Origin of the sequence: Paenibacillus sp. FSL H7-0703 (assembly GCF_038003485.1) — a bacterium.
Classification (GTDB): Bacteria; Bacillota; Bacilli; order Paenibacillales; family Paenibacillaceae; genus Paenibacillus; species Paenibacillus polymyxa_B.
This window is the reverse complement of the sequence record NZ_JBBOPF010000001.1, coordinates 1-115343: the sequence shown is the minus strand read 5'-3', so window position 1 is coordinate 115343 and position 115343 is coordinate 1. Positions and strand designations below refer to the sequence as shown.

Here is a 115343-nt window from a genome sequence, read left to right as displayed (position 1 = left end):
TTATCCGATCCGTATCCGGCCTCGCGTTCCTGACGTTCATTCTGTGAGAGCACGACCCCTGCATCCTGAACTGCGGTACGAAGAGCCGACGTATATTTCATTTCTAGCTGCTGCACATCACGCTGATTCTGCACCCGTAGGTCACTAACTACACCAAAGGGCAAGAACAAAAGTATAAATATGACTGCAAAATCAGTAATCTTCATTCAGAACCATGCCCCCGTAAGAAGCTGTAACTGCCGGCTTGCCGCTATTTGCCCCACCGAGAAGCCATGATTTGTACAAGTCCGCAGGAGTCCGATTCGTATTATGTAACCGGACCGTAAAATAATCCCCGGCCATCAAGGTATACCGACGTGTCTGATCTGATTTTGGCTGCTGATTGCCAGGAAACAGTACAGGCAAGATTTGCGGATTATAGTACCCATCATATACAGTTTCATAATTGCCCAGAAAACTGTCTGGCTTCGCGGCATCTGCATAGTCCGGTACATACTTTTTGTGCATATGCTCCAAGTCAACTTCGTACGTATTGCCTGTCAATTCCAGATCACGCATAAAATCGTTATACATCGTCGGTGTAATGTAACCTTTGGTTCTTACCATATCAACAAAACGTACAGTTGAATGATATGTATTTAACCCGGATATATCATCCTGCCGTTCAGCAGCTTGAGCTGCGGGTACGATGTACAAAAGCAATACAGCGAGCAGCGCCCCCAACAACTTGGATATTGTTTGAACCACTTCAGTCTTCCCCCAATTTCTCAAAACGTACAGATGTTATGTCCCCATTCCCATTACGCTGTGGGTACATGGAATATAAAGAGGAAGCATCCAGGGTAGATACATCAGGCTCAAACGGTTCAGAATATACATCGTACTCTGTCCCGTCGACTTGAATCGAAATCCCCTCCTGTAAGTTCATGCGAATTGCCTGTATGACCTGAGTTCCTTTAATCCGTTCCGGCAATCCCACCCCAACAGTACGGGCTATTCGCCCTTCAGAATGCTCCTCTTGCTGTGATCTTAATTCCAGTGCACCATCCAGCTGGCTGGACAAGTCTGCTGCCGTTACACATGCGGTTATGAACAGAATAACTGACACACCAAGCAGCAGCATACTTGCAGCGTGATCAGACATACTCTCATCCCCCTTATGATTATTATCTTTGCTGTAGTGCTTAGGACTGGGTAAACAACAACCCACGGACAACGTTCGATTTGTCCTTTACGATTTCAGCCTTGAATTTGCCACTTGGATTTACGTATTCATTCTCTTTCTCATTAAGCGTATTCGTGATTTTCCCTGTCTTATCACTGCCACCATTCACTGCGCCATACTGTTCACTGTCTGGGATAATGTTCAGAGCATTACCGTACCACTGGCCTGCCATATTTTTACCGGTTTTAATCTGAATGCCGAATTGATCCTTCCCCTGAAACTTCCGTAGCGCGTTGGTCACCTGGGAACCGCTAATCGTTGTGCCGTCATATACCGTAAAAGAGGCTTGAGACAATTCGGTCTGGATATCAGCAAAATTGTTTTGTGCCGTTTTAGTCGCCTCCTGGGCTGAAATAAACAGTATAACTACAATCGTAATTAGAGCGATGGTCAAAAATATCCCAGCGGCTACCTTTAAAGCTGTTGATGCGTTATTCATATTTTTTTCTCCTCAGCTTGTTATTTTGTATTAGTCATAATAGAACTTTCTTACTGAATTTTTTGTATTTGCTCATAATAGTTATCCATTTGAACAAAACTCATGCCGATCAACGGAATCACCAAATATAAAAAGATAAGACCATACATCGGGGCAAAGCCAATCATCCTTCCCCAGATAGCCTTGCTGTCTATTATTTTTTCATACTCCTGTTTTCTTTGTTCGAAATAGTAGGACATATGGGATTCCAAATCATCAAAGGCCTCTCGAATCGTAATTTTACCCAAAGACAAATGGAGCTTGTCCACTAGACGCTGAAACTCCGGCAAAGGTGCCTCTTCATTTAATAAGTCAAGAGCTGCCTCTGGCCCATGTTCATAATGAAGCAAACATTTTTGCAGAGGTCTTTTGAATATAACTGAAAATCTGTTCAGCCACTCCAATATTTCTTCGACAGACATTCGTTCCATAACCCGCAAAATGGAAATAACTGTTTGAAATTGATACACCTCGTGCCTCATATCCAACCGACGCATTTTTCGTTGCAAATATAATAAAAGCATAGGCATTTGATAGGCTACATACCCAACAATCAAACTAATCAGCACTTCCCACCACTTGATGTATTCATCATTCCAATCTTTCAGCTTTTGGAGAATACGCCGAGTATTTGTGGATAGCTGTTCAGGAGTAACAGTTCCATTGGCATTATGTTCTAAAGCAGCGTACGTTCGTTCGTATGTGCTGTCCGCTCTCATGTTCAGCAAATGCATGATTTTGCGATCAATCCCACTCTGCTTCAAAGCTTCTTTTTGCTCCATCGGACTTAAATGTCCAAACATTTGACCCGATTGTACCGGGGCGTGAAGGATATGCGTTTTCTCAGCTTCATGTAAAAAAAATATCGTACTAATACTTAGTACCAAACCTACGATAAAAAGAGCCATTCTGCGTATGTAGAGCCACTCCAGCTTTATCTCCGCACCACTTTCTTTTAATAGACGGGTTATTTGGAAATAAGAAGACATATGCTGACGCGGAATTAAAGAATCCACCACATTACGGATGATGGGAAAACGGTATAGCTTCTGTTCCCAAACCCTCCGTCCTCTACCCGCACGATATCCTGTTTCATCGGTCTGTTGAAGCTTCTGTAACAGAAAATAAGATACGATTATCACAATATAAACGGACAATTTCGTGATATAACCCAATTTTCCCTGATAAAACTCATCCATGGATGGAAAGCTGGATCTCGCCCATGTCTCGATTGGGGTGGTAAAGAAAACAGGTGCCAGTGCGATCACGTTTAGACTTTTTAATAGATAGTCCAGTTTATTTCTTCGCAGCAACTCCAACTGGATTTCGCGTGCGAGACTACCGAGCCCCTTCAAATAAATGGAGCCCCCCTCCTCAATCCGATCACCAAACTCCATTACCATATACGAGATACCGGCAAATGCTTTTAAAAATCGATTAGGAGCCGACTCATAGTATCTTTCCAATGCTTCGTGCGGATCAACATCTGTTAGCGCCTCATGGATGAGTCGTGCGTGTCTCCCAGCCTCTGCCTCCGCCAAATCGGCCGCTTCGGATATGGCTTCCTCCACCATACCGTGCTGATGGTAATAATGACGTACATTGGCGAATAATTCGATCATCTGTGCAAGTAGCCTTTTTTCCATCCGGCTAATGGCCATATCCAAAATAAGACTGTTGATTACCACTCCGCATAAAACAGCCAATATAGCAAACTCTATTCCTGGCTTCATCATGACCAGTACAACGCCACTGCAAGCAAAAGCCCCCCAGATGAACAGTGTCATCTTCATAGTCTGTAGGCGAAGCTTGTACTCATCGTAGGCATGCTGACCAGCTAGTCGCTTACGTACACTCGTGATGTATCCAGATAAGAAAGGGACCTTCATACACAGCGTATACAACTTATGCAGTAAGGCTTGCAGCTCACGTTGCAGTACCGCTTTTCCCTTGCGTCCTTCCTCCACAGAATAAATTCGTCCTCTGCGAACTGCATGACTATTGCGCTTATGCAACCCCCACAAAACTATATATAGAAGCGCAAAGCCCCCACCTGATATAAGTAAAATCCATAATAAAATTTCTTTAAGACTCATAGTCTTCCTCCCAATAGCGGGTCAAAAAACTGCGGAAATCTCTGGCATCCTTTACATTCATCTGCTCACACATTTCTTTTGCACTTTTGGCAGTTAAGGGCTCCATCGGTATATAGCTTCCGTTCCGATATTCCATAACGTGGCGATAACTATAGCTCGATGAAGCATTGGAGCCTGCATCTGTATGATCCGGGTCACGCGGCACACATTCTGTGATCCGTTCGATGTAGCGTCTCCCTTCCGCATCACGCTTGAGATGCACATCAAAGTTAATGACATGAACTACCTGTTCCTCAGCGATGCCTTCATGCTGAAATACTCCTGTTTTGAGCAATGAATTACGAAGTGAAAACACGAGATCACGAAATGTTTTGGCATGATGAGTAAAAATGGTGAACAGACTGGCAACCTGCGACATTTGTATCATCCAAGCAGCTACTTCATCACTTGCTACTTCGCCTAGTATATTGACGGTTCCATCTGTTTTTTTCTGCAAGTCAAGTCCTTGTTGTCCTGAAATATGGTCCGTTTCTCGAAAGGTAAGAATGTTACGGCGACTGTAAATGCTGCGTAGATGCAGTTCAAAGGCCATTTCCTGAACACGAAGCGTATACGAAGCATAAATATGCTTGACCATCGCCATTAACAACGTCGTCTTACCTGAACCCTGCGCGCCTGTAATAGCAGTAATCCGGCTACCTTTCATTAAATAAGAAAGTAACTGGATTGGAAAATCAGCATTTTGTCCCTTAATTAACTGTTCCAGTGATGCGCTTTGAATATCGAATTTACGAACAAAGAAAGCCCACGATTCTGAGAAAGGAGGACGCACTACCACTACCCGCGACCCATCCTTCATTTCGTTGACCTTATAACCATTCGCTTCGGAAAGCTGTCCCGGGTAATTGTATTTGTAAATATTTTGGCACACCCTTTTAAGTTCACGCTCAGATCCGAAGGAAAGGAACGAAAGATGGATCGTTTTACCTTTATAAAAAATCCATACGCTCTCATAACCATTGGCAGTAGGCGCAGATGTTTGTTCAAATACATACCCATCCGAAGGCCAGTCTGATGATGCAGGAATCCCACCTTCCGGCATACCACTGACGCCCCCACTTACACCGTCGATCCGCTGGTCACGAATATCATCAATGACGGAAAAGCCTTTGTAATGCTGATAAATGCGCTGGACAATAATATCCACTTTCTCCAAAAAGGAAAGAGGGCGGTACTCACAATCATAGATATAACGAATTTCCTCTGCGGTAACGAGATAACTTCCATCTTCTTCACCTTGCTGTGAATACCTCATTTCGGCTAAGTCATAAGTATCCAATAAACGTGATAGTGCATCAGCGCCAAACTTCTGCTGGTATTGGTAAAATATAATTTCGAATTGATCCTGTATGCTAAACAACTCAGGTCTGGAGAATGGCATAACAGTATCGACGATTTTCTCGTTTAAGCCGTAACCGTTAATCAGAAGCTCAGCCATCAGATTTTTAACAAAACGTTTATCTCCAATGCTGCCATTGGCACAGTCCTTTAACGCCCTGCGTAGTTCCGCCCTTTGATGGATACGCCGTCTATATTCCTCTTCATGCAATCCGGCATCCGCCATCTGGCTATGACTCAGTTCATGAAGTGCATTTTTGATATACTCTATTAATGTTTCGAATGTGGCATCTTCGTTCTTTTTTTCTACCCGAAGGGTTGAATGTCGCGAGTGGAGATTCCCTCGATATTTAACAATAATCAGTACGATGCACATCAGTACTATGCAGGTAAGAATCAATCCGTTGATCATTTGAGCGGACAGCATTTAAGCGCCCCTCTCCAAAGCCTTGAGCCGAAGGTCGGACTCTGCCGCCTCCAGAATAGCTTTGATGATATGTCGTATACTCTGCGCCCACCCTACGGGCATAAAAAGCTTGCGGTGCTGCTCTTTTCCACTTCGTACCTCACGCTGCACATGGCCGATCACATCCCTGCGATTCCATGCGTCCATAAATCCGGTGCTATAAGGGACTGTATACAAAGCACCTTTGTAGCCATATCTCCTACGAATATTCGTTTCATTCGCTTGAGAATGCACATCATATTTCCCAAGTACTATTAATAAGGGCAATGATGAGTAGGTAGATAACGGAGACACGGATTCAAAATAAGCATCTAATTCTCGCATATTCTGAGTGAGTGAAAGAACGGCCAGTTTGGCTCGTGCACATGCTTCATGCTGTACAGCCCCCCACCCTGCTCCACTTCCTGCATCAATCAGCGTTAAATCATAATATTGATTCGCTGTATCTATTACTGCCCGTACAAGCCCTGGAGATAGTAACGGCGGTGCAGCTCCAAAGCTGGAGGTTCCCTCAAGTACATCCAAAGTATGTTCGAGTACAGGTGTCGTATAATTACGAATATTTTCTTTAGACAGTGTCCCTCGCAGAACTAAACGTGCGGCAGCATCCCAGCCCCCTTCCTGAAGCTGTAGGGTTGGATCGTCCATACCATACTCCTGTATAGGTAATCCTGATTCAATACCGGTATATCTACGACCTAAATGAGTCAATAATAGTCTTCCTCTATATAGATTTCCTATGGTAATTGCTATTGCTGCCGCCAAAGAGCTACTTCCACTAGCCCCCTTAATGGGGCTCCAAAACAAAATGGTACTCATGCTCTACTCCTTTCCGCACGTTTTAGCGCACGACGACTCACTTTTAATTCCCAACTCATCCATTCCCCAATACAACGGCATAATTCTTTCTTATACATTCTGGATAGCGGTTTTAGTAGTAGCTGTTTTTTATGCTCATTTTCCAGTTTCAGAGCAAGCAGCCCCTCATCCCATGGCAGAACATATGGCTCTTGCTGCCAAGAAGCCGGGAAATGGTTCATGTATTCCCACAGATACGGCTCCTCCACACCACAATCCACAGCCTGTAAAAATAGCTTGTGAAATACAAGATCTTTGGGGAATTCGGGTTGACTGAATAAATGCTCAAGCCAATTCTGTCCGTTGTGCATTAGCATACGGCTATAATCACTGACCCAAACTCGCAGTTCTGCCCCTTTCCAAACAGAAATTGGACAAAAATCAGGTAACTCTACATCCAAAATAACAATGTCATAAGCCTGCTCCGCCTTTTGATCAGTTATCATAACGGTATGCAGGTCTTCCCATGCTGTAAATCCAATTGCTACATCAAAACCACTAAACTGCGTAATGGGAAGTGGTTTGTCGAGCATCCCTATGCTATACCGATACTGTCCCCGCAGCGTAGCATCCACAAGCAGTACCTGTTGGCCGGAAGCTGCTAATATGCTGCTGATATATAACAAGGTATCGCTTTTGTCACAAAGCCCGGCAAATATCCACGTTTTCATACTTCCCTTCCTTTTCTCTCATTTATTTGGCATACGGATCAGAGCTTCCGCCCTGCGTCAGAATCTTTGTTTGTTCTTGATGATCCTGCTCATTCTCATATTCATTTCTTGTAGCATCAATCCCGCTTGCTGAGTTTTCTATAGTAGCACCCGCATGCTGAGCTGCAATTTCCTCACTCAGACTTCTTTCCACGGATGTTGAAATCACATTGTTTGACGAATTAATTGCATTTTCAAGCGAATCCCGCAGCTGCTTGGACAGCTTTTGTTCAGCAACGCGTATCAAATTCTGATCACTATTCATTAACGCTAACACCTGGGCATTAGGCGGATAGGTCGGGATTGCCTTGGGCTGAAATTGGGGATCGACATATGTTAGGGCATAGATAGATGCTTTATGCAGATAAGCATCAACAATCGCACTCGAAAGCGATAATATTTCCTGCTCATTCAAAGTGACCCAGACAATTGGACCTTCCAGTCGAGAAATCTTTTTCTTAGATAATAGAATGTAATCCTGCCCTGTTGGAAATTGAATGCGGATATCCACTTCGTCACCCGACTTGAGGCTGTTGGGCAATACTACCACCTTTAGCTCACGGTTGCGTAAATCTTTAGGTGTGGGCTCATCAGCAGTAATCATGGCCGATGTAAGCACAGATCCCTTTTTTAGCTCAATCTTGGCTGTGGTACCGGAAACCTCACTTTTATCTGTCAGCAAATTTGATGGGGCCTGAGAACCGGGAACTTTAATTCCCTTCAAATCATTAGATGCTATCTGTTCGCCTGGAGAAATGTCACGGACAACCGCCCAACCTTTTTTCGCGGTTCGTTGCTCCTGTTCATACACTTTCCATTTCTGCTCTGCCTCTACTTCAGCCTGTTTCCTGATCTCATCCATTTTATGGATATTAATCATGAGATAGCCAGCAAAGATAGTGCCAACAATCCCTGCGCCAATACAACCGGCGTATAGCTTTTGCTTACTGCTTTTTCTTAGCTTGGACACACAACTTCTCCCCTGCCTCTTTTTGATATATACCGTTCTATTTAGCGCTGTCGTTTAAGGAATCCGAAGCGTTTTTTCCGGGTATCTGGAATGACTCCGCGAAACAGCTCGTCCAGCACCTGATCCATCTCATCATCTCGTTCGAAGGGGTCTGAGTGGAACGGTAAAGCAAATACTTTATCGTGATCCAGCTCCTTACGAAGCCTGCGAACCGCCTCCGAGGTTGCCAATGGCAAGCAGTAATTCCATTTATGCTGTGGGTGGCGCTGAAGAGATCGGGCTAGCCCTGCTATATCCTGAACTCTCCATTCGGCCCCTGAGCCAACGACAAGCGGATAATCGGCTCTCAAGAATTCTTCCAGTCGTTCATTGTCCTGCCCACTCCCCAGGTCCAGTACGATAAATCTATAGGAACCACCCAACAAAGAAATGACATCCGCACGAGATGTTTGCCGCCAGTAGTGTACTCCATCAACTTCAAAACGCCGACTTGAACTCGATTGTCCAATGGATGTGCCTTCTACGACTTCTTGAAGTCGGGCAAATGCTTTGGCTGTGCTGTGCAGCTCAACCAAAGCTACGGAGCGGGTCCTTCGAGCCAGATAGTGGCTCACCGCAATTGCTGTATGAGTAGCACCGGAGCCGGCAGAGACACCCAATACAGCCACTACCCTTGTACCTGCATAATCCATTGAGGCATCATTAACGGATATTCCTTGTTGAGCAGGCTGAAAATCCGCACTGTGCCGCAGTTCTCCAATGACCTCCCCGGCAGATTGAAATCGTTCCTCAGGATGCTGACGCAGCAGTTTTCGAATCACCGGGATCAATTGGCGGGGCAATTCTCCGCGAATATACCCTTCTACTCCCGCAGTCCACTCGCTATATTTGCCTCCTGTACATAGATACAATAGCAGCGCTCCCAAACTGTATAAGTCTGAACGAGCATCTGTCTGACCTGCTCCATATTGCTCCGGGGCAGCGAAGCCCACTGTGCCCAGCTTTACCGTATCTTGATCCAGTTCAGCCTTATAGCTCCTCGCTATTCCAAAATCAATCAGTATAAATTCCATTTCCGGTGTCAGCATAATATTCGTCGGTTTCAGATCCCGGTAAATGACTGGCGGTTGACGGGTATGCAAATAATCCAACACATCTAGTACCTGCAAAGCGAATGGGACGATTTGCTCCTGTGGAATATAGCCTTCATAGCCCTTCATGTATGCTTCCAGCGTAATTCCTTCGATGTAATCCATGACCAGGTATACCGCACCAGATCGAGGATGCTCAAAAAAATCAACAATTCTCGGTAAACGTGGATGACTTAGCGAAATCAGCATCTCTGCCTCCGTACGTACAAGCTTCATCACTTGTGGCCCGGCAACCGACTCCTTCACCGCCCATTGCTTGCCTGGCAGTTTTAAATCCTCTGCCATGAACACGCGGCTCATTCCTCCCGAACCCAATGTGCGAACAATACGGTAACGCTCACCGACAATGGATCCGAATTCCAACTGTGATGGTTGCTTCATTATTCTCCTACCTCCTTTCTAAAGCAGACAACGCAAAAAAGGGAAAGCTGCCGCAAAATCAAATTTCCATGTCGCCATGAAAACCGTTTTCGCGGGATGCTTTCCCTTGATTTAAACACGATTATTATTTTTAAGGAACAATTTGGATTTATTATATAGCACACCTGTATCTATTGTAAAGTATTATTTTCCATACTTGATCATGTACAGGGTAATTTCATCTCGGTTATGGAATAGCTGCTTAGCTCGCTGAATCTGCATGCCGGACTCCTCAAATGAAGCAATTACATCATGAATGAGCGCCAAGGGCTTTTTATGCATTAGCTTGACCGTAACGATAGCAGTACCACCACTTCGCAAACTATATAGTAAATCAGTAACGAGCCTTGCCATTTGCTTAGGACTCCAGCTCATATCACAAACCAGCAGATCGAACGAATTCTCTTTAAATTTGACTTCACTTGCATTTTTACGCAAAAAAGTCAGATTGGCGTACTTCATCAGTGATGGCTCCATCTTTGCCGGATCAACCGCTGTAACTTTCAGTCCCCGCTCCAGTAAGAAGGAAGTCCATCCACCCGGTGCTGCCCCAATATCCAGTCCCTGACGGAAAGCGCCAAAATCTATGCCGAACGTTGCTTCTGCTTCCAATAGCTTGAATTTGGCACGAGAAATTTGTCCATCTTCTTTTTGAAAACGAACCGCGCCTCCGCTCCAATCCGATAGGTTATCCTCAGGACGTGATACACCTGCATACCACGTATCTGTATCTGCAAAAACGGACACAATAAGATCGGCGCCTTGTACTGTCTGCTCCATAGGTAGATCACTTATTTGTTCACTCAAAGCCTGCTTGAGCGCACCTGCGCTTTCAGTCCAACTGCTATTAGATCCTTTGCGCACTTGTAAAGAAACACGTTGATCCATCAGTTCCTTGCGGTTACGGATGAATGCAACCAGCCGTTCCTGCACCTGAACCAGGTCCGTTCCTTCTTCCTGAAAATGAACTGGAAACAAGTGACGTAAAAACATCGGCGGCTGAGCTGTAATTGTCCTCATTGCCTCAATTTCTTCCGCAGGTAATGTAGCCAGAAAAATTTCACCAGGTAAAAGCATCGTGCTTTTTACAGAGCCAAATAATCTTCTAAGCTCCTCTTGAGCATAGGGTGCAAAACCGTGATTGGCCGTACAAACAAATCTTGATGATGACAAAGTAGATTCACTTTGTTCATCTGTACTCATATATAGTTCCTCCAAAATAACATTACCCTCCAGTGCACACCCGAATCCAGGGACGTTCTCCATCCCAATCCAGCTCAACCGGAACTTCATATGTGTGCATAATCAATTCTTTCGTTAAAACTTCTTTTTTCGGTCCAGCTGCTGCGACCTTACCATCACGAATCAATGCAACATGCGTAAAGAGAGGGACAATCTCCTCAATGTGGTGAGTCACATAAACCACTGATAAGTCTCGCTTGCGGAGCCGATCAATCTCGACCAGCATTTTTTCCCGCTCAAATAGATCCAACCCGGCACAAGGCTCGTCCATAATCAGCAGACGAGGTTCTGCCATCAGTGAGCGGGCCAGCATCACCTTTTTACGTTCTCCTTGAGATAACGTCCCCAGTGGGTGATGAATCAAGTCGCCTAAATTCATACCCTCCAGCAAAGATATGGCCTTTTCTTTTGCCCCTCTCGGAATTTCCTGATAAAAGCGCAAAAAAGCATACGCACCTGTAGCGACAACTTCCCAAACGGGATCTTTTAGCGCCAGCTTTTCCAACAAGGTCTGGCTGATATATCCGATTTGCTTGCGAACTTCCCGCACATCACATTGACCATACATTTGCCCAAGCACTTCAACCGTTCCATGACTTGGAAACATATATCCTGTCATCATTTCCAGCAATGTTGTTTTACCGGAACCATTGCGACCCAGAATGGCCCAATGTTCACCTTCTCGTATGTCCAGGCTTACATCGTCCAAAATCAGTCTTTCTTCCCGCTGCAACGTAATGCTCTTCATGGATATCATTCCATCACGCTCCTTATTTTGCTCAGCAAGTGTTCTACAGATTCCATTTTGTAGATGATTTCAGGATTTTTGTTTTCACCATTATATATAAGAAGCGCGGGAACGCTGGATATCCGGTACTCCTGTACCAGTTCAGGAATATAGTTAATGTTGCTCTGCACCACTGCTTCTTCAGGGAGCAAATGCTCTGCTACCTCCAGCATTTTACGGGCAGCCGCGCATGTTCCGCACATGGGAGTGTACACAAATAAAGCCAGCTTGCATCCCTCCCATATGGCACGGCGCGCCTCTTTTTGTCCGATCTCTTTCATCGTTCAGACCCTTTTCTGATCTCTCGCATACGCTCTTCGGGTATGGGCCCGTTATGTACGGTGACTCCCTCTGGCTTATTCGCATAGAGTAGCTCATACATGGCTCGCCGCCCCTCTGGACTGGACGAATGCAAGTAAATTTCACGTGGATATAACCGTTTCTCTGCGATAGCAGCAGCCACATCCTTTCCCGTAGGCTGACCTGGACCCAAATCATAATCTAGCGATAGTATCGAAATAGGGTATTCATGAAGCAGCAGCAGACACTCATCCGCATCTCTTGCCAGCTTAAAGCCCGGAGGACAAGGCCGATAATCGTCCATAAACAAATACATCAACTTCTCCTCCTTTTTCCATATATGCAATCTCACAAGCCTCAAAGATAGTTATTATCAATCAGACCGATTTACTCCCAGCTTAGAATCATTTGAATATCCTCCTGATGTGTCCCATCAGGTCCCGTCTCACTCTCCAAAACGATAGGAATACCTCTTACAGCCTCCTGATCTGTCATCCAACGCATGCCCTCAGTACCAATGTAGCCTTGTCCCACACGGGCATGTCTATCTTTTTTAGAGCCATATGGGTATTTAGAATCGTTCAAATGAACTCCACACAGAGCTGACCAATAGCCGAGACGATTCCCTTTTTCGATCAAAGCCTCGTCCATTCCACCGTTCCACAATCCCGCTGCATATGCATGACAAGTGTCCAAGCAAAAGCCGATACTGTCAGGATGCCGGCACAGCTGACGGATCTGCACCATTTCCTCAAGCGTGGTTCCCATGGGTCCATGATCTCCCGCCTGATTTTCGATCAATATTTTAGCATTTCCCAGCCAGCCTTCCAGCACATCATTAAAACAGTTAATGATATTACGGTAGCCCTCTAGAGGGTCTAACGAATGCATATGACCAAAATGAACGACAATCCCTTTTGACCCACAGGCTTCAGCAATATCCAGATCATTGCGTAATGAAGCAATCGTCAGCTCATAAAGTTCCTGACCACGCTCGGACCCATGAGCCGGATTAACGGGATATGGTGAATGAGCAATGGATTGAAGCTGGTGCTCTAAACAGTAAGCGTTGCAAGCAGCAGCATCAGTAGCACTCCATTCCTTAAGCCTAAGACTACGAGGATTTTTCGGGAAATATTGAAATGAACGTCCCCCCTGCTCTCGCGCACGCATAGCGGCTTTGGAAAAGCCACCACGCGTACTCACATGGGAGCCGATGAGCAATTTAGGCATCATGCTGCTGTACCGGGCAATAAAATGCTTTTTTCCCCGCCAGTTCAACCCTTACAATTTTCCCGCCACTTGGAGATTCTTCTCCTTCGCGGTCATATACTCGACACTGATGATCAAATCCACCTGTTAGCGTGTCCCCCTCCATTAGAGGCATTTCCATGTACCCGCCTTCCGCTGTAGCTTCACGTAGTACGGATTGAGTGGCATGATATAGCTTTTCCACTTTTTCTGGCGACTGCACAATGTTCTGTACTTTGGAACCCGGTGTAAATCCGGCGATATAAGCAATTTCGTCTGAATAACAATTGCCAATACCCGAAAAAATGTGCTGATTCACCAGCGTTGTTTTCAAAATCCCCCGGCGTCCCTTCAGCCGTGCTGTAAACTTTTCCAACGTCATGCGACGGTCTAACGGATCAGGTCCCAGGTCTGACAAAGCTTCTTCTGTTTCTTTAGCCGTTAGCAGGTGTAGATAACCTAAGCGCAGTCCGATAAAATAAAGCTTTACTCCACTAAAATCTAATTCGATTTGAACTGTACGATCTGGACGCTGCTCCTCCGTTCCCAGATATAATAGTCCTCCGAGCATCAGATGAAGTACGAGCCGCCCGCCCGTGTTTAAATGAAAAATCAAATGCTTGCCTCGACGCTCTAAATATACAACGGTCGTTCCCAGCAATTGCTTCTCAAACGTTTCCACTTCAGTATTAATGGACTTTTCACGGCTAACCGTAACTCCAGTAATCGGAATGTCCAAAATTTGTTTTGATAATAAGATTCTGTAGTTTTCCATTTCAGGAAGTTCCGGCATAACAACATCTTTCCTTTCGTAGCTACATAGCTTTTAATTCTCGCAAGTTTTGTAAGACATATACTTTCTATTATTTCAGCTCTTCTTTCATCCAGTCCTGCAGTTCAGCGAGATTGTCAAACATCAGGTCAGGTTTCACTCCAACGGTACGCACATGCTCGTCCATATTAGCGCGGGTCGTCACGCCCGACAGGATCAGAGCTGTTTTACAACCTGCTGCTGCACCTGCCGCAATATCTGTAAGCATATTATCGCCCACAACCAGAGCTTCATCCGCCCTAATGTTTAAGCGGTTCAGCGCATAGTTCATCAATACGCTTGAAGGCTTGCCGATGACAATAGGCTTTACCTGTGAAGCCGCTTCAATTGCAGCTCCAATCGTACCTGCACCTGGCGTTAGCCCATCATGTGAAGGCAATTGGAGATCCGGGTTTGTCAAAATAAAAGTTGCTCCTTCCCGAATCCAACGCATGGCAGCGGCCAGCGCATCATATGTAAATTGACGATCTATCCCCTGCACCACATAATCAGGATGGTTCTCAACAAGCTGCAAACCGGCTCCTGTGAGTGCATCGCGTAATCCTGTTTCACCAATACAATATACACGAGCTCCAGGACTTTGCTGTGCAACATATTGTGCAGCTGCTAACGCCGAAGTATATACTTCATGGCTGGCCGCTTCAATTCCCATACCAATCAAATGCTCAGCCACCGAATCGGGTGTACGTGAAGCATTGTTTGTAACATAAGCATAAGGTATCTGGTCTGTACGCAATCGGGATATGAACAGATCCGCACCCTTGATCATCCGATTTCCATGATAAAGTGTTCCATCCAGATCAATTAGTAACGATTTTATCGCAATCCCCTCCCCCACTTCAAATCCATTCACATCTTAGCATTAAAAATTATAATTCATCCCATGAACGATGTTCTCCTTCGTATTTAACCACCTTAATTATTCAGGTCATAAAATAATCGGCCGTCTCTATTCATCTCATCTATCTTAAGTCAAAAATGCGTATGAAGTCCATGAATTGCTGGTAAACCGTCCAAAATAGTGCCATTCCTCGCTAAAACCCGTCGCTTTCACATGACATAAGTTCACTTCTTCGTCGAAATCCATCGAAGGCGCTATTTCCTCAAAGGAAATCTCCTGTATTTCCTGGTCATGCTCAAGAAGTATAATCCTTTAAATTCGATATATAGAAACTCGAATATGACACGCCTCCATATATGGTAGAACAAATTCATCCCCACCACCCTGCACGGGTTCTCATCTCTTGTCGCATCCTGCGCTTTCCCGGAAAATAATTTCGGTGAAAAACAAAGGCACCGAGGCAAGCCCCGGCACCCATGCACATATCTTCTCCAATCGTTTATTAACCGATATCGGGTACCGGTAACAACACATGCTGCTCCGCAAGCAATGAATTAGGAAATATGCTTTGCGCTTCCTCCAGCAATGGCTGAAGCTGCTCCTGATCTTTATACCTAGAACTAAAATGCGTCATGATTAACTGACCCGCACCTGCGGCTTTTGCAGCTTCCGCTGCCTGAAGCGCTGTACTATGATGATACTCGTAAGCTGTATCTGCCAGTTCATGCAGAAAAGTGGCTTCATGAACGACGACAGTTGCATCTTGAGCCAGCACTACCGTATTCGGACAAGGTCTCGTATCCCCTAAAATCGTGATGATACGCCCTTTTTTCGGCGAACCCAGTACATCCTGAGGATGTAAAATAACTCCACCCTCTACCTCCACGCTTTCCCCACGCTTTAACTTACCGTACACCGGGCCGGGCTTAATACCATATCGCTCCAACAGCTCTTGGTTAAGCTTACCGGGCTTATCCATCTCTACAACTCGGTAGCCATAGCTGTCAATCCGATGATCCAGCAAAGCTGACTCTACCCGGAATTGTCCGTCATCAAACAGAACCCCGCCCGTATGCTCCACAATATGTAGTTGGTAATTGATACGCGATTGGCTGATCCCTAAAGATAGCTCGATATATTGCTGGATTCCAGGCGGCCCATATACCGTCAGTGGTGTCGTTCCCCCTTGATACGCTCTGCTCGACAGCAGTCCCGGCAGACCAAAAAGATGATCCCCATGCAAATGGGTGATAAATATTTTTTCAAGTCTGCTTAGTTTGAGCGGCGAACGCAATACCTCTTGTTGAGTGCCTTCGCCGCAGTCGAACAGCCACATGCTTCTTCGTTCTTCCAGCAAACGAAGAGCGATGGACGTTACATTTCGCTGAATCGTAGGCACCCCTGCATTTGTACCGAGAAAATAAAATTCCATAACATTAACCTTCTTCCTGCTGACCAGCAAAAAACCTCCGAAGCTCGGAGGGTATTTGCTATCCCATCTGATAAAGGTGTTAAACCTTTTCGACGTTAAAATACTGCGCCTGAGGGTGGCTGAACACCATGGCTGATACAGAAGCCTCCGGTTCCATCATAAACCCTTCCGTCAGCTCAACGCCAATATCCTCAGGTTTTAACAACTGGAACAACGGCCCCTGATCCTCTAGATCTGGACATGCCGGATAGCCAAAGGATACCCGAATGCCTTGATATCTGGCACCGTGTCGCTGTTTCATTGTCATATCGGCAGGGTCCGGGAACCCCCAGCTATCCCTGATAATATGGTGAAGCCGTTCCGCTAACCCTTCTGCTACTTCGAGTGCTACCGCTTGAAGTGCATGCGAGCGCAGATAATCTCCTTTATCTTTCCACTGGGTAGATATCTGCTGAATCCCATGACCAGCTGTAACGACCATGAAACCTACATAGTCCATAACCCCGGATTCCACTGATTTCAAGAAATCAGCCAGACATAGATAAGGCTCTACCTGCTGGCGCGGGAATGTAAATGTGTGCAGTACCTTGCTCACATCCGACGGATCATAGATCAAAATTTGATCTCCTTGGGACTGCGCTGGAAAGAACCGATACATAGCATGTGCCTGGATGATTCCGTCTGTCACAGCTTCAAACATGATGCTGTCCACGGTTTCCTTCAACTGAATCGCTTTCGGATCTTCCGAAGCCAGCAGCTGTTCAACATTGCCTTTTAAACCAAGATGATGCCCCATTAGCATCTGCATATTCACGTAAGGCAAAATATAATTCAGTGGATAGTTGCGTAGTACATGGCGATCCGTATCTGGTGGAATATAAACGGGCAAATCCTGAGCAATATTAGAGCGCACAGCTCGAGTGAGCTTAGGGAGCGGCTTGGCTTCCACGACGATTGCCGCTTCCGCCTCCCGCTCAGCCTCCATGTCCTCAGCCATTTTTTTGCGGGACTCAGGATTCATAAGCTTATTGGCAATATCCAGACCATCCATAGCATCCTTTGCATAGGCAACCAGACCATCATACTCAGGACGGATACGATTTTTAGTGAACTTACGTGTTAAAGCAGCTCCACCCACCATTATTGGAATATCAATATTCGCATTTTTTAAATCCTGTGCGGTCAGCACCATTTGTTGTGCCGATTTAACAAGCAGTCCGGATAAGCCAATCATATCGGCCTTTTCTTCACGGTAAGCTTCAATAATGCGTTCTGGTGGTACTTTTATACCCAGATTCACGATATGGTAACCATTGTTGGATAGAATAATCTCCACCAGATTCTTACCAATGTCATGCACATCACCTTTGACTGTAGCCAACAAAATCTTACCTTTTACTGAGGATTCATTCTTCTCCATGAACGGCTCTAAATAGGCTACGGACGCCTTCATCACTTCAGCGCTTTGCAGCACCTCTGCAACAATCAGTTCGTTATTGTTAAACAGTCGTCCTACTTCCTCCATCCCCTTCATCAGCGGGCCATTAATAATTTCCAGCGAAGAATATTTCACGAGCGCCTGCTCCAGATCCGGAATGAGTCCCTCTTTACTTCCCTCGACTACATAGGAAGCCAGTCGTTCTTCGAGCGAAAGGTTTGATATCTTTTCTTTTTTCTCCACTTTCTTGTTACGGAAAGCTGCTACAAAAGCGGATAAAGTATCGTCATTTGTTTTATAGATCAAGTCTTCCGCAAGTTTCCGCTCATGCTCTGGAATGGATGCATAACGTTCAAGCTTCTCAGTGTTTACAATCGCATAGTCCAGACCTGCTTTGGTGCATTCATATAAATAGACGGAATTGAGCACTTCACGACCCGCTTCCGGCAAACCAAAAGATACGTTACTGATGCCCAGGATGGTATGTACCCCGGGAAGCGCTTCTTTAATAATGCGAATGCCCTCAATCGTTTCCTTAGCTGAACCGATATATTGCTCATCACCTGTTCCTACTGGAAATACGAGCGTATCAAAAATTAGATCCTCCGCTGCCAAACCGTAACGGTTCACCAACAGATCATAAGAACGTTTAGCTACCTCAAGCTTATCCTCACGTGAAATAGCCTGTCCGCGTTCATCAATGGTTCCAACAACAACAGCGGCGCCGTACTTATGAATAAGAGGAGCCATTTTCTCAAATTTCTCTTCACCATCCTCCAAATTAATGGAGTTAATAATCGCCTTACCTTGCGAATATTGAAGTGCTTTATCAATGACTTTAATATCCGTGGTATCAATCACCAAAGGTACTTTTACCTTGTTTACAACCAATTTCAAAAACGCTTCCATATCCGTCATTTCATCGCGATCCGGGTCCTGCACACAAATATCAATGACATGCGCTCCGCTTTTTACCTGAGCGCGGGCAATTTCAGATGCCTCTTCATATTTGCCTTCCACGATCAAACGCTTGAATTTGCGGGAGCCCAGAACATTCGTTCGCTCACCAACCATATACGGACGATTGTCCTGTTCAATATATACAGGCTCAATGCCTGATACGGCAGGAGGATGATGACCTACCAGCGGACGCGGCTCAAACTGCGCCATACTTTCACTCATAACTCGAATGTGCTCAGGCGTGGTACCACAACAACCCCCAGCAATATTCAGCCAGCCTTTTTCAGCGAAAGCAGCCATTTTACGTGCTAATGAATCAGGCGATTCATGGTATTGGCCATTTTCATCGGGCAAGCCCGCATTTGGATAACAGCTAATAGCTGCAGAGGACATTTCAGACAGAGAGCGAATATGATCACGCATAAACTCTGGACCTGTAGCACAATTCAACCCAATCGAAATTGGATGTAAATGTTCCAGCGATATGCAAAAGGATTCGATATTTTGTCCGGCCAACGTCGTTCCCATAGGCTCAATCGTGCCTGAAATCATTAGTGGAAGCTCGATACCTGTCTGCTCAAAAGCCTGCCGAATTCCGATGCTTCCAGCTTTGACGTTAAGCGTATCCTGTGAGGTCTCCAAAAGGAGTACATCCACGCCGCCTTCAATAAGCGCCAAAGCCTGCTCTTGATAGCTTTCAATCAGCTCAGCAAATGTAACACCACCTGTGACAGACAAGGTTTTCGTGGTTGGGCCCATAGCTCCTACTACAAAACGAGGCTTGTCCGCAGTGCTGTATTTATCCACCGCGTTACGCGCCAGTTTGGCTGCCACCAGATTAATTTCACGGGCACGTTCTGGTATATCGTAATCCGCCAAAACGACGGATGTTGCTCCAAATGTATTCGTTTCAATTAGGTCTGCTCCGGCCTTCAAGTAGGCTTCATGAATCCCTTGAATGACATCCGGTCTCGTTAAGACCAGCATTTCATTACAGCCCTCCAGCTCTTCCCCACCAAAATCATCGGGGGAAAGGTCTTCCTGTTGAATCATGGTGCCCATGGCCCCATCAAGAAGGAGTATTCTTCGTTGTAATGCATCCTGCAAGCTAACTTTATCCAAATTTCTTCACCCCCGCAAAACGTTAAATCCTAGTTTAGCAGAAACCGTATCATTTAGATAGATTGAAGTAAAAACATACGTTTTATACAGGTTGTTCTTTGTAAAAACGACTTCTCTAATCCATTTTTATAGTTTGTAGCAGTACAAAACGTACTTAACCCTGGCCCTTTAGCTATAGTCATTTGCATTATAAAATGTTGAAATCCTGTATTGTACAACGTTTCAAGACATGGTATTCTTTATACAACATTAATCCAAGTGGAAAAGAGGGAATAAATATATGGCCGAAATCTTAATACGTAATACGAAAGAACGGATTAGCGGTAAAGAACAAGTACGTGAATTTCTGGAGAGTCACGAGATATTGTATGAACATTGGGATGCTTCCAAATTGTCCGGGGAGCTGCAAGAGAACTTTACCTTAACAGATGATCAAAAGGCCGATGTTCTCAAAACATTTGAACCCGAAATCAAGGATTTAGCCGCACGTCGCGGATATAAAATATGGGACGTTATCACTTTATCTGAAGCAACACCGAATTTGGACGAGCTGCTGGCCAAGTTTGAGCAAATTCACACCCACACCGAGGATGAAATCCGTGCCATTGTCGCTGGTAAAGGCATCTTCATCATTAAAGGCCCTGAAGAGATCGGCTATTTTAACGTAGAGCTTTCACCGGGGGACGTTATCTCCGTACCTGAAAATATACCTCACTTCTTCACTTTAATGGAGAATCAAAAGATCGTCGCAATCCGCTTGTTCATCGAAGAAAATGGCTGGATTGCCGAACCGTATGAAGACCCAACCTTCATTAAAGCATAATTACGAATTTATCCTTGTGTGAATAAAAAAACTCCCTCTGCTCTGTAACAATCGAGCGAAGGGAGTTTTTTTAATACTCGTTTCTAAAGATTATGGATTTCTTACTTTAACGATTGAATAATTCCGTCCAATTCAGACAGATGCTTGATTTCGAACTTCGGCTTGATCTCTGTGGTATTGGTTTTAGCGTTCCGGTTCACCCACACCGAGTGTACACCTGCTGCCAACGCTCCTTGAATATCAGTCGTCAGCTTATCTCCTACCATTAAAGCATGTTCAGGCTCAATACCAAGAAGCCCCAAAGCATGCTGGAATATAGACGGATCAGGCTTGCCTCGACCAAATGAACCTGAAATGACAACATGATCAAAAAAAGGAGCTAATTGAGGAACTCCATCCAGTTTCTCCTGTTGTAGATCAGGGGAGCCATTTGTCAGCAATAACAGTTTGTAATGTCCCTTCAATTGTTCTAGAATCTCAAACGTTTCTTCATATACATGTGGACGCGCGCGTCTTTCCGAAGCAAATTGGGTAGCTAGCTTTTCCGCCAACTTCTCATTATCTATCCCTAGTTGCTGGAGTCCTCTGCGCCATGATTCCTTTCGATAAACAGGGGCCAACTGTTCCAATTGGCGGAATTCAGGTTGCTCACCTGCTGTAAAATTCGCCCACAATCCTTCAAACGGGTTAATGCCGATCATTTGAGTAAAACTAAAGGTTTCATAGGATTCATACAAAGCGCGTGCTTCCTTACGTACCGCTTCCTCCAGAGTTTTCGGATCAACGCCTGCTTCACGGGAGCCTGTTTGGCACGCTGCATCAAATGCCTCTTCTACACTACGTTCATCCCATAAAAGGGTATCATCAAGATCAAACATTACCGCCTGAATCGTCATCTGAATTATCCACTCTCTTTCCACAGTATATGTACACCTATTTGCTCGGTTAAATATTTGAATCGTTATGTGTGCCCATATTAAGCAAGCGGCCGCAGCATGTTATATGAAATAACATCATACGGCCTTTGTTAAAGAGCTACAGGCTAAATCAGTTATTTCTTGTCCACCTGTATCTGATTGGATAGCGCAAACTTCTCAAGTCGCTCTGCAATGGCATCCGTGTCATAGCGACCTAATGATTTTGTGAAAATGAAATTACCGCCCTTACCTTTTCTTTCAACGGTTACGTAACCCTTTTCAATCTTGATGGCTTTCATGTCCCCAGCCGTCATTGGACGTTCTCTACCACCTTTCAGCATATAGAGAGTATCCTTTCCCACTTTCAGATAAGGACGACGGATGAAAAAGATAACAGCCAGCATCAAGTAGAGGCCGAATACAAGCCAATCCATTCCTCGCATGCCAGTCTTAGTCAAAAAGTAACTCATAAGCATGTACAATACAGAAAGACCAGCCAGCATAATTGGCACAGTAATGTTACGACCACGGAAAATATCCATTGCAGAACCTGCGCCATTAATGGTTTGAATGCCTTGCTTTTTGCGCGATTTATTTAAATGCGCTGTGTTTTTGCGTACTTTTCTTTCAAATGATCGGGCCATCTCTCAATTCCTTCCCAGATATATTACAATAAAACAATTGCCTCAAAGCTGATCTATATAGATACCGAGAACGGTACCTAAAACAAAAGGCAAATTGCAGGCTTGGGCGCTTTAACAACTTTAATGCTTCAGCCCGTCATTTCCCTTCGATGTATCATCGTCCACAAATTCAATCGTTTCAAGCTGCTGCCGAAAATTACGGCGAATGTTACCTAAATAAATTTCCCGAAGATTGGCGCGCTCTGTGGCTTCCTCTTCCGTCAAACCCTCGGATTTTGCTTTGCGCGCTAATTCATTGATGCGCTGAACTAAGCTGTCTATATCCAAATTGTGTCCCCTCCATAAAAGCAAAGATATAATACACTTTGACATGTAGAAAAGAGCTTGTCAAGGCTCCCGCATTACGCTCCCTGACAAGCTCTAATTGTCTATAGATCAGAAGTTAGGAAGCTTGAGTACCTGACCTGCCTGTACTCCCCGATCCTCCAAACCGTTAATCCGCACAATTCCTTCTATATATACCCGTGTATCCATTCGTTCCGGTTTATGATTTGCGGCAATCTCCCACAACGTATCTCCAGGTTGTACGGTCAGTTTAGTCACTTCTTCCTTGGAAGCTGAAGGTGCCGCGAAAACCGTAAGTACACCTGCCCCTGCAATCCAAGCAACAATCACTAAAATAAGAAGCTTAACTAAAAGAGTATTAGTAATAATTTGCATAAAATGCGCTCTACCCTCTTTTCGGGTCTCCTGCAAATTTTCTGAATTCATCGGAAAAATACTTTGATAAGTGCTATATTTCATCATTGGCTGCGACCTCCAAACGTTTGTTCTTATGTTTTCACAATATAACACGAACATTTGTTTTGTTCAATAGAAAAGAGAACAAAAGTTCGCGATTATTTTTAGGGATTATTTAGAACTTATGTTTGTACGAACGGAGGTTCTATGCTATAATTTTCCCAAACGTTACTAAATGGGGTTGATACGGTATGTCTAAGATTTCGAGCCGCCAGCAGGCCATTCTTGAATTTATCCGCAATGAAGTGCGTCTAAAGGGATACCCCCCTTCTGTACGCGAAATAGGCGAGGCTGTCGGATTGGCCTCCAGTTCTACGGTTCACGGTCATTTGGATCGTTTAGAGAAAAAAGGACTCATTCGACGCGATCCTACAAAACCACGGGCTATTGAGTTACTCGGTCAAGACGAATCGGATAACAGCAACTTGATTAATTACTCCATTAGTCGTGTCCCCGTCGTCGGCAAAGTAACTGCTGGCCTTCCTATTACGGCGACAGAAAATATTGAAGATTACTTTCCTCTTCCCCAACACTTTGTTGGTGAGGATAAAATATTCATGTTATCTGTTGTAGGCGAAAGCATGATTGAGGCTGGGATTGCTAACGGAGACTATGTAATCGTACGTCAGCAGCAGACCGCTGATAATGGCGATATTGTTGTAGCTATGACAGATGAAGACGAAGCTACAGTTAAAACCTTCTACAAAGAAAAAGATCATATCCGGCTTCAACCTGAAAATCCAGCCTTTGAACCGCTTCGCCTGACACACGTCAGCATTTTGGGCAAGGTTGTAGGACTCTTCCGGGACTTCCACTGATTTCTCGTTCTTTCTTCCCCGTTATTCTAACCACTAATACAAAACCGGCTGCCTAGGGCAAGCCGGTTTTGTATTGTTATTATGTATCTCACAACTATTTTTTCATTTCAGCAACCTATTCCTATTGTTTCTACTATAAAATCAGCCTCCTCATCTCAAATAATCACCCACTGATCTTGAGCAGCTATACTGTTATGGGCAAAACTAATAGATCTTTCTTTGTTTTGGATAAATATGGTATATTAATTACTCATAGCTCTGTAGGAGGAATTAAATGAAAAAAATTATAATTTCAGCGTTTTTTGTGATATTTATCGCCATAAGCTGTGTAGTACCAACAATGGATCATTTGTATGCAAAAGAGAAATCACACATAACAACCTACGATCGTATTCAGTACATACAAATACTTATCCATTTCAGGTATTTAGAAAAGCAACTCGAAGCTGTAATTTCCGAAAGAAACAATTATCCAGAAGACAGCCAAGAATATAAACTGCTCTCTGAACAACTGAATCATATTCTTGCTCAAGAGGCGTACTACGAGAAAAAACTTAACACTCTTAATAGTAAATAATTTTCATACTAAACTGCATATTATTTATCTACACTATTAGACTCATGCCGACCTGCCTGTAACATTCTCCTGCAACGTAAAGTTGAAATGGCGAAGACAGGTTCGCATGAGTTTTTTGTTAACCATTAGTAATATAGGTACCAGCTTCTTTTTGCTTTTAATAGATTTATGCTGATACATTACTATCACAATTGACATATGTATATAGCAGACCTAAGCAAAGGAGATATGCAGATGATCAGAAATAGAGTTAAAACGTATAAGCATCGCATCGGGAAAAACAGATATCTGGTCGTTAAAGTCTTTCAAGCCGCAGCTGCTAAAACAGGAAGCGGAAATGCACTAGCAACCAATGCCTTGAATATCAAAATTTCCAAGCGTAAGCATAAACACCACTAAGATTCATCCGTACCTTCATTTCCTTGAAGGGAGGTGATCATATGAGCAGAAGACATTGCAGACGTGATTTGAGAAGAAGAAGATCAAACATCCGTTCGAATCAAAGAGCCGTTGCGCGTGCAAGAGGTAACGCACTGGCTGTTAATCTGTTTAGCGTGAATGATAGACAACGCAGACGTTAATAATCGTTTTCAAGCAAAAGCAGGAAGGATTCTTCCTGCTTTTTTTTGTGTTAAACAGCACACCTAACTACTGCTATGAATCGTTGAAGCAAGCGGACGAGATCGTAGAATATCACACATAGTTGAACAGTCGCTACAATTTTGCTCTTTTTATAAATCTAACAGACAGGAAAAGGTGGTTCTCTTTTAGAATAGTGTGCATAGAGAAATTAAACCAGGAGGAGACAAGCCATGATAATTAAAATGTCACTTTCGAATATGGGAGATTTTAAGAAGTCAAATGAGAATAACGGCTTTATTGTGTCAGGAAGGATTATACCTAAATACGAGAACGATAATTGGACATATATAGAAGAAAGTTTTCCCGAACCATATTTTAAACAGTATGAGGATGATGACGTTGATATCAGTTATATTGATGAACAAGGAAAATCTATTTTTTTATATTATGATAAGAACGACTGTGTTGGACAAATTAAACTTTGTACTAATTGGAATGGCTATGCTCTAATTGAGGATATTGCCGTCGCTAAAGACTGGAGACACAAGGGAATCGGAGCAGCCTTATTGAGTAAAGCAACCGAGTGGGCTAAGCAGAATAACCTTGTTGGTCTTATGCTTGAAACACAGGATGTGAATGTTTTAGCTTGTCGATTCTATGCTAAAAATAACTTTGTAATCGGCGGAGTTGATACTATGCTATATTCTAGCTTTTCCACAGCCCGTGAAAAAGCGATTTTTTGGTATTATAAGTTTAAGCATTCAAATTAGCTTAAAATCAAACTGATCAGCAAACAAAGCTCTGCCAACCAATTAAGGTTAGCAGAGCTTTTGATTTATTTAGAGTATCCACTTACTTCAAACGTGAGGATGCGATCATTTTCAGCATGTAATCCTTTTCTGCTCTTATCAGGAATCTGAAACTGAACGTCTATATACAATAACAGTTAAAATCCCGCTAATTATAATGACCACTGTAAAAATCAATAACATATTGCTATATAAATAAGCAGATGGAAAATTAATGATTGGTATAAATTTTTGATGAATAAAACGTATTGATAATAAGCCTCCTACAACTGAAATCCCTGTTCCTTCTGATAAAAAGCTTATAAAATTAAGCAAGCTCATTCCTGCGCCAGCTTCTTCTTGTCTTAAACTACTTGAAACAATAGTGGATATTACTGTTTTAATAAAAGAAAGACCACCGAAAACAAAGACTATAATAATAGACATCAGCCAAGGTGTCATTTCAATAAAGAAAGCAGCTATCAAAAAGCTGATGGCAAGAAATGCAACGCCGACTGCTAGCACATGTAAGGAACCTTTCTTATCAACAAGTGCTCCTCCAAGGAAACCAAAGAAAATAACACTCATCGTTCCAGGAAAAATAATTCCACTGCCAATCATTGCGGTACTTAAGTGATGAACGTCTTTCATCATATAAGGGACCATAGAAACAAATCCAGCTACGGTACCAAACATAAGTCCGCCACAAAGGATTCCTATCATAAATGCAGTATTTTTCCCCAATGAAGGATCAACAAAAGGAATGGTTACTTGTCTGATATGTTTTAAAAAGATCAAGAAGAAAAGAATACTTATCACCAGAAAAGAAATTCTGTAAGACGTTGTATACAACATAAACATTACAATGCCTAGAGATATAAGCACGATTCCTGCAATGTCAAGTGAACCCTTTGATATGACTTCCTTTTTCAATAATTTTATCAGGAAGGGAACAGTGACAAACGTTAGAACAGGAAGAAGCAGTAAATGAGACCAATGAATATAATGAGCAATCATCCCACCAATAGCCGGTCCTATCCCTTCACCCATTGCTACGATAGACCCGATGAGGCCATATGCCTTGCCCCTGTTTTCTTTTGGGATATAGCGAGCAACTACGACCATCACAAGTGAAGGAAATGGAGCTGCACCAATCCCTTGTATAAATCGCCCCAAGATAAGTGTTGGAAAAAAAGTATGTCCCATAAATCCAATTAATGATCCTATGCAATTCACTATCATTCCAAACAGAAGCAACCTTTTAATACCTAACTGATCAGATAGCTTTCCGTATACAGCGGCTCCTATAGAAAAACTTAGCATAAAGGCAGTATTTACCCAATTTGTAACGGCTGGTGTTTTATTGAATTCATCAGCAATATCAGGTAAAGAGATATTAAGAACCATTTCATTTAACACACTAAAAAACGAAAGAACACAAAGCCACATTAAAATTTGGTTATGGTGTAAAACAGACTGTGAATAAGGGGTTTTCACTTTTGACCCTACCTATTTTTTTCATTCTACCACCTTATCTAGAATAGGAAAAAATGTAATTATATATACGAATGCAACAATCCATGAATTACAATTTTAAAGTTTTTTCAGATCCCCTTTAAAGTTAATGAAGTAAGTAACGATGTAGCAATATATATCCGATCTTTTCCATCCATTTGTTTTAAATATAAGAAACAAACCACTCCAGAAATAAGATACATTCAAGACATGAGTGCAGCCTCCTGATGTGTTATGCGCAAATTATATTCCGAGTACAAAAAATAAGCTCCATATCATTGGAGGTTTAATACAGCGCCTATTTCCATACGAGAAAATGTAATGATCTTTGGGTCACCATTCCAGCCCTCTATGATTACAATATAGAGCGTATATCGCTCTTGTTGTCCCCCTCTTCCAAAGCCAGCAGACGCGCCTTTATGTCCACTACACTGCTACCTGTTTTCAACTCCAGTTCGTTCATGTTGGGCCCACGTCATTGCTCAGTAGAATAACTGTAGAGTATTGGTAGTAGCGTTTTGATATCGGGTAACAAAGCGCTCAACTTCTTTGATTACCTGTCGTTTTCCGTATACTATACAGATCAGAACAATGAACGATAAAAGAGGATACAACTATTGCGCAACAATAGCGGATTAGACGGTTGCCAAAGCGACACTGAACTTTTGCAGAAGTTTACGATGGTGTACGTGAAGCCATGGAAAGAATATGGGGGCGATATTCCTGAGCCAGTAAGAACTAGCAGTAAACTTAATGTGTGTATTCCTAAAAGCCTGTGTCGTCCAATGTCAAAAAGGGCTGCCGCAAATGTTTCCTTGAACCAGCATTGTCTTTAAAAACCTGAGCAAATGAGAAATATATAATAAAATCCAGAGTTCACAACTCCGTTAGCCCAGCCTAAACAGACGTATCCCAGCTAGTACCAGCCTCAAACAGCAGGTCATTCACCAGATTGGTGCCAAGATGCCAAAGGCTGAGGATAGCTGCCACTTCCGTAAAACAGTTTCCAATTAAGCGTACAATCGCAGCACGTTAGATATAAATTATCCAAGTAGGGGGAAATAACCATGGCATTTGAAGGTTATAGAGAAGACAAGCGAGGACATTGGTTTGACTGGCCATTCCCCTTGTCAGTATCAATACTGTATGTAGATGCGGATGTAGACGTAGATGTAGATGAAACAGAAACGAAATGGTACCTCATTGTCGAAGAAGAAAAACATTTGATCCGAATTAGGGATGAAAAGCAAATTGAACTGCTTAATCACTGCATGTATGGAATCTTGTTAAATGACGAGAAGATCAACTGGATTATTGATAAAAATGGCGGTAGATTTACCTATCACGACAGTGTGCAAGATTTCATCAAATTCCAGAAAGAATACCTGGATATATTCTAAAAGCCGTGAACAGTTAAAAGCTCTGCAGACCAATTAAGGTAACAGAGCTTTTCGATTTATTTAAAGTATTCACTTACTTCAAACGTCAGAATACGATCGTATAGCATGTAATCCTTGCGGTTGCTGAATGGTCCTTTATTGTTATCGTGCTTATTGATGGCATATGAAGCCGATCCAGATCCATCCTGCTTACTTTCGTACCATGTGATAAATTCATTGACCTCTTTCATGCTCAGATCGAATTCTTTCCCCAATCCTGTTGTCATTCCATGAGTGTCGAAGTTAGGGGGAATTTGTCCTGCAAAAAAAGATTCTATCAAACTTTGGCAGATAGAATCTTTTTCCGTTATTTAACGATAAATTCAACAACTGTTAAAAAAGATTGTGGACATGTAAAGATTAAAGTTCGGAATAAAGGAACATCAAATCTCACTTGGAGTTTGCAGGGTAACGGGAGAGAATATGTCTATAAAACTGTTGGCAAAGGAGACACATTAACGTGGACTAGTCTTAATTCATTCCCTAATACAACAGCTACAACGATTAACAATTTAGGGTCGATTAACGACCATACTGTATTCCAATCCATTGTTAAATTCCTCCCGTTTCTTCTTTTCGATCAAGTCGTTTATGAGCCTGTTTCGCTGATTCTTCAACCCGCGTAACCCGTTCGGATAAGGCATCAATCCTTTGGACCTGCACCCTCTGTTCGAGCCGAATGTCGTCCACGCCGCGCTTGATGTAATCAACATCCGCACGCTGCAAAGCTTCCGCTCCCGCCTCTTGAATGATGTCTTGCCGCATTGACCTGCTGCGCCCGGCCCAACCTAAAATAATCCCACTAATCGCAGCAATTAAACTGTAATATCCATCGTGTTCCCCCGTCTCTCTGTTCAGGAAACTTTTCCTGAGCTATCATCATCTGTTTTCTGATCTTTTTCTTCTTGGGCCTGTATTTCTGCTAAAGCACTTCCTACTGCTATATCCAAACCTATAAGTATTTCTTTCCGGCGTGCTGGCTGCGAAGCAATGACAGCAGAAATGACCTCAGTCAATTCTTCAACTGGCCTTGTTAGATCCATTTGTATATCCAATGCGGATTTTATTTTTGCCACGGGTTTCATCACCTCCTTGGACAGCAAAAAAGACACCTTTAACTTACAGATGCCTTTGATTGTTCCTTATTATAAATTTTCAAAAGCCATTCACGACCTAACTGAGTAAATCTGCGGTGATAGATCACTTTACCGTTATCAAGAACTTCTTGTTTGATTTCAACATAGCTGCAATCCGCATATCTGCTATACAACAACCATGTGTCATTCTGCCTGAATTGAATCTTTCGATTGCCTAAATCATGGTTAAGCGCAATTGCTGACTTAAATCCGAGTTCCTTGGCAATCTCTGTAGCCGTATACGTTTTGTTTACATGCATTAGGATTGCATTTGTCCTTTCCGCCTGTACTCTGGCAGCACGTTCTTCCTTGAGCTTAGTCACCAGTTCAATTCCAAAGTCAGGATTATTGAGGATATTGTCAATCACATTATCCGTAGCATATATTCCATGCTTCCTGATCGACGGCAATATTTCATCAGCTACCTTGGCCTGAAATGCTTCAGCTACTTCGTTTCTTGCCTTCATTGCCAGTCGATAAAAGATGTTTTCGGGAATAAAAGTATCTTTCGACACTTCTGTCGAAAACTTCAAATCCGATAAATACTGCCTCACTCTATCCTATTTGACATACTCTTTACTTTTGGATTTGTCTGTAAATCCTAATCCTCGAGCCACATCCTCCAAATTCAATTGCGGCGTGCCGTTTCCATCAATAAATCCTCTTACTCCGTGAATTGTAAGTATATACATTACTGATCTCACCTTTCATTGTACGCAAAATAAGCCCCTGAGTTATCAGAGGCTTTCATACTTATATCTTAGATTGCTTCAGCTGCTATAACGCTACGGATTTTAAAAACCCATATGTTATTAACCTAATACGAACGAACAGGATAGTTGAATAACATTAATCAATCTAAATAGCATGTCGACCTACGTGAGGCTTCAGCCTAAACGGGACTACGCAGGTTGTAGTTAAATTACCATTGTGATAAACTGAATGTAATTTGATGATGGGAGTTGAACGGATATATGTAGGACTTTCTTGCTTCGAGATCACGAAAAGAACGGACTCAGCGATCGGCTGTGGTCGTTTTATTTCATCTCTGCAAGAAAGCTCTGCGTTTCGTTTGCGCTCCCTCTCCGGACAGTCATACGGCCCCTTGGAATGGGGTCGTATTTCCTCGTATGGATTAGAGCCGCAAGAAAGCACCTTTCTTGCGGCTCTTTTTTATTTCCAAACGAAAGGATGATTGCCATGCCCGCCATTCAGGTGACCAATCTTACTTTTGCCTATCCAGGCAGCTATGACCCCATATTTGAAAATGTTCATTTTCAAATTGATACAGACTGGAAGTTGGGCTTTACGGGGAGAAACGGTCGGGGGAAAACTACGTTCTTAAACCTGCTTCAGGGGAAGTACGAATACAGCGGTACGATCTCCACACCAGTCGCCTTTGATTATTTTCCGTTTCCCGTCGAACACCCTGAGTATTTGACCTTAGACGTCGTCGAGGAGATCGTGCCAAACTATGAGAACTGGAAGTTGATGCGCGAACTGAACCTGCTTAAGGTTTCAGAAGACGTGTTGTACCGGCCATTCGAATCGCTGTCCCAAGGAGAACAGACGAAGGTATTGCTGGCCGTGCTATTCATCCAAGACAATCGATTTCTGCTCATCGACGAGCCGACCAATCATCTCGACTTGCACGCACGCAAGCTTGTCGCCGATTATCTGAATACGAAGCGCGGTTTTATTCTTGTTTCACACGACCGGGCTTTTCTCGACCGCTGCGTGGATCATATTCTATCGATCAACAAAACGAATATCGAAATCCAAAAAGGCAACTTCTCGAGCTGGTGGACGAACAAAACTCGCCAGGATACGTTTGAAATGGCACAAAACGAAAAACTGTACAAAGATATACAACGTTTATCAGCTTCTGCTAAACGTACTAGCGGCTGGTCTTTCGAGACCGAAAAATCAAAAAACGGCACACGAAATTCCGGTTCCAAGCTTGACAAGGGATACGTCGGGCATAAGGCAGCAAAAATGATGAAACGCTCGAAATCCATCGAACAGCGGCAACACGCAGCTTTAGAGGAAAAATCGAAACTGCTCCGAAATATCGAACAGTCAGAAAGCCTTGCGATCTCTCAGCTCGTGTATCCCAAATCGGAACTGGCGATGTTGGATCACGTCACGATTTACTATGGGGAAAGAGCGGTTTGTAAGAACGTTAGTCTGACGATCGAACCAGGAGATCGGATTGCAATTTCAGGTCCAAATGGTTCAGGTAAGTCTAGCTTACTCCGCCTGCTCAACGATGAGACGCTACACTATACAGGAACGTTTCAGCGGGAGCCGCAGCTTCGCGTTTCCTATGTATCCCAGAATACTTCTCATCTGCGAGGAACGCTTTCCGATTATGCAGCAGAGCACAGAATTGACGAAAGCTTATTTAAGGCCGTGTTGCGTAAGCTAGATTTCGCCCGCATCCAGTTTGAGAAGGATATATCGGCGTTTAGCGGCGGTCAGAAGAAGAAGGTTCTGATCGCGAGAAGCCTATGTGAGGAGGCTCATCTGCATATTTGGGACGAACCGCTCAACTTTGTCGACGTGATTTCCCGGATGCAAATTGAAGAGCTGCTGCTTGAGTACACGCCGACCATTGTATTCGTGGAGCATGATCGGGAATTTCATGACCGTGTCGCTACGAAAACGGTTGAACTCGGTGGGGATTAGAATTTTACAAAGTGACTTGGAGTAAGACATGATTTCAACGACAGAAAGCTTTGCACAACAACCTTTATGAAAAGGGAAGAGATTGACTAACGGGACACAATAGTTCAATAAAAAAACGGCAGTCTAGGATTTTATTTTCTCGTCCATAGCTGCCGTTTATTTTGTTTGAGTGCAGTCTAATACTAATTCCCTTATATAAGAGTAAAAGCCCTCTGTTTAAGAGGGCTTTTGTGTATACAGTATATAATTTTTGTTTGCTACTAGATTACTACATATTTATTTAAGTAGCTAATGCTGCTTTAAGTTGTTCTAGCTCTTTTTTATGCTCTAATAAACTGTCTTTGGATTCTTGTAATTCCTTTTTTGTCTTAGTGGCGCTTTTTTCAATGCGCTCAATAAGTCTTTGATCGTCGCCCGCCGCACCTATTTTTCTATCGATGTCAGTCAATGACTTTTCATATTTTTTAATATTATTATTAAGTATTTCGATCAATTCTTCCACAGTTCCAATGTGCTTTACAATTAGTTCCTTGGACCAATTGGTATATGGGTTATCTTTCAAAGCTATAGCTTGTGACTGCTCTTTAACAACCACATTAGAAGAAGGAGTTCCTGTTGCAATTTCAATAGTTTTCCCCTTCACCGCTAGGTTCGCCCCCAAAGATTCTGAGATCGAACGCAAAGGTACATACGCTGTACCATCGACGGCAATAGCGTTTTCAGACAATGTTGTTCCATTTACTCTCACATTGTATTCCCCTGCAATAGTCTTCCCAACTAGTAATTTCACTTGATCTGCCGCAGCTCCACCAGAATTAGCTAGCAGTACTCCAAGTAAAGCACCTATAAACATATACATCTTTTTATTCATCTAAATGCCTCCACTAACGGTTTATTCGTTCTCATATTACCATTGGAAGATATTGTCGTAAACAATTATGTTGAACATGAACTGCTACCCCCACCTACAGGATTTCTACGACCCAAGAGCATTAAGCTACCACCCGAACCTCTTCGACCTAAAGAAATGGTCTCTTGTCCTGTTAAGACATAAGCCACAAGTCCGAATGAATCAACCCTAATTCTTCGACCTGTCTTACCTGTAAAATTATTCTAACTGCCAGACAAAACTATTAGGCCCTGGTGGAGGTATATATCCCGGAGAAAATTGTAATTTCTAAACAAGCCGAAGTAGTTAGGAACATTGTTGAAACCACTTATTATAGTTACAAGAAGAAAATTATTCTACGTCACGATTAAATCTTTCCATAGAGGACTTTGCGTATTGAGCAAAATGAATCTGTTCATTTATAAGCACATACATGTATGTCAGTAAGATCAATGAAAAAAGTAAAATCAATCCGCTTATATGGAAACCACATACGGATAAAGTAGCGAGTGCTGGCAGCAGTGATATCAATAAAAAAACTCCGATTCGCTTCATCATATTATTTCCTTTTCTCATGTCATTTTCGCAATCTGAGATATACATATATTAGGCTTGCACTGGCCCCCAATTGGCTCCTTTCATTCGTTCAAAAGTAAAAACCTCTCCAAGTGTGATATGTTCCTCTCATAGTAGACAGAAAAGAGCAAGCCATCTAATCTGTCTATTATGGAGGGGATTTTTCTATGGGAGAAATAAGAAAAACTTACGATGTGAGCTTCAAGATAAAGACAGTGGATCTGTACCTCAAAAAGGGAATCGGATATAAAAACGTGGCACGAGAAATGGAGATTGACGCTTCGCTGGTTCGCCGATGGGCGAGACACTTTAAAGCCGAGGGAATGAAAGATCTAGAGGAAAACGAGACATAGCAAAAGGGCCAGGCATCGGCAGACCTCGAACACGCCCCGAAGATCCGGAGGTCAAGCTGAAACGCCTCGAAGCAGAAAATGAAATGCTAAAAAAGCTCTTGCAGATGTCAAAGGAGGGATGGAGGCTGTACCCAAGAGTAAAAAGTTTGCGGTGATCCAAGAATTGCTTAGTAAGGGACATAACTTCGTACTAATATGTAAACTGGACCGAGTGTCCAAAAGTGGTTTTTATAAGTGGATAACATGGAAGATGTTGTTTCACCCAAACAGCGGGAAGATGAAGCTATGAAGCTAAAAATCATAGCATGTGACGAGGAACTAAAGGGAATACACGGTTACCGCAGGATAAAGGTTTAATTGAATCAAATCTACAGCATACATATGAATCATAAGTGCGTACGGAGACTTATGGGTGAACTGGGGACCAAGGCGATCATTCGTAGGAAAAGACCCTACTATGCCAAGAAAGAACCCTAGGTCATTTCTGGCAATCATCTGAACTGGGAGCTTAAGGCTGACCTGCCGAATAAGAAGTGGGTAATAGACACCATTTACCTCATGTTCAATGGACAGAGACCCTACCCTTCCGCGATTCAGGATCTTTTTAACAACGTAATTGTTGCCTAACAGATCAGCCGCAGAAACGATTTGAGCCTGGTGTTAGATACGGTGAAAAAGGCAAGGAAGCGACAGGATGCTCGAGGTGTTCTACTGTATAGCGACCAAGAATTTCAATATACCTCTCGCCAATATACCAACCTGCTCAAGCGAGACGGAATACAGGCCGACATGTCCCGAAAAAGGAACTGCAGGGACAAGGCATGTATAGAGAACTTCTTCAGTCATTTTAAAACCGAGTGTTTCTATCTCCACTCCTTCCATTAGCTCAACAGGTGGAGAATGCCGTTCAAAAGTATATCCATTTCTACAACCATGAACGCTTTCAAGAGAAACTAAACAACCTGACTCCTTCTCAGGCTGCTTAATTATTGCTTTTTGATAGCTGTTTACTTTGCAGGAGCACTTCATGTTTGCGGATGCTTCTTAATTTACTTTGCGAAGAAACCAAGATCAGATAGCGACTTGACCTTCTTCGGCTTTTTATTTTCCACCTTACCAGCGTAGAGAATGATTTCGAATTCCCGGTTTCTGTTCTTGGCCTTCATGAGCGCTCTAATCTTTGGAATGGTCATATTAGTCTATTCTGAATCAGAAATACCATTACTCACGCATAGAGCCCAAAATTCTATCCAGTTTATTTTCCGATCATCCTCAGGAACCTCTTGGTCTTCTTCGTCGTAGGCTCATAAACTTCATCAGGTGGAAACAACCCCTTATAGAAATCGTTCTAAGAGGCCATCCAACTCCTTAATGCCCTCTTCGTCTACATTCTTGTATTCTTCCTCCGTCAGTCCTTCTACCAACACAAGGTTAAAGGCTTCCTTATGCAATGCTCAACTTTAGGCCAATCGACCTCGGCCCGTTCTTCTGTAGCTTCCCATTTTTCGCGACTAATCAAAAAAGAAAATTTATATTGATTGCCGCTCATGAGTTTGTCGTACCTGACGGATCAAAGCAATAGTTCCGATTTGTCACAACAAAAAAGAAGGTGGGAGAAGTTTCCCGACCTTCTTAGCATTCATATTTCTATGTCTGAATAATATCATCTTTTTTACAATGTTATCCATTTCAACTTTGAAGATAGGCTTTGGAGTAGTGGTAGTGTTTAATGGTTCTTATTACTGCCACTACGTTCTCTTGCCATGCTACACAATCCCCTCATAAATGCGTCTGCTTACTATGAGTGTAATTAGACAAACTGACGATGGAAATCGTACAGTCTTTTCTAAGGCGGCTACATATAATGTTCTATATATCATTAAGAATGGCTTAAACAGTCAACTTTAATATAGTAAGAGTGGTATTGGTAAAGTTATGAAGTTGGGCTGGGGTTGCACTTGCATTTACCAATTGAATAGTTGTAGGAACGACTCCTACAGTAATAATGACTTCTGCCGAAATTGGTCCGCCACCGTTACCCGTGAAGGGAACAGGGGTAACAGGGATTCCATTTACGGTAAGGTTAAAGTTAGCATCACCTTGGTTATGAATTGTAAAATCTATTAGATAGCTCCCCGTTTCGTTGATTGTTATCGTTGTAGATGGAGGAGTGAAAGTAAATGCACCACCAACATTAGCTAAAACTCCTGTAAAGGTAATTGGTGAGTTACCCGGAACTGTGTCAGTTCCCGTACCAGGATCTGCTCGGAAAACACTTAAGAAGTCTGTTATCCCGGCTCCTGCAGGCCCTGCTGCCCCCGTTGCTCCTGCTGGTCCTACCGCCCCCGCTGGACCTGCTGGACCTACCGCTCCTGCCGGTCCCACTGGTCCTGCTGGTCCTACTGCTCCTGCTGGTCCTGTTGGTCCGACAATTCCTTGAAAACCTTGTAGCCCTTGCTGGCCTTGAGCGCCTGGAACTCCCTGTGGACCCGGCAGTCCCTGCGGTCCCTGAGGTCCTTGAGGTCCTCGGATCCCTTTAACAATAACTTTCGGTAACACTTTGACTTTTTTAACTACACATCTTCTAAATTTTCTCCGATGCATATTCTTCTGCCAACAATAATGTCGAAACATAATTAATGGTCACCTCCAAAGTCTAGTCAAAGTAGCTTATTGTGCAATTAACCAAAAAGATTGGGCTATTGACTTCATTTCAGGAAAATAGGCATAGGTCTGACCCTATCGTGTTAGCATTATTACAGCTCATCCTTCGAAGCTTAATACCCAGTTCAATCAACCGGTCCAAATCCTACACTGTCTGTATTTTTATATTTCCAGCTTGCAAATCCTTTACCCAAAAAGGGAGATGAGATAATGACTAGATTGTTAGATGCTCGAACATCTCAAAACGCAAGTTACGGTAATACAATCTCTATTCCCTTGCCAGCCATACACCCGTTGCCATTGCTGAGCTTGGCTTAGATGTAACGGGCGCAGGGGAAAACATGCGTGTACAATTATCCGGGATAGCTGAGCTTGCATTTCCTACCCCACCACCATTCGACTCCGTTATTTCTTTTTCCATTGTTAGAGGCAATTTCGATTCGCTTGTTGCTTACGCCCTTTACTCTGTAAGTGTCTCCGAAGCAAACCCAAACGCTGTACAGGTCGTCACCATAAATGCTTCCGATTACAATATCCCTCTACTACCTTCAAATGAATTGGTGTATACCTTATATCTATTTTGCACAGCAGATGCTACCCGAATAGGAATAGAAAGTTTTAATGCTGTTGCCTACTCAGATTAAAATTGAACCATAACATGGAGGGCAAAGCCCTCTTATTTTTCTTCTATCTGTCCTTGAGAGACGATACTTTCCATCTGTCGTTCTTTTTTGGTATAGTTTACTTAAAGGGGTTGATCAAATGGGATTCATGCTTATTTTTATTGCGATTATTTTTTTCTCACTTGGTATTTTAAGTAAACGAAATCCCACTTGGGGATGGCGTGTAAACGAAGCCTGGAAGATCAAAGGTGACTCTGAACCAAGTGATGCTTACATTGATGACATGAAATTTAGAGGCTCTGTTTCGATACTCTTTGGGTTCTTCTTTTTAACATGTGGACTTTTAGTTATATTCCTGTAAATTCTACTATCTGTTTTCAATCCTCAAAATACCCTTATCCAAAAGACACTTGCTGTTTAGCTGAAGCTCCTAAAATATCATTTAGCATATTTTCAAAAACAGAAATCTGTTTCTTATCCATAGTTTCCACTAATCGAACTTCCTTAATCTTAGACCGGCCTGCCGCTGTAATAAGTAGTAAAGATCATTTTTCTCCCATTGTATTTACTCATCTAACCAGTCACCCTATAAGGAAGAACAATGTAGAAACTCGACTCGTCACTCTGGAAAGCGAGCGACTTAGAGGAACTAGTATACCCGAGTGTAGTCACTTCGTTTTCAAAGACTTTCAAGACATCCAACACATATTTTGCATTCAGCGTTAGTTTAAAAATTTTCCCCTTGAAAGCGATTGGCGTTATGCTTTCTGTTCGGGCAAACGCATATATAACATCATGCGCTATTGCTACTTGAAGCTAGGGCTACAATGAAGTATGTACAGGAGAGACTTGGACATAGTAGCATCCAAATAACAGCCAACGTTTATGCACACATCTCCAAAAAATAGAGATGAATAGCATGGAGAACTATGAGTCTGTTACTGAAAATTTATTCTGATAATAAAATTTTTGGGGGCAATTAGGGGGCAATTATAAATAAACTTAATAAAATTTTTTACCTACCACAAACAAAAAAATCCCTCAACGCTTAGAGCGCTAAGGGATTTCCCATTTTAGTAAAGAGTTAGATATTGATCGCGTTCCCATTGATGCACTTGGGTGCGATACATATCCCATTCAATTTCCTTAAGCTCATAGAAGTAGGCCAGAGCATGGTCGCCCAGTGCGTCAGAGATAACTTCGCTCCGAATAAGCTCAGACAAAGCTTCTTTCAAGTCTGCTGGCAGACTTGGAATGCCTTCTTCAATCCGCTCTTCCTCAGACATTACGTAAATGTTACGATCAATCGGAGCTGGCAGAGCCAACTGACGTTTGATACCATCCAAACCTGCTCTCAGCATCACTGCCAAGGCCAAATAAGGATTCGCTGCCGGGTCAGGGTTACGAACTTCAACGCGAGTGCTCAGACCACGGGACGCAGGAATCCGAATCATTGGACTGCGATTGCTTGCAGACCAAGCCACATAACAAGGCGCTTCATAACCTGGTACGAGACGTTTGTAGGAATTTACCGTTGGATTCGTGATCGCTGCCATTGCACGTGCATGTTTAAGAATACCAGCCATATAGTGGCGGGCCGTCTGGCTTAATCCGAGTTCGTCCGTTTCATCATAAAATACGTTTTCATTGTCCTTAAACAACGATTGATTGCAGTGCATACCGGAGCCATTTACACCAAACAAAGGTTTTGGCATAAAGGTAGCATGCAAACCATGCTGACGAGCAATCGTCTTAACAACAAGCTTGAACGTTTGAATCTGGTCGGCAGCTTTAATCGCATCTGCATATTTAAAGTCAATTTCATGCTGACCAGGTGCAACTTCATGATGAGATGCTTCAATTTCGAAGCCCATCTCTTCAAGCTTAAGTACAATTTCACGACGACAGTTTTCACCCAGATCCATCGGAGCCAGGTCAAAATACCCGCCTTGGTCATTTAGTTCTGTAGTTGGCTCGCCTTTTTCATCCGTTTTGAACAAGAAGAATTCAGGCTCTGGTCCGACATTCATCGAAGTGTAACCCAACTCTTCTGCTTCCTTAAGTACACGTTTCAAGATGCCCCGCGGGTCACCTGCAAACGGAACTCCATCCGGCTTGTAAATATCGCAGATCAAACGAGCTACACGATCCGAGGTTACCCAAGGGAATACCACCCAAGTGTCCAAATCCGGATATAAATACATATCAGATTCTTCAATACGCACATAACCTTCTATGGAAGAACCGTCAAACATCATTTTATTATCCAATGCTTTTTCCAGTTGACTAACCGGAATTTCAACGTTCTTAATAGTGCCCAGCAAATCTGTAAATTGCAAACGAATAAAACGAACATTTTCTTCTTTCGCAATCCGAAGGATATCTTCTCTGCTATAACTCACTCTAACCTCTCCCTTTCTGTAACAACTATATACGAATCTGTTGTTCTATAAATTACTTAAATGATAAGACCTGATTTTAAAGTAAAACTACCTTATACCAAGAGGTAAGTCAAAGCATTATCTCTTATTGAAGAACCGTGATAATTCGCCTTGGATTAGGGATACCTGTCCTGGTCTTTTGCCTGCAACAAGTTGTTGTTTCAGTAAGCGGTGAAGCTGAGTATCGGACATTTCACGGCGTTTGACTTCCGTATCTGCAGTAATAACCGTAGCTTCCTCCGATTCCTTGGTAACCGGATTCATGACTTGTTTAATTCCTGCAATGTTAACACCCTTCTCGATCAACGCCTTAATTTCAAGCAGACGCTCTACGTCATTAAAAGAAAAAAGACGTTGGTTTCCCGATGTACGGGCAGGAACTATCAAGTTATGCTGTTCATAATAACGAATCTGACGTGCTGACAAGTCCGTTAGCTTCATGACAATACCTATTGGAAATAAGGCCATATTTCTGCGAATTTCGTCGCCCATTTGTCATCAACCTTCCAGTGATCTATTATTCACCTTATTGTACATTTAGCTGATGCAAAGTGTCAATGACATGTTAGAAAAACTCACAATAATTTACGTTCTTTCATCGTTTGCAGAGCCATAAGCACTCCAAATTTAACATGAGAGTAGGTTAAGCCCCCTTGCATGTAACCAATATAAGGCTCACGAATCGGAGCATCTGCGGATAGTTCCAAACTTCCCCCTTGTATAAACGTACCTGCTGCCATGATAACTGGATGCTCATAACCCGGCATATCCCACGGCTCTGGCACCACATGGCTATCCACGGCAGCCGCACGCTGAATGCCCTGTACAAAAGCAATTAGATGCTCTGGTCCGCTAAAAGAAATAGCCTGAATCAAATCCGTACGCTCCTCATGCCAGGCAGGTTTGGTCTCAAATCCCATCTCCTCAAAGACCGCAGCTGCGAATACACTCCCTTTAACCGCTTGCCCAACCAGTGTTGGGGCAAGGAATAGTCCCTGAAATATGCCTCGTGTGGTACCTAACATGGCACCTACTTCTCCACCGATTCCAGGTGCAGTTAATCGGTAGGATGCCAGCTCTACATACTTTTGTTTGCCGCAGATATATCCACCCGTTTCTGCAATGCCACCACCGGGATTTTTAATCAACGAACCTGCCATCAAATCGACACCGACCTGAGTAGGTTCCAGCTTCTCGGTAAATTCACCGTAGCAATTGTCAACAAAGACAATGACGTCAGGTTTTATTTCTTTCACACGTGCTGTCATTTCTTCAATATCTGCTACACTAAACGAAGCTCTCCAATCATAACCGCGTGAACGCTGAATACCGATCACTTTGGTATTGACATGGATCGCAGCCTCCACCGCTTCCCAGTCCACTTTGCCTTCTGCTGTCAGGGCGGTTTCTCCATAAGTAACGCCAAAATCCTGCAATGATCCTGTTCCGTCGCCGGGCTTACCAATCACTTTGTGCAGGGTATCATAAGGCCTCCCGGTAATGTATAACAGTTCATCCCCTGGACGCAGCACACCAAATAAAGCAGTGGCAATTGTATGAGTACCCGAGGCAAAATGCGGACGCACCAACGCTGCCTCCGCACCGAACACATCCGCATAGACTTCCTCCAGCACCTCACGCCCCCGGTCATTGTAAGCATATCCCGTAGAACCCGCAAAATGAAAATCACTCACTTGCTTCCGCTGGAATGCCTGAATTACCTTCCACTGATTTGAATCTACAATATGATCTATGTGCTGTATACGTTCTTGTATTTTATGTTCTGCCGTTTCCTGAATTTGCTGAATTTCTGGACTAAAAACTACCATTTACCTTCTTGACCCTCTCTCTTACGCAGCCTTAGGCTATTCATGTTATATTATTGTTCAGTTTGAACGATGAGCATTATCATTTTATTGACCCAAAAACATCATTACATGTTAACCTTCTGTGAACTCGCTGAGTGCATGACCATACTTTTCGTACTCGCCTCTTTGAATTTCAACCTCATAAATGACATCATTTCCATCATACTCTGTCAGCAGTACATCTCCGATTCGATAAAGCACCGAGGTTAAATCCCCACGTTCCGCAGGAATGCGGAATCTCAGCGTATCACCGCTCAGATGCTCTTGAATCAGTTCACGAATGCGCAGCAAATCGCCTTCATCAAAAGCGCTAATTTTCAAATAGCCCTCCCCAGAAGGAAGCATTTCCAGTTGCTCAGGGGTACAGGCATCTTTTTTGTTAAATAATACGATCTGAGGCTTGTCCGCAGCCCCTAGCTGTTGTAAGATCGTCTCTACAACTTTCATCTGTTCGTCTCGCATATCCGAGGAAGCATCCACGACATGCAAAATGAGATGAGCCTCATTCGCCTCCTCCAAAGTAGCCCGGAAGGAAGCAACCAAATCATGAGGAAGATTTTGGATAAAACCCACCGTATCCGTAAGAATAACTTCTTTTCCACTCGGTAGCTCCATTGTTCTGGAGGTAGGATCCAGCGTCGCAAACAGTTGATTCTCAATATATACATCGGCTGCTGTCAGTTGCTTCAACAGCGTCGATTTGCCCGCATTGGTATAGCCAACAAGTGCCACCTGAACAATACCGCTCTTTTGTCTGCGCTCCCTGTGCAAATACCGGTGGCGGGTCACTTCCTCCAGTTGGCGTTTCAGATCACTGATTCGATCACGAATATGACGGCGGTCTGTCTCCAGCTTGCTTTCACCAGGACCACGTGTCCCGATTCCACCACCGAGACGCGAGAGATTTTTGCCATGTCCAGACAAACGTGGGAGTAAATATGACAACTGCGCCAGTTCAACCTGAATAATACCTTCCCGTGTTTTTGCACGTTGTGCAAAAATGTCCAAAATCAATTGTGTCCGGTCAATAATTTTGAGATCCAGACTTTCTTCCAGATTCCGTACTTGGGCCCCCGAGAGCTCCTGATCAAAAATAGCTGTATTCGCTCCCAATTCTTCAGCAACTGCGCGCAATTCCTCTACTTTTCCTTTACCAATAAACCATTTTGAATCCTTAGCTTCCTTATTCTGTGTCAGGACGCTCAATACTTCAACTCCCGCTGTCTCAGCCAGTTTCACCAGCTCATCCAACGAGTATTCCGTATTGATGCCAGATCGTTTGACTTCATCCGTAATTAGACTAACCAGTACCGCCTTGTCCTGCATTTCGGTTTGTGTATCATGAGTGGAGTTCGCCATATTGTTTGCTCCTTTATTTTCATGTCAACTCTCGAACAGAGACCGACCTGATGTTCAGGCCGGCCCCCGCTCGATGTCATACCATTCGATGTGATTCAGATTCCTATTATCGCCTATCTTTTGTCCATTTTCAAATCCTCTGGACGCAGCGTCATCAATTCCTGTTTGCCAGGTTGCCCGCTCCGGTACTGATTGAGCAACCTGACAGCTTGGTGCCGAATCGCTTTTTCAATCACGTTACGAACATATCGTGCATTACTAAATGCATGAAGACTGTCATTACGCTCGTTTAGCAAATGCTCCTTCATTTTAATTATGGACTGAGGCATGAGAATATAATCCCGCTCCTTGGCCATCATCTCGGAAATTTGGATAAGCTGATCCACAGTGTAATCAGGAAAATCCAACTGGATTGGAAAGCGAGAAGGAAGACCAGGATTTGTTCGTAGAAAAAAGTCCATTTCCCCCGAGTATCCAGCGAGAATCAAAATAAATTGATTTTTTTGATCTTCCATTGACTTTACCAAGGTATCAATCGCTTCTTTTCCAAAATCCTTTTCCCCTCCGCGTGCCAAACTGTAAGCCTCATCAATGAACAACACGCCGCCAAGAGATTTCTTTACCAGATCTCGCGTTTTTTGTGCCGTATGGCCAATATACTCACCGACCAGATCAGCCCTCTCTACCTCAATCAGATGACCTTTGCTCAGTACACCCATTTTTTGAAGCATTTTAGCGATAATGCGGGCTACTGTCGTTTTCCCTGTACCTGGATTTCCTTTGAAAATCATGTGATATACGTGTGCATTGCTCAATAATCCCGCATCCGTGCGCATATGGGCGATTTGCAAAAAGGCATATACCTCAAATACCAGGTCTTTGATGTTATCCAAGCCGACGAGATGATCGAGTTCTTTCTGAATTTCCTGATAAAGACTGAGATACTGCGGTAGCGCCTGTGACTTGGTTGAAGCCACTGCTTCCGTCTCGTCCACAGTCACCGAAGCTATCGGCTCCGGGCTACGCAGCACGACATTAATTTGTCTGGAAGGTCTCTCCTCCGACCGCTTGCCCGCGGCGATTCCCCGTCCGTTCATGCATCCATCACCTCAACATTTCTTCAGGCACAGCTTACCCTACTAATGTATTCGGTCTGGCATGTCCTTATTAGCATAAAAGCAACGGGAACGTGCACAAAGCCTTTTCTTTAATTCAGGCAACCCAAGTTTGAGCGCTGATCCACCACCGTTGCAGCGTCCATTTAGCGTATGCCAATACTTCTCTTGATTGATGAATTGGCATATTCAGCACTTTGGATTCCGTCAGTGCCATCTGAGGATGATCAAATTTCAAGAATTGAGCAATCTCCATCGCCCGAGGGCCATGATAGCTATGTGTGATGAGCACGGTGGAGGTCCATCCATATTCATTCATGATGCGCTGGCTATAGAGCAGATTTTCGTAAGTACTGGTCGCATGGTTTTCCAACACAATATGCTGTACAGGGACCCCCCTATCTACTAAATAGCGTTGCATGCCCTCAGCCTCCGTATACGGAAAATCCGGTTTATCCAGTCCCCCACTTACAATTAGACGCTGTACCGTCCCGTTGCGGTATAAGCGCAATGCTTCTTCCAGCCTTTCCTTCAATCCAGGACTGGGCACAGCCCCCCACATAGAAGCACCTAGTACGATTCCAATTTGCACTTGCTTGAGCGGAGTGGTAGAGGCGGCTGTATTCATGTCCCACACTCGGATACCTGCCCATACCAACCCGACCAAAATGAAAATCATCAAACAAAGTACAAGACGCTTGGATACCATAGATATCTTCTTAAGGCGACTCTGCCCGCTTTTCAACTCAGGGCGTTTGGGCCCAGTGTCTTTAATCCACTGCAAAACTTTCACCGTTCTCTCTTGAAATCACCGTTGTGAAACCATTCTGCCCGGTGTTTCAGCGACATTTTAAAATAGGGGAACACGTGGGCATCTATCTGATGTAACACATCAGCCGCTGTACGGTTAGCCAATTCTGCCTCTTGCGTTGAGATATGCCCCCGTTGTAACGCCTCCTCCAATTCATCCTCATCCACTAGGAAGATTTCACCGTTTTTAAGCACCACAACATCCAAATACAAATCGTCAAACCATGGGACTCCTTGATCGGTCACACCCTGATTTCGGCAAGTATCAATGTACCATTCAACGATTTGCTCCCGGTTGTCAAACATAGCAGTCACCACATAGTGCTCACCTTTTGGATAATATTGTAGCCAGGAATATCCTTTATCGGCTATGCAAAACGTATGACCACCGTAACTTTTCCATAACGGCTCCTTGAGACTCAAAATTGTATACAGGGTCACATATCCTGTAAACGCGTCACTTTCTACATACCGGCAAGCAAACTTGCGATTGGTGATTCTGCGCCAGTTGGCCCGGTCTCCGAATTTGCGCTTCATAAATGATGTTCCTCTCCAACATTGGTAAAACCAGCTTACCATATTTAAACTGTACACTCAAAAAGAACCCCTTTACTAAAGCAAAAAAAGGTATTCTCAGACCGTGAAACGGTCCGAAAATACCTTTGATTTGAAGCAAATTCAACTTACATAAAGCAATACTTGCTAATCCCGATTGTGACGTCCACGATTGGAGTTCGAATGACCGTTGGAATTGCCTTCTTGAGTTCCATCCGTTGTGACTTCAGTCGTAGATGCATCCGTATTTTCTGGATTTACCATAGTATCTTCATCAGAAATACCTGTATCCGGTGTAGTAGTCTGACCATTTTCCTGATTTGTATCGTTTCCATTGCCGGAATTGCTATTATTGTTGCCTGTGCCTCCAGCACCATTCCCACTAGTATCTCCAGGAGATGCCGGAACCTGACCTGAGCCATTATTGTTGTTGATACCGCCAGGAACTGTATTTCCATGATCTGTACCGTTTTCTCCGTCTGTAGCCCCGCCATTATCCGGTAAGGTTCCATTCTCGTTTGGATCAGTCCCTTGTTGTGGATCAACCGGAGTAGTCTCTGCCGGAATTTCCACACGGATCGTATTAGAAGCCTCGGATTCTTTGCCATCCGCTCCATAAGCCACTACATAATATTCATACGTGTTTCCAGCTATAGGAGACGTATCTTCACCACTCGTGCCCTTCATGGCCTCCATGATTGTTGCAAAGCCTGCATCAGAAGTCCCTTTGCGATACACACGGTATTGTACATTATCCCCCGTCGCCGCAGTCCAGGACAACGATACAATTTGGGTGTCATGACTATAAGACCCGCTCAGCCCGCTTGGAGCGGTAGCCTGAACCGGCTCTTCTGGCTTCTGCTCAACTGGTGGTTCATATCCCTTCGGCTCGCTGAATTGCGTAACCGGGTGTCCCTTGAGAGCTTCACCCATGACTCTTCCGAAAAAGGCTGCCGACTGCCCACTGTAGTTTCTGAGCATATGTTTGCTGTCCGGCTTATCATAACCCATCCATACTGCTCCGGTATATTCTGGCGTATAACCGACAAACCAGATGTCCCGGTTACCACTGTTACCGCTAATTCCACTTTGGGTCGTACCCGTTTTACCAGCTACAGGCCAGTCAATACGTGCTTTGCGACCTGTACCGCTATTGACTACATTTTGCATCATTTGTGTCATTTCATAAGCCGTTTTTTCACTCATTACAGATTTAGTATCCTCTTCATGAGTATAAACAACTTGATCATCACTATTGTTAATTTGCTTAATAGAATAAGCTTTTTGGAATTGTCCTTTATTGGCAAAAGCGCTGTACGCCTGCGCCATTTCAAGGGTATTCGTTCCTTTGCTTAATCCACCCAATGCGATAGCAAGTGAGTGATCATTTTTGTCCATCGGAATGCCTACGCTCTCGGCAAATTGAACCCCTTTTTCCACACCGATTTGGTTCAGCAACCATACAGGCGGAATATTTTCAGACTTCGTAATGGCATCGAGCATGCTGATGGTTGATGAGTAACCATGCAAGTTTTTCGGACTGTATCCGTTAAAACTCTGGCGTTCGTTACTCAAAGGGGTATCCATCGTAAATTTACCGGATTCAAGAGCTGGCGCATAGGCTACAATCGGCTTAAAGGCCGATCCTGGCTGTCTGCGGCTCTGTGTCGCACGATTGAAGGTTCCCTTTTTATAATCTCGTCCGGGTGCCATCGCGGCAATTCCACCTGTTTGGTTGTTAATAATGACCATCGAGGCTTGAACAGGCTGATCGTCAGGACTTTTTTCGAACATGTCATCATCTGCCATCGCCTGATCAAGCGCATTTTGGGCCTGGGCATCCATTGTCGTATGAATCTTATAACCACCAATAATCAAATCATTGCCGCTAACTCCTGGCAGTGCATCCTCTGCCTCATCCATGACGTATTCCATAAAATTTTGATACTTTTGAACTTTTTCTGGTTGTTTGTAATTGTAATTTACAGCTTTGGCCTCTTCCATCTCTTGCTTTCCAATCATCCCCTGCTCAAACATCAGCTGGAGAACCACCGCACGTCGTGCCTTTGAGTTCTCCGGGTTACTGATCGGATTATACTTGGATGGCCCTTTCGGAATAGCTGCCAGTGTAGCAATCTGCCACAACTTTAAATCTTTTAAGTTCGTTTGCCCAAAATAGCCTTCCGACGCTGCTTTAATTCCAGAATACGAGCGTCCAAACCAAATCCGGTTCAGATAGAGGGTAATAATCTCATCTTTAGTCAACCTCCGCTCCAGCGCCATTGCGATGGATACCTCGGTCGCTTTACGGAAAAAGGTTTTGTCACGTGTCAAAAACAAGTTTTTGGCCAACTGCTGAGTCAGCGTACTGCCGCCCTCCACTGCAGAACGAGCCACGATATCCTTAACGGCTGCCCGGCCGATAGACCAAATATCAACCCCTTGATGCTCCATAAAACGCTTATCCTCGGTTGCGATAAATGCTTTTTTGAGCAGGTCTGGTATTTCTTCACTTTTAACAGGATCGCTTTTTTGCACAGACAACTCACCCATGAGCACACCGTTGCGGTCATAAACCTTCGATGTCTCGTTCACTGTAATTTTGTCCTTGTTGGCTTCGTAAATTTTTTCACCATTTATCATGACAAATAAATACCCGCCAAGTGCGCAAAAAATGGCTAAGGCTGCTGTAATAAACAGCGTCCACCCCACTCGCTTACCTGTTATTTTCTTTTTCTTGCCCTTCGGCTTCTCTTTAGATGTGTTTCTATTGCGATTGCCGGATCTGGACAATGAATCGTTTGGCATTCCCCTGACTCCCTTTCGCGAATAATCATATGATACCTAACATAAGCCTAAAGCTTGCTGTCGGCAGCATGAAAGTAAACGGAATGAAAAGAACAACCCTGATCAGGTTGCTCCCGGTCACATTCCTATACAGTTAGACGAGACGGACGCCTGAAAAGTTTCATGAACCCGGGCGACCGTCAAGCCGTAATCAGTTATCGCTAGCGTTATCCTGTTGCTGTACAAGCGATACATTGCGTTGCGGTGTAAAGGTGGAGATGGCATGCTTGTAAATCAGCTGTTGCTTTCCATCCGAGTCGATAACAATCGTAAAATTGTCAAATGCTTTAATCGTCCCTCGCACCTGAAATCCATTGATGAGGTATACCGTTACAGGTATAGAATCCTTGCGCAATTGATTCAGAAACGTATCTTGGATATTAATGGACTTGTTCATTTTAGCCGTACCCCCAATAATCATTTGGATTGTTTTGAAGTATATTCAAGGTCTGTCCGGAACTTTCCTGCTATAATTTCGTGTATTCGGGCTGCATGAGCAGAAAAATTTCCGAAATCAGTGACATCTACCCACTGGATATCCTTCATATGGCGAAACCACGAGAGCTGTCGCTTCGCAAAATGACGCGTATCCCGTTTTAGCCAAGTCACCGCCTCTTCCAAAGACACCTCTCCCCGCAGGTAGGAGGATATCTCTTTATAGCCTAGACCTTGCATGGAGATGGCATCGCTTCGCACTCCCCGTTCCATTAAGGAGGTTACCTCAGCAACAAGCCCTTGATCGAGCATCCCGTCAATTCGGTCTTCAATACGTTTATATAGCATTTGCCTATCCATTGTCAAACCTACGATGCAGAGTTGGTAGGGAGATTCCTTTTTTTGACTGGCAAGTTGAGAGCTAAGTGTCGTTCCGCTAACATGATAAATTTCCAGTGCCCGAACGACACGACGACGATCATTAGGATGCAGACGAAGTGCACTTTCGGGATCAACCGCCTGTAGTCGCGCATGAAGCGCGTCAGCTCCAAACTGTTCGGCATAGTCAAGCTGTTCCTGACGAAAAGCTTCGTCAGCCCCTACCTCGGAAAACTGGTATTCATAGCAGACTGATTCTACATATAAACCTGTTCCGCCTACGATAAACGGTAGCTTTCCTCTAGATTGAATATCAGGTATGAGACGACGACAGTCTTCCTGAAATTGAGCTACTGAATATGGGTATTCAGGCTCATGAATATCAATTAAATGGTGCTTGATTCCTTCCATTTCCTGTTCGGAAATTTTGGCAGTTCCAATGTCCATATGACGGTATACCTGCATGGAATCCCCGGAAATAATTTCCGCGTCAAATTGTCGAGCCATCTCGATGCTTAGTTTCGTCTTGCCAACCGCAGTCGGGCCAACAAGAACAAGTAGTTTAGGCTTAGGTGCCACTGTCAATATCAATCACTCCGTACACTGTTTTCGTTGTGCCCCGCTGCTCTACACGGAAGCCGAGGCGGGCAAATTCCCCGCTACCCCGTTTTTCTTTTAATACAATTGTTTTTCGTGCAATCCGTTTCGCATGAACAATACTTTCCTCATTCAACGCGTCTGGATTAGCCAACCCTCTCAATGGACCGATTGCGCTGGAATCGAGCAACGGATCACGAAACATAGGGTCAAAATAAATAATATCTATACTGCGATCCGGCAAACTGCGCAAATAGTCCAAATGATGACCAAAACGAACGTCAATGTTGGAAAAGGCCTGATCTACTTCAGCGTTGCCGGAACGGTAATGCCTCATTCCATCCTTGATTAAAGCATAGACGGGGAAAGAACTCTCCACAGCCGTGACTTGTCCAGAGCTTCCCGTTCCAATTGAAAATAGAAGAGAATCCGTACCAAGTCCTGCGGTGCAATCCAGTACAGTATCACCCGGGACGAGCCGGGCAGCCGTCAACATCGGGTCAGGTTCACCCTTTAATACCCGTTTGGCGCGAATGAAGCCCATACTCGGATGAAAAACCATCGGTGATTGTTCTGGGCTGATCAGTCTCACTCCGCCCTGCACCAGAACCAATGCTTGGCGGACTCTGTGAGCCGCGATTAGCTTAGCTACCGATATGCCACGACGAGGGGCATACAACACCCCTAACTCGGCTGCAAGCAGCTTCGCTCGCTCCACAACCTCAGCCGAGGGGGAATCCCCTGTCGTGACCAGTAATTCGACTTTTTTTTCCCGTAGCCTCGACCGCTCTTCTTCACGGTTTTCCCGATCCTGTAACATATATATACTCCCTTACATTACTCTTTTAAACAGCTTCTCTAAATCATATGTGGAAAAGGAAACCACAATAGGTCGCCCATGAGGGCAAGTATATGGTTGTTTGCACGCTGCCAAACGCTCTAGCAGCACGACAGCCTGTCGGTCAGTCAGCTTCTGGTTTGCTTTAATCGAGGCCCGGCAGGAGCACATGATCGAGGCTGCTTCCCGCAGCTTTGCAAGATCAATGGCTCTTTCCTCGAGCACCCATCCGGCCATTTCCTCAATAACATCCGCTTCTTCCCCTTGGGGAAGCCAGTACGGGTAAGAGCTGACACGGAAAGTTTGACCGCCAAAATGCTCCAAATACACCCCCGCCTGCTCAAACCAGTGCAGCCTTGTTTTCAACTTTTCTGTCTCGGAAGGCGTAAAATCCAGTGTAATTGGCAGTAGCAACTCCTGCGATACTGACTCGGGATTACCGAATTTTTCATAATAAAATTCATAATTGACTCGTTCATGTGCGGCATGTTGATCAATTAAATACAAGCCCTGGTCGTTCTGTGCAATCAGATATGTCCCGTGGTGCTGACCGATTAAATTCAGTTCAGGAAAAGTGGGCAGCTCTGGAACTTCTCCCGACACCGCTGCCAATTGCTCTGCATTTAGACGTTGCTGGCGAGGCTTCTGATCCGCGAAATGACGGGAATCCGTAGCGTGTCCTGCAATCGGCGGCACAGAAGATGGGTAAGCAGCAGAAGCAGCCGTTTCCTTTATCCCTCCACTGTATAAAGAAGATGTGCCTATTGCGGCATTATCTCCTTCGGGCGACTGTACAGTCGCTCCATCAGGGAGCGGCACGTCCCCTCTAACTTCACTCCCGTTGTTTTCTTCCACAAAATCTGCATCCAGTTCATCATCACTAATACTTTTACCTGAAAGGTTGTTTGCCCGTCCAATGGCTGAGAGGCTACCGCTGCTCGGACGTTGCTCACGCTCCTGGCTACCTCTGTTATTCTCTTCGTTTCTGTTCAAGTAATTGGATTGGCCCGGCACCTGGTTCTCCGGCGAGGTCACGGAAAGTGGCAGTGCTCCCCCCCGGTCTTTGCCGGAAGGAGCATCCCCTTCCGCACCATTTCCCTTCGAGAAGTGAAACTGCTCCTGCACAAACGAGCCACTGTCCTTGCCACCGATCTCGCGCTTGACTGCCTTCGGAATCAGCACTTGCTGCCCTAAAACAGCTTTTACCGAATCCTCGACCAACTGAAACAGTTCAGCTTCTTTGCTGAACCTTACCTCCAGCTTGGCAGGATGAACGTTAACATCCACCAAAGAAGGATGCATTTCCAGTTGGATCACAGCCAGCGGAAAACGATTGATCGGCAATAAGGTATGATACGCCTTGAGCAACGCCTGATTAAGCCCGTAGCTACGCACAAAACGTCCATTCACTACCGTCGATATCGCATTCCGATTCGATCTGGTCCACTCTGGGCGGCTGATATAGCCGCTAATTCGGTAATCGAGGCTCTCTCCTTCCAGCAGCAGCATGGACTTCGCCGCAGAAGTTCCATAAATAGCGGCAATCACCTGGAGCAAATCACCATTACCCAGCGTTTGCAACAATGTATTGCCATTATGCCGCAATGTAAAGGCAACCTCAGGGTGCGAAAGCGCCATTCGGTACAATACATCCGAAATGTGTCCCAGCTCGGTCTGGATTGTTTTCATATATTTCAGCCGTGCAGGTGTATTATAAAACAGCTCCCGTACGGTAAAATCCGTCCCTTGCCTACTAGCGGCATCCTCGTGAAGCACCAGCTTACCGCCCTCAATCACCAATTTACGGGCACGCCCGTCATCTCCGGCTGCTGTAAGCAACTCTACTTTCGATACAGCCGCTATACTTGGCAACGCCTCTCCCCGGAAGCCGAGACTTGTGATCTGAAACAGGTCGCGACCATGTCCGATTTTGCTTGTCGCGTGCCGATAGAATGCCGTTTCTACGTCTTCAGGCTCAATGCCACTTCCATTATCCGTCACCCGGATACTTTGCAGGCCGCCTTCTTCTACCCATACGTCCACCCGCGTACCGCCTGCATCAATCGCATTTTCCACCAGCTCCTTCACGACGGAGGCTGGACGTTCCACGACCTCACCGGCAGCAATCTGGTTCGCAATATGCTCATCCAATACTCGAATTTTAGACATCCTTTTAACCTCCTCCTGACTTCAAAGTGTGATGAAAAATAAGAATGTCACTTATTTTAACTACAGGCCATTGGCCTTGTTTTTTAATTCATTTAACAGCTGCATCGCCTGTAAGGGAGTCATGTTCATGACATCAGCATTTTTCACCTTGCGCAAAATTTGGCGCACAATCGGATTAGCTTCTACTGTCTCTGCATGGGGCTTGGAGGCGGCAAGCTCCTGCTCTCCGAAAATGGACAGCTGTACCACTTCGGTTGTTCCTTGCTCCAACCTGCTGGAATCCTCCACAGTCTGTAGAGTATCTTCTTTTACCAGGGTGGCCTGCTGTGATAAAGACTGAGTTGATGATGCAGTTTCTCCGCTTTCTCGCAATGTCTGGCCTGAATTATATTCGGTCAAAGAAGAAATATCTTCCGTCCCTGAAACTGTACGAAGATCAGTCCCTTCCTTCCCTCCTACTACTATCTCGGTACCTGCCGTTACTTGAGCTGCTGCCTGTTCAAAACCATTCAGCAGTCCATTCGCTCGCTCAATAATGTTATTGGGCAAGCCTGCAAGCCGAGCACAATAAATGCCATAGCTACTGCTAGCCGCTCCCGGTATGAGCTTGCGCAGGAAATTCACCTTGTCGCCGCTTTCCTGCACGGCCATAGAGTAATTTCGCAGCGAAGACAGGCCTTGCTCCAAATGCGCCAGCTCATGGAAATGCGTGGATACCAGCGCCTTACAGCCGATCGTGTCATGGACAAATTCGATGACTGCCTGTGCAATTGCCATCCCTTCACTAGTGGACGTACCTCGTCCCAGTTCATCAATAATGATCAAGCTTCTCGGAGTTGCTTTGTCCGTCATTACTTGGATATCTGCCATTTCGACCATAAACGTACTCTGCCCGCCGATGAGATCATCCGCCGCGCCGATCCGTGTAAAAATGCGATCCAGCATCGGCACCTTGGCACGTGCAGCTGGGACAAAGCAGCCAATTTGAGCCATAATTGCAATAAGCGCAACCTGACGCATATACGTACTTTTCCCAGCCATATTCGGCCCGGTGATAAGTAGAATATGCGCATCGCCTTCCTCCAACACCGTGCTGTTGGCGATAAAACCGCCATCTTTCATTACGGCTTCCACCACGGGATGGCGCCCCTGCTCCACTACGAAATCATATCCTGTAGTCAGCTCAGGTTTCACGAATCCCCGTTCCGCACTAACCGATGCCAGCGACTGATACACGTCAATTTCAGCCACTTGCTCTGCCAGCTTTTGCAAACGGGGAATTTCAGCGTTTAGTTTACTGCGAAGCTCTGTAAAAAGCGTGTACTCCAGATCAACCATTTTATCCTCGGCTTCCAGAATTAGAGATTCCTTTTCCTTCAACTCCGGTGTGATATACCGTTCCGCATTCGCCAACGTCTGTTTGCGTTCATATCGACCTTCTGGTAATGAAGCCAAATTGGATTTGGTCACCTCAATATAATAACCAAATACTTTGTTGTATCCAATTTTAAGTGACCGAATGCCGGTTGCTGCACGTTCCTTGGCCTCTAGCTCAGCGATCCAACGTTTACCGTTCACACTCGCCTCGCGCAGTTCGTCCAGACGCTGATGGTAGCCTTCCTTAATAAGACCTCCATCCCTTACGGAAATTGGCGGTTCATCCGCCACCGCTTCCTCAATCAACGCACACAGGTCTGTACAGCTATCCAGCGTTTGTGCAATCCGTCTCAGCGTCTTCGAAGGAGATTCAGCGCACAGCTCGCGTAAAGAAGGAATTTGGGCCAGCGACAGCTTGAGGGCGATCAGATCTCGTGCATTAGCACTACCAAAGGCGATCCGCCCAACTAGACGCTCCAGATCGTAAATCTCTTTAAGCTGAGCACGTACATCCTCTCGGAAAATAAACTGGTGGTATAGCTTGTCCACCGCCTCCAAGCGTTCCTCAATAAGACTGCTGCTCAACAGTGGCTTGTCAATCCAACGACGCAACAGACGGGCTCCCATGGAAGTCTCTGTGCGGTCCAACAGCCACAGCAACGAGCCTTTCTTGGAGCGTTCCCGTACCGTCTCCACCAGTTCCAGATTCCTGCGGGTAAATGGATCCAGAATCATAAAATGGTTTGGCTCATATACCGAGATTTGGGTCAATTGGCCTAACGATCTTTTTTGCGTTTCATTCAAATAGGAAATCAAGCGCGATACGCACTGTCTGCGTTCCTCCGTAAGCCTTGCCCACGTGGCTTCCCCAAATTGATCCCGAACCAAATCATCCTTGGATTTGTCCCAGGCCGTATACACAACACGCCGTCCAACGGGGGACATACGGGATGTCACAAAATCGAGCAGATGACCATCTCCCAACATTTCGGAAGGCTCATAAATGTTAATTTCATCTAGTAGCCATTCTTTCGAATCAGGCACAGAAGTCACATACAATTCACCTGTTGACAAGTCGCACGCCGCAAGCGCCAGCATCCCGTCCGTCTCTGTGACACATACCATGTAGTTGTTGGATTTGTCACCCAGCACCTTGCCTTCCATCACCGTTCCCGGGGTCACAACGCGGACAATATCCCGCCGTACCATCCCCTTTGTAGCTGAGGCTTCCTCCATTTGCTCACAGATGGCCACCTTATAACCCTTCTCAATGAGGCGCTGTATGTAATTTTCAGCTGAATGATAAGGCACGCCGCACATCGGAATTTTTTCCGTGGCGCCACCCTCACGACCCGTAAGTGTAATTTCCAGTTCCTTGGATGCAAGAATTGCATCATCGAAAAACATCTCGTAAAAATCTCCCAGACGGAAAAACAAAAATGCATCTTTAGCCTGCTCTTTTATGGATAAATACTGCTCAATCATCGGTGTATATTTGGACATACCGTTTACTAACCCCCACACTTTGTTCCGTTTAAACTTATAATTATCTCTCATTATATCAAAAATGACAGTTGATAACATGAAACCGTTCCTGGTGTCGACACTTGATTTTACGTAAGCTTCCAATATGGGCGCAAATCCCGTGATTCATCCCACTGTTTCCCCTTGCGGAGGCTGTCCAGCAATGGCGCTACATAAGCTTCATATTGCGAGTATATTTCCAGTGAAACCATATCCAAAATAAGAGGTTCCATATACTCCTTAAGCACAGATTGATTTCCTTCATAAAAGGCTCTGTGAGCCTCCTCCTGACCCAGCGGCCTACGTTGCAAACGCGGATATTGAGAAGCAATGAGAAACGCCATTCCAATCACACCTTTCGCCAGCTGTGGCGAAATAAGAAAACTGGGCAGTGTACGATATTCAAAGCCTCCATACGACTGACGGCGAAAATCACCCAAATTGCCATAATGCGGTCTGCGCCGGACCGCACGCTTGTCTTCCAGTAGCGCCAAAGGCAGTGCCAAATAGTTATCCAGTGCCCGGAGCAAGGCACCGTTTAGCGAAACCCCGCTGAAATGCAGATGTCCGCCCAGCGGAAAACCCGGTTGCGGCATCCCCCCCGCCTGCCAGATGAGTGTGCGGTCAGCAATGCGCCGGGCAGCTGTTGCAAAAGCTTGACGCAGATGCTTCAGTAGGCGGGCCGGATCTCCACTCGGCGCAGGACGAAGCTCAGCGACTGGATACAGTGTTCGTCCTCGACGAGTAACAGCATCGCAGCCGGCTATGCCAAGACGACCCAAATATCTTGAGGCCGGAACGACCCGTCCCTCTGGCATACGAACCAGCACAAATTCGGGGTCCATTCCGATGAGTAGTCGATCTCTCCCTCGTTCTGAAAGATTTTCACCCTCAATATCCCCTTCACGCGCAGCAATTTCATATAGCGTGGCCAAACGTCTATCGTTCAGCCATGGCTGTGCCGAGACTTCGCGCACCTGACAGCTGCGCTCCCCAAGCGGCGTCAGTACCACCTCACCACTGTCCAAACCCAGTGTGTACAAAGCACGTACAGCCAGCCGCTCCATCCGGACATAGAGCGGTGAATGTTGATCCAGCTCAGACAGATCGTATGCGCGGACTTTGGAAGGGCCTTCGATGGCACGTCTACGAATTTCCAACACTCGCAGTTGATGGATTTGCACCGCGTAGCCTATCGCAAAATCTGCTATACTGCTATCCATCCACTGCACCGCTATGCCTGAACGCTCCAGTCTACGCTTTTTTTCATCATTTGCCATCTGTCTGAAGCGTATGAGCGCCTGTCCCGGCTGCTGCATCATATCCCCCCCACGGACTACGTACGGATTTCAACCCAATTTCAATCCAAACAATAAAAAAGGAGGGCCTTTGCCCCCTGCGCAGAATCAGCCGGCGCAAAGAGTAAAGCGGCCCTCTTTTTGGTTACTTCTGTCAGAGCTCGTCGTCAATGAGGTCGGGGTCGAGCTCCTCATAGTCCCCCTCTTCCGCTCCAAAATCAAAGTCTTTTTCAAAATCATCGCTGCTACCATTCGGGAATACTTCTACAACAATCTTCGTTTCCGCCACCAGCTCCACCGCAAATTCCCGCTCGACCCGGATCATTACGCTGCCACCTCCAGAAGACACACTGGCCTCGACACAACTCGGCTCCTGTGTAGCTTCGGCGGATACTTCCACTGTAGACGCCCGGTGCTTCGGATCAAGATACGAGAGCGGCACATTTTCTACGTACGACACCGTTTCCTTGGCCACATCGGTCTGCGAGTTTTTATCGTATGAGTACCAAATATTGATATCATACGTCCCGACGACCTCAATGCCGTCCCCCGCCGCCACAGCTTCATACTGGTGGTTAATAATCCATGCCCCTAAAATGCTCGTTGGATTATTCGGCGGAGTTACGGTATGGGTTACGGTAGAGAATCTGCGACCTTTACCACAGATCGCTTTGGTAATAATCTCTCTACGATTTTTATGACTTAATGCCATTCTTGAACCTCCTCCATACAATCAATCATTCCATACATATGTATGCAGGTTGTGGGCGAATGTTGAGTGAATAGGCGAAAAGGAAAAAATATTATTTGTATAAGCATATGCCGCGATGGCTTGAACTCATGCACGCCAATGTGTTACATGCTGCTCAACGATCTGTAAAAATTCACTAAGAGCCGGAGATTTCCACTTTTTCGTGTGATAAGCGACCTGAGTAGCCACCTGCTGTTCACTGTCATCCCAGGCTAAACGCGCCATTTTACCTTCTCGCAGCTCATTTTGTACCGTTACCAGCGGAAGCAGCGCTATACCCAATCCAGCCATGACACACTGCTTGATGGCTTCAATACTCCAAAATTCCAGGCTAGGGTCTGAAAAAATTCCGTGTTTATTCAAATACTGCTCAAAAAGGATACGGTACGTACATCCTGCCTCCGTATGCAAAATGGTTTCATCCTTCAAGTCGGTAGGCTCTACCCGGGTATAGGTAACCAGCGAATGCTTAAGTGGAGCAACCAAGGCCATCGGCTCATGAATAAGCGTGGTGACATTCAGTTCTCTATCCTCCGTCTCAGGCTGTAGCAAAAAAGCCAAATCCAGCTCACCGGAACGAATCAAATCGCGTAATTCCCAGCATTCACCGGGTTTAAGGACAATTTTAACCTTCGGATACTGTTCTCTGTACTCACGGATCAGGCTTGGTAGACGAAAAGCGGCCAGAGATTCTGGTGCTCCTATTTTCAGCGTGCCTGCCAATTCCGTTTCTGAACGAAGCGCATCCTTAGCCATAGCATGCATCTTGGAAATTTCCTGCGCATAGGGCAGCAGACGTCGTCCGGCATCCGTCAGCATGATTTTTTTGCCAATGCGATCAAAAAGCGGCGTACCCAACTCCGTCTCTAGCGCTTGAATTTGAGCAGTGATACTCGACTGTGCATAATCCAGTATACGCGCTGCTCGCGTAAAACTGCCTGCCTCAACTACATTTAAAAAGGTAAACAAATGCCGCGATTCCATAATCCGCTCCTTCAATCGGTTTTTCCGATGCAAGCAATCGTTATATTCCGTTTTTCCGATAGATTGATTATCTGATAAGCTGGAGGAAATAACAAGCGAAAGAAGGCTTTTCTGCATGACAAATGAAAATAAACTTCAATCCACCATTGGTCTTCCTCAGGCCATTGCACTCTATATCGGAGCTGTACTGGGTTCGGGGATATTGATTGTGCCTGGTCTTGCTGCCCAAATGGCGGGGCCGGCATCGCTGCTGGCATGGGGTTTTATGACCCTGCTCATCCTGCCAATGGCACTTTCCATGGGGCTTCTATCTGCCAAATTTCCGAATGCGGGAGGGGTATCGCACTTTGTCACGTTGGCCTTTTCCCCACGTGCCGGTGCTTATATCGGGTGGTTTTTTCTCATGTCGGTTCCGATTGGGGCACCTGTTGCCGCACTCACCGGAGCCGGCTATATGATCGCAGCCATGGGCTGGGGAGAGGAAAGTCGCATAATGTTAGCCGTTGCTATGCTGGCGGTGGGCCTGATCATCAACTGGATCGGCATGAAGGTCGCGGGACGTATTCAGATCGCAGTCGTCATAGCTATCGTTGCCGTCCTTATATTCGCCATTGCCGCAGCACTTCCTCAGATGAAAACAGTCCACTTCACCCCGTTTGTTCCACATGGCTGGCTCTCTATCGGTCAAGCGGCCGCGATTTTGTTTTGGTGCTTTATCGGTTGGGAGGCCGTGTCCCATATGTCAGAGGAATTCACCAATCCCCAGCGGGCGGCCGTTAGAGGTGTGACCATTGCAGCCGTCATTGTCGGTTTACTTTATTTCTTAACTGCGCTGGCTACTGTGGGCACACAAAGTTACCTTGCAGGGGATTCGGATGCTTCGCTCGTATGGGTAATTAGTCGAGCTATCGGACCGTGGGGCGCGATAATTGCAGGCTTGACGGGTATCTTTATTTGTACCGCTACTATTATTGCTTATGTTGGTGCCGCTTCACGTGTCGCTTATGCTTTATCCCGGCAAGGACAGGCCTTTCGCTGGATGGGCAGGTTATCCCAACGTTTCCATACCCCTATCGGAGGCATTGCTTTTCTTAGCGTCTGCTTCGTGATCATTATGGTTTTGTACGGTAGTGGCGCTGTTTCACTCACTAAGCTGATTCAATTCCCGAACGCCACCTTTATTCTGACCTATCTCGGCGGTTGTGCAGCAGGAATTAAGCTTCTACGTGGTAGTCGCTGGGGCGTAGCCATTAGCTGGATATCGTTCATCTCTACGGCTATCGTTTTCCCCTTTGTCGGATGGGCTATGCTGTACCCTTGCCTGATCGCCGCTGTCTTATGGACCACAGACCGAATTCGGCACAAACGGACTTTGAGTCAATCGGCTTCTACCATTACTGAACAAGAAAAGGCTACTGTCCGTCACGGATAGTAGCCTCTCAAGGCCTTTACTCTAATTTTTCACTGGAGTAGGGGCCTTGTCCTTTTTCGCAATTTTCAAATACTGATGAAGCTCATGTGTAAGCTGCAATAATGCCGAACGAATCTCAAATTCCTCCCGGGTTGCGGGAAGCTCCATTGCTTTAAATTCTTCACGAACCTGCTCTAGCAGCTTCTCGGTCTGTCCCGTATAATGTCCAGCCAAAACGTCATTGCTAAGCTGGTCGAACAGCTCGGCCAGAAGCTTGGCCTGCGGCATATGCTGATACATTTGTGCGATCAACTGCATCATGTTTTGGATCGAATCCAGCTGTTCTTTTCGCATATAAAAATACACATTCCAGCCCTCTTGGGGACGAAGCATCTGATTTTCCAAGGAACGCCCCGCCTCAGTAACCCCTTTGGCTATCACGCTGTTCGCTTCAATAACTTCCTTGCCATCCCATATGTATGCTGGACTACGCAGCGTATTGGCCATATTTCTGAATATAACAGAAAATGTCCGATCCACCTCCTGCCGAATTTGTTGCATTGTATTATCAGAACCCGGCATATAGGCTAAATTGACAATCATCGCGGAACCCAGTCCAATCACTAGCAGAGCTAGCTGGGTCAGCAGTACCTCCATATCAATCACGCCGCCGCTGAATACGCGAAAGACTACGACCGAACCGGTGACGATCCCTTCTTTAAATCCCACCCGTACAATGACTGGAAACGCCGTTAAAATATATAATGCCAGTACCCAATCATGGAATCCGAATACCACAAACAAAACACAAGCAAAAAGAAGCCCCACGACGGATGCAAAAAATCTCGCCGAAATGGTACGGAGACTTCTCTTGCGTGTGACATCCACCCCCAAAATCGCTAAAAGCCCTGCTGAGGTGGCTCCATGAATGCCAAAACCCTCCGCAATAAGTACGGCCATTAATGCGGCAATAGCCGTTTTAATCGTACGAAAGCCCATGAAAAAATTCTGTCCTCTCTAGATGAAATCTGTTTCAGCATTTTGCATAATTCGAAATTTATGCATAATGCTCATTTTCATAAATTTTAAGTATTTTCATTTTTCATGGTACTTTATTTTCACGTTTTACACAAATGTTCAGAAATTTTATTATTAGCGATGAGGACGACCAGAAAGCAGACGATGCTCCACATACACGACCGCCTGATACATCAGTGTAGCTACGACAGCAATGATCAACAGACTGGACATAACCAGCGTGAAATTGAACACCTGAAAACCATAGATAATCAAATAGCCTAAGCCGTTTTTAGCCACCAGAAATTCACCAACAATCACACCAACCCATGCCATACCGACATTCACTTTCAGCGTAGAGACGATTGCAGGAAAGGATGCAGGTAAAATCACCTTTTGAAACGTATCACGGCGTGATCCGCCAAACGTGCGAACCACTTTGATCAGATTCGAATCGACTTCCTGAAAGCTGTTGTATACGACTAGTGTCGTAATGATGACCGTAATGGAGAGGGTTGTCATTAGGATAGCAGTAAATCCCGCCCCAAACATGACGATAAAAATTGGACCTAGCGCCACCTTAGGCATACTGTTGAACACGACCATATAGGGATCAAGCACCCTCGACAAAAACGGTGACCACCAAATAAGTACAGCCAGCAACGTACCTAACAGTGTACCGAGTAAAAAACCCGCCATCGTCTCTCCCACGGTGACACCTACATGTCCCCATAATTCACCACTGACCGCATCCTTGCCGATCTGGGTAAAAATTTTGCTCGGATAGCTGAACAGTAGTACATCAATCCACTTCAAACGGCCTGCAATTTCCCATAGCACAAACAAAAGCAGTAAAATAGCTGTCTGCACACCTGTCACTAACCATCGTTGCGAACGCCTGCTGCGTAAATACGCCTGATGTAGTCCTTGAATCCAACGTTGCTCAAGCTGATCCGCTTCGTCCTTCATACGTTAACTCACTCCTTTGCTCCCGAAGCCTCCAGTTCACCCCATATTTCATGAAAAAGCTCATTAAAACCCGGCTGCTCGCGTGCATAAAAAGGCTGAGCTTCTCGGATGCAATCCGGAATCTCGAAGGTACGTCGGATATGACCCGGATTTCGACCCATCACTATAATCCGGTCACTGACCGCAATGGCCTCGGCCAAATCATGTGTGACTAAAATAGCCGTCTTCCTCCGCTCGCGCAAGGTTTCCGCAATCAGATCTTCCAGCTGTAGCTTGGTTTGATAATCCAGCGCGGAGAACGGCTCATCCAGCAGCAGCAGTCCCGGATTGGTCGCCAGCGTCCGTACCAGCGCCACGCGCTGGCGCATTCCCCCAGACAACTGGGATGGATGCAGATGCTCCTTCCCTCCCAGACCCATGCCTTCCAGTAACAGCCGTGTCCGCTCACGCGCAGCTTCATCTACTCTGTTGCCTAGTTCCAGACCCAACAATGCGTTATCCATTATCGTCCGCCACGGGAACAGATAATCCTGCTGTAACATGTAACCGACCTCTGGACTCGGACCACTTACCGGCTGACCTTGCAATATAACTTGGCCTGCCGCTGGACGCAGTAGCCCCGCGATCATGGACAGGATCGTCGTTTTGCCGCAGCCGCTTGGACCAACCAAGCTGACAAACTCCCCTGTCTCTACGGAAAAATCAATATTCTCAACCGCCAGCGAAGCTTCACGATCCGTTACATAGACATGCGTTACTTGCTTCAGTCTCACCATCGGGATGGTCGCGTCCAAAGTTAGGCTACTCCGTTCCTCCATCATGACGAACCTCCAGCCCCGACACCTGCATCCGTAGATTCAGTTGTGCTCTTTTTCACAGGCGGTTCAGTATTCCCGGTAGAGCTTGACGAAATCGCTTGTTGTGCAAAGCTTGGGTTCACTAACTTATCTAGTGCAACCGGACTTTTAAGCTCTCCTGCCGAGGTCATGACATCCTGTAAGTTCTTCCATTCCTTTTCCTCAATCATCGGGTTCAAAGCATAGGTACTCTGTTCCTTATATCGCTTGATACTACTCGTTAAAACAGCTAAATCTGTATCTTTAAAATAGGACGTGATTGCTTCGGCAATCTGTTCAGGTGAATGCGTAGCAATCCACTGTTGTGCCCGATATACAGCATTTGTAAATTTCTGTGCAGCCTCGCTATTTGTGTTCAGGTAGCTTTGCTTAGCCATATATACCGTATACGGCAACTCGCCGCTCTCCACACCGATAGAGGCAACAACCCGCCCACGACCTTCCTTTTCAAAAATAGATGCCTGCGGCTCAAACAGCTGCACATAATCCCCTGTACCGGAGCCGAAAGCAGAGGCAACATTAGCAAAATCAATATTTTGAATCAGCTTCAGATCCTTGTGAGGATCAATGCTGTGTTTGCGAAGCGTAAATTCAAGTGACATTTGCGGCATTCCGCCCTTGCGTTGGCCTAAAAAATTTTGCCCTTTCAGCTTTTCCCATTCAAAGCTATCCTGCGTTTGACGGGCAAACAAAAAGGTTCCATCCTTCTGTGTCAGTTGGGCAAAATTAATGATAGGGTCCTCTGCTCCTTGCTGATACACATAAATAGATGTTTCCGCGCCGATCAGCGCGATATCCGCCTGATTGGACAACAACGCCGTCATCGCCTTGTCACCCCCGGGAATCGTTGCCAGCTGGACATCCAGTCCCTCCTGAGCAAACATCCCCTGGCTCAAGGCTACATACTGCGGCGCATAAAAGACCGTACGGGCTACCTCGCCTAGTCTGATCTCAATCGTCTGCTCCCCTCCTTTGGGGGTGCACCCACTGAGCAACAGTAATCCGAGTAGTGCCGCAGCCACCACAGCTTTGAAACGAGCGCCGTTTTTCATCCTTATTCCCTCCCCACCTTTTTACATCGGTTGACTTCATATATTGTTATGCCGTTGTCGATATATTGGTTAATTGCAAAAAAAAAACCCACGTTCGCCCGGGAACGCGGGGTAGATGCTATATGATTCACAGCTTGTATATGGAGGTATATTTCTCTTCCAGATAGTCGGCGAGATAATCCGGGTTCAGATCCTCACCTGTAATGGCTACAATCAACTCGGACGGCGTCCGACTCTTGCCGTAACGGTAAATACGTTCGGTCAGCCATTGCTTGATCGGCTCAAGCTCTCCAGCAGCAATTAATTCATCTAGATTTGGCAACTCTTTACGTAATGTCGCCAAAATTTGCGCTGCATACATATTGCCAAGCGAGTAGGAAGCAAAATAACCAAAATCACCGCCGGACCAGTGAACGTCTTGAAGTACGCCCAGTCCGTCATTCGGTGGAACAAGTCCCAAGTATTCCTTATATTTCGCATTCCACACCTCGGGGAGACGCTTCACATCCAGCTTTTCATTAAACAGCATTTTTTCAATTTCATAACGGATAATGATATGTAAATTATATGTTAGCTCATCCGCTTCAATACGAATCAGTGAATTTTCCACACGGTTGACTGCCCGGTAGAATTGCTCTGCCGTAACCTTTGCCAAACGATCAGGAAAATGCTTTTGCAAATCATCGTAATACCGATCCCAGAAAGCACGACTGCGTCCGATTTTATTCTCCCACAAGCGGGACTGGGATTCATGAATCCCCATAGAGGTTCCTCCAGACAGTAGTGATCCTGCCAGCTCTGGAGCAATATTTTGTTCGTACAGCGCATGACCTCCTTCATGCAACGAACTGAAAATAGCACTGGTTACATCATCTTGCAGATAATGAGTTGTTATACGCACATCACCTGGATTTAATCCTGTTGCGAAAGGATGTACACTCTCATCCAAACGACCTGCGTCAAAGTCATACCCCATCTGTCCTAAAATGAATAGGCTGAACTTCTCCTGCTGCTTCACATCAAACACACCATCTAAAAAGCTCTTATCCGGCTGGTTCGATGAAGCCTGAATTTTAGACAATAGGGGCACAAGGCGCTTCTTGAGACGATCAAACACAGCATCCAGCTTTTCAACCGTCATCCCCGGCTCATATTGATCCAAAAGCGTGTCATACTCTGTATCCTTAACACCCCAGTAGCCGATAAACTCACGCTTCATGTCTACGATTTTAGACAAGTACGGTTCAAATCCGGTAAAATCGCTATGTTCCTTTGCGTCCTCCCACTTGCTCTCTGCCTGTGCTGCAAGAATGCTATAATCCCGGTATCGGTCTGCCGGAACCGAACGATTCAGTTCATAATTTTTACGGCATTCCTCCACCAATCTGCGATCATTGTCCTCCAGTTGCTTCAGCTTGTCTTCTACGGCAAAAAATTGCAGCAATTGTCCCATTTCATCCGAGATCATCAGCTTGAACATTTCAGTGGACAGCATACCCAACGTCTCCGACCGAATATCAACGCCCTTGCGCGGAGCGCCAGTCCGTAAATCCCAGTGCAGCAGACCTACTGCTTCGCCATAACTACTAATTTTGTGTGCAAGCTCCTTTAAAGCCGTCAATTGATCCAACGTCTGTTGCGTCATATTTGAGGTCACCTCTTTAACTTAAAATGGTTAAAACTTTACAATACCTATACTTGATGATACTTATATTAAAAAGTATAATCAACACACAACATGTACGACCAGCTCCTAAGACCTAAAACAAACGTTGGACTGTACATATCAAACTTTTTTAGAATCTGGAGGGAACAATCGTGGATCACATCAAAGAAATTTTAGAGTACAATCGTGTTTTCGTAGAAAACAAAGAATACGAGGCCTATAGAACGGGCAAGTTCCCCAATAAAAAAATGGTCATTATCACCTGTATGGATACACGGCTAACGGAATTACTCCCAAAAGCTATGAACCTGCGCAACGGTGATGTGAAAATCATCAAAAATGCGGGTGCGATTATTTCACAGCCCTTTGGAAGCGTAATGCGCAGTGTGCTAGTCGCCCTGTATGAGCTGGGAGCAGACGAAGTCGTCGTCGTAGGCCATTATGAATGCGGCATGGCTGCATTAAATGCGGACCACATGGTCAATGAAATGCTCGATCGCGGAATTTCTCAGGAAGTGCTGAACACATTAGAAAATTCAGGCATTAAGTTAAATAAATGGTTAAAAGGATTTGACAACATTGAAGAAGGGGTAAGAACTACCGTGAAGCTTATTAAGAATCACCCGCTTCTCCCCCCTAATGCCCCCGTTCACGGCATGGTTATTCATCCAGATACAGGAGCGTTAACGCTTGTCGTTGACGGGAATGAACAGTAAACAGGATACGCTTTGGCAGAAGGTTACCAGGGTAGTTTAAGCTCGTAAGTGCGAGCTTAAACTACCCTTTTTTATGAAAAAAAGCGCATATACGTGGAGAATGACAGGAGCCAATTTGGGCTAACCTGTGAACGACCTGTCTGAAAGTTGTCAAACCATACAGTTTCAGTGTACACTTTTCATGAAGCAGCAGAATACCTGCCGCAGTGCTGTTACAACCGTTACTATGATGGATGAAGGAGATAAGATCTATGAATTTACTATCGTATGGTCTGTTGGGGCTTCTCGCAAGAGAGGAATCCTCCGGCTATGATCTGATGTTGCGTATTCAGCCTTTTTGGCAGGCTAAGCACAGTCAGATCTATCCGCTACTGGCCCGTATGGAGAGCAAGGAACTGCTAGCCTCTCGTTGGATTCAGCAGTCTGACAAGCCTGATAAGAAAATGTATACCATTACCGACAAGGGAATCCATATGCTTCAGCAATGGTCCCAGGAAGCGTTAGCTGCTCCGGTTACACGGGATGAATTAAGTCTTCGACTGTTCTGTCTTTGGTTGACGGACAAAAGTAGTGCCAATCGTATGCTGGAAGAACGCAAACGTCATTTTATTCAGAAAATCCAGCATCTTGAGGATATTCTGAACGACATTCCCGCAGAGAATTTACATTTTGGCAGTAAAAACTTTGGTGACTATATTTTAGTACAAAAAGGACTTTTGAATGCTAAAGCAGGTCTGGAATGGTGCCAAATGGTTCTGCGCATGCTGCTTGCCGGTGATGTCAGTACGGATACTAATCCATTTTTACTTAAGCCGCAAAGCTGAATGCTTTTACCAATCCATGCATAGGATTTATGGGACGTTATTATTTAATTTTTAAAAATTAAAATTCTTTGAAACCCTTTTCCATGCCATTCGTATTACTGGTTAGCGGTTGTTTGACCTATAAAAAAAATTTACTAAGGGGGATATATTTACATGAAAAAAACATTTACTTTGAAAAATATGATGATGCTGATGATGGCTTTTACCCTACTCATTGCTATGATCGCACCATCTACAGCTGATGCAAGGCGAGGCGGCGGGTTTAAATCCGGGCCTAAATCATACCAATCTACACCAAGCAAGGCAAATGACAGCAGTAGCGTCAATAAGTCAGATAGCGGAACCAAGTCAGGAGCAACTGCTGGGAATACAAACAGAACTGGTGGATTCCTTGGCGGTGGCGGCGGATTCCTGAAAGGTATGATGCTGGGCGGTTTGGCAGGTATGCTCTTCGGCGGATTGTTCGGCAACATGGGCGCATTGGGTAGCTTGCTTGGTCTGGCCGTTAATGTTCTCGCCATTTACGTCCTGATCATGGCCGGAGTAGGTATCTACCGTGCTATTAAAAATCGTCGAAGACCAGATGATTCCCGCGGAGGACGTTACTAAGCTATGATTTTGAGTATGGATGAGATTGTCAACGCTATTTGCTTGCATATGGCTGAACGCAAAGGTGTCCAGCCCACTGATGTAACAGTAGAATTAAGCTGGGAGGAGGATACAGGTTATTCCGCAGAAGTTCATGTACAGGGCCGCAGTCAATATCTGGTGGAAGCCAACATGATTGAAGCAATTCTGAGATACCTGTATTCCGAATACAATATTCGTGCCTATCGCGAACAAATCAGATTGGATCTGGATGAAGAAATTACTGCTATTGTCCAAACTTGATTATTTCGCATAAGATCGTCGCACAAACTTATTATAAAACAGAAAAACCGACCCTTGCTTGATGGCAAGGGTCGGTTTTTTTGCTCGTTTTCTAATAGATCATTAAGGTTGCTATAGCATTACATTTAGACGCGGACGTTCCTTGCTATATGGATTCATTTGCTCTATGAATAGCCTGTCTGCTAAATGATGGAGCCGGAGATAGCTGTACCTGCGGCACCCTTTCGAGTAAGCCACTACCGTACATTTCCCGAAACGGCTGCTCCTCCATATGAATATAGCCGATATAGCAGCCGCATTCTTTCATCCGGCACGGACGTTTGCCACTCAGACCCTCAAGACCATCCCTGTATAAGTGTCCTAGCACCCGTCGATCCTGATAGCAGTGTTTTACTCTTCCGTCACCCTGGACATAAAATACATCTTCACCAGCGCGACATGCCCGCCCCTGACTGCTATAATCCTTTAAATTCCATTGAAAATAGGGATCTATCGTAGTTAATTCAGCAACCTCAACATCTGTATAATAATGTGGTCGATCCTTGTAGGCGTTGATCCACAAATAAACATCCCTTGGAAGTTGCGATCGCAAGGAACGAATAGCCGGAAATGCCTGTCTTAACCCGACGGTACCGACACTATAGGAAATGCCAAGTTCATATAGCTTCATAGCCTGCGATATAAAAACTTGCTCTTTCGTCTCTCCAGGGTGATATGTAGCCCACAGCGCAGCAGTCTCCGGGTTCAGTTCTTGCGTCCAATCCAGCTTAGTCGATAGATTCGTCTGTACCGCCACTTTTTCCACATGCGCCATGTGGGAAAACTCAATCATGGTCTTGCGATACCAGGAATGAATCAAGGCTTCTCCATACGGATTAAAAAAAATAGAGAGACGATGCCCCAGAGCGCCCTGTTCTCGTACCCAATCGGCAAAACGTTCCAACTGGGCCCGATCCTTGTTCAACGTTTCCCGACTATCAACGTTTTTACTGAACGGACAGTATGGGCAGGCATAGTTGCACGAGGTCAACGAACCACGATAATATAAGGTCGCTCTCATGCGCCTACATATCCTTCCATGCGCTCACGTACTGATGTGGAGATCATCCAGTCCCCAATCGCATCGGAATAGGCCATTCCTCCCTCTGTAAGTCGCAGCCTACCCTCCTCGACGACAGCCATACCGGATTCCAGCAGCAATGACATTCCCGTAAAATCGTCCGACAGGGATACATCGAAGCGCTCTGCATAGGCCGATAGCTCCAAACCTTCCCGATGAAGAAGCGCCTTTAAGATAAAGCGTCGCTTACTCTCATCCACATTTAAAATAAAGCCGTAGTCAGCCAGATCATGACGTTCCGCAGCAACATAATCTTCGATAATACTACGCGTAGCTGCTGAACTAACACCGTACCGGCTGGCATAGTGAACATTACGTGTATAGGATCGCGCACCACATCCCAGACCAGTCATACCTTCCTCCTGACAACTGTAGGGCAAAAGCTCTTTGCTGGATAAACCATCATTTTTTGCAAAACGGCGCATGGAATATTGTACATATCCTGCCCGTTTGAGCCGTTCGCGCGCCACTTCATACAAGCTAAGGCGAATATCATGTTCCAGCCCGGTATAGCCTGGCTTTAAAATCGTATTTTCTCGAATATATAGCGGATAAAGAAAAATCTCCCCTGGCAAGTAAGACAGTGCTTCCTCTAAAGAATACAGCCAGGTTTCCACTGTTTGACCAGGCAGGCCATAGATCAGATCCACGTTCAGCAAAGGAAAGTTGTATTCCACCAGCCGCTCAAGTGCTTCTCTAACAAGTTTGGGCTTCTGAGGTCGGTAAATGGCGGCACTTTCTGATTCCACAAAGCTCTGAATTCCCATGCTGACACGATCTGTCCCGCGGCGCTTGAGCACCTCCAACCTATCCTCAGTCACAGTATCGGGAGAGGTTTCCACCGAAATAGAAGCTCGTTTAGGGTCCAGTCCCATTATATTTTCCGCAATGTCAAACAAGCGCTCCACCAAAGGAGCCTCCAGTAAGGTCGGTGTACCGCCGCCAATCGCAAAACGTGAAAAAGGCCGACGGCCCATAATGGGTGCCCATTGCTTGGCTTGTCTTTCTAGCGCATCCACATACTCCTTATGTACATCGAGACGCTTGTCCGGCAAAGTGAAGAGGTTACAAAATCCACAGCGAGCCGCGCAAAACGGAATATGCATATACAAAAAATAGCTTTCTAACTCCTCCTTCTCCCACAGCTCCTGCAATGAGAGCGGTGTATCAAACGAACGATAGGCCGTTTTATGCGGGTAAGAGTACAGATAGGAGCGGTAGGGAGCTTCACGGATCGTGCGTGCCCATTCAGCAGGAGTTTCAGGCCACTGAAACCTAGAGGGTACTAAGTTTGTGTCTATCTCCGGGGCTACCTCACCCGTTGGATGTGAGTGATTCAGATTCATGGCTTTCATTTTGCTCCTTCCTCGCGCTGGATTGATTTCTTGATATTTTACTAGTGCAATCTATATTTCTATTTGCTTTATAATATAAATTCGCGGTAAGGCACATTCCAGACTACCTCATGCGCCAGACGATGTCCTTCATAGCCGTCTTCCCCATAAGCTGTACCATGATCGGAAAAAACCATGCAAAACGTCTTGCCCCGATTTCGTAAAGCATCAAACAAACGTCCAAGTTCACCATCCACATACCGCAAGGCTGCTCGTTGAGACTCCACTGAATCTTTAGCTGAGCCCTTCACAAAATAATGATTAGGCCCATGGATCGCTGATATATTCAGAAACAAAAACAAGCGCTGCGACGGGTCTGTATTCCCCAACAGTTTCAGAGCATGATTCACCTGATGCTCCGTCGAACGGGGGTTGGTAACGCCAAAGTTCATACGCCAGTAGCTTTCTTGGAAATACCCTGGCAGCACCTTAGCAAGCTTATTTTTCTTCGTGAAAAAAATAACGCCACCGATACAGATGGTCCGATAACCTTCACCCTCTAGCCCGGACACAATATCCGGGGCATCGAACAGCCAGGTATGTGGATGCGTATGCAGTCCCGTATCCTTTGTGTGAAACAGACGGATATGTGAAGTCTTATCCGTATTCGCTGGAGTCGGCAAAAATCCGCCGAAAAAGGCATGATGTGCAGCATAGGTAAAGCTACCCGGTGTATGACGCTTTTCCCACGACCCGGAGCCGCACAAATTCGGACAGTTCTCTTCCTCCAGCTTTGCTACATCATAACGCAGAGTATCAAGCGTAATCATGACAATATCATGAGAGCCGACAATTTGGTTCATATCAATCATATCTGTCTTTCCTTTCCGTACCCACGCTCCTATTAGCGAGGTGCTGCATTTCCCATTCATACGGATTCCAACCCTGATGCTCAACCCGGTACAGCAAATCACCGAACGGATTAACATCCAATACATAGGGACGACCGCCATGAGCCGGAACCAGCACATCCAGTCCAGCAACCATGGAGGCTGGAAAAACACTCATAGCGGCTTTCGCCGTAAGCTGGATCGATTCCACCGTATTCTGTGGTAATCCGGCTTCCTTCAGCGAGAGCCGCTCATTACGCAAATGCAAATTCGTAATGGGGCTGTGGCTCAAACGTAAAACCGCATGGCAAGCTTCTGATCCGCACACGAGTTGGCGCACATCATAAACACGCCCGTTCAGGGTCGCTTTGGGAATCCAGCGCTCTACATGTACCCCTTCCAGGCATAGCCAGTTAAGGATAGCATGAATGTCCTGCTTATCCGTATAACGACGCAGTCGTCCGGCATTATAATACACGCGCTGTCCGCGTATGATTTCCGTTCCAATCGTGGTCACCGCCAGTTCCGCGTGTGTATGGGGATGTACCTGATAGGCCATGACACCAGAAGCACCAGACCCACAAAATATTTTCACAAATACGCGGTGAAACCCGCTCTCCTTTATTGCCGCGTGCAGATCGACAACATCATGAAATGCACCACCTGAAGATGCAAGCACTGGCGGGACTCTTATATCTGCCTTGCTTAAATCGGCGCTACAACGCCGTTTGTCGAACATCACGGCCACTTCCGCCGGATCGTTCATCCAGTATGACGAGGGCCAGAGCAGAGCCACTTCATCCCGCAGCCAGGCCAGCAGACGGCAATAGCCCCGGAACCATTGTGCCGGGTGCCAAATACGACCGTGCTGCTCCTGCAGACGTCGCGCTTCTGCCGCCGATATACTTGTGCCTTGTGTCCATTCGGGCCATGGCAACAGAGAATCGTCTCCCTCACCATCCGAGGCGCCCAGAGCAATCAACTCACGCTCTACCTCAAAGCTTTCGCCCGGTGCATCCAGACGAAGCATCGGACCACTGTTCATCTGCCCCGCCAGTAACTGATCAATGCTCTCTTGCACAAAGGAACTGCCATTCACGCTATCATGCGTAGCTCGCGCGGCTATTCGCGCCATCAGCTCGCTCAGACCTTGTTTCTGCCGAATAGCTTCCAGCACATTCTTATAGGAGACCTCCAGAGCGGGTGGGAGCATTAATCTGCTTCGCGCCTCCTGTAGTCCGGTAGTTCGACGATTCCCCGGATTACCGAACAAGATAAACGGCTCGCTGACATTACAGTCTGACATTCTAACCATAGAGCCGCCTCACTTTAGATCATTTTAATTTTGAAAACAGTCCGTTTTAGTCCATTTGTACAAATTACTCAGTCAGTGATGGATAACGCCAATCATCTTCCTCATCCGCTTCTTGTTGATCTTCCACGTTCACAGATAGACCCGAGCTTTTCCAACGTTGCATCATTTCACTAGACATATAATGATAGCTCAAATCCAGATGCTTCAGCCCTTTTATACTTTCACTAGCCAGCAGCGCTTCTGCACCTTTATCAGACAACGTACCTTGTGAGAGATCCAGCACTTCCAGTTGTCCAATCACAGGGGCATTAGCTGCTGCAATTGCAATTTCATCCTGTATTTCACTATCTTTCAGTCCCAAGTATGTAAGTTTGGGGAAAGGATTGCTATTCAAAAACGGCAAAACATCTTTCAGGTTACCGTCAAAACCATAGTTATCGACACCCAAATACAGTTCCAGCTTGCGCAGTTCAGGCAGTTCTGCATTGTGTATTTGCTGAAGAACGCTCACAGGCAGGCCACCACAAATAATAACTAATTCCTGAAGGTTGTTATGACGAAGTGGTTCCAGACTCAGGTCCTGGCTTCCTTTGATATGAAAGGACTCCAACGCTGGAAACGCTTCTAATAACGGGGATAGATTCGTCTGGTTAATCCATGAAACCTCACACTCATCATATTCCATATCACCAATAAACAGCTTGCGTAACTTAGGAAAATGATCTTTAAGCTTCACTAACACTGGGATGAAATCATCTGGTGAGCTCTCATAGGCTCCACCCCAATCTCCAATGATCAGATCCGTAACTTCCGCGCTCTCCGGCTTGGCTGCCAGTTCCTCAAGCAATTTTGCCATCGTTTGGCCACTCTCATAAGCTTCAAAATCCACTACCAATTTTACTTCCATCTTACAATTCCTCCGATCACTTATCTGAGAATGTAATAAAACTTGAAAACTATCTATTTCCAATTTAGTCTATCCTATTCTACCAATGTTCGTCAAAAATAGTCCTAAATCGACATCAATCCTATGTAAAATGTGCTCAATGAAATCAAAACAAGACAGCCCACTAAGCAGGCTGTCTTGCACATATGTCTATAATAAACTTCTACTATTATATAGCAGTAATTCTAGAACCAAATTATTGGCTAATTGTAATCGGTGAGTTATCGGACAGCAATGCCAGATTATTCACGATCACATTCTCCTCATTGCTCAAGCCACTGGTAACGAGTGTTTGTGAACCTGCCGTCTGAACAGTCTTCACTTCCTTACGTTTCGCATGGTCTCCGTTTACAACATATACATATTCTTTACCTTGATCCTTTTGAACTGCCGCAGTAGGAACCACAATGCCTTCTTGTGCATTGGCAGCGACAAAGCTGATATCAGCCAACATGCCGGATTTCAGTTTTGTGTCTGGATTCGCAACTGAGATTTTTACAGGATAGCCTTTTCCACTTGCATCCAACGGGCTTACATTTTTAACTGTACCTGTTGTTACAATGTTGGAAGCTGCAACACGAACCTGTACCTTGTCACCTACTTTTACATTGTTGATCTGTTCCGCTGGAACATAGATTAATGTATTGACCGTACTCAGATTCGCAATGACCAGCGCAGGAGATTGAGCGGATACCATTTCGCCAACTTCTGCATTTTTCGTACCCACAATACCATTAATCGGTGATGTAACAACGGTGTCATCCAATGCATCCTGAGCAATGTTTACATTCAGCTGAGCCTGCTTAAGAGATTGTTGGCTGGACTCGATGACCGCAGTATTTTGAGATACTTTGAGTTGGTTTTGCGCATTGCTGTAGCCACTATTGGCATTACTGTAGCTATTTTTTGCTGAATCATAGCTGTTGCGAGCTGTAGTCAAGGCCTTCTGCGCAGCTACCAACTGATCTTGTGCATTAGCCTGCGCATTTTGTGCATTATTGTAAGCCGCTTCCGCATTCACAACTGCTGTTTTGGCTTGTTCTAATTGTGCTTGAGTGCTCGCACCTGCATCAAATAGACTTTGTGTACGTGTTACATTCTTCTGTGCATCTGCCAAAGCTTGCTGCGTTTGTTTCACCGTATTGGCTGCCGAGGAGACACCATGTGTTGCTTGTTCTACGGCTGTAGTGGCTTGATTAATAGCCCCCTGTGCCTGATTGATTGCGCTTTGGGATTGAATCACGCCGCTCTTGGACTGCACTAAGCCCGAGTTTGCTTGAACCATCGTAGATTCGTGGGATGCTTGAGCGGTGCTTACTCCGGCTGCTGCCGCAGCTGCTGCGGCGCGAGCTTTCGCAACATTATTCCGCATGTCTTTATCATCAAGCTTGAACAGTACTTGGCCCTTTTTAACCTCGGAGCCAATATCCACAGGCAGCTCAACCACTTTACCGCCCACTTTAGGCACAATGTTCACCGTCTCCGAAGGTGTTACCGTTCCTGTATAAATATTTCCCTGTCCGATGATGCCTTGCTGTGCTTGGCTGATTTTAACCGGAACGACCATGTCCTGAGCCGCCCCGCTATTACTGGAGCAGCCTGCCAGCACTGCGCCGCCGAGCACTAAAGCCGCTAATGTACTTTCTACTCTCAATATTTTCATGATAATTCCCTTTCTTTCTGTCCGTGGAAATAATGTAAGTCATCCAGTCGATATTTTGTACTTCACTTATTAAGCTTCCGGCTGTGTCTTTGCTTTCTTCCTCTGAATAAACAAAAAGATGAGTGGAATTGTGCAAAACAGCGGTATGGATGAAATGAGGAACGTATCCCCAATTCCTCTTGATGTAGCATCCAGTGTGATTAAACTACTTATGGATGACATCCATGAGCTGCCCAATGTCGCTTGAAGCGCATGAGCCGAGTCTGGTGTAATGGACTCCGAAATTTGCTGGGCATGAGCAGCCGAACGGCTTTGCATAATGGCGGTTAACACCGCAATCGCCATAGATGCAGCCACAGTACGTACCAGATTGGACGCTGTAGACGCATTGGCTACCTTGCTCGGATGAACGGCATTCATGCCGACCGTGGACAATGGCATCATACAAATACCAATTCCCAGACCCCGTAATGCCATTACGGTTTCCAACCAGGCATGCGAAGTATCTGGCGTAAGCTGGTGAAGATGATAGGTCATAAAGCTGGTTAGCGTCAGGCCCACAAGTCCCAAAGGCACAATGCCGAACTTATCGAATAGCTTCCCGGCAATAGGCATCATAGCCGCCATGGCAATGGCCTGTGGAATGAGGATAATACCGGTATCAATCGGTGACACACGCTGGATATTTTGCAAAAACAACGGTGTTAGGAACGTTCCTCCGTACATCCCCATCATGACCAGACTAGAGGCAATCACACTAATCGTATACTTTGAATTCTTGAATAATGAGATTTCAATTACAGCATTATCCTTGCCGCTTTCTACATAGATCAGAAAAACAAGTGCCCAGAAAGCAATAAACAGCAGGGATACAATTCCAAAAGAAGTCCAGCCATCACGCTGGCCGTTTGTCAATGCGTACAAGAGTGTTCCGGCACAAGTTGCGGCCAGCAAAAATCCCGGTAGATCAAACGGCTTCGGCTCTACTTTAGGCGGTTCTTTGATTAGAAGAATAACCATTAAAATTGCAAATAAAGCAACTGGCACACTGACAATAAACAAGAATCGCCAGTTAAACCACTCAATTAAATATCCGCTGAGCGTAGGCCCTACAGCCGGCGCTGCCATTGCGGCGATCCCCCATATACCAAGGGACATACCGATTTGTTCACGCGGCATAATTTTGTAAATAATCGTCATACTCAGCGGCATAATAACACCACCGCCCAGACCAGCCAGCACCCGTGCTGCGATCAGGGAAGAATCACTCCATGCAAAAATACATATTCCCGTTCCCAGCGAAAATACGCTGAGCGCAAGAATCAAAAACTTTTTGTATCCGAGGCGCTGCTCCATATATCCGGTAATCGGTACGATTACACCAGATGCAAGCGTGTAACCTGTAATAACCCACTGAATACGTGTCGTCGTAGATCCTAAATCTGTCGTCAATCTAGGAATGGCGACATTGATCAGACTGTTGTTCAGAATGGCGACAAAGGCGCCTAAAACGATAGCGAAAAAGGCAAGCCAGCGTTCTTTGGAAGAATCTGTCGAAGGAGCAGCAGCAATATCATTGGCAGCCACATGGACCCCTCCTTTTTAAGGTGTATGAATTTTTACTTCCACGTTCGTTCCAGGAATAAGCTTCAGATCCTTCGGCTTGTTCACAGCAATCTCTACAGGCACACGCTGAGTCACCTTGTTAAAGTTACCACTTGTGTTCACTGCAGGAACGAGTGAGAACACGGCGTTGGAGGCTTCGCCCACTTTACGAACTTTACCCTGAATCACCTGATCACCTGCTGCATCAAGCGTAATATCAACAAGCTGTCCTGGTTTAATACGGTTAATATCAGTTTCTTCAATATTCGTAGATACGTACAAGCTGTTCATATCCACCATAGTTGCAACAGCACTACCCGGCGATCCGATTTCATGCTCTTTCGAATAAATCTTAATGACGGTTCCGTTGATCGGCGCGCGCAGTACGGACTTGCTGATCATGCTCGCATCCAACCCCGATACATCCTGCTCGGCAATCGGTTCATTACGCTGAACAACATCTCCTTCTTCCACATCAATGTGACTAATTTCTCCAGAGATTTGCGGCATTACCTTATATTGATCGGCTTGAACGCGCGCATCGTCACTTTTAACAAAGTGTGTTGCTTGATACCAATAATAGTAGCCAATAGCTCCACCGCTCAGAATGAGCAGTACAATGAGGATTGGCAATACAGTTTTCTTACTCACTTCTTCCACCCCTGTTGTCCAAAAAATTTTTATTATTCAACGCTAATATTTTAAAATTGAAATATTAGGCCATTAAACCAAATAGAGAACGTAAATAAACACATGGCAACATTCCATGCAAAAGACAAGACAGGACTATCTTATGTACATAGGACAATCTGATCCATGGTCCAGAAACCGTCTTTTATATTTAAATATTTTCATATAACTATTGTACATTGAAATATTATAGATATATTTATCTATTCAGGCAACATAAATTTTCAGTTTTTTCATAATTTTTTTTCATAAAAAAGAACCTTGTTTCCAAGGCTCTTTCACGAAAAGGGATAGTTTACAATTAAAGGGTTACACAGTAACGTTAAGAGAAAGGCGTAGGTACAGCTGACCGTTGTTTGCAGTTTTTCGCCTCCTGCCCTTCCTTCGTGTTCTTATTCATTCTGTTTCCCTGAGAAACTTGCTCCCCTATGCACCCCCCGCAACGGCAGCGTTCTGCCGTCCCATGTACATCCTCTTTGGAATCCCGTAATAGCCGTACGTAATCCAGAGATTGCTGTAAAGAAGCAGGTCCCGGAATGAAACGGACCTTCTTGCCTTCCAGCAGACAGTATACCTCAATAAGCTGAGGAAGAGCTCCAAATGCATAATAACAAAATACATTTGTCATATGTTGGAATGTACTGACAACGTTAGGATTATAGTCAACGATGTACTTTTGAATGAGCAGGGAATCTGCTTCTGCTGATAGTTGCCAAGCAGCCTGAACAATAAGCGAAATATTGACCTCTAACTCAGGCACAGACGTACAAAATTGTTCATACAGCATCACAGGCACCATCAAGTCATTATTTAAGCCACAAATTTTTGACAACTCACCTGACACTTTATTTTTGACATCCCAATAATGGAACAAAGATTCAAAGCTGTTTGACTGCTTGGGCCACCATTTCTCCAGCACATACTGGACAGGGACTTCCCGCCGTACCTTTACTTCCATTCCAAAGTATTCGTTGAGCGCATGCCCTACTGCATATTGAACCCGTTGCCGCCAATTCCAGCCCTCACGCCCTCTTTTCCTCTGTGATTGACGGATTGCTGTGGAGTTCTCCACATCTCCTCCAGCTGATAGTCGTGCAGAAGAGGAAAGCCGCTTAAGCTATCGCTATTGCGCATACCTATCACTCACTCTCTTCTCAGGACACTTCAATACCAGCCTGTGCAAATTGTCTTCCGTAAGCTCGGCAATTCTCCTTGTCATCATCCAATGGATTGAATTCAATCTTCAGACTCTCTTGAATGACCGATGCACCGCGTTCTTTGACTTTTTCCTCTACCAAGTCCACTGCGCCACAGAATTGCGTATAAGATGTATCTCCACTGCCAAATACTGCGGTCTTTTTACCAGACAAATCAAGTTCGTCTAGTTCCTCATAAAAATCCAAAAATTCATCAGGAAGCTCACCATCTCCCCATGTATATACACCCAGTAGGAACCCGTCATATGCGAGCAGTTCTTGCGCGCTGCAATCATACGAAGCCTTCAACTCCGCCTCATGCCCTGCCTGACGAACGCCCTCGGCGATCAATTCCGCAATTTCCTCTGTATTACCGGTCAAACTGGCATAAGCAATCATGATTTTACCCAAGTTCATCCCTCACCTTTATTTGAAATATGGGATGCTTTCACTCCCTGTTACTCAAATAATATTTGATAATGATTCTCATTGTCAAATATTAATTTCAAAAACTAGCTTTAATCTTGGGGAGATATACGCAAAACAGCCGCATTACATGCGGCTGTTGGCTGATAAACTCTATGGATAAGCACATTAAATTAGAGGCTTGTTTAATTAAGTAGAATTTCAGCTGTGTTGATAAAAAATATTATGTACGTACAATTCAATCCGTTTTTCATTATTATAATAAAAAACGGATTGTTGTACGTACAAGTGGGATTGATTTCATTTTAATATGGAAGCGCTATAATTACAAGTACATCCGAGAAAAAATATTTTAGACCATTTGACTACTTACTTATTTATGTAATCATTCGATTGTTGCTGAGGTTTGTTGTACAATAGACTCCATATGGGGATTTCTGTGCAGCTTGCTGCCTGAATCCTGAATTGACTGCTGAAGGATGGATTGTACATGTATGTAGCACAAGAATGGAAAGACTATGAAGTAATGGATACAGGCGGTGGTGAAAAACTGGAACGTTGGGGTGATATTGTCCTGCGTCGTCCCGATCCGCAAATCATATGGCCTTTGGCCCAGGAAACAGCCGAATGGCGTAATGTTCATGGGCATTATCACCGCAGTTCCTCCGGTGGCGGCAACTGGGATATGAAAAAACCTATCCCCGAGCGCTGGACAATTAGCTATGGACCGCTTAAATTCCACATTAAACCGACCAGCTTCAAGCATACCGGTCTTTTTCCGGAGCAAGCAGCGAACTGGAGCTGGATGATGGATAAAATCAAAGGCGCAGGCAGACCGATTTCCGTACTGAATTTGTTTGCATACACGGGAGGAGCCACGACTGCTGCTGCGTATGCTGGAGCCAGTGTAGTTCACGTGGATGCCGCCAAAGGCATGGTGCAGTGGGCAAAGGAAAACGTTCAATTGTCCGGTCTGGCTGACCGTCCGGTACGCTTTATTACGGACGACGTATTCAAGTTCGTGCAACGAGAACAACGTCGGGGCAACCGTTATGATGCCATTATTATGGACCCTCCTTCTTACGGACGCGGACCGAACGGAGAAACTTGGAAGCTTGAAGAAAGCTTATACCCGTTTCTCGAATCCTGCATGAGCATCATTTCAGATCAACCGCTGTTCATGCTGATTAACTCCTATACCACAGGTATTTCGCCTACTGTATTGCGCAACATGCTGAGCATGACCATGCAACAAAAGTACGGCGGACAAATTAGCGCTGGTGAAATCGGATTGCCGATCACACGCTCGGGATTGAATTTGCCTTGTGGTATTCTCGGACGCTGGGAGGCTTAAATTCCTCTTATGACTCAAAATGAACTTACCCGGCATGAGCATGCACTGCCCAACATTCCTGTCCTATATGAGGACAATCATGTTTTGGCAGTTGTAAAGCCTGTCAATGTTCCAACACAAGAGGATGCCAGTGGTGATCCTGATCTGTTGTCTTTACTCAAGGAAGATCTAAAAATCAGACACAATAAGCCTGGTAACGTTTTTTTGGGCTTAGTTCACAGACTGGATCGGCCTGTAGGTGGGGCCATGATTTTTGCTAAGACGTCCAAAGCTGCTTCTCGCCTGTCAGAGTCGGTACGAAGTCGTCATTTTCACAAACTGTATACCGCAGTTCTGAATGGCGTTCCTACGGCCCCACAGGGCCGTCTAACCCATTATCTGCTAAAGGATAGCCGTACCAACACAGTTCAAGCGGTTCGGCCTGGCACGGCTGGTGCGAAGGAAGCCATTTTGGAGTACCGCGTGATCGGACAAGCAGATGGACTCAGTCTCGTGCAGATTAAGTTGCACACCGGACGCTCACACCAAATTCGTGTGCAAATGCAGGCGATCGGCTGTCCCCTCTACGGTGACCAAAAATATGGCGGTCATCTGAGCCGACCCGGTCAACAGCTGGCGCTCTGGTCCTTACTCGCTGGAGCACCGCATCCGGTTAGCAAGGACGATATGAGATTTCACTCGTTACCTCCTGTCCAATTTCCATGGAATGAATGGCCAAGGTCTCTTTATGAGAACATGATTACGTCTGAAATTTGAATCGGAAAGTCCTGCTCTATCTGAATATCGATCTTCAACCCCATTTGCACAAAGAACCTGCAACGCATGTGAACAAACATGCATTCCAGGTTCTTTTTTTGCAGAAAATTAAATTAATGCGTCATCTCATCCTTTTATGACGAGGAAGCCACGGACTGCCCCTTCTTGCTGTTTACCAGCTGTTGACGGGGTTGGGCGTTTTGTGCATTCGTATTTTTGATGAAAAATGCTAAAATCAGAGCGGCCACACTCAACACTGTTGCAATGATAAAAGCCGAGTTAATCCCATAAATCGTAGCTTGATTACCTGCAGCCAGCATCCCCGCTTTATCCGTCACGCTTAGTCCCTCAGATGTAACAATCGATGTCAAGCGGTTGCTGCTTTGTGTGGACATCACTGTCACCAGAATTGCCGTCCCAATTGAGCCGGAAATCATACGCAGCGTGTTACTCATTGCCGTACCATGTGCATTCAATCGTTGCGGAAGCTGATTCAACCCGGCCGTTTGGATCGGCATCATCAGCAACGACATCCCGAACATCCGCACCGTATAATTAATTAACAGTGTCATATAGGTGGTTGTTTCGGTCAACCTTGTAAATTCCCAAGTCGTTATAGCCATGATCAGCAAGCCAATTACAGACAACCAGCGTGCTCCGATTCGGTCAAAAATAGCCCCCGTTACAGGAGACATGAGCCCCATCAGAATCGCTCCCGGTAACATCAGCATACCAGACTGGAGCGGTGTAAAACCCCGAATATTTTGCAAATAAATCGGAAGCAATATCATACCGGCGTACAAAGCCATCGTCACAATCACATTAATGATTGTCGTCAAGCTGTATACATCGTATTTAAAGATACGGAACTCCAGCATAGGCTCATCTGCCTTCAGTTGGCGAACAATAAACAAAATAAGCGCAATTGTCCCAACGATAAGCGTAGACAGGACTGGAATACTTCCCCAACCTGATGTTCCTGCATCACTAAAGCCGTATAACAGTCCACCGAAACCGAGCGTAGACAAAATGATGCCGGGAATGTCCAGCTTTGGCTTGGACTGCTCCGTTACATTTTTCAGAAAAATAAATCCGATCACAATTGAAATTACTGATATCGGCAGGATGATCCAGAACAATACCCGCCAGTCATAATGCTGTACTATATAACCGGATAAGGTTGGCCCAATGGCTGGAGCAAAACCCATCGCAATCCCTAGGGTTCCCATCGCCCGGCCACGACGCTCTATTGGGTAGATGTTCAAGATAACGACCATCATTAAGGGCATCATGATACCTGCCCCCGCGGCCTGAATAAGCCGACCGATCAGCAATATGCTGAAGCTTGGCGCTATAGCACATAACAGCGTCCCGATTGAAAAAATAGTCATCGCGCTAATAAACAATTTACGAGTGGAGAAACGGGCAATCAAGAACGCGGTCACCGGGATCAATACCCCATTCACGAGCATAAAGCCCGTGCTGAGCCACTGAGCTATATTGGCATCTATATTCAGATCACTCATCATTTTCGGTAAAGCCACACTGATCAACGTCTGATTTAATATCGCTACAATCGCGCCAATCAACAGAGCGGCCACAATGGGTGCTCTGCGTACATTACCTGGTAGTGTCATTTGAGGACTGCTCAAGTTGATTCATTCCCTTCGGTGTTAATTTCATGATCATTTGTTTATGGATATCCAGAACCATCTCTAACTGCTCCTTCGGGATGTCCAGAATAGGCAAGACGCGCTCCATCCACATGGCGTCTACTTTTTGCATGATATCTTTTCCTTCCGGCGTAAGCGTCAGCACTAAGGATCTACGGTCATGCTCATGCCGTCCGCGAGCAATATATCCCGCCTTGGTCAAGCGGTCAACCACTCCACTCATAGAGCTGCTTCCCACATGCGCTATGTCTGCCAACTCGGATAACCCGATGTTGGGGCGTTTATTCAGAATTGCCAAAGCCATATGCTGAATGGCCGTCAGATCCAAATGCTGCTCCTCATTCCAGAAGGCATAAAATATCGTTTTGTTAACCTCCCTTACCGATTGAATAATCCGGTACACCTCAAGTCTGTCTTCCTCTCTGTCACTCACTGAAACCATCCTTCTTTCTAATACCCAATTCACAATCCATATACATAAACAAGCAACTATTTGTATACGAATTGTTATTTATTTATAACTATTATTTTATCATCTCTTATGTAAATGTCAACATTCACCCAAATATCACCTATACTTCAACACAAAAAAGCGCGGTATGAATACCACGATAGGTATTTACATCCGCGCACTCCTATTTGCCTTAAATTGATAATCTGCTGCGTACAGCTACTTTTCATGTAGCCACCATTCTAGTTATTCTGCTCGCTCTATTGGTTCCTTTACTCCCTCAGTCTCACTTGCCGATACTGAAGTCCTCGCCTTCGTTGTAATTTTCCCCAACAAATAAACCAGCAAATTTTGATTGTGCTGAGAAATTCGGTTTAGTGCAGAACCCAGAAAATCATCCCGTATTCGTAATCCACGCTCTACTTCTTCTCTCCCTTGATCCGAAATGACAATCCATACAATTCTACGGTCTTTTACGTCTCTGAAACGGGTGACCAGTCGATTCCGTTCCATCCGATCCAGCAGCATCGTAACCGCGGCTGGTGTGGTGGCGAGATATGGGATTAGTTGAGACGGTTTCATACGGCCGTATTCGTTCAAAACCTCCAGCACCGTAAGTTGAGCTTCGGTTAGTGATGGAGCCAGTTGCTGCTCCATATGAACCTTATAATCCTTAGCCATTCTGGACCAGATTTTCGCAAATTCGGTCGTTTGCATTTTGCCTCACTCCTTTAAATAACAGGGTCAGTAAAAGCATCAAAGTTACCGTATGGGCCACCGTCCGGATTGTATTTCATCACATTAAATTTTCGCCATTCAGCCCTGGTTTCCTGCCGTTTTTGGAGCACGAAATGAAAAGGGGAAGGAAGTCTCACCTGGGTTTTGAAGGCTGGTCAGGGTTCGACAGCATGACGGCAAAAAGGTCCTCATTCGTGCCGGAATGGCACGAGAGGACCTCTCTTTTTCGAGCTAATAAGCGCTTGACTTTCCTATTATTCTATGGACTGAGAAGCTTGCGGCTCACTACGCAGCAGCACATTCACAATTTCGTCCTTCTTCTCCACTGGAGCCAGCAGCTTGCCTGTATCCTTTCGGTCGGTCAAAGGAGCCTTTTCCGAAAGGAAGGACATCGTTTGTCCTTCTGCTGTGATTGCAAATAATTGAACAGCTTCACGGCAATAGAAGGCAGCCACGATTCGAGTTCCATTCGAACGTACTCTTTTGCCTTCCTTGAACTCAAAGGTGGTGATACCTTTCCCGCCTCTTCCCTGTGTAGGATAATCCAGCAGAAGCGTACGCTTACCATAACCGGACTCGGTCAGCACCAACACTTCTCCTTCATCCTCTTCTACCCATAACGCCGCGATAATTTCATCGCCTTCCGCTAGCTGTATACCTTTGACACCAGCCGAGACGCGACCCATCGCATTAACCTCTTGCTCCTTGAAGCGTATACTCATACCCGCGCGGGTAATCAGCATAATATCCCGGGTACCCTCGCTTAACGTTACCGATAACACCTCATCGTCCCCTGCTACTTTGCAGGCGGCTACGGCACTAGAACGTTTTGTAGCATATTCTTTTAATTCTGTACGCTTTACTTGGCCCTTCTTTGTTACAAATACTAGACTTTTGCCGATTTCCTCAATGTTTTTAAGCGGAATAACACTTACGATACGATCTTCCTTCGATAACGGAATGACGTTGACAATTGGTGTGCCCGGCTCTTTCCACTTATACTCTGGCACCTGATGTACAGGTAATAAAAAGTATTGTCCGCGCTGGGTGAAGACGAGCAATATGTCCAGCGTATTCACATCAAGCAATTGGGTAACGTAATCCCCTTCTTTAACACCGGAACTTGAACGTTCCCCGCCTGAACGAGAGAATGACAACATACTTGTACGTTTCACATAGCCATCTTTTGAGAGTGTCAGCAACACATCCTCTGCTCCCACCATGACTTCCAGGTTCACCTTAATCTCTTCTACCTCGCCCTGGATATCTGAACGACGGTCAATGCCGTACTTTTCACGAATTTCCAAAAGTTCCTTGCGAATCAGGCTGATCAGCTTGCGATCACTTTCCAGAATAGAACGATATTGCGCGATTTTTTTCTGGATGTCACCCAGTTCTTTTTCAAGCGTGGTGATTTCCAGATTGGTGAGACGGTACAACTGCAAAGTCAAAATAGAATCTGCCTGACGTTCGCTAAAACCAAACATCCATTGCAAATTATTTTGCGCGTCCTGGCGATTTTTGGAAGCTTTAATAGCTGCGATGACCTCATCCAGAATGTTCAGCGCCTTGACCAAACCTTCCAGCACATGGGCACGATCCTCTGCTTTTTCCAGTTCATACTGGATACGGTGAGTGACAACTTCGCGTTGATGGGCGATATACGCTTCCAAAATGGACTTTAGCCCAAGCTGATGTGGCGCTTTGTTCACAATAGCTACCATGTTGAAGTTATATGCCACCTGTAGGTCGGTTTTTTTCAGCAAATAAGCTAAAATCCCTTCCGCATCGGCTTCCTTCTTCAGTTCCACAACGATACGCAAACCATTTCGTCCACTTTCGTCACGAACCTCGGCAATCCCTTCCACCTTTTTCTCCAGACGGATATTTTCCATGGCGGTTACGAGCCTTGATTTGACGATCTGATATGGGATTTCGGTAATGACCAGCTGCTGCTTACCTCCGCGCAAAGACTGAATTTCCGTTTTGGAACGAATATAAATGCGTCCTTTTCCCGTGCGATAAGCGTCCTTGATGCCTTCGCCACCCATAATGAGTCCACCCGTCGGGAAATCAGGACCTTTAATAAAGGTCATAATCTCTTCCAGCTCAATCTCGGGCTTTTCCATCACCGCAATGCTGGCATCAATAACTTCGCGTAAACTATGTGTAGGAATCTCTGTCGCAAATCCCGCCGAGATCCCACTGGAACCGTTCACCAACAAATTTGGATAACGAGACGGCAACACAACGGGCTCTTTGGCCGAGTTATCAAAATTGTCCTTGAACAAAACCGTACGCTTTTCAATATCGCGCAGCATTTCCATTGCGATCGGAGACAAACGAGCCTCCGTATAACGCATAGCTGCCGCCGGATCATCATCCTGGGAGCCCCAGTTACCGTGACCATCCACAAGCACGTGACTCATTTTCCAAGGCTGCGCCATCCGTACCATGCCGTCGTAAATCGACGAGTCACCGTGAGGGTGGTAATTACCCATAACGTCCCCAACGGTTTTGGCTGATTTACGATATGCTTTATCCGGCGTATTGCCCGAATCGTACATTGCATACAGAATACGACGTTGTACGGGTTTTAATCCATCTCGTACATCGGGTATCGCCCGATCCTGAATAATATATTTGGAATATCGGCCAAAGCGGTCACCGACCACTTCCTCCAGAAAAGCTGGCAAAAACTGCTCCGATAAGCTCATGTATACACCTCTTTTGATAGCACTACTCTACGTATTCCGTGAAATCTACGTTTTCCACGATCCAGCGCTTGCGCGGATCCACCTTATCACCCATCAAAGTGGACACCCTGCGTTCAGCCTTGGCTGCATCCTCTATCTGAACGCGTAACAAGGTGCGTGAATCGGGATTCATCGTTGTTTCCCATAACTGATCAGGGTTCATTTCCCCAAGTCCTTTATAGCGCTGAAGCTCAAAATTTCGTCCAAATTCTTTTAAATAATTATCAAGCTGCTCGTCAGTCCAAGCATAACGCACCGTTTCGAGCTTACCCGACTTTCGAGTTATTTTATACAATGGCGGTTGAGCAATAAATATGCGTCCTGCATCAATAAGCTCTTTCATGTACCGATAAAAGAACGTCAACAACAGCACTTGAATGTGCGCACCATCTGTATCTGCATCGGTCATAATGATGATTTTGGAATAATTGCTGTCTTCCAGCGAAAACTCTGTTCCTACTCCCGCACCAATAGCTGCTGTAATAGCACGGTACTCATCATTCTTCATAATATCCGCCAGTTTGGATTTTTCCGGATTCATCGGCTTGCCCTTTAGCGGCAATATGGCCTGAATTTTGGAATCCCGTCCCTGCTTGGCTGAACCTCCAGCCGAATCGCCTTCCACAATAAACAACTCATTACGTGTAAAATCCTTGGACTGCGCAGGCGACAGTTTACCATTCAAATTGGAACTTTCACTGCGCTTTTTACCGGAACGCATCTCATCTCGAGCTTTACGTGCAGCTTCACGCGCTCTGGATGCTTGAACTGCCTTCTTGATCAAAGTTTGTGCTATCTGCGGATTTTCTTCCAAAAAACGCTGCATCTGCTCAGATACGATGGCATCCACTGTACTCCGTGCCGAAGCGCTACCCAGCTGATCCTTTGTCTGGCCGACAAATTCAACTTCAGCCATTTTGACACTGATTACAGCCATCATGCCCTCACGTAGATCGTTGCCCTCCAAGTTTTTATCCTTTTCTTTCAACATCACCGTTTTGCGCGCATAGTCGTTCATGACACGAGTGTAAGCGGTTTTGAATCCCGTTTCATGCGTACCTCCGCCACGTGTCGGAATGGAGTTAACGAACGAAGCAATCGTCTCTGTATAACCCGCATTGTACTGGATGGCAATCTCTACTTCAATGTCTTCTTTCTCGGCATTAAAGTGAATAACGTCATGCAGCACATCCTTGCCCTCATTCAGAAAAGCAACAAACTGACTTGCGCCACCCTCATAAAAATACTCATCTGACTTTCCGCTGCGTTCGTCTTTAAGTTGAATACGAAGGCCCGAATTTAGAAAAGCAATTTCCTGAAGGCGCTCAGCCAACGTATCGTAGTTAAAATGAATGCCTGCCTGAAAAACACGAATATCCGGTTTAAATGTAATTTTCGAGCCCGTCTTGTTAGTATTGCCCAGCACTTCAAGGCCTGTGGTCGGTTCTCCGACATGCTCCACGCCCTTCTTGTCCTGCCAATATTCAAACCGCTGACGGTGAATCTTGCCGTCCCGGTAAATTTCTACTTCAAGCCATTCCGAAAGAGCGTTCGTTACAGACGCACCTACACCGTGCAGACCCCCGGACTTTTTATATCCCGAACCGCCAAACTTACCTCCGGCGTGCAAAATGGTGAATACAACCTGAGGCGTAGGAATTCCCGTTTTGTGCATTCCTGTAGGAATACCGCGCCCGTTGTCTGATACTGTAACGGAACCGTCCTTATGCATTGTAATATCAATGCGAGAGCAAAACTTGGCGAGATGTTCATCCACCGCGTTGTCTACAATTTCCCATACCAAATGATGCAGTCCCGAAGAACTGGTGCTCCCGATGTACATGCCCGGCCGTTTGCGAACTGCCACAAGCCCTTCGAGCACTTGAATGTCGTCCGCGCCATATTCTGAAGCTCCGCTTTGTGTGCCGGATACTCCCGCAGACAAGTCGATTTTGTCGACCATTCATGCTCCCCCTTTGTCTAATCGTAACCGTGTTTTGCCTTATTCTTGATGATTTTCACCAAAAATGCAAACAGATGTTTTCTTTTACCTTGTCCATTTTAATTCAATATATCCCGTTTCGTAAAGACGGCGAATGAAACAATCAATGCCGCAGCCCCCCAAATGCCCAGTACAGCTAAAGAAAAGGGTAAGGTCATTCCCTCAATCGGGGCGGGGCTTCCAGATAAATAATCGGTTAATTGGAGGTTAACCATAAATAAATATTTAGCACTCTGCCAAGATGAAGCCATGTTTGTCAAAATAGTGCCCGAAATAAGCGCAGCCATCATGACCACGATACTTGCCGCCGTACTTCGTACCAGGACAGATACCATAAAGGCTAACGAAGCTACCACAAGACTGACAAACCAGATCAATCCGGCTTGCAGCATCAGATAATGCCATTGTGGAATCGCATGTACAGCAGACAAATCCACCGTCGATCCAACAATTTGAAATCCGGTAAATACCGGAACATTAAAACCGCGAAAACCAAAAAACAAGCCTGATATGAGATAGCTAATTATAAATACAGCCAAAATGATGAGCGAGACGAACATATACAATGTCAACAGCTTGCTCAGCAGTATTTTCCACCGCCTGACTGGGCGAGTCAGCAACATTTTTATCGTGCCTGTCGTCCGTTCTCCAGAAACCAAGTCGGAGGCAATGGCCATAATCAACAGCGGAACGAACAGATTTATGGAATTATCCATAAACTCTCTGGTAAAGGTGACGCCACTCGGCTCATTAGGATTCACATCATTCTCCAAATAATATTGCATCTGCTGCACAAAGACCCGACGATAGGTCTTCCATTCCTCGGGAACCCGGTCACTTCCCAGCGAGTTTTGATTATCGGTAATCGCCTGGCGTAGTTCAAGCCGCCAATCATTGCCGAATTTTTCGCGATTGTTTTCTGCCACTTTCATCTGAGCGTACGTAAAAATCGGCACAAGCACAAGTAAAACAAGTAAAATGACATAAAATCGTTTCTTCTTGATAATTTTGAGCGTTTCATTTTGTACGAGCGGTAAAATGTTATTCAAGTATCTCACCTTCCGTCATTTTCAGGAATAGCTGCTCCAGTGTAGGGTTGATTTTGGTTACACCTTTAACGGAAATACCGGAAGCCGTCATTTGTGTCACCAGCTCCGCAATATGCTCTTCATCCATTTCTATAAAAATTGCATCGGCTCCGCTGCCTGCAACAATGCTGTCATCAATTAATTCATCGGCATTCGTAATCATTTGTACATGCGGAGAATTTTGCAATATCGCAAGACCCTGATCACGAGGCTCCAGTTGCCACACGGCCATGTGCGAGTGCGTCTCAACCAGTTCCCGTACACCACCTACAGCTAGCACCTTTCCCCGACTTATAATTGCCACCCGATCACATAGCAGCTGGATTTCGCTGAGCAAATGGCTGGAAACAAATACAGCCATGCCTTCTGCCGCTAGCAAACGGATAAAAGCTCTCATTTCCTTGATCCCCTTGGGGTCTAACCCGTTCGTCGGTTCATCCAAAATGAGTAATTTCGGTTTACCTAGCAAGGCTTGGGCTATACCAAGGCGCTGGCGCATTCCGAGAGAATACGTACTTACTTTATCATGGATACGGCGATCGAGCCGAACCAGCTCAACGACTTCGCGGATACGCTGCTCGTCTACACCAGGCTGCATACGGGCAAAATGCTCTAAATTCTCCCACCCTGTCAGGTAGCTGTACACCTCTGGATTTTCCACAATAGAACCAATATGCCGTAAAGCCTGCTCAGGGTCACGATTTACATTATGTCCACAGACAGTAATCGTCCCTTCCGTAGGCTTAATTAAATCGACCAGCATACGAATAGTCGTCGTTTTTCCAGCCCCATTAGGACCGAGAAATCCGAAAATTTCACCCGCACGAACGTCGAATGTTACATCATGAATGATCATTTTGCGTTTGATACGTTTCTTAACGTGCTGAACAGAGAGAACTGTTTCGGTATTGCTTCTGTCTCTGCCTGCGCTGCCAACCTGATTGGCGGAATGGAAACTGGACACTGCATCCCTTGATGTCGGATTTTGGGTTATTCCAGCCCCGGTCTTGTCAGCAGATTGGATGCTCATTACTTGTTCCCTCCCTTTTTCACTTCAGCGGGTTGGCTTGTCGACTGTTGTTCATTATCCACTTTATCGGCATCCTTCGTGGTTGCAACTGCAAACCCTTGCGCGATACGTTCAGCGATTGCCTGATAGCCCTGTCCGTTTGGATGAAAATGATCGGAAGATAAATAGACGGGCAAATTTTGCTGGAACAAATCGAAAGTTGGAACCAGAGTCATATTGCTGTTTTGGTTGGTAATTGCCATGGCAGCCAGATTCCATTCTGTGACCACAAGATTACCAGGAATTTTCATTTCCTGCAGATCACTGAATGGATTATATAATCCGACATAGATAATTTTAGCATTCGGATTGATTTTCCCTACCTTTGTCAGCACTTTTTGCAGACGTTTGGCGGCATCAGGCACAGCTTTACGCAAACCACTGAGTGTAGGTGGCTCTTTGCCAGTTTGGGCAGCCTGAGCCCCCTGAAATAAATCATTTCCGCCAATCGAGACAATAATGACGTTAGCCTTTTTCAACACATAAGAAACACCAGGCTCATCCAGCTTGGTCAATAGTCCTTGAGTCGTCAGTCCATTAATCCCCAGATTATTTATGAGCTGAGCCTTATGGCCTTCCTGATTATTTAACAAGCTCACCGACCGACGCACAAAACCACTTCCGGAGTCATCCCCCGTGCCTTTGGCTAGCGAATCTCCAATGGCAGCTACCCGAAACTCCCCCGTCTGATTAGTAGCGGATGGCGCAGTTTGTGTCTGCGATGAACCGGAATGTACAGGTTGAGTGCTAACCATTGGCTCTGGAGCCGTGATACTTTGTACTGCTGTAAAAAATCCGTACAATAATAGCAATGTGGCGGCAATGGAAACGGAGCCGACAGACCGCCAAATCCATTTTGATGAATTCACTCGTGTTCCCTCCTGATAGCTTAGTGAAATAAACATAAAGCTTCTCATATCATTTTGCAAATAAACCGTTCGGAATAAAAGCACAATAAATGTTTAGAGTCACATATAATTTCCCATGAACATGCAAAAAAAGGATGGCAAATGACCATCCTTATATAATACTTTCTTGTGCGAACAGTTGATCTTCTCATCTCTAATCAGACGAATCAAACTATTTGCTATCAGGGATAAAACTTTTGATCCATTGTCCAAAACTGCCCGGATTTCGACTTTGAATCAGTACCGTTCCTTCACCGCGAAAGCGGCATACAAGTGCTTCTCCACTCGTTACGCTGGACAACCAGCCTTTAGATGCTTTTTCAATTTTATAATCCATATAATCCGGCCATGCCACCAGATGTGCATTATCAATAATACGCTCTTCTCCTGGCGCAATATAAATGGGATGAATGGCTCCATAAGAGGACAGGAATACCGTACCTCGACCACTGATTTCTACGATAAAAAAACCTTCACCGGAAAATAAACCTTTCATCAGGTTTTGCATTTTGGTGCTAACCTCAATGCCTTCCGTACAAGCCAGAAAACCGTCCTTTTGGACGAACAGCCTATACGTTCCATCCAGTTCCACCGCTTGTACATCACCTATACTAGCAGGGGCTAACAATACCTCAGCCGGTCCCCTGGCTGCCCTCAGTTCTTGAAAAAAGAATTTTTCTCCGCTCAGCATTCTGCCTAAACCACGTAACAGTCCACCGTCTACCGTCCCCTTTATATCTACACTGGAAGACATGGAAACCATCGCTCCCATTTCTGCTTTAATCATTTCCCCTGGTTTCAACTGCACCTTGAGCATAGCAAAGGCACCTTCATGCACGATTTCGTAGCTCATTTGTTCACCTGGCTTTCCATAAGTAGTCTGATATCTATTCAACTTGCTGCTATCATACTATAAATACGTCCCTTATGTCTTTTCTGGTATAAAGCAGTGGTTATGCCACTGGAGGATGAAGAGACACCAAAAGACCCGCTGAACGTGTCAGCGGGTCTCTAGATTAACGTCACGTCACTATCTTTTCGTAGCAGCGACATAACGTTGGGAACGTATTTACTATCATCTTAGTTACGTGTAAACTCTTGTACCCAATACCCATTGTAGTAAGCCACACCGATTTGTGTAAACTCTGCCTTCAAAATATTCTCACGATGTCCCTGACTGTTCATCCAGGCTTTCATCACTTCTTGTGGTGATTGTTGTCCCATAGCAATATTCTCACCCGCATACGTATAAGTTACACCGAATTTTTTCATCATATCAAATGGTGAACCATAGGTCGGTGATGTATGGGAAAAGTAATTGTTCGTACTCATATCCTTCGCCTTGACTAAGGCTACTTCTGTAAGCTTCGCATTCGATGCGAGGGGCTTGAGACCTTTTTGGCTGCGCTCGTTATTTACAAGCTTTACAACCTCAGCTGCAAATTGGGACTTGCTGAGTTGTGCATCCGTACCTGCAGACTGACCCGCGCCTGAGTTTGTGTTTTGTTTTTGAGTCTGTTGCTTGGTACCAGACTGCGAAGCCTTTTGGCCACCCTGTTTGGTTGTTGTTTGTTTGCCGGATGAAGGATTTGCTGTTTTGTTTTTAGCCTTGTCCTTTTCAGAAACATCCTTAATTACGGTCTTTGTTATCGTAGTCGTCCCGTTGGACATATTGACGGTATATCCGTTATTTTGAAACCATTGTTGCAGTTGGGCAGTCAAATCGTCAGCTGGTGAAGCTGATGCCGGAACGATGAATCCTGCGGATAAAATGGCGCTAAGACTTCCCATCACCAGTGTTTTTTTCAACATATTCTTCATTTCGTCATCTCCTTGTTGTATAAATGCCTTGGTGTGAACGCGTCTGGTTACAACTTTGTAATCTTTACTCTAGCAGTATATCATGTTTTATAGCAGGATCAATGGTATAAAAGTTGGAAAAAAAATAGCCCCGCTCGGAATTGACCATGCGGAACTGAGTTAAAAGTAGTGAGGCTTTAAGTATTAGATTGTCTTGTTATAGGCTGATTATCTAAGCTTTTTGCTGAAACGGTAGCCTTGCTTTTCAAAGCCGATTCGGTTGTAGAAAGCTCGGGCCTCTACTTGTTTGATGCGGTTATTCGCTCCGGTAATGAATAAATGATAGCATCCTTGCGCACGTCCCCACTCCTCACCACAAGCCACCAAGCGCTTGCCAATGCCCTCGCCGCGATACTCCCCGCTCACGACCAGCATGGTGATTTGTACGGCAGGATCAGGATAAGCCAAGCTTTGAGCCGTATGCATGCCGATTACTCCGACAACACGACCATCCATTTCTGCAACCATCATATTCGCTTGACTGTCCTCCCGCGCTGTTCCCATAACTTCTTTCATTACACCACAAGTCATCGGGTACCCGACTTCTCTTAGTAGTCCAGTTACGGCTTCGCAATCGCCAAGCTCTACGGAACGAATTGTCAGTACTGGAATCATCACATTGTTAGACATGATTTACCTCCACTTTCAGCATATTAGCAGCTTCTTTGGCCGTCTTCCGTGCTGTTTCCACATCTTCTGCAGCGCTAAGCGCTACAGCCATCCGGCGTCCCGGCTTGGTTTCAGGCTTCCCGAACACTCGCACCTGTGTCCGGGGTAGCAATAATGCATCATGCAGACCGCTTATTACGAAATCCCGCGTAGTCACTTCTGCCTTCAAAGTAGCTGAAGCTCCTGGTGTAAGCAGCGTGACGGATGGCACCGGGAATCCGAGAATGGCCCGCACGTGAAGCGCAAATTCCGACAAATCCTGCGTAATCATGGTCACCATTCCTGTATCATGCGGACGAGGGGATACTTCACTGAATATGACGCCATCAGCTGTTAAAAATAGCTCTACGCCAAACAATCCGTAACCACCCAGTTCATCCGTTATCCTACGGGCAATGTCTTCCGCTTCCGAAAGCTGCTTGTCCGTCATGCCATGAGGCTGCCAGGATTCGACATAATCCCCATCTTTCTGAATGTGGCCAATCGGTGGGCAAAAAGTCGTACCCAAAACCGATCTGACGGTCAATAAGGTAATTTCGCTCTCAAACGGGACAAAAGCTTCAACAATGACACGTGTTGTTTTGGCACGCGCGCCTTCCAGCGCCGTATTCCAGCAGGATTCTGCATCTTCGATTGCCCGGCATACAGACTGCCCTTTACCCGACGAACTCATCAAGGGCTTGACCACGCATGGCGTGCCCAGCTCATGAACCGCCGACCGCAACTGCTCAAAGTTATCTGCAAAACGATAGGCAGCAGTCGGAAGCTCTAATTTCTCGGCAGCCAGCCTGCGGATACCTTCCCGGTCCATCGTAAGACGGGCGGCACGGGCCGTTGGTACTACGTGAAATCCTTCTTGCTCTAATTCTTCCAAAGCACCCGTAGCAATAGCTTCGATTTCAGGTACAATTATGTCGGGCTTTTCCTTACGAATTAGTACCTTCAACGCCTCAGCATCCTGCATATCCAGACAGTGAGAGCGATGGGCCACCTGCATTGCTGGAGCCAGTTCATAGCGATCTACAGCAATACATTCCACGCCAAGCCGCTGAGCTTCAATAATGACTTCTTTTCCCAATTCGCCGCTACCCAGCAGCAGCATCTTCTTAGCCTTGGCAGAAAAAGGAGCACCCCACATCTTGAACTCTTCCCCCTCTGACGAAATTGCTCTGATCTCTTTTCATCTTTATTTTCAGGGTTTAGCTCCAAGAATGCAATAGTGCTCGGCATTAAAATTTACAAAAAACGCGATTTTTTGATCTTTTTTTTACAAAAATCTGAACTGTGCTTCCACCAGCCCCCGATATATTCCATGTTTTTTCATCAATTGTTCATGATTACCACTTTCTTGGATTTCCCCATGATCCAGTACAACGATATGATCAGCATTACGGATGGTGGACAAACGGTGAGCGACCATAAAAGAAGTTCTGCCTTCTAGTAAAACCTGAAGAGCCTCCTGAATTTTCAACTCCGTTTCTGTATCAATACTAGCTGTGGCCTCATCTAGGATAAGAATTCGCGGATTAGCCAGCAAGGCTCGAGCAAAGGATAAGAGCTGTCGCTGGCCCATAGACAGCATTCCCCCCCGCTCCTCTACCTCTGTTTCATAGCCAGCTGGCAAGTGAACAATGAATTCATGAGCATTGACCGCCTTCGCAGCCGCTTCAATTTCCTCATCCGTTGCATCCAAACGGCCAAATCGAATATTATCACGGATCGTCCCCGAAAAAATAAATGTATCCTGAAGTACGATGCTAATCTGGCTTCGCAAGCTCTCCACTGTGACATCACGCACATCATGACCGTCAATCGTAAGCCGCCCTGACGTAATGTCATAAAAACGGCTTAGCAGATTAATAATTGTACTTTTACCTGATCCGGTATGACCCACAAGCGCTATAGATTGACCCGCCTCGACAGAAAGATTAATACCTTTAAGCGCCTGACGTCCCTTTTCATACTCAAAAATGACCTTTTCAAATTGGATGTCTCCCCGAATGGGCGGCAAGGCTATTGCTCCCGGTTTGTTTGCAATATTCGGCTGTTCATCCATAAACTCAAAAATTCGTTCTGACGAAGCCATCGCAACCAGTAACTGATTATACATTTGGCCCAGCCGATTAATCGGCTCCCAAAAGTTCCCAACATAGTTAGCAAACGCAACCAGTAGTCCCACCGTAAGTTGGTCTGTCTGAATTAAATGCGCTCCAAACCAGAACAGCACAAGCGTACCAAATCCTCCGGTAATATCAATAAGTGGGCCAAAAACCTGATTCATGGCAGAAGCCTTATCCCACGATTTTTTGCTAGAGCTGTTCATGTCGTCGAAATAAGCCATGTTTTCCTGCTCCTGCGTATACGCTTGTGTCACACGAATCCCCTGAATAGACTCATTCAAATGAGAGTTGATACGCGAGTTCTTCATACGCACTTCTTGCCAAGCGCGACGGATGCGAACGCGCAGCTTGGTCGAGATCAAAAACATGATCGGAACAGTGACAATTACCGCTAAACCGAGCTTCCAGTTAATAAGCAGCAAAATGACAATAATTCCGATAAGCTGTACGCAGTCAATCAGGACATTCACTGCACCGTTCGTAAATAGATCCTGTAGCGAGTTAATGTCATTCGTCACGCGCACTAATACAGAACCTGCCGGTCTCTTATCAAAAAAGTTAAAAGATAGCTTTTGAATATGCTTGAACAAATCTTCACGCAAATCGTAAATAACCCGTTGACCGATAATATTGGTAAATTTAATGCGGTACGTGCTGGCTGCCCATTGAATTAAATATAACAAAAGCACGGCACCCGTGATGAGCAGCAGTAACTTTACGCTGGGCAGTGCAGGCCATGCGGGAGCAATTGCTTTATCAATGGCCAGACTGATCAAATAAGGAACGGTCAGCTTGGTAATGGTGCCGAGAATCATCATGACCAGAAGGATCGGCAAAATCTGACGGGCATAAGGCTTCATGTATGCCAGCAAACGTTTGAATTCTGACCAGTTAAACGGTTTGTCAATGACATCATCATCTTGATAGACAAAGCGCTCATTCGTTGGTTTTTTTAACGGTTTGACTTTTTCTGCGGGTATATTCATGGTCTCACCTGCCCTTCGGATACACCGTCTGGAGCCTGAGCTATGTAATCGGCGTATTGAATATGATACACATCCTGATATGGACCTGGAGTAGCAATGAGCTGTTCATGTGTTCCACGCTGAACGATTCGTCCTTCCTCAAGCACCACAATTTCATTAGCATGACGAAGCGAAGAGATTCGATGAGCGATTATGAATGTTGTTCGACCACGCATAACCTCTTGAAAACCGGTCTGTATTTCATGCTCTGTTTCCATATCGACCGCACTGGTAGCATCATCCAGAACCAGAATCTTCGGATTTTTGAGTAATGCGCGCGCGATGGCGATCCGTTGTTTCTGTCCTCCGGACAGTCCCAATCCACGTTCTCCGACGACAGTGTCATATCCCAGCGGTAGTTCAGTTATGAATTCATGCGCCTGAGCCAGTTTGGAAACGCGTATGATGTCATCCATACTGACATGACTTAAACCATATGAAATATTGTTGCGTATAGAAGACGAAAACAAAAACGTCTCCTGAAACACGGAAGAAATTTGAGCACGCAAATCGCGAATCTTTAAGTGACGTATATCCTTGCCATCCAACTTGATACTTCCTGCATTCACATTATAAGCGCGCATGAGTAATTGAATAATGGTAGACTTCCCTGACCCCGTTCCCCCTAAAATTCCAATGACTGATCCTGGCGGTGCGTCTAAATTGATGTCAACAACAGCAGGAAGCTTATTTCCGTAAGCAAAGGTAACATGTTCAAACGTAACATGTCCTTCCACCTGATCGGCATTGAGTGTAAGTGCTCCGGCTTCATCGGTTACATCTATGGACTGATTTAGCAGTTCCAAGACCCTTTCACCAGAGGCTTTGGACTGCGTATAGTTATTGATATGAAAGCCTATGCTCCAGATGGGGCCAATAATATACCAAATTAAGCTAAAGAAAGCGACGAGCTGCCCCAAGGTCATTGACTTCTGAATAACCAGATACCCCCCCATGCCCAACAGAAGGACCACACTGACAGAAGCAATCAGTTCCATAGCGGGGAAAAACCGACTCCATAAGGAAGCAGCCTGAATTTGATTACTCTTGTATTGTTCATTACGTACTGAAAATTTCTCAACTTCATAGGATTCACGGGCAAAAGATTTGACGGTTCGCACACCTGTTATATTTTCTTGGACCGCTGTTGTCAAAGCGCTAAGGGCAATCCGCATTTCCTGAAAGGTGGGATGAATCCGGGATTCAAACTTGAATGTGACGAAGAGCAGCAATGGCATACTGATCATCGTAATGAGGGTGAGCTGCCAGTTAATATACAGCATCATCATAGAGCCGAATACGACCATCAGTAGCACATTGAGGAGTTGGGCAAAACCAAACCCAATAAAGTTACGAATTGCCTCCAAATCACCAGTCAGTCGGGACATGAGATCACCCGTTTTGGCAGTGTCATAATATCTGAAGGACAGAAATTGCAGCTTTTCGTAACAAGCATTGCGGAGTCGGTACGCCAAGTAGTTACCTAGCCGTCCACCAAAAAAACCATGTAAAAATTGCATGAACCCTTTGATGATGACTACTCCCAGCACAGTCAGAGCCAGCGCCGGGACTTTCCCGAAGTCACCGGGGATGATAGCGTTATCAATAAGCCTTTGGAGCAGGTTCGGATACACCAGTCCCAGAGCCGTCGCTATCGCAAGGCATAAAATAGAAAGAAACAGATAGTGTCTCCTCTCGCGAAAAAAAACTTGCAGTTGCCTGAGCACTTCCATGTCAATGTCCCTCCATTAGTTGCACGACGTTGTTATATGGCTTAGTGAAGTTTACCATTCGCGTTCCAAGGCGGCAAAGAGGATAACGAGCCGTATTCAGGCAGGTTATCAAGTGGTGGGTGATTAGACAAATTAAATCGCTTTCTTATTATTGAATATGGCTATTTACTCAGTATTGCTTTCTTTTTGGAGCATGCATAAAACACCGGGTTGTCCCACAACCCGGTGTCCTGAACTTAAATAAATGGTGTACTTATTTATCTTTACTCCAAAGCCGCAATCTTGCCAGCAAGCTCTTCCCAAACCTGTGGCTGCTCACCGCCCATAAGCGCATGCTCCATGCCACGAGTCGTCTCCAGCATTTGCTCTCGAAGCTGAGCTTTCTGCCACGTTTGCTCCTCCTGCATCAGCGTAACGTAAAAAGAAGCCATTCGTTCTCGTTGCTGATCCACAGCTTCCCCGATTTGCTCGCGTAATATCGGCTCCAGTTTGGTTTGTAGATTCGCTCGACCAGTTCCTTCAAAGAATAGCTTTGGATTTTTAAAGCTATTCCAATAATCCTTCCAATGAATGGACTCTTGCAAGGAAATTTCATTTAGCTCGGGAACAGCCCATTTTCTGGATTCAGGAATTGTGCAATCTAGTCCTGGCAACTGATGGTTCATGTGTTCTACGCATTGTTGTATAGCCTTGTGCACCAAAATTTGTCCCGTTTTTTCTAGCCGAAGTGTGGTTGCCAGTAATTCCTGAGACAGCTCCAGTTCGATTAAACGCATCAGCTCACGACCACAAGATGCAAAAGCCGAACGAAGATCACCTACTCCTTCACGCAGAACAGATGGATGAAACGCCTCTGCCATAAATTCTCCAGTCCGATAGGACAGCCTTTGACGTACATGATACAGCAGTTCATCGGTTTCGCCCGATAACACAGATGCACCGTTGCTGTCAGTCAGGTCTAGGAGCGTATGCTCCAATTCCCCACGGATGCGAGTTAATCGCTCGAATCGGATCTCACGTTCTTCCACGCTATACCGGGCATCGGCTGCATGTTGCTCTATGCGGTTCCGCAGCCGGCTCAGTTCCTGCATAGCAGAAGCAATGGACAGACCTGCCAGCTCTTCGGCTGCAAATGCCGAGAAATCATCTTCAAATGCATCAAAACGTGAAGCTGAACGCAATGAAGCCTCTCCCTGTTCGGCAGCTTCCAACGCCAGCATACTGGAAAGCGGATAAATGCGTGGCTTTCGGATTCCATTCGCCTGTAGTTGTTCCTGTACATGCCGGGTAACAGAATGAAGTTCTTCTTCAGAAGAAGCTAGATCTGATGCATTCACAATAAAAAACGTCTGATCGAGCGCCAAGGTCTCTTTAACTCGACCTAGTTGGTTCAGGAACTGTCGGTCGCCTTGCGTAAAAGCATGGTTATAATAGGTGACAAATACAAGAGCGTCCGCATGCTTCATATAGTTGAAGGTCACGCCTGTGTGTCGTGCATTCACAGAATCCGCTCCAGGCGTATCCACTAGCACGATGCCCTGACGGGTCAGAGCGCAATCATAATAAAGGTCGATATGCTCCACAAAGCATGATTTGTGCTCAGACGCAACAAAATCCCGATACTGCTCTAAATCCACCTTAAGCTGTTGTCCCAGCAAGCTTTCAGCTTCTTCCCATCCCGCTGCGGCAGCCTTCAAAAAACTATAATGAGGCCTACCCGCAGGATGGATGCCTTCCGGAGATAAAGCATGAACGACTTCTTGCCAGCCCGCTGCCGCTGGTTCCCCCAATCCTAATAGCCGAAATGAGTATTTAAGATCTTCCCGCAACGCGTCCCCTGATTTCATATGGACGTCAGCCGTGGCATGGCGCTCAGCACTTGCAGGCGCCATTATGCGGTTAATCGCCGCTGTCGTCGGATGCGGCGATACGGGCAACACAGCTTCACCCAGCAAAGCGTTGGCGAAGCTGGATTTCCCAGCGCTGAACGCTCCGAACAGCGCCAGCGTAAACTGCCCACCCTCCAGCGCAGCGGCGCGGGCATGTAAATCCCGTACCGCCGTTTGCATGGCAGGGTATGGGCTTACCAGGGCAGCGGCGGCCTTCAATCGGGCCGCTGCTGCATCCAGCCGCGTGCGGCGGCCTCCGGCGGCAGGCTGTGCTGCCGCCGTTCCTGCTAGCGGCTGCGCCGATGCGTTCCGCGAGCCAGCAATACCAGGACGCGCAACGCCCGTTGGCGCCGCAGCTGGCGAGACAGCAGCAGCGGTATCGGGCGCAGGTGCAGGCGCGTCCGCACGGGGCAAGCCGCTTGGCGCGGAAGCCTGCGGCAGCAAGCTGCGCAGTAGGCTGGCGTGCGAAGCCAAGGCTTGCACGCGGGTGCTGTAGCGGCTCGCCGCCTCCGCCTGCGCCAGCAGCGCAGTGCGTGCATCCGCGAGAGCCGCGCGGCGGGCTTCGGCTCGCACTGCAAGCTGGGCCAGCAGCTGGTCTACCAGCGTTAGCGCCTTACGGCGACATTCGGCGGTCACAGCAGCGCGTAGATCCTTGCAATAGTTCAACGTATACTCCGGCGACAACGCATTTTCCTTCACCGTCTGCTCTACCAGTTGCCGGTCCGTCACAGGGCGGATGTCATCCAGCTCCTGCTCCATCGCAGCGGACCACAAACCCTGACTGTCACCCCAAGACCTCAGTAGCTCCCGTACATGGGGAAGCAATTGTCCCTCCACCTGATCAGTCAGCATTCCTGTCAGCCGTTCCAAACGGCTTTCCTTTTCTCGCTCAGTCTTTCCTCCTGCAAACCATATTCCTGTTTTGAAGCCCGGCTTGCGGCTCTCTAAGTATTCGCCTGCGGCTTCACGTAGCTCCGCTGGCGTCAAATGTGCGTGTTCCAGTAAATGATCCAGCTCTTGACGCAGTCGTTTACGCTCCTGCTCCGGAAGCACCTTCCAGTGTTCATCTTCTTGCTGCAAGGTTTTCTGCTCTATATCCAGGCGCAAAATAGCTTCTTCTCCACCTGCTTCTTTTAACAGTGTGTTCAGTTCCTCTTCTTCAGCTGCCTGCACAGTCTCCACATGTTGCTCTACCAAATGATGCATAGAGGACACTAAACTGTATGCCAAAAGCTCTGTTTTTCGCTCCAGCAATTTCGGAATCAGATGCGTCAACTGTTTCCACTGGTTCCATGGATGATTCTGCTCTTTCAAGGAAGTAAAAAGGATATCCGTATAATGTACCTGCCAGGCATGAAAGCTGGTCTCCACCTCATTACGATAACGTGTAAATGAAAGCTCTCGCTCCCGGTGTTTATCGATTTGATTGATGATCAAATATAATGGCTTGCCCCAATCCGACAAACTTTTGGCAAAGGACAAATTATTTTCAGATTGGACATGGTTGTAATCCATCACATAAAAAACAATATCTGCCCAATGTAAAGCAGAATGTGTCGCCAGCGCATGTCCGTGGTCTGTGGAATCTACGCCTGGTGTATCCAGCAGCACTCCTCCGCTAGATAATATCGGAACATCCTCCCACACTTGAACCGATTCATAGGCTCCACCATTTTTACAATACTCAGCAAGCTCGGACAGGGACGCTTCCATGCTTTCCGGCTCTGGGTTTTCCGCTGATTTGGCTGGATGAATGAGCGCTCTCGGACGTCCATAACGGATGGACACTACATTAGCGCTCGTAGGCACCGGTCCAGACGGCAGTACAGTTTTACCACACAGGCTGTTAATCAAGCTCGATTTACCCGCTGAAAAATGTCCACAAAAGGCAATGGTCAGCTCCTGCGCATATGCTTTTTCCAGCAGATCACCTATCGCCTTCGCTCCCGCTTCATCCCCGGCTTTACGCAATGTACTCTGTATCTGTTCTATCGTATCCAACCACTTTCCCGCATCTCCTGTAATCGTTTGCATCATAAGCTACGGTTCCACTCCTTATCACTTGTCTGCACCAAATAGCTATATTGTAGCATTCCTAAGCCGTTGTGAGAATCATCACATCAAAAAAACTAAACAGCGCTCCCCGCCAGTACCTGGCTTTAAGGAACGCTGTTTTCGTACATGATAATAATAAGTTCATTTTATACTGTCCAAACGGATCATTAGAAATAAGTATTTTGGCAACCGAATGCATTTCATCAAAGTCCCCTTAAAGGACAACGACGAAGATATGTATACAACGGGTGACCCTACTCATCATGTACATTCACCTTTTGGAACATAGGGAACGCGATACCTTAATTCAGGGTGCAAAATGTATGCAGACTTCATTGGAATAGGCTCTAGCCATATCAGGATGGTCTGCAAGGTTCATGTATAATGCGCCTTCGGGCTGGATAAACCAGCCGAGCCGCCTACACCGGAACATGCAACGCATGTCGTCCGCTAATTGAACTTAATTGGCTGCAGTCTCAAGCACTGGCAGCAAAATTTCAAATACTTGACCATGCTGTAAAATCGTAATCCCACGGGATTTGTCCTTCATTACGACCACTTCTGGCTTTTGTGACATACGCTCCAGATAATGCTCAGGTACATCACCGGAATGACTAACCGTGATTCCCTCAAGCTCGCGCTCTTCGTTTTCAGCAAATTCTGTTGTTACAATTTGCTCAAAAATATCAGAGAACGCTTCAAAATTGTCTGTATATACCGAAATGCACTTCATACTCTTCATCCTTTTCTACACATAAATGGTTAAACCCTTTGTAACCTCTGTGGGTCTTTAAGCTCTACGTTCCTTATCTTTTCTGATAAGAGACGTTTTCATACGTTTCTTGCCTTCCCTGCACACATCAAGCAACGGACATACCTGACATTGAGGATTTTGAGCTTTGCAATGGTAGCGTCCGAAAAAAATAAGCCTGTGGTGGGTCAAAGACCATTCATCCCTAGGTACCCTCTTCATCAGCTTTTTTTCCACCTCAAGCACTGAATCATCCCACCCTGCAAAACCGAGCCGTTTGGAAATACGCTCTACATGCGTATCTACCGCAATAGCTGGTACATTAAAAGCAGTAGATACTACGACGTTAGCCGTCTTGCGGCCGACACCGGGTAGCTTAACCAGTTGATCGTGCTCTGAAGGTATCTCTCCCCCGTACTGGTCTATTAAAATACGACAGAGGTTATGAATATGCTTGGCCTTGTTTCGGTACAAGCCGATTCTGCGAATATCCTGCTCCAGTTCCTCAAGAGGAACAGCCAAATAATCCTCAGGTGACTTGTATTTTTGAAACAGGTCTGCCGTTACTTTATTGACCATCTGATCGGAGCATTGAGCAGACAATAACACGGCGATCGTTAATTCAAAAGCATTGTCATGGTTCAACTCACAATGGGCATCCGGAAACATCGTACCGATGGTGTCCAATATATGACGTGCGGTTGCTGCATTCACGGAAATCCTACCTCCTACCAAAAAAAACGTCTTGATACGGGATAGCCCGCATCAAGACGGTCACTCTAAATAATCATCCGGAAAGAAACGAATACTATTTGTGCATGACTGCCTGCATAGGCGAGAAATACACTCCTATATTATCATTATCTGTCACAGATTGCACGTGAAAAGTGTGTAAATCCCCAAGAAATTTTCATACCGTCTGATCGGTTAGCGGCTCATGGGATGATCCAAATCTACATGTCCCATTAAGGACTCCAGAGATTGCCCATCTACGAGCAAATCCAGCGTTTTGACTTCCTTGAATTGGAACATCGTTTTCTTCAAGGCATCGATAGCCAATTCCTCGCCGCCAGCTCCCAATCGAGCCTCGTCCGGCAGGGAAATATCAATAGTCAATGCACCGTTATCCAATTTGATCTTATGCACGGAAATTTTCTCGGACCACAACGGGATTAGAGCAGAATCCCCACTCTTTTGCAGAGCTTCAAACGCTTTTTGCAATTTTTCCAGCTCGCTTGGATAGGTAATTTCCTTTTTCTGTTCTTTCAAGCCGTTCTCTTGTGTATCCGTATAGTACACCGTAATCTGCTGTGTTTGTCGATCTCCTGAATTTTCCGTGTCCGTCTTGGTCTTTGTAGGCTCTGTTGACGGAGAAGCAGGTGTTTGACTCGCCCCGTTATTCTCAGCAGACTGAGCCGATGGATCAGGGGTCGTCTGTTCGGGTGTACTATTTTGTGCATTAGAAGTTTGTGTTTCCTGAGATGGAGTCGCAGGAGCCGATGTTTGCTTAGAGGCACACCCTGCACCTGCAATGGCGAACAATGCCAGCAGGCCTGCAATTACGATTTTCTTGTTCATATGTCCCCCTCCTTGCTTGACGTTGACAAGCGATTTGTTGAAGATTTATTTTACGTCGAGATACTCTGTGATTCCATCTGCAATCCCTTGAGCTACCCGATTTTGAAAATCTTCATCAAACAGTGTGGCTTCCTCTTTTGCATTACTCAGATATCCTACTTCAAGCAATACGGCTGGCATAGTCGTTTCCCGAATTACATGGAAATTGCCATAACGAATGCCTCGGTCTGTCAGACCCGTCGCAGGAGCAAAGTACTTATGCATAACGTTAGCGAACGCTTTGCTTGCACTACGCTGGTAATACGTCTCTGTACCGTTGGAAGCTGAGCTACCGCTGCTGTTAGCATGAATGGACACGAACACGTTAGCATTAAGGTTTTCAGCTACTTTTACGCGCTGTTTAAGCTCCAAGAATGTATCATCACTGCGTGTCAGCACAACCTCAAGATTGGGGTTCTGCTTTAATATGCTTTCTACTTTCAGAGCCATAGCCAGGTTGAAGGTCTTTTCATAATTTTTTCTCGAAACACCAACTGCACCTGAATCTTTTGCTCCATGACCAGCATCAATAACAACGACCTTTTTACCATTGCTGTTAGTTGGTGATGTCTGCGTGTCATCCGGCTGTGAGCCATCTGGTAACGTTGCGTCTGGCGTGGTATTCACTGAATCCTTGGAAGCCAGATCGACGATAACACGATTCGATCCATCATTATATGCGGTATAATTCATGGCATGTTTTAAATCAATAACAACGCGCACCGTTGAAGGTTCCTTTTGAAACAAAGCATACCGGATACCGGACACATCCGCTTCATTCTCAATGTCCAACGAACCATTTAAGTTGCTATCCAGCTTCTGCTGGTCTCCAAAATTGTCCGCAAACGCAGTTGCTGGCAAATCCACCACTACCCGATCAGGGCCTGTCATCGTAAACGCTTTCGGCTTGACGGCACTGGCTGTGGTGATGGTTAAACGGTTTTGGCTGAAACTAACTCCCTGCACCTGTGTAACACCTGAGTTCGCATTATTCATTGGCGCAGTAACACTTCCAGTACCTGTACTGTTATTTCCAGACTTGGGAGGTGTAAATTCCCCGTTTCCAGACCCGCTACTGCGGGTATATAATTTTACGGACTTGGAGCTGCTGTCCCATTTTACGTCCAGTCCCATCTGCTCGCCGATAAAACGAAGCGGTACTAGGGCATAATTGGAACGCAGCAGAGGCGAAGCATCCAGACTAATGTCGCTTCCATTGACAGTCGCCGTCTTACTTCCGATTATCATTCGGATCGAGGTACCGTCCTTCTCAATCGTTATGGTTCGCGCCTGCTGCTTCCATGTCACGTCATATCCCAAATTTTCAGAAATTACGCGTAGCGGAACCATTGTACTTCCGCCAATTACTTGTGCCTTAGCACCACTAGGGACACTTAACTGTTGATCGTCGAGATAGATTTGTGTTCCACTCGAAGCCGCATGTCCATAACCCGGAACCGCCCACATGAAGACAAATAATAACATTAAAAAACCAAATTTCTTCATTCGTCACCCTTCCATTCATAATTTTTTTGCCACATGCTCCGGTGCGGCGACCTGATATACGCGCTTATGTAATATCAGACAACCTTTTAGACGTTATCTCACACCAAAAGTTGCGAATATATTCCATCATAACAGAAATATACGTGCCAAAGAACTATTTTTGTCGAATTTTGACTAAAAATATAGATCATTCGTTTTCCGTCAAAAGTCACTGCTAAAAAAACTAAAAAAGCTACTTTTCACCCTCATGAATTTTCATTAAAAGGTGGAAAGTAACTTTTATTGCTAACAGCCTTAGTTAAGTGATTCAGTTGCTCCTGTGCCCGTTCCAAGATACTCCTTCAACCCATCGACAATACCTTCGGCAATCTTCTCCTGTGTTTCTTCTGTAAACATGGCTGCTTCATTGGATAGATTACTAAGGTAGCCACATTCCAGCAATACAGCAGGCATTTGTGATTTTCTCGTCACTGCATGGTTTGCCACCCTGATGCCATTATCCTTAAATCCGGTAGCCGCTACAAGATATTTATGCATCGTCTTTGCCAGTGCCAAACTGTCCTGACGTGCATAATAGGTTTCAGAGCCATTGGTTTTTCCTTTATCTGAAGCTTGCATACTATTACCATGAATAGATACAAACACGCTTGCCTGCTGACTATTAGCGAGTTGTGGTCGTTCATCCAACGTGGGATACGTATCTCCATTGCGAGTCAATACGATTTGAATGTCAGGATCATTTTGCAGAAGCTGCTCGACTTTTAACGCTACCGCCAATGTAAATTCCTTTTCATGTCGCCCAGTCACACTACCTGCTCCAGGGTCTTTGCCACCATGTCCGGGATCAATGACGACGATTCGCCGTCCTTCGACATTCGTTGGTGTTACCGCTACTGGATTCACACTATGCTCACGCAATTGAAGGGTGATATCGCCTAGGCCATTGGTTGATAGATCGTAATCACGTGCTTGATTTAAAGCAATGACAATGCGTACGCCCCCATTCGGTCCATCTGTCGGAGCAAATCTAATTTCCTGCACATCCTCACTGTCATTATTCGTCAACGCCCGCGTGCCATCGCTACGAATCGGGAATGGCTGAAGAAAATCAGTCGTCATTGAAGCTTCTGGTAAATCTACAACAATACGGTCGGCCTCCGTCATTTTGGATACTTTAGGGGCAATATCTTTGTTCAAAGAAATCTTTAACGTCTCACCCTCAAAAGTAATATTTTGTACAAGCAACGCATTCGCTGTGGTCTGTTCTGTATTCTGCTGCTTGGATGGTGAAGTTGTAGCTTCAGTATGCTTGTCTGCTTCAACTGGGGTTATTGTCGTCGCTGTTGCTGAAGACGTTTTATTGGTGCTAGTTGTACTCTGTGTTGACGTTTGCGACGATGGTTGGGATTGAGACTGTTTATTCGCTTGTTGAGTTGCAGCCTTCTGACTGAGATTTACGGATTTACTTTTATTATTCCAATCTACTTTCAGCCCCATTTGCTCCCCAACAAAACGCAATGGAACCATGGTCGAATTGCCCCGAAGTACAGGAGGCGCATCCAGACTTACTGTTTTTCCATTCACATCAGCCGATGTACGGCCTACATACATAGACATATCGGTACTGTTTTTTTGGATTGAGATTTTATAGGCTTGTGGTTCCCACTTGAACTGATACCCCAGCTGCTCCCCAACCACCCGGAGCGGTACCATGATTTTTCCATTGACCATTTCAGGTTTGGCATCCGCAGGCGCTTCCACTCTTTTGCCATCCAAAAACAAATCTGCTCCAGCCGCATTCACATGAGGGGAGGACGGCCACAACCAAATCAAGATAGCCGCTAGTATCACCCAACCATATTTCTTCATCCTCATTCCCCTAACTTATATATGTATTTTTTGGTATTTCTCACAGACACAGTCCTTCAAACCAATTTACATTTACAATACCATGCTGAGTCGAACCGTCAACCCCTTATTTTCCAATTTATTGTTTGAGCATAATAAAAGCCCGCAGGCAAAAGAATTGCCAGTACGGGCTTTCTGTCTAACAAATGAGCAAGCTATATGGCTTCGTATTGATACTGAACTGGGAAATATGATTATGCGCCTTGTTTCGCAGCGCGTCTTTGTTCATACGCCAGAATTTCAGATTCATGCTGGAGTGTCAGGCCAATATCGTCCAAGCCTTGTAGCAAGAATTGACGGCGATGTTCATCCAGATCGAATTCAATTTTCAGACCATAGTCGTCAGTGATTGTTTTTTCATTCAGGTCTACGTTCAATTGGTAGTTATCATGCTGCGCCGTACGCTGAAACAATTCCTCTACTTGCTCTTCAGATAGCTTGATCGGCAATATACCGTTTTTGAAACAGTTATTATAGAAGATATCTGCATAAGACGGTGCAATTACGCAACGAAACCCATAGTCCATAATCGCCCAGGGCGCATGCTCACGTGAGGAGCCGCAGCCAAAGTTAGCGCGAGAGATCAGCACAGACGCTCCTGCATAACGAGGCTTGTTGGGTTCAAATTCAGGATTGATATTGCCCGCTTCATCAAACCGCCACTCGTAGAACAGAAACTGTCCAAAGCCCGTACGTTCAATTCGTTTCAAAAACTGCTTAGGAATAATAGCATCTGTATCCACGTTCACCCGATCCACAGGTGCTACAATTCCTTTTAATGTTGTGAAAGCTTCCATCGTAATTCCTCCTCTGTATCCTAGCGGACTACTTCTTCCTGCTTGAATTTCCAATCCCGTACATCAACAAAATGTCCATGAATCGCCGCAGCGGCTGCCATTGCTGGAGATACCAGATGAGTCCGTCCTCCGCGTCCCTGACGACCTTCAAAGTTACGATTAGAAGTCGATGCACAACGCTGTCCCGGTTGCAGTACGTCTGGATTCATCGCAAGACACATACTGCATCCCGCTTCACGCCACTCAAATCCTGCTTCTGTAAAAATGACGTCCAGCCCTTCTTCTTCAGCCTGAATTTTCACACGCCCCGAACCTGGTACGACGATGGCCGTTACTTTGTCAGAAACCTTGTAACCTTTGGCAACCTCAGCGGCTGCACGCAAATCTTCAATCCGCCCATTGGTGCAGGAGCCGATAAACACATAATCAATCGCAATATCCGTGATCGGAGTACCTGGCTTCAAATCCATATATTCAAGCGCTTTTTCAGCTGCTTTACGTTCGTTTTCGGTTGGCAGTTCTGCCGGAATCGGTACGGTTGAGGAAATATCTGTACCCATCCCCGGGCTGGTGCCCCAGGTTACTTGCGGAATCAAAGCATCTACGTCAAACTCCAGCACGACATCAAACTCAGCGCCTTCATCTGTGACAAGCTCTTTCCACTCAGCAACCGCTTGCTCGAAAGCAGCTCCTTGTGCTACATGTTGACGTCCACGCAAGTAATTGAAGGTGGTTTCGTCCGGTGCAATCATTCCTGCTCTGGCTCCGCCTTCAATGGACATGTTACACACAGTCATGCGCTCTTCCATGCTCAATTCGCGGATAGATTCACCTGTGTACTCAATAACATAACCTGTGGCGAAATCTGTACCGTATTTGGCAATGACACCCAAAATCATGTCCTTTGCTGTCACACCAGGTTTGCGGCGGCCTACAAAGCGAACTTCCATCGTTTTGGCTTTAGCTTGCTGGAGACATTGTGTTGCCATTACGTGCTCTACCTCACTGGTTCCGATACCAAAAGCGAGTGCTCCGAACGCCCCGTGTGTGGAGGTATGGCTATCACCACAAACAATCGTTTTGCCCGGATGAGTCAGACCAAGTTCAGGTCCCATAACGTGAACAACACCTTGATCAACCGTATCCAGATCATACAGTGTGACACCGAAATCACGGCAATTTTGAGTTAATGTATCGATCTGCTGCTTGGAAATCGGGTCCGTAATATTGTAACGGTCCTTAGTCGGCACGTTATGATCCATCGTTGCAAACGTAAGCTCTGGACGACGCACCTGACGGCCGCTAAGACGTAATCCCTCAAACGCCTGTGGCGATGTTACCTCATGTACGAGGTGAAGATCAATGTACAAAATACTCGGCTTACCCGCTTCCTGATAGATGACATGGTTATCCCAAATTTTCTCGAACATGGTCTTTTTACTCATCATTATTCACCCCTGTGTTTTTCGAACCTAGTGGAGAGAAGCTAACGGCTCTCTCTTGAATGTCAACAATATACCACGGGATGTTTGATTGGTCTAAGATATGATATCTATAGAAGTGATAGGTTAAGGCTATAAGGCTGGAGAAGGTGAATATAGGCGGTTCATTGCACTGTTTCTCTATCAGCTCTTAATTAGTAAAAACCTTCGACTAAAAGTCGAAGGTTAAAAAAAGGGTTATACAAATGGATGAATACGATGAACTCTGTGGCCCTTTCTAATTATTACATTAAGAATTTGTTTGAATATTCATACTGTGAAAGCTGAATCAGTTATATATTCTCAGATAATGTTGACAAAATAAGGAATAAACTTGTACAATCAGGAAAATATTTTGTTTAGATTCCATTCTTCGTCGGTAACAAGAATATTGTAACTCGTAATAAGAATCATCTTAGCAATTGCTATAATGGTTCTTTTTTCCTCTACTTTTGCAAAATTGTTTGTATTTGATTTTGTTAGCTCTTAATAACTATATAAAGTATAAAACGAAATATAGTTATATAATTTGATATAAATCACAGGGAATTAACAACAGAGCAAGAATTTTATAAATATCATCCTGATGCGTTTTGTTGCAAAAAAATAGAAAACCGACTACGAGATTCAGCCGAAGATAACATTCACATCCTAAAAAGGAGTTGGAATGATGAAACAAAATGGAATATCCGTTGAACACTACACTCCAATTTTGATTGTCGGTACGGGGATCTCAGGGCTTACTGCTGCTTATTATTTGTCAAAAAACAATATCAAGTACACGATTGTAACAAAAAAGAGTGCACCCAAACAAAGCAACTCCTTTCTTTCAGCAGCAAATACACGTGTTCCCTCAGAGAATGAAATTAATCATATTATTAATCTTACTATTGATAAATGTGGAGCAGATCGATCCGTAATTGAATCGCTATATAGGAATTCCAACATAATTATAAATTTCTTCGAAGAATTGGGTATTTCTTATGAGAAAACATCCTTTGGTATCATGCCTGAATGTATGATTAAATCACATGGGGGAAAGAAATTAATCAATTGTTTATTACAACATATTGAACAACCGATGTGTAATAAAATTTTGATACATTTGGAAAAGTACGATCACGGAATTATCGCAATATTTTATGACACACAATCAGATCAATTTATCAGAATATATACTAATTATTTGGTATTAGCTACGGGGGGATATGCAGGACAATTCTGTTTCAATGATAATTCGCCCGGTTCAACTGGTGAAACGCTAATCTTAGCTAAGAAAATAGGTGCGAGATTAAAGGGAATGTCTACAGTAATGTGTCATCCTTGGTCTATATATAACGGAAGACAAATTTTATTGGGCGGGGTTGTATCTTTGAGTCAAGGGAAAATAATAGATGAGGAAGGAGTTCAATTATTAGAAGATGAATATATTTGTGATGCAATTGCTCGGGATGATTACCACGAAATGATTGATGAGATTTTAAAATTCCAACTAGAATGCATCAAACAAAAAAAGGATATGTACTTAGATATGAGCCATGCTGATGAAAATGTATTAAATGAAAAATTCAAAACATATGGATTTAGTCCTAAGGTAGTTAAAAATAAAAGAATTAAAATTACACCAACGATGCACTATTCTTCAGGAGGAATCGAAATCAATGCTAATGCTGAGGCTATAAACTTGAATCGTGTTTTTGCTACTGGAGAAGCTCAATTTAATGGTGATCTTGGTATAGGAAGAATTCCTGGGCAAGCATTCGCATCAGGGATCGTTTTTGGTAAATTAATTGTTGACAAAATAGCTAATGAAGGTGTTTTCAATACTCAATATCAAACTTCATTTAAAGATCCACCTGAAACGATGCAGCTGTATTCGAAAGAAAATAATGACTTTCCGATTGAAGAGTTTCAGAAAAAGTTGTCAATTCTAATGATGGATTTGATCGCTTCCAATTCATCCGTTGTTTCTCTATCTTTCCATAAAAAAAAAATACAAGAAAGTCAAAATATATTATTAAGTAGAGCAAGAGGATCAGGAAAACGATACGAGGATATTTTAATATTATTTTTCGGATATTTTGTTGCACTGGAAATTATAGAAGATCTTGAAGCAAAGTCAGGCTTGTTGATTAACCAAAAATAGGATAAAAAGAGTCGCCTTTTCAGCTAATGGTAAGCACAAACCAACCATTCCAAAAAGAGGCGACTCTCATGAATCAGTCTACTTTATTTCAGCCGCTCCGACGTGGATCAGGCTTCGTTAAGGGGTTATTACCCTACCTTCTCCGGAAAAGCCGCTGACGTTCCTTTTGTGTGTCTAAAACGTTGTTTCACCAACTTCTTTAAGGTCGGGAATGGGCCAAACGGCGAACCTTATAGGTTCCTCAGGAACTAATGGGGCTATGCTTTAGAAATTAAATCCCTCGGTGGAGCTTAAGAATCTTTATAAATGAATTAATTTCAAGATGATTACCAGCAATATGAACAGTGCCAAGACAGCAGCTATCGATGTCCAAACTCTTCCGGTGATTCCCTCGTAGTCTCTTTTCATTTCCCCCACACGTAACGCCTCCTTTATTTTAGGGTACTCCTACTCCATAGGCTATGCGAGGTCTTGATTAAAGGAAGGGCTTCTTAACAAAAAAAGCTCAGCCGACCCATTAAGGTCCTGAGCTTTTTGATTTATTTAGAGTATTCACTTACTTCAAACGTAAGGATACGATCATATAGCATGTAATCCTTGCGGCTGCTGAATGGGCCTTTATTGTTATCGTGCTTATTGATTGCGTATGAAGCCGATCCAGAACCAGCCTGCTTGCCCTCATACCATGCAATGAAGTCATTGACCTCTTGCATACTCAAATCAAATTCCTTCTCTAAGCCAGTTGTCATGGTGACTACCAGAATAGCACGATCCCCGTTTGGAGTTGGTTCCTCTGTTCCTGGATTAGGAGTGGAGCTCGACACTTTAGACATCATCTCTAATTCGCTAAGAGCTAGATACTGACTTCCATTATTGGCTGTAATATTAATTCTATAATCCTTGTATGAATTAGAATTAGAAAAAGTGAATTTTTTGGGAGTGCTATTTACCCATCCAGTGATATTTGACTGAGTGTCTAGCACGTTCCAAGTCATCCCATCATTTGAGCCTTCGAAAGTCCAATTTTTAGGGGCACGGTCAGTTGCCGTTGTCTGTGGATATATAACATATTGCTCAATAACTTCGGGGTTAGGAAAGTCATATCTTAGCCAAGCAGCAGTTGTACTTGATGTCCACGCACTAGCAATAGTAGCAAATTCCTTGTTAAACGCCTCATATGCGTATGAATATTCATTACTTGCGCTTGCTACTCCAGATGGCAAAATGTTAGTTGTCATATGTGGAAC

The 115343-nt window shown here is 45.2% G+C and carries 105 protein-coding genes and 2 pseudogenes (1 of these 107 running past the window's edge); 21 read left to right on the top strand and 86 right to left on the bottom strand.

The window, feature by feature from the left end:
• From MHB46_RS00530 to metH, 19 genes are all read right to left on the bottom strand, one after another.
• Positions 1-206: the start of a hypothetical protein gene (locus MHB46_RS00530; protein WP_341161267.1), read on the bottom strand. The gene continues 784 nt to the left of window position 1, outside the view; the window shows 206 of its 990 coding nt (coding positions 1-206); its start codon is at positions 204-206; its stop codon lies beyond the left edge, outside the window.
• A complete protein-coding gene (locus MHB46_RS00525) occupies positions 193-747 on the bottom strand; it encodes a hypothetical protein (RefSeq protein ID WP_165177028.1) in 555 nt (184 codons plus the stop codon). The genes MHB46_RS00530 and MHB46_RS00525 overlap by 14 nt, the downstream gene beginning before the upstream one ends.
• A 1-nt stretch (position 748) precedes the next feature.
• Entirely contained in the window at positions 749-1144 is a 396-nt protein-coding gene (locus tag MHB46_RS00520; protein ID WP_134903844.1) for a hypothetical protein, read from the bottom strand.
• Between the two features lie 40 nt (positions 1145-1184).
• Entirely contained in the window at positions 1185-1664 is a 480-nt protein-coding gene (locus MHB46_RS00515) for an ABC transporter permease (RefSeq protein ID WP_341161266.1), read from the bottom strand.
• A gap of 50 nt (positions 1665-1714) precedes the next feature.
• Positions 1715-3799, bottom strand: coding sequence for a hypothetical protein (locus MHB46_RS00510; RefSeq protein ID WP_165177030.1), 2085 nt, complete (start codon positions 3797-3799; stop codon positions 1715-1717).
• Positions 3789-5624 (bottom strand): ATPase, T2SS/T4P/T4SS family, encoded by a 1836-nt coding sequence (locus MHB46_RS00505; protein WP_341161265.1) that lies wholly within the window; start codon positions 5622-5624, stop codon positions 3789-3791. Before MHB46_RS00505 ends, MHB46_RS00510 begins: the two co-directional genes overlap by 11 nt.
• Positions 5625-6482, bottom strand: a complete 858-nt coding sequence (locus MHB46_RS00500; RefSeq protein ID WP_165177034.1) for a hypothetical protein — start codon at positions 6480-6482, stop codon at positions 5625-5627. It abuts the gene before it with no gap.
• The gene (locus MHB46_RS00495; protein WP_068942622.1) at positions 6479-7192 is read right to left on the bottom strand and encodes a hypothetical protein; all 714 of its coding nucleotides are present in this window, start codon (positions 7190-7192) and stop codon (positions 6479-6481) included. Before MHB46_RS00495 ends, MHB46_RS00500 begins: the two co-directional genes overlap by 4 nt.
• A gap of 22 nt (positions 7193-7214) precedes the next feature.
• A complete protein-coding gene (locus MHB46_RS00490) occupies positions 7215-8201 on the bottom strand; it encodes an SAF domain-containing protein (protein WP_341161264.1) in 987 nt (328 codons plus the stop codon).
• A gap of 41 nt (positions 8202-8242) precedes the next feature.
• Positions 8243-9736, bottom strand: coding sequence for a serine/threonine-protein kinase (locus tag MHB46_RS00485; protein ID WP_341163667.1), 1494 nt, complete (start codon positions 9734-9736; stop codon positions 8243-8245).
• Positions 9737-9916: 180 nt separating this feature from the next.
• The gene (locus tag MHB46_RS00480; RefSeq protein WP_341161263.1) at positions 9917-10975 is read right to left on the bottom strand and encodes an SAM-dependent methyltransferase; all 1059 of its coding nucleotides are present in this window, start codon (positions 10973-10975) and stop codon (positions 9917-9919) included.
• 22 nt (positions 10976-10997) lie between these two features.
• Positions 10998-11771 (bottom strand): ABC transporter ATP-binding protein, encoded by a 774-nt coding sequence (locus tag MHB46_RS00475; protein WP_341161262.1) that lies wholly within the window; start codon positions 11769-11771, stop codon positions 10998-11000.
• Positions 11768-12082: a thioredoxin family protein gene (locus tag MHB46_RS00470; protein WP_061831513.1), complete on the bottom strand. Its 315-nt coding sequence runs from the start codon at positions 12080-12082 to the stop codon at positions 11768-11770. The genes MHB46_RS00475 and MHB46_RS00470 overlap by 4 nt, the downstream gene beginning before the upstream one ends.
• A complete protein-coding gene (locus MHB46_RS00465) occupies positions 12079-12417 on the bottom strand; it encodes a cyclic-phosphate processing receiver domain-containing protein (RefSeq protein WP_235309667.1) in 339 nt (112 codons plus the stop codon). The genes MHB46_RS00470 and MHB46_RS00465 overlap by 4 nt, the downstream gene beginning before the upstream one ends.
• A gap of 71 nt (positions 12418-12488) precedes the next feature.
• Entirely contained in the window at positions 12489-13337 is an 849-nt protein-coding gene (locus tag MHB46_RS00460) for a deoxyribonuclease IV (protein WP_341163666.1), read from the bottom strand.
• The gene (locus MHB46_RS00455) at positions 13327-14145 is read right to left on the bottom strand and encodes an Fpg/Nei family DNA glycosylase (RefSeq protein ID WP_165177044.1); all 819 of its coding nucleotides are present in this window, start codon (positions 14143-14145) and stop codon (positions 13327-13329) included. Before MHB46_RS00455 ends, MHB46_RS00460 begins: the two co-directional genes overlap by 11 nt.
• Before the next feature lie 70 nt (positions 14146-14215).
• On the bottom strand, positions 14216-15022 hold the full coding sequence (locus tag MHB46_RS00450) for a TIGR01457 family HAD-type hydrolase (RefSeq protein ID WP_165177503.1): 807 nt from the start codon (positions 15020-15022) through the stop codon (positions 14216-14218).
• Positions 15023-15527: 505 nt separating this feature from the next.
• Positions 15528-16457 (bottom strand): ribonuclease Z, encoded by a 930-nt coding sequence (rnz, locus tag MHB46_RS00445; RefSeq protein WP_103049124.1) that lies wholly within the window; start codon positions 16455-16457, stop codon positions 15528-15530.
• A gap of 79 nt (positions 16458-16536) precedes the next feature.
• Positions 16537-19977, bottom strand: coding sequence for a methionine synthase (gene metH, locus MHB46_RS00440; RefSeq protein WP_069080595.1), 3441 nt, complete (start codon positions 19975-19977; stop codon positions 16537-16539).
• A gap of 280 nt (positions 19978-20257) precedes the next feature.
• On the opposite strand from metH, the gene MHB46_RS00435 reads away from it, so the two are divergent.
• Positions 20258-20800, top strand: coding sequence for a 1,2-dihydroxy-3-keto-5-methylthiopentene dioxygenase (locus MHB46_RS00435; RefSeq protein WP_341161261.1), 543 nt, complete (start codon positions 20258-20260; stop codon positions 20798-20800).
• Positions 20801-20901: 101 nt separating this feature from the next.
• Here MHB46_RS00435 and MHB46_RS00430 read toward each other — a convergent pair whose 3' ends face one another.
• From MHB46_RS00430 to MHB46_RS00415, 4 genes are all read right to left on the bottom strand, one after another.
• Positions 20902-21696 carry an HAD family hydrolase gene (locus tag MHB46_RS00430; RefSeq protein ID WP_341163665.1) on the bottom strand — a complete coding sequence of 265 codons (795 nt, stop codon included), beginning with the start codon at positions 21694-21696 and terminating at the stop codon, positions 20902-20904.
• A 155-nt stretch (positions 21697-21851) separates the two neighbouring features.
• The gene (locus tag MHB46_RS00425) at positions 21852-22361 is read right to left on the bottom strand and encodes a hypothetical protein (protein ID WP_061831521.1); all 510 of its coding nucleotides are present in this window, start codon (positions 22359-22361) and stop codon (positions 21852-21854) included.
• A 120-nt stretch (positions 22362-22481) separates the two neighbouring features.
• Positions 22482-22688 carry a DUF896 domain-containing protein gene (locus MHB46_RS00420; RefSeq protein WP_013310543.1) on the bottom strand — a complete coding sequence of 69 codons (207 nt, stop codon included), beginning with the start codon at positions 22686-22688 and terminating at the stop codon, positions 22482-22484.
• 108 nt (positions 22689-22796) lie between these two features.
• Complete coding sequence (locus MHB46_RS00415) at positions 22797-23165, bottom strand: LysM peptidoglycan-binding domain-containing protein (RefSeq protein ID WP_165177506.1); 369 nt, start codon at positions 23163-23165, stop codon at positions 22797-22799.
• 188 nt (positions 23166-23353) lie between these two features.
• Between MHB46_RS00415 and lexA the strand changes: the two genes are divergently transcribed.
• The 5 genes from lexA to MHB46_RS00390 all read left to right on the top strand — a co-directional run bounded on the left by lexA (position 23354) and on the right by MHB46_RS00390 (position 25909).
• Positions 23354-23980 (top strand): transcriptional repressor LexA, encoded by a 627-nt coding sequence (gene lexA / locus MHB46_RS00410; protein ID WP_013310545.1) that lies wholly within the window; start codon positions 23354-23356, stop codon positions 23978-23980.
• Between the two features lie 274 nt (positions 23981-24254).
• Complete coding sequence (locus MHB46_RS00405; RefSeq protein WP_341161260.1) at positions 24255-24557, top strand: hypothetical protein; 303 nt, start codon at positions 24255-24257, stop codon at positions 24555-24557.
• A gap of 234 nt (positions 24558-24791) precedes the next feature.
• A complete protein-coding gene (locus MHB46_RS00400) occupies positions 24792-24956 on the top strand; it encodes a hypothetical protein (RefSeq protein ID WP_016821950.1) in 165 nt (54 codons plus the stop codon).
• Positions 24957-24997: 41 nt separating this feature from the next.
• Positions 24998-25138, top strand: coding sequence for a hypothetical protein (locus tag MHB46_RS00395; protein WP_165177052.1), 141 nt, complete (start codon positions 24998-25000; stop codon positions 25136-25138).
• 231 nt (positions 25139-25369) lie between these two features.
• Positions 25370-25909: a GNAT family N-acetyltransferase gene (locus MHB46_RS00390; RefSeq protein WP_165177054.1), complete on the top strand. Its 540-nt coding sequence runs from the start codon at positions 25370-25372 to the stop codon at positions 25907-25909.
• A gap of 138 nt (positions 25910-26047) precedes the next feature.
• Here the strand turns inward: MHB46_RS00390 and tet are convergent, their stop codons facing one another.
• Positions 26048-27424, bottom strand: coding sequence for a Tet(L)/Tet(K)/Tet(45) family tetracycline efflux MFS transporter (gene tet / locus MHB46_RS00385; protein WP_165177056.1), 1377 nt, complete (start codon positions 27422-27424; stop codon positions 26048-26050).
• Positions 27425-28509: 1085 nt separating this feature from the next.
• Between tet and MHB46_RS00380 the strand changes: the two genes are divergently transcribed.
• The gene (locus MHB46_RS00380; protein ID WP_069289682.1) at positions 28510-28842 is read left to right on the top strand and encodes a hypothetical protein; all 333 of its coding nucleotides are present in this window, start codon (positions 28510-28512) and stop codon (positions 28840-28842) included.
• A gap of 56 nt (positions 28843-28898) precedes the next feature.
• Here MHB46_RS00380 and MHB46_RS00375 read toward each other — a convergent pair.
• The 5 genes and pseudogenes from MHB46_RS00375 to MHB46_RS00355 all read right to left on the bottom strand — a co-directional run.
• Positions 28899-29108 (bottom strand): annotated as a pseudogene (locus MHB46_RS00375) (fibronectin type III domain-containing protein); the annotation flags it as partial.
• Between the two features lie 325 nt (positions 29109-29433).
• Positions 29434-29646, bottom strand: a complete 213-nt coding sequence (locus tag MHB46_RS00370) for a hypothetical protein (RefSeq protein WP_341161259.1) — start codon at positions 29644-29646, stop codon at positions 29434-29436.
• Between the two features lie 89 nt (positions 29647-29735).
• Positions 29736-29957, bottom strand: coding sequence for a hypothetical protein (locus tag MHB46_RS00365; protein ID WP_341161258.1), 222 nt, complete (start codon positions 29955-29957; stop codon positions 29736-29738).
• A gap of 38 nt (positions 29958-29995) precedes the next feature.
• Positions 29996-30532: a phage antirepressor KilAC domain-containing protein gene (locus MHB46_RS00360; protein WP_341161257.1), complete on the bottom strand. Its 537-nt coding sequence runs from the start codon at positions 30530-30532 to the stop codon at positions 29996-29998.
• Between the two features lie 45 nt (positions 30533-30577).
• Entirely contained in the window at positions 30578-30709 is a 132-nt protein-coding gene (locus tag MHB46_RS00355) for a hypothetical protein (protein WP_341161256.1), read from the bottom strand.
• Between the two features lie 508 nt (positions 30710-31217).
• On the opposite strand from MHB46_RS00355, the gene abc-f reads away from it, so the two are divergent.
• Complete coding sequence (gene abc-f / locus MHB46_RS00350) at positions 31218-32705, top strand: ribosomal protection-like ABC-F family protein (protein WP_165177060.1); 1488 nt, start codon at positions 31218-31220, stop codon at positions 32703-32705.
• Between the two features lie 280 nt (positions 32706-32985).
• Here abc-f and MHB46_RS00345 read toward each other — a convergent pair whose 3' ends face one another.
• On the bottom strand, positions 32986-33576 hold the full coding sequence (locus MHB46_RS00345) for a stalk domain-containing protein (protein WP_165177062.1): 591 nt from the start codon (positions 33574-33576) through the stop codon (positions 32986-32988).
• A 761-nt stretch (positions 33577-34337) separates the two neighbouring features.
• On the opposite strand from MHB46_RS00345, the gene MHB46_RS00340 reads away from it, so the two are divergent.
• The 4 genes from MHB46_RS00340 to MHB46_RS26150 all read left to right on the top strand — a co-directional run bounded on the left by MHB46_RS00340 (position 34338) and on the right by MHB46_RS26150 (position 35509).
• On the top strand, positions 34338-34523 hold the full coding sequence (locus MHB46_RS00340; protein WP_238807837.1) for a transposase: 186 nt from the start codon (positions 34338-34340) through the stop codon (positions 34521-34523).
• A gap of 357 nt (positions 34524-34880) precedes the next feature.
• A complete protein-coding gene (locus tag MHB46_RS26160; protein WP_367997077.1) occupies positions 34881-35000 on the top strand; it encodes an IS3 family transposase in 120 nt (39 codons plus the stop codon).
• A 153-nt stretch (positions 35001-35153) separates the two neighbouring features.
• Positions 35154-35408, top strand: coding sequence for a DDE-type integrase/transposase/recombinase (locus MHB46_RS26155; protein WP_445667602.1), 255 nt, complete (start codon positions 35154-35156; stop codon positions 35406-35408).
• Positions 35381-35509, top strand: coding sequence for an IS3 family transposase (locus MHB46_RS26150; protein WP_445667578.1), 129 nt, complete (start codon positions 35381-35383; stop codon positions 35507-35509). The genes MHB46_RS26155 and MHB46_RS26150 overlap by 28 nt, the downstream gene beginning before the upstream one ends.
• Before the next feature lie 904 nt (positions 35510-36413).
• On the opposite strand, the gene MHB46_RS00335 is transcribed toward MHB46_RS26150, so the two are convergent.
• A complete protein-coding gene (locus MHB46_RS00335) occupies positions 36414-37157 on the bottom strand; it encodes a BclA C-terminal domain-containing protein (protein WP_341161255.1) in 744 nt (247 codons plus the stop codon).
• A 792-nt stretch (positions 37158-37949) separates the two neighbouring features.
• Here MHB46_RS00335 and MHB46_RS00330 point away from each other — a divergent pair.
• Positions 37950-38171: a DUF6199 family natural product biosynthesis protein gene (locus MHB46_RS00330; protein WP_165177070.1), complete on the top strand. Its 222-nt coding sequence runs from the start codon at positions 37950-37952 to the stop codon at positions 38169-38171.
• Positions 38172-38383: 212 nt separating this feature from the next.
• On the opposite strand, the gene MHB46_RS00325 is transcribed toward MHB46_RS00330, so the two are convergent.
• From MHB46_RS00325 to MHB46_RS00240, 17 genes are all read right to left on the bottom strand, one after another.
• On the bottom strand, positions 38384-38563 hold the full coding sequence (locus MHB46_RS00325) for a hypothetical protein (RefSeq protein WP_274597340.1): 180 nt from the start codon (positions 38561-38563) through the stop codon (positions 38384-38386).
• A 320-nt stretch (positions 38564-38883) separates the two neighbouring features.
• Positions 38884-40212, bottom strand: coding sequence for a type I glutamate--ammonia ligase (gene glnA, locus MHB46_RS00315; protein ID WP_013310575.1), 1329 nt, complete (start codon positions 40210-40212; stop codon positions 38884-38886).
• Positions 40213-40329: 117 nt separating this feature from the next.
• Positions 40330-40743, bottom strand: coding sequence for a MerR family transcriptional regulator (locus MHB46_RS00310; RefSeq protein WP_007430683.1), 414 nt, complete (start codon positions 40741-40743; stop codon positions 40330-40332).
• 83 nt (positions 40744-40826) lie between these two features.
• Complete coding sequence (locus MHB46_RS00305; RefSeq protein WP_341161254.1) at positions 40827-42080, bottom strand: methionine gamma-lyase family protein; 1254 nt, start codon at positions 42078-42080, stop codon at positions 40827-40829.
• 111 nt (positions 42081-42191) lie between these two features.
• Positions 42192-43478, bottom strand: coding sequence for a GTPase HflX (gene hflX, locus MHB46_RS00300; protein ID WP_013310577.1), 1287 nt, complete (start codon positions 43476-43478; stop codon positions 42192-42194).
• Between the two features lie 113 nt (positions 43479-43591).
• Complete coding sequence (locus MHB46_RS00295; protein ID WP_025718768.1) at positions 43592-44575, bottom strand: AAA family ATPase; 984 nt, start codon at positions 44573-44575, stop codon at positions 43592-43594.
• A 115-nt stretch (positions 44576-44690) separates the two neighbouring features.
• On the bottom strand, positions 44691-45386 hold the full coding sequence (locus tag MHB46_RS00290) for a YdcF family protein (RefSeq protein ID WP_341161253.1): 696 nt from the start codon (positions 45384-45386) through the stop codon (positions 44691-44693).
• Positions 45383-45940 carry a DUF402 domain-containing protein gene (locus MHB46_RS00285; protein ID WP_013310580.1) on the bottom strand — a complete coding sequence of 186 codons (558 nt, stop codon included), beginning with the start codon at positions 45938-45940 and terminating at the stop codon, positions 45383-45385. The genes MHB46_RS00290 and MHB46_RS00285 overlap by 4 nt, the downstream gene beginning before the upstream one ends.
• A gap of 165 nt (positions 45941-46105) precedes the next feature.
• Positions 46106-48766, bottom strand: a complete 2661-nt coding sequence (locus MHB46_RS00280) for a PBP1A family penicillin-binding protein (protein WP_341161252.1) — start codon at positions 48764-48766, stop codon at positions 46106-46108.
• Between the two features lie 190 nt (positions 48767-48956).
• A complete protein-coding gene (gene hfq, locus MHB46_RS00275) occupies positions 48957-49202 on the bottom strand; it encodes an RNA chaperone Hfq (RefSeq protein ID WP_023989043.1) in 246 nt (81 codons plus the stop codon).
• Positions 49203-49222: 20 nt separating this feature from the next.
• Complete coding sequence (gene miaA / locus MHB46_RS00270; RefSeq protein ID WP_341161251.1) at positions 49223-50203, bottom strand: tRNA (adenosine(37)-N6)-dimethylallyltransferase MiaA; 981 nt, start codon at positions 50201-50203, stop codon at positions 49223-49225.
• Positions 50187-51035, bottom strand: coding sequence for a class I SAM-dependent methyltransferase (locus MHB46_RS00265; protein WP_250261174.1), 849 nt, complete (start codon positions 51033-51035; stop codon positions 50187-50189). Before MHB46_RS00265 ends, miaA begins: the two co-directional genes overlap by 17 nt.
• Before the next feature lie 12 nt (positions 51036-51047).
• A complete protein-coding gene (mutL, locus tag MHB46_RS00260) occupies positions 51048-53222 on the bottom strand; it encodes a DNA mismatch repair endonuclease MutL (RefSeq protein WP_341161250.1) in 2175 nt (724 codons plus the stop codon).
• A gap of 60 nt (positions 53223-53282) precedes the next feature.
• Positions 53283-56102, bottom strand: coding sequence for a DNA mismatch repair protein MutS (gene mutS / locus MHB46_RS00255; RefSeq protein WP_341161249.1), 2820 nt, complete (start codon positions 56100-56102; stop codon positions 53283-53285).
• A 110-nt stretch (positions 56103-56212) separates the two neighbouring features.
• Positions 56213-57445 carry a putative amidoligase domain-containing protein gene (locus MHB46_RS00250; RefSeq protein WP_341161248.1) on the bottom strand — a complete coding sequence of 411 codons (1233 nt, stop codon included), beginning with the start codon at positions 57443-57445 and terminating at the stop codon, positions 56213-56215.
• Between the two features lie 130 nt (positions 57446-57575).
• On the bottom strand, positions 57576-58133 hold the full coding sequence (locus MHB46_RS00245) for an outer spore coat protein CotE (RefSeq protein WP_061831597.1): 558 nt from the start codon (positions 58131-58133) through the stop codon (positions 57576-57578).
• Positions 58134-58259: 126 nt separating this feature from the next.
• Complete coding sequence (locus tag MHB46_RS00240; RefSeq protein ID WP_341161247.1) at positions 58260-59156, bottom strand: LysR family transcriptional regulator; 897 nt, start codon at positions 59154-59156, stop codon at positions 58260-58262.
• 115 nt (positions 59157-59271) lie between these two features.
• On the opposite strand from MHB46_RS00240, the gene MHB46_RS00235 reads away from it, so the two are divergent.
• Positions 59272-60588 carry an amino acid permease gene (locus tag MHB46_RS00235; RefSeq protein ID WP_341161246.1) on the top strand — a complete coding sequence of 439 codons (1317 nt, stop codon included), beginning with the start codon at positions 59272-59274 and terminating at the stop codon, positions 60586-60588.
• 21 nt (positions 60589-60609) lie between these two features.
• Here the strand turns inward: MHB46_RS00235 and MHB46_RS00230 are convergent, their stop codons facing one another.
• From MHB46_RS00230 to MHB46_RS00210, 5 genes are all read right to left on the bottom strand, one after another.
• On the bottom strand, positions 60610-61566 hold the full coding sequence (locus MHB46_RS00230; protein WP_023989050.1) for an aromatic acid exporter family protein: 957 nt from the start codon (positions 61564-61566) through the stop codon (positions 60610-60612).
• Between the two features lie 153 nt (positions 61567-61719).
• Positions 61720-62553 (bottom strand): ABC transporter permease, encoded by an 834-nt coding sequence (locus tag MHB46_RS00225; protein WP_013310592.1) that lies wholly within the window; start codon positions 62551-62553, stop codon positions 61720-61722.
• Between the two features lie 8 nt (positions 62554-62561).
• Positions 62562-63374, bottom strand: coding sequence for an ABC transporter ATP-binding protein (locus tag MHB46_RS00220; protein ID WP_165177092.1), 813 nt, complete (start codon positions 63372-63374; stop codon positions 62562-62564).
• Positions 63371-64462 carry an ABC transporter substrate-binding protein gene (locus MHB46_RS00215; RefSeq protein WP_165177094.1) on the bottom strand — a complete coding sequence of 364 codons (1092 nt, stop codon included), beginning with the start codon at positions 64460-64462 and terminating at the stop codon, positions 63371-63373. Before MHB46_RS00215 ends, MHB46_RS00220 begins: the two co-directional genes overlap by 4 nt.
• Positions 64463-64589: 127 nt before the next feature.
• A complete protein-coding gene (locus MHB46_RS00210; RefSeq protein WP_341161245.1) occupies positions 64590-66107 on the bottom strand; it encodes a carboxypeptidase M32 in 1518 nt (505 codons plus the stop codon).
• 173 nt (positions 66108-66280) lie between these two features.
• Between MHB46_RS00210 and MHB46_RS00205 the strand changes: the two genes are divergently transcribed.
• From MHB46_RS00205 to MHB46_RS00190, 4 genes are all read left to right on the top strand, one after another.
• On the top strand, positions 66281-66844 hold the full coding sequence (locus tag MHB46_RS00205; protein ID WP_061831592.1) for a beta-class carbonic anhydrase: 564 nt from the start codon (positions 66281-66283) through the stop codon (positions 66842-66844).
• Between the two features lie 251 nt (positions 66845-67095).
• Positions 67096-67668 (top strand): PadR family transcriptional regulator, encoded by a 573-nt coding sequence (locus MHB46_RS00200; RefSeq protein WP_061831591.1) that lies wholly within the window; start codon positions 67096-67098, stop codon positions 67666-67668.
• Positions 67669-67821: 153 nt separating this feature from the next.
• Complete coding sequence (locus MHB46_RS00195; protein WP_341161244.1) at positions 67822-68277, top strand: hypothetical protein; 456 nt, start codon at positions 67822-67824, stop codon at positions 68275-68277.
• A gap of 3 nt (positions 68278-68280) precedes the next feature.
• Entirely contained in the window at positions 68281-68559 is a 279-nt protein-coding gene (locus MHB46_RS00190) for a YxcD family protein (RefSeq protein WP_013310599.1), read from the top strand.
• 145 nt (positions 68560-68704) lie between these two features.
• On the opposite strand, the gene MHB46_RS00185 is transcribed toward MHB46_RS00190, so the two are convergent.
• The 10 genes and pseudogenes from MHB46_RS00185 to MHB46_RS00140 form a co-directional block, all read right to left on the bottom strand.
• Positions 68705-69619, bottom strand: a complete 915-nt coding sequence (locus tag MHB46_RS00185; protein WP_250268675.1) for an STM4011 family radical SAM protein — start codon at positions 69617-69619, stop codon at positions 68705-68707.
• On the bottom strand, positions 69616-71034 hold the full coding sequence (locus MHB46_RS00180) for an STM4012 family radical SAM protein (protein WP_341161243.1): 1419 nt from the start codon (positions 71032-71034) through the stop codon (positions 69616-69618). Before MHB46_RS00180 ends, MHB46_RS00185 begins: the two co-directional genes overlap by 4 nt.
• Positions 71035-71102: 68 nt before the next feature.
• Positions 71103-71885, bottom strand: coding sequence for an STM4013/SEN3800 family hydrolase (locus tag MHB46_RS00175; RefSeq protein WP_341161242.1), 783 nt, complete (start codon positions 71883-71885; stop codon positions 71103-71105).
• Complete coding sequence (locus tag MHB46_RS00170; protein WP_341161241.1) at positions 71878-73218, bottom strand: STM4014 family protein; 1341 nt, start codon at positions 73216-73218, stop codon at positions 71878-71880. Before MHB46_RS00170 ends, MHB46_RS00175 begins: the two co-directional genes overlap by 8 nt.
• A 64-nt stretch (positions 73219-73282) precedes the next feature.
• Complete coding sequence (locus MHB46_RS00165) at positions 73283-74125, bottom strand: STM4015 family protein (protein ID WP_341161240.1); 843 nt, start codon at positions 74123-74125, stop codon at positions 73283-73285.
• A 235-nt stretch (positions 74126-74360) separates the two neighbouring features.
• Positions 74361-75827 (bottom strand): efflux RND transporter periplasmic adaptor subunit, encoded by a 1467-nt coding sequence (locus tag MHB46_RS00160; protein ID WP_069289769.1) that lies wholly within the window; start codon positions 75825-75827, stop codon positions 74361-74363.
• 69 nt (positions 75828-75896) lie between these two features.
• Positions 75897-77414 (bottom strand): DHA2 family efflux MFS transporter permease subunit, encoded by a 1518-nt coding sequence (locus MHB46_RS00155; RefSeq protein ID WP_235309639.1) that lies wholly within the window; start codon positions 77412-77414, stop codon positions 75897-75899.
• A gap of 15 nt (positions 77415-77429) precedes the next feature.
• Positions 77430-78083: an HlyD family secretion protein gene (locus MHB46_RS00150; RefSeq protein ID WP_250268677.1), complete on the bottom strand. Its 654-nt coding sequence runs from the start codon at positions 78081-78083 to the stop codon at positions 77430-77432.
• 361 nt (positions 78084-78444) lie between these two features.
• Positions 78445-79256: pseudogene (locus MHB46_RS00145) on the bottom strand (hypothetical protein).
• Between the two features lie 20 nt (positions 79257-79276).
• Positions 79277-79735, bottom strand: a complete 459-nt coding sequence (locus MHB46_RS00140; protein ID WP_069289771.1) for a flavodoxin — start codon at positions 79733-79735, stop codon at positions 79277-79279.
• A gap of 499 nt (positions 79736-80234) precedes the next feature.
• Between MHB46_RS00140 and MHB46_RS00135 the strand changes: the two genes are divergently transcribed.
• Positions 80235-81098 carry a class I SAM-dependent methyltransferase gene (locus MHB46_RS00135; RefSeq protein ID WP_028540694.1) on the top strand — a complete coding sequence of 288 codons (864 nt, stop codon included), beginning with the start codon at positions 80235-80237 and terminating at the stop codon, positions 81096-81098.
• 9 nt (positions 81099-81107) lie between these two features.
• On the top strand, positions 81108-81854 hold the full coding sequence (locus MHB46_RS00130) for an RluA family pseudouridine synthase (RefSeq protein WP_341161239.1): 747 nt from the start codon (positions 81108-81110) through the stop codon (positions 81852-81854).
• 134 nt (positions 81855-81988) lie between these two features.
• Here the strand turns inward: MHB46_RS00130 and MHB46_RS00125 are convergent, their stop codons facing one another.
• The 22 genes from MHB46_RS00125 to leuC all read right to left on the bottom strand — a co-directional run bounded on the left by MHB46_RS00125 (position 81989) and on the right by leuC (position 111914).
• Positions 81989-83491 carry a DHA2 family efflux MFS transporter permease subunit gene (locus MHB46_RS00125; RefSeq protein ID WP_341163664.1) on the bottom strand — a complete coding sequence of 501 codons (1503 nt, stop codon included), beginning with the start codon at positions 83489-83491 and terminating at the stop codon, positions 81989-81991.
• Entirely contained in the window at positions 83475-83960 is a 486-nt protein-coding gene (locus MHB46_RS00120) for a MarR family winged helix-turn-helix transcriptional regulator (protein WP_025722031.1), read from the bottom strand. The genes MHB46_RS00125 and MHB46_RS00120 overlap by 17 nt, the downstream gene beginning before the upstream one ends.
• A 264-nt stretch (positions 83961-84224) precedes the next feature.
• Positions 84225-84695: a MarR family winged helix-turn-helix transcriptional regulator gene (locus tag MHB46_RS00115; protein WP_341161238.1), complete on the bottom strand. Its 471-nt coding sequence runs from the start codon at positions 84693-84695 to the stop codon at positions 84225-84227.
• A 275-nt stretch (positions 84696-84970) separates the two neighbouring features.
• A complete protein-coding gene (gene gyrA, locus MHB46_RS00110; protein WP_341161237.1) occupies positions 84971-87433 on the bottom strand; it encodes a DNA gyrase subunit A in 2463 nt (820 codons plus the stop codon).
• 22 nt (positions 87434-87455) lie between these two features.
• Entirely contained in the window at positions 87456-89435 is a 1980-nt protein-coding gene (gene parE, locus MHB46_RS00105; protein WP_028540692.1) for a DNA topoisomerase IV subunit B, read from the bottom strand.
• Between the two features lie 98 nt (positions 89436-89533).
• Complete coding sequence (locus MHB46_RS00100; protein WP_165177114.1) at positions 89534-90523, bottom strand: ABC transporter permease; 990 nt, start codon at positions 90521-90523, stop codon at positions 89534-89536.
• The gene (locus MHB46_RS00095) at positions 90516-91592 is read right to left on the bottom strand and encodes an ABC transporter ATP-binding protein (protein WP_341161236.1); all 1077 of its coding nucleotides are present in this window, start codon (positions 91590-91592) and stop codon (positions 90516-90518) included. Before MHB46_RS00095 ends, MHB46_RS00100 begins: the two co-directional genes overlap by 8 nt.
• Positions 91592-92536 (bottom strand): GDSL-type esterase/lipase family protein, encoded by a 945-nt coding sequence (locus tag MHB46_RS00090; protein WP_341161235.1) that lies wholly within the window; start codon positions 92534-92536, stop codon positions 91592-91594. The genes MHB46_RS00095 and MHB46_RS00090 overlap by 1 nt, the downstream gene beginning before the upstream one ends.
• A gap of 175 nt (positions 92537-92711) precedes the next feature.
• Positions 92712-93392, bottom strand: coding sequence for a TIGR00266 family protein (locus MHB46_RS00085; protein ID WP_061831571.1), 681 nt, complete (start codon positions 93390-93392; stop codon positions 92712-92714).
• A 227-nt stretch (positions 93393-93619) separates the two neighbouring features.
• Positions 93620-94360, bottom strand: coding sequence for a CAP domain-containing protein (locus tag MHB46_RS00080; RefSeq protein WP_341161234.1), 741 nt, complete (start codon positions 94358-94360; stop codon positions 93620-93622).
• 207 nt (positions 94361-94567) lie between these two features.
• Positions 94568-95029, bottom strand: coding sequence for a GNAT family N-acetyltransferase (locus MHB46_RS00075; RefSeq protein WP_061831569.1), 462 nt, complete (start codon positions 95027-95029; stop codon positions 94568-94570).
• A complete protein-coding gene (gene purT, locus MHB46_RS00070; protein WP_341161233.1) occupies positions 95022-96206 on the bottom strand; it encodes a formate-dependent phosphoribosylglycinamide formyltransferase in 1185 nt (394 codons plus the stop codon). Before purT ends, MHB46_RS00075 begins: the two co-directional genes overlap by 8 nt.
• A 129-nt stretch (positions 96207-96335) precedes the next feature.
• A complete protein-coding gene (locus MHB46_RS00065) occupies positions 96336-98174 on the bottom strand; it encodes an ABC transporter ATP-binding protein (RefSeq protein ID WP_061831567.1) in 1839 nt (612 codons plus the stop codon).
• The gene (locus MHB46_RS00060; RefSeq protein ID WP_061831566.1) at positions 98171-99946 is read right to left on the bottom strand and encodes an ABC transporter ATP-binding protein; all 1776 of its coding nucleotides are present in this window, start codon (positions 99944-99946) and stop codon (positions 98171-98173) included. Before MHB46_RS00060 ends, MHB46_RS00065 begins: the two co-directional genes overlap by 4 nt.
• Positions 99947-100209: 263 nt before the next feature.
• The gene (locus tag MHB46_RS00055; protein ID WP_341161232.1) at positions 100210-103872 is read right to left on the bottom strand and encodes a dynamin family protein; all 3663 of its coding nucleotides are present in this window, start codon (positions 103870-103872) and stop codon (positions 100210-100212) included.
• Between the two features lie 478 nt (positions 103873-104350).
• Positions 104351-104623, bottom strand: a complete 273-nt coding sequence (locus tag MHB46_RS00050) for a hypothetical protein (protein ID WP_013310628.1) — start codon at positions 104621-104623, stop codon at positions 104351-104353.
• A gap of 57 nt (positions 104624-104680) precedes the next feature.
• Positions 104681-105355: an endonuclease III gene (gene nth / locus MHB46_RS00045; protein ID WP_023989081.1), complete on the bottom strand. Its 675-nt coding sequence runs from the start codon at positions 105353-105355 to the stop codon at positions 104681-104683.
• 213 nt (positions 105356-105568) lie between these two features.
• Positions 105569-106219, bottom strand: a complete 651-nt coding sequence (locus MHB46_RS00040; protein WP_341161231.1) for a GerMN domain-containing protein — start codon at positions 106217-106219, stop codon at positions 105569-105571.
• Positions 106220-106264: 45 nt separating this feature from the next.
• The gene (locus tag MHB46_RS00035) at positions 106265-107764 is read right to left on the bottom strand and encodes an N-acetylmuramoyl-L-alanine amidase family protein (protein ID WP_341161230.1); all 1500 of its coding nucleotides are present in this window, start codon (positions 107762-107764) and stop codon (positions 106265-106267) included.
• Positions 107765-108058: 294 nt separating this feature from the next.
• Positions 108059-109633, bottom strand: coding sequence for an N-acetylmuramoyl-L-alanine amidase (locus MHB46_RS00030; RefSeq protein WP_341161229.1), 1575 nt, complete (start codon positions 109631-109633; stop codon positions 108059-108061).
• 233 nt (positions 109634-109866) lie between these two features.
• Positions 109867-110469, bottom strand: a complete 603-nt coding sequence (gene leuD, locus MHB46_RS00025; RefSeq protein ID WP_341161228.1) for a 3-isopropylmalate dehydratase small subunit — start codon at positions 110467-110469, stop codon at positions 109867-109869.
• A 20-nt stretch (positions 110470-110489) separates the two neighbouring features.
• Entirely contained in the window at positions 110490-111914 is a 1425-nt protein-coding gene (gene leuC, locus MHB46_RS00020) for a 3-isopropylmalate dehydratase large subunit (RefSeq protein WP_013310634.1), read from the bottom strand.
• A 703-nt stretch (positions 111915-112617) separates the two neighbouring features.
• Between leuC and MHB46_RS00015 the strand changes: the two genes are divergently transcribed.
• Positions 112618-114096: an FAD-binding protein gene (locus MHB46_RS00015; protein ID WP_341161227.1), complete on the top strand. Its 1479-nt coding sequence runs from the start codon at positions 112618-112620 to the stop codon at positions 114094-114096.
• Between the two features lie 539 nt (positions 114097-114635).
• On the opposite strand, the gene MHB46_RS00005 is transcribed toward MHB46_RS00015, so the two are convergent.
• Positions 114636-115343, bottom strand: a 708-nt coding sequence (locus MHB46_RS00005) for a discoidin domain-containing protein (RefSeq protein WP_341161226.1), incomplete at its 5' end; no start/stop codon positions are given.

Bases quoted from the DNA above. Each gene is read 5' to 3' on its own strand.
- MHB46_RS00050 (WP_013310628.1), bottom strand. From the start codon at position 104,623: ATGAAGTGCATTTCGGTATATACAGACAATTTTGAAGCGTTCTCTGAT.
- MHB46_RS00390 (WP_165177054.1), top strand. From the start codon at position 25,370: ATGATAATTAAAATGTCACTTTCGAATATGGGAGATTTTAAGAAGTCA.
- rnz (WP_103049124.1), bottom strand. From the start codon at position 16,457: ATGGAATTTTATTTTCTCGGTACAAATGCAGGGGTGCCTACGATTCAG.
- MHB46_RS00515 (WP_341161266.1), bottom strand. From the start codon at position 1,664: ATGAATAACGCATCAACAGCTTTAAAGGTAGCCGCTGGGATATTTTTG.
- MHB46_RS00240 (WP_341161247.1), bottom strand. From the start codon at position 59,156: ATGGAATCGCGGCATTTGTTTACCTTTTTAAATGTAGTTGAGGCAGGC.
- MHB46_RS00140 (WP_069289771.1), bottom strand. From the start codon at position 79,735: ATGAACTTGGGTAAAATCATGATTGCTTATGCCAGTTTGACCGGTAAT.
- MHB46_RS00405 (WP_341161260.1), top strand. From the start codon at position 24,255: ATGAAAAAAATTATAATTTCAGCGTTTTTTGTGATATTTATCGCCATA.
- MHB46_RS00175 (WP_341161242.1), bottom strand. From the start codon at position 71,885: ATGATTGATATGAACCAAATTGTCGGCTCTCATGATATTGTCATGATT.
- MHB46_RS00040 (WP_341161231.1), bottom strand. From the start codon at position 106,219: ATGAACAAGAAAATCGTAATTGCAGGCCTGCTGGCATTGTTCGCCATT.
- MHB46_RS00055 (WP_341161232.1), bottom strand. From the start codon at position 103,872: ATGATGCAAACGATTACAGGAGATGCGGGAAAGTGGTTGGATACGATA.
- MHB46_RS00160 (WP_069289769.1), bottom strand. From the start codon at position 75,827: ATGAAAATATTGAGAGTAGAAAGTACATTAGCGGCTTTAGTGCTCGGC.
- MHB46_RS00310 (WP_007430683.1), bottom strand. From the start codon at position 40,743: ATGGGCGACGAAATTCGCAGAAATATGGCCTTATTTCCAATAGGTATT.
- mutS (WP_341161249.1), bottom strand. From the start codon at position 56,102: ATGTCCAAATATACACCGATGATTGAGCAGTATTTATCCATAAAAGAG.
- abc-f (WP_165177060.1), top strand. From the start codon at position 31,218: ATGCCCGCCATTCAGGTGACCAATCTTACTTTTGCCTATCCAGGCAGC.
- MHB46_RS00085 (WP_061831571.1), bottom strand. From the start codon at position 93,392: ATGAGCTACGAAATCGTGCATGAAGGTGCCTTTGCTATGCTCAAGGTG.
- MHB46_RS00185 (WP_250268675.1), bottom strand. From the start codon at position 69,619: ATGAGAGCGACCTTATATTATCGTGGTTCGTTGACCTCGTGCAACTAT.
- MHB46_RS00030 (WP_341161229.1), bottom strand. From the start codon at position 109,633: ATGAAGAAATATGGTTGGGTGATACTAGCGGCTATCTTGATTTGGTTG.
- MHB46_RS00470 (WP_061831513.1), bottom strand. From the start codon at position 12,082: ATGAAAGAGATCGGACAAAAAGAGGCGCGCCGTGCCATATGGGAGGGA.
- MHB46_RS00435 (WP_341161261.1), top strand. From the start codon at position 20,258: ATGGCCGAAATCTTAATACGTAATACGAAAGAACGGATTAGCGGTAAA.
- MHB46_RS00080 (WP_341161234.1), bottom strand. From the start codon at position 94,360: ATGAAGAATATGTTGAAAAAAACACTGGTGATGGGAAGTCTTAGCGCC.
- hfq (WP_023989043.1), bottom strand. From the start codon at position 49,202: ATGAACAAGTCCATTAATATCCAAGATACGTTTCTGAATCAATTGCGC.
- hflX (WP_013310577.1), bottom strand. From the start codon at position 43,478: ATGGCGAACTCCACTCATGATACACAAACCGAAATGCAGGACAAGGCG.
- MHB46_RS00220 (WP_165177092.1), bottom strand. From the start codon at position 63,374: ATGATGGAGGAACGGAGTAGCCTAACTTTGGACGCGACCATCCCGATG.
- MHB46_RS00340 (WP_238807837.1), top strand. From the start codon at position 34,338: ATGGGAGAAATAAGAAAAACTTACGATGTGAGCTTCAAGATAAAGACA.
- MHB46_RS00190 (WP_013310599.1), top strand. From the start codon at position 68,281: ATGATTTTGAGTATGGATGAGATTGTCAACGCTATTTGCTTGCATATG.
- MHB46_RS00245 (WP_061831597.1), bottom strand. From the start codon at position 58,133: ATGGCATTAAGTCATAAAAATCGTAGAGAGATTATTACCAAAGCGATC.
- MHB46_RS00425 (WP_061831521.1), bottom strand. From the start codon at position 22,361: ATGGCCCGATCATTTGAAAGAAAAGTACGCAAAAACACAGCGCATTTA.
- MHB46_RS00285 (WP_013310580.1), bottom strand. From the start codon at position 45,940: ATGAAGCGCAAATTCGGAGACCGGGCCAACTGGCGCAGAATCACCAAT.
- MHB46_RS00455 (WP_165177044.1), bottom strand. From the start codon at position 14,145: ATGCCGGAACTTCCTGAAATGGAAAACTACAGAATCTTATTATCAAAA.
- purT (WP_341161233.1), bottom strand. From the start codon at position 96,206: ATGTGGGGTGCTCCTTTTTCTGCCAAGGCTAAGAAGATGCTGCTGCTG.
- MHB46_RS00500 (WP_165177034.1), bottom strand. From the start codon at position 6,482: ATGAGTACCATTTTGTTTTGGAGCCCCATTAAGGGGGCTAGTGGAAGT.
- MHB46_RS00235 (WP_341161246.1), top strand. From the start codon at position 59,272: ATGACAAATGAAAATAAACTTCAATCCACCATTGGTCTTCCTCAGGCC.
- MHB46_RS00170 (WP_341161241.1), bottom strand. From the start codon at position 73,218: ATGGTTAGAATGTCAGACTGTAATGTCAGCGAGCCGTTTATCTTGTTC.
- MHB46_RS00115 (WP_341161238.1), bottom strand. From the start codon at position 84,695: ATGCAAACGACCGAATTTGCGAAAATCTGGTCCAGAATGGCTAAGGAT.
- MHB46_RS00415 (WP_165177506.1), bottom strand. From the start codon at position 23,165: ATGAAATATAGCACTTATCAAAGTATTTTTCCGATGAATTCAGAAAAT.
- MHB46_RS00060 (WP_061831566.1), bottom strand. From the start codon at position 99,946: ATGGAAGTGCTCAGGCAACTGCAAGTTTTTTTTCGCGAGAGGAGACAC.
- MHB46_RS00200 (WP_061831591.1), top strand. From the start codon at position 67,096: ATGAATTTACTATCGTATGGTCTGTTGGGGCTTCTCGCAAGAGAGGAA.
- MHB46_RS00210 (WP_341161245.1), bottom strand. From the start codon at position 66,107: ATGACGCAACAGACGTTGGATCAATTGACGGCTTTAAAGGAGCTTGCA.
- parE (WP_028540692.1), bottom strand. From the start codon at position 89,435: ATGGTCGACAAAATCGACTTGTCTGCGGGAGTATCCGGCACACAAAGC.
- MHB46_RS00250 (WP_341161248.1), bottom strand. From the start codon at position 57,445: ATGATGCAGCAGCCGGGACAGGCGCTCATACGCTTCAGACAGATGGCA.
- MHB46_RS00355 (WP_341161256.1), bottom strand. From the start codon at position 30,709: ATGTATATACTTACAATTCACGGAGTAAGAGGATTTATTGATGGAAAC.
- MHB46_RS00265 (WP_250261174.1), bottom strand. From the start codon at position 51,035: ATGTTACAGGATCGGGAAAACCGTGAAGAAGAGCGGTCGAGGCTACGG.
- MHB46_RS00035 (WP_341161230.1), bottom strand. From the start codon at position 107,764: ATGAAGAAATTTGGTTTTTTAATGTTATTATTTGTCTTCATGTGGGCG.
- mutL (WP_341161250.1), bottom strand. From the start codon at position 53,222: ATGTCTAAAATTCGAGTATTGGATGAGCATATTGCGAACCAGATTGCT.
- MHB46_RS00380 (WP_069289682.1), top strand. From the start codon at position 28,510: ATGGCATTTGAAGGTTATAGAGAAGACAAGCGAGGACATTGGTTTGAC.
- MHB46_RS00130 (WP_341161239.1), top strand. From the start codon at position 81,108: ATGACTCAAAATGAACTTACCCGGCATGAGCATGCACTGCCCAACATT.
- MHB46_RS00345 (WP_165177062.1), bottom strand. From the start codon at position 33,576: ATGAATAAAAAGATGTATATGTTTATAGGTGCTTTACTTGGAGTACTG.
- MHB46_RS00370 (WP_341161259.1), bottom strand. From the start codon at position 29,646: ATGCGGCAAGACATCATTCAAGAGGCGGGAGCGGAAGCTTTGCAGCGT.
- MHB46_RS00065 (WP_061831567.1), bottom strand. From the start codon at position 98,174: ATGAATATACCCGCAGAAAAAGTCAAACCGTTAAAAAAACCAACGAAT.
- MHB46_RS00015 (WP_341161227.1), top strand. From the start codon at position 112,618: ATGATGAAACAAAATGGAATATCCGTTGAACACTACACTCCAATTTTG.
- MHB46_RS00505 (WP_341161265.1), bottom strand. From the start codon at position 5,624: ATGCTGTCCGCTCAAATGATCAACGGATTGATTCTTACCTGCATAGTA.
- MHB46_RS00230 (WP_023989050.1), bottom strand. From the start codon at position 61,566: ATGGGCTTTCGTACGATTAAAACGGCTATTGCCGCATTAATGGCCGTA.
- MHB46_RS00195 (WP_341161244.1), top strand. From the start codon at position 67,822: ATGAAAAAAACATTTACTTTGAAAAATATGATGATGCTGATGATGGCT.
- MHB46_RS00520 (WP_134903844.1), bottom strand. From the start codon at position 1,144: ATGTCTGATCACGCTGCAAGTATGCTGCTGCTTGGTGTGTCAGTTATT.
- MHB46_RS00135 (WP_028540694.1), top strand. From the start codon at position 80,235: ATGTATGTAGCACAAGAATGGAAAGACTATGAAGTAATGGATACAGGC.
- MHB46_RS00125 (WP_341163664.1), bottom strand. From the start codon at position 83,491: ATGACACTACCAGGTAATGTACGCAGAGCACCCATTGTGGCCGCTCTG.
- MHB46_RS00305 (WP_341161254.1), bottom strand. From the start codon at position 42,080: ATGGTAGTTTTTAGTCCAGAAATTCAGCAAATTCAGGAAACGGCAGAA.
- MHB46_RS00095 (WP_341161236.1), bottom strand. From the start codon at position 91,592: ATGAGCATCCAATCTGCTGACAAGACCGGGGCTGGAATAACCCAAAAT.
- MHB46_RS00475 (WP_341161262.1), bottom strand. From the start codon at position 11,771: ATGATATCCATGAAGAGCATTACGTTGCAGCGGGAAGAAAGACTGATT.
- leuD (WP_341161228.1), bottom strand. From the start codon at position 110,469: ATGGAAGCTTTCACAACATTAAAAGGAATTGTAGCACCTGTGGATCGG.
- MHB46_RS00280 (WP_341161252.1), bottom strand. From the start codon at position 48,766: ATGCCAAACGATTCATTGTCCAGATCCGGCAATCGCAATAGAAACACA.
- MHB46_RS00090 (WP_341161235.1), bottom strand. From the start codon at position 92,536: ATGTTTATTTCACTAAGCTATCAGGAGGGAACACGAGTGAATTCATCA.
- MHB46_RS00330 (WP_165177070.1), top strand. From the start codon at position 37,950: ATGGGATTCATGCTTATTTTTATTGCGATTATTTTTTTCTCACTTGGT.
- MHB46_RS00225 (WP_013310592.1), bottom strand. From the start codon at position 62,553: ATGAAGGACGAAGCGGATCAGCTTGAGCAACGTTGGATTCAAGGACTA.
- MHB46_RS00295 (WP_025718768.1), bottom strand. From the start codon at position 44,575: ATGAACGGACGGGGAATCGCCGCGGGCAAGCGGTCGGAGGAGAGACCT.
- MHB46_RS00430 (WP_341163665.1), bottom strand. From the start codon at position 21,696: ATGACGATTCAGGCGGTAATGTTTGATCTTGATGATACCCTTTTATGG.
- MHB46_RS00075 (WP_061831569.1), bottom strand. From the start codon at position 95,029: ATGTCTAACAATGTGATGATTCCAGTACTGACAATTCGTTCCGTAGAG.
- lexA (WP_013310545.1), top strand. From the start codon at position 23,354: ATGTCTAAGATTTCGAGCCGCCAGCAGGCCATTCTTGAATTTATCCGC.
- MHB46_RS00180 (WP_341161243.1), bottom strand. From the start codon at position 71,034: ATGAAAGCCATGAATCTGAATCACTCACATCCAACGGGTGAGGTAGCC.
- MHB46_RS00400 (WP_016821950.1), top strand. From the start codon at position 24,792: ATGATCAGAAATAGAGTTAAAACGTATAAGCATCGCATCGGGAAAAAC.
- MHB46_RS00495 (WP_068942622.1), bottom strand. From the start codon at position 7,192: ATGAAAACGTGGATATTTGCCGGGCTTTGTGACAAAAGCGATACCTTG.
- MHB46_RS00335 (WP_341161255.1), bottom strand. From the start codon at position 37,157: ATGTTTCGACATTATTGTTGGCAGAAGAATATGCATCGGAGAAAATTT.
- MHB46_RS00480 (WP_341161263.1), bottom strand. From the start codon at position 10,975: ATGAGTACAGATGAACAAAGTGAATCTACTTTGTCATCATCAAGATTT.
- gyrA (WP_341161237.1), bottom strand. From the start codon at position 87,433: ATGAGCTTATCGGAGCAGTTTTTGCCAGCTTTTCTGGAGGAAGTGGTC.
- MHB46_RS00510 (WP_165177030.1), bottom strand. From the start codon at position 3,799: ATGAGTCTTAAAGAAATTTTATTATGGATTTTACTTATATCAGGTGGG.
- MHB46_RS00165 (WP_341161240.1), bottom strand. From the start codon at position 74,125: ATGGAAGTAAAATTGGTAGTGGATTTTGAAGCTTATGAGAGTGGCCAA.
- MHB46_RS00215 (WP_165177094.1), bottom strand. From the start codon at position 64,462: ATGAAAAACGGCGCTCGTTTCAAAGCTGTGGTGGCTGCGGCACTACTC.
- MHB46_RS00395 (WP_165177052.1), top strand. From the start codon at position 24,998: ATGAGCAGAAGACATTGCAGACGTGATTTGAGAAGAAGAAGATCAAAC.
- MHB46_RS00460 (WP_341163666.1), bottom strand. From the start codon at position 13,337: ATGATGCCTAAATTGCTCATCGGCTCCCATGTGAGTACGCGTGGTGGC.
- leuC (WP_013310634.1), bottom strand. From the start codon at position 111,914: ATGAGTAAAAAGACCATGTTCGAGAAAATTTGGGATAACCATGTCATC.
- MHB46_RS00465 (WP_235309667.1), bottom strand. From the start codon at position 12,417: ATGTATTTGTTTATGGACGATTATCGGCCTTGTCCTCCGGGCTTTAAG.